This is a genomic window from Marinobacter sp. KM021 (assembly GCF_050707965.1).
GTDB lineage: Bacteria > Pseudomonadota > Gammaproteobacteria > Pseudomonadales > Oleiphilaceae > Marinobacter > Marinobacter shengliensis.
Window position 1 is genome coordinate 854,177 of the sequence record NZ_CP136129.1, and the last position, 112,514, is coordinate 966,690.

The 112,514-nt window shown below is 57.7% G+C and carries 113 protein-coding genes, 3 tRNA genes and 1 pseudogene (2 of these 117 running past the window's edge); 67 read left to right on the forward strand and 50 right to left on the reverse strand.

Annotated elements, in window-relative coordinates:
* From RVM24_RS03995 to ccoN, 6 genes are all read right to left on the reverse strand, one after another.
* Positions 1 to 281, reverse strand: the 5' portion of a protein-coding gene (locus RVM24_RS03995; protein WP_286921231.1) for a FixH family protein. It extends 235 nt beyond the left edge of the window; the window shows 281 of its 516 coding nt (coding positions 1-281); it begins with the start codon at positions 279 to 281; its stop codon lies beyond the left edge, outside the window.
* A gap of 47 nt (positions 282 to 328) precedes the next feature.
* Entirely contained in the window at positions 329 to 1,762 is a 1,434-nt protein-coding gene (ccoG, locus tag RVM24_RS04000; RefSeq protein ID WP_286921230.1) for a cytochrome c oxidase accessory protein CcoG, read from the reverse strand.
* Between the two features lie 128 nt (positions 1,763 to 1,890).
* Positions 1,891 to 2,781, reverse strand: a complete 891-nt coding sequence (ccoP, locus tag RVM24_RS04005; RefSeq protein WP_286255155.1) for a cytochrome-c oxidase, cbb3-type subunit III — start codon at positions 2,779 to 2,781, stop codon at positions 1,891 to 1,893.
* Positions 2,778 to 2,969 carry a CcoQ/FixQ family Cbb3-type cytochrome c oxidase assembly chaperone gene (locus RVM24_RS04010; RefSeq protein ID WP_058089528.1) on the reverse strand — a complete coding sequence of 64 codons (192 nt, stop codon included), beginning with the start codon at positions 2,967 to 2,969 and terminating at the stop codon, positions 2,778 to 2,780. The genes ccoP and RVM24_RS04010 overlap by 4 nt, the downstream gene beginning before the upstream one ends.
* Before the next feature lie 4 nt (positions 2,970 to 2,973).
* The gene (gene ccoO / locus RVM24_RS04015; protein WP_058089529.1) at positions 2,974 to 3,582 is read right to left on the reverse strand and encodes a cytochrome-c oxidase, cbb3-type subunit II; all 609 of its coding nucleotides are present in this window, start codon (positions 3,580 to 3,582) and stop codon (positions 2,974 to 2,976) included.
* A 13-nt stretch (positions 3,583 to 3,595) separates the two neighbouring features.
* Positions 3,596 to 5,026, reverse strand: a complete 1,431-nt coding sequence (gene ccoN, locus RVM24_RS04020) for a cytochrome-c oxidase, cbb3-type subunit I (protein WP_286255158.1) — start codon at positions 5,024 to 5,026, stop codon at positions 3,596 to 3,598.
* A 221-nt stretch (positions 5,027 to 5,247) separates the two neighbouring features.
* On the opposite strand from ccoN, the gene RVM24_RS04025 reads away from it, so the two are divergent.
* Complete coding sequence (locus tag RVM24_RS04025; protein ID WP_431474998.1) at positions 5,248 to 5,910, forward strand: alpha/beta family hydrolase; 663 nt, start codon at positions 5,248 to 5,250, stop codon at positions 5,908 to 5,910.
* Here RVM24_RS04025 and RVM24_RS04030 read toward each other — a convergent pair.
* Positions 5,877 to 7,754, reverse strand: coding sequence for a sensor domain-containing diguanylate cyclase (locus tag RVM24_RS04030; protein WP_431474999.1), 1,878 nt, complete (start codon positions 7,752 to 7,754; stop codon positions 5,877 to 5,879). The two genes, RVM24_RS04025 and RVM24_RS04030, sit on opposite strands and share 34 nt — an antisense overlap.
* A 129-nt stretch (positions 7,755 to 7,883) precedes the next feature.
* Here RVM24_RS04030 and rlmM point away from each other — a divergent pair, with 129 nt between their 5' ends.
* Entirely contained in the window at positions 7,884 to 8,960 is a 1,077-nt protein-coding gene (rlmM, locus tag RVM24_RS04035) for a 23S rRNA (cytidine(2498)-2'-O)-methyltransferase RlmM (protein WP_431475000.1), read from the forward strand.
* Between the two features lie 11 nt (positions 8,961 to 8,971).
* Here rlmM and RVM24_RS04040 read toward each other — a convergent pair whose 3' ends face one another.
* Positions 8,972 to 9,265: an antibiotic biosynthesis monooxygenase family protein gene (locus tag RVM24_RS04040; protein ID WP_058089532.1), complete on the reverse strand. Its 294-nt coding sequence runs from the start codon at positions 9,263 to 9,265 to the stop codon at positions 8,972 to 8,974.
* A gap of 82 nt (positions 9,266 to 9,347) precedes the next feature.
* On the opposite strand from RVM24_RS04040, the gene tusA reads away from it, so the two are divergent.
* Positions 9,348 to 9,590 (forward strand): sulfurtransferase TusA, encoded by a 243-nt coding sequence (gene tusA, locus RVM24_RS04045; protein WP_058089533.1) that lies wholly within the window; start codon positions 9,348 to 9,350, stop codon positions 9,588 to 9,590.
* A gap of 9 nt (positions 9,591 to 9,599) precedes the next feature.
* Here the strand turns inward: tusA and dsbD are convergent, their stop codons facing one another.
* Positions 9,600 to 11,495 carry a protein-disulfide reductase DsbD gene (gene dsbD / locus RVM24_RS04050; protein WP_058089534.1) on the reverse strand — a complete coding sequence of 632 codons (1,896 nt, stop codon included), beginning with the start codon at positions 11,493 to 11,495 and terminating at the stop codon, positions 9,600 to 9,602.
* On the opposite strand from dsbD, the gene RVM24_RS04055 reads away from it, so the two are divergent.
* Genes RVM24_RS04055 through pdxB form a run of 3 tightly spaced genes read left to right on the forward strand, consistent with a single transcriptional unit; the run spans position 11,494 to position 14,697 of the window.
* The gene (locus RVM24_RS04055; protein ID WP_374787047.1) at positions 11,494 to 12,219 is read left to right on the forward strand and encodes an elongation factor P hydroxylase; all 726 of its coding nucleotides are present in this window, start codon (positions 11,494 to 11,496) and stop codon (positions 12,217 to 12,219) included. The genes dsbD and RVM24_RS04055 overlap by 2 nt on opposite strands.
* A complete protein-coding gene (gene rhlB / locus RVM24_RS04060) occupies positions 12,216 to 13,499 on the forward strand; it encodes an ATP-dependent RNA helicase RhlB (RefSeq protein ID WP_061330980.1) in 1,284 nt (427 codons plus the stop codon). Before RVM24_RS04055 ends, rhlB begins: the two co-directional genes overlap by 4 nt.
* 43 nt (positions 13,500 to 13,542) lie before the next feature.
* On the forward strand, positions 13,543 to 14,697 hold the full coding sequence (gene pdxB, locus RVM24_RS04065; RefSeq protein WP_061330981.1) for a 4-phosphoerythronate dehydrogenase PdxB: 1,155 nt from the start codon (positions 13,543 to 13,545) through the stop codon (positions 14,695 to 14,697).
* Positions 14,698 to 14,760: 63 nt separating this feature from the next.
* On the opposite strand, the gene htpX is transcribed toward pdxB, so the two are convergent.
* The 3 genes from htpX to RVM24_RS04080 form a co-directional block, all read right to left on the reverse strand.
* Positions 14,761 to 15,642: a protease HtpX gene (htpX, locus tag RVM24_RS04070; protein WP_061330982.1), complete on the reverse strand. Its 882-nt coding sequence runs from the start codon at positions 15,640 to 15,642 to the stop codon at positions 14,761 to 14,763.
* Between the two features lie 93 nt (positions 15,643 to 15,735).
* Positions 15,736 to 16,209 carry a hypothetical protein gene (locus RVM24_RS04075; RefSeq protein ID WP_061330983.1) on the reverse strand — a complete coding sequence of 158 codons (474 nt, stop codon included), beginning with the start codon at positions 16,207 to 16,209 and terminating at the stop codon, positions 15,736 to 15,738.
* 11 nt (positions 16,210 to 16,220) lie between these two features.
* Positions 16,221 to 17,435 (reverse strand): pyridoxal phosphate-dependent aminotransferase, encoded by a 1,215-nt coding sequence (locus RVM24_RS04080; RefSeq protein ID WP_061330984.1) that lies wholly within the window; start codon positions 17,433 to 17,435, stop codon positions 16,221 to 16,223.
* Positions 17,436 to 17,685: 250 nt separating this feature from the next.
* Between RVM24_RS04080 and RVM24_RS04085 the strand changes: the two genes are divergently transcribed.
* Positions 17,686 to 18,171 carry a glutathione peroxidase gene (locus RVM24_RS04085; protein WP_061330985.1) on the forward strand — a complete coding sequence of 162 codons (486 nt, stop codon included), beginning with the start codon at positions 17,686 to 17,688 and terminating at the stop codon, positions 18,169 to 18,171.
* Position 18,172: 1 nt separating this feature from the next.
* Positions 18,173 to 18,637: a MarR family winged helix-turn-helix transcriptional regulator gene (locus RVM24_RS04090; RefSeq protein ID WP_061330986.1), complete on the forward strand. Its 465-nt coding sequence runs from the start codon at positions 18,173 to 18,175 to the stop codon at positions 18,635 to 18,637.
* Here the strand turns inward: RVM24_RS04090 and RVM24_RS04095 are convergent.
* Both RVM24_RS04095 and RVM24_RS04100 read right to left on the reverse strand, forming a co-directional pair.
* Positions 18,591 to 20,873 (reverse strand): hybrid sensor histidine kinase/response regulator, encoded by a 2,283-nt coding sequence (locus RVM24_RS04095; protein WP_082780501.1) that lies wholly within the window; start codon positions 20,871 to 20,873, stop codon positions 18,591 to 18,593. The two genes, RVM24_RS04090 and RVM24_RS04095, sit on opposite strands and share 47 nt — an antisense overlap.
* 110 nt (positions 20,874 to 20,983) lie before the next feature.
* Positions 20,984 to 21,754, reverse strand: coding sequence for a hypothetical protein (locus RVM24_RS04100; protein WP_061330988.1), 771 nt, complete (start codon positions 21,752 to 21,754; stop codon positions 20,984 to 20,986).
* A gap of 244 nt (positions 21,755 to 21,998) precedes the next feature.
* Here RVM24_RS04100 and RVM24_RS04105 point away from each other — a divergent pair, with 244 nt between their 5' ends.
* Positions 21,999 to 23,009 carry a LysR family transcriptional regulator gene (locus RVM24_RS04105; RefSeq protein WP_058089869.1) on the forward strand — a complete coding sequence of 337 codons (1,011 nt, stop codon included), beginning with the start codon at positions 21,999 to 22,001 and terminating at the stop codon, positions 23,007 to 23,009.
* Here RVM24_RS04105 and RVM24_RS04110 read toward each other — a convergent pair.
* The 8 genes from RVM24_RS04110 to RVM24_RS04145 all read right to left on the reverse strand — a co-directional run bounded on the left by RVM24_RS04110 (position 22,998) and on the right by RVM24_RS04145 (position 29,954).
* Positions 22,998 to 23,963: a GNAT family N-acetyltransferase gene (locus RVM24_RS04110; protein WP_061330989.1), complete on the reverse strand. Its 966-nt coding sequence runs from the start codon at positions 23,961 to 23,963 to the stop codon at positions 22,998 to 23,000. The genes RVM24_RS04105 and RVM24_RS04110 overlap by 12 nt on opposite strands.
* A gap of 3 nt (positions 23,964 to 23,966) precedes the next feature.
* Entirely contained in the window at positions 23,967 to 25,118 is a 1,152-nt protein-coding gene (locus tag RVM24_RS04115) for a cupin domain-containing protein (protein WP_058089545.1), read from the reverse strand.
* A 14-nt stretch (positions 25,119 to 25,132) separates the two neighbouring features.
* Complete coding sequence (gene purB, locus RVM24_RS04120; RefSeq protein ID WP_374787046.1) at positions 25,133 to 26,500, reverse strand: adenylosuccinate lyase; 1,368 nt, start codon at positions 26,498 to 26,500, stop codon at positions 25,133 to 25,135.
* Between the two features lie 82 nt (positions 26,501 to 26,582).
* The gene (hflD, locus tag RVM24_RS04125; protein ID WP_072677513.1) at positions 26,583 to 27,203 is read right to left on the reverse strand and encodes a high frequency lysogenization protein HflD; all 621 of its coding nucleotides are present in this window, start codon (positions 27,201 to 27,203) and stop codon (positions 26,583 to 26,585) included.
* Positions 27,200 to 28,378, reverse strand: coding sequence for a tRNA 2-thiouridine(34) synthase MnmA (gene mnmA, locus RVM24_RS04130; protein ID WP_431475001.1), 1,179 nt, complete (start codon positions 28,376 to 28,378; stop codon positions 27,200 to 27,202). Before mnmA ends, hflD begins: the two co-directional genes overlap by 4 nt.
* Positions 28,379 to 28,428: 50 nt before the next feature.
* A complete protein-coding gene (locus RVM24_RS04135; RefSeq protein WP_072677511.1) occupies positions 28,429 to 28,878 on the reverse strand; it encodes an NUDIX hydrolase in 450 nt (149 codons plus the stop codon).
* A gap of 2 nt (positions 28,879 to 28,880) precedes the next feature.
* Complete coding sequence (locus RVM24_RS04140; protein ID WP_230712468.1) at positions 28,881 to 29,510, reverse strand: pseudouridine synthase; 630 nt, start codon at positions 29,508 to 29,510, stop codon at positions 28,881 to 28,883.
* A gap of 132 nt (positions 29,511 to 29,642) precedes the next feature.
* Positions 29,643 to 29,954 (reverse strand): cold shock domain-containing protein, encoded by a 312-nt coding sequence (locus tag RVM24_RS04145; RefSeq protein WP_058089870.1) that lies wholly within the window; start codon positions 29,952 to 29,954, stop codon positions 29,643 to 29,645.
* Between the two features lie 344 nt (positions 29,955 to 30,298).
* Here RVM24_RS04145 and clpS point away from each other — a divergent pair, with 344 nt between their 5' ends.
* From clpS to RVM24_RS04160, 3 genes are all read left to right on the forward strand, one after another.
* The gene (clpS, locus tag RVM24_RS04150; RefSeq protein WP_061330994.1) at positions 30,299 to 30,658 is read left to right on the forward strand and encodes an ATP-dependent Clp protease adapter ClpS; all 360 of its coding nucleotides are present in this window, start codon (positions 30,299 to 30,301) and stop codon (positions 30,656 to 30,658) included.
* Between the two features lie 18 nt (positions 30,659 to 30,676).
* Positions 30,677 to 32,947, forward strand: coding sequence for an ATP-dependent Clp protease ATP-binding subunit ClpA (gene clpA, locus RVM24_RS04155; RefSeq protein ID WP_058089552.1), 2,271 nt, complete (start codon positions 30,677 to 30,679; stop codon positions 32,945 to 32,947).
* 241 nt (positions 32,948 to 33,188) lie between these two features.
* Complete coding sequence (locus tag RVM24_RS04160) at positions 33,189 to 34,238, forward strand: putative solute-binding protein (RefSeq protein ID WP_230712466.1); 1,050 nt, start codon at positions 33,189 to 33,191, stop codon at positions 34,236 to 34,238.
* A 78-nt stretch (positions 34,239 to 34,316) separates the two neighbouring features.
* Here the strand turns inward: RVM24_RS04160 and infA are convergent, their stop codons facing one another.
* The 9 genes from infA to RVM24_RS04205 form a co-directional block, all read right to left on the reverse strand.
* A complete protein-coding gene (gene infA / locus RVM24_RS04165; RefSeq protein ID WP_058089554.1) occupies positions 34,317 to 34,535 on the reverse strand; it encodes a translation initiation factor IF-1 in 219 nt (72 codons plus the stop codon).
* An 81-nt stretch (positions 34,536 to 34,616) separates the two neighbouring features.
* Positions 34,617 to 35,330: an arginyltransferase gene (locus RVM24_RS04170; RefSeq protein ID WP_230712464.1), complete on the reverse strand. Its 714-nt coding sequence runs from the start codon at positions 35,328 to 35,330 to the stop codon at positions 34,617 to 34,619.
* Complete coding sequence (gene aat, locus RVM24_RS04175; protein ID WP_230712462.1) at positions 35,331 to 36,044, reverse strand: leucyl/phenylalanyl-tRNA--protein transferase; 714 nt, start codon at positions 36,042 to 36,044, stop codon at positions 35,331 to 35,333. It lies immediately after the preceding gene.
* 16 nt (positions 36,045 to 36,060) lie between these two features.
* Complete coding sequence (gene trxB / locus RVM24_RS04180) at positions 36,061 to 37,014, reverse strand: thioredoxin-disulfide reductase (protein WP_230712460.1); 954 nt, start codon at positions 37,012 to 37,014, stop codon at positions 36,061 to 36,063.
* Between the two features lie 152 nt (positions 37,015 to 37,166).
* Positions 37,167 to 38,078 carry an AAA family ATPase gene (locus RVM24_RS04185; RefSeq protein WP_061330998.1) on the reverse strand — a complete coding sequence of 304 codons (912 nt, stop codon included), beginning with the start codon at positions 38,076 to 38,078 and terminating at the stop codon, positions 37,167 to 37,169.
* 7 nt (positions 38,079 to 38,085) lie between these two features.
* Positions 38,086 to 39,009, reverse strand: a complete 924-nt coding sequence (locus RVM24_RS04190) for a carbon-nitrogen hydrolase (protein ID WP_061330999.1) — start codon at positions 39,007 to 39,009, stop codon at positions 38,086 to 38,088.
* A complete protein-coding gene (locus RVM24_RS04195) occupies positions 39,006 to 40,058 on the reverse strand; it encodes an agmatine deiminase family protein (protein ID WP_082780493.1) in 1,053 nt (350 codons plus the stop codon). The genes RVM24_RS04190 and RVM24_RS04195 overlap by 4 nt, the downstream gene beginning before the upstream one ends.
* A 100-nt stretch (positions 40,059 to 40,158) precedes the next feature.
* The gene (locus RVM24_RS04200; protein WP_061331001.1) at positions 40,159 to 40,461 is read right to left on the reverse strand and encodes a hypothetical protein; all 303 of its coding nucleotides are present in this window, start codon (positions 40,459 to 40,461) and stop codon (positions 40,159 to 40,161) included.
* Between the two features lie 102 nt (positions 40,462 to 40,563).
* Positions 40,564 to 41,154, reverse strand: a complete 591-nt coding sequence (locus RVM24_RS04205) for a PilZ domain-containing protein (RefSeq protein ID WP_061331002.1) — start codon at positions 41,152 to 41,154, stop codon at positions 40,564 to 40,566.
* Between the two features lie 121 nt (positions 41,155 to 41,275).
* Between RVM24_RS04205 and RVM24_RS04210 the strand changes: the two genes are divergently transcribed.
* Both RVM24_RS04210 and RVM24_RS04215 read left to right on the forward strand, forming a co-directional pair.
* Positions 41,276 to 42,520, forward strand: a complete 1,245-nt coding sequence (locus RVM24_RS04210) for a lipoprotein-releasing ABC transporter permease subunit (protein ID WP_374786749.1) — start codon at positions 41,276 to 41,278, stop codon at positions 42,518 to 42,520.
* A complete protein-coding gene (locus RVM24_RS04215) occupies positions 42,513 to 43,220 on the forward strand; it encodes an ABC transporter ATP-binding protein (protein ID WP_061331004.1) in 708 nt (235 codons plus the stop codon). Before RVM24_RS04210 ends, RVM24_RS04215 begins: the two co-directional genes overlap by 8 nt.
* Here RVM24_RS04215 and RVM24_RS04220 read toward each other — a convergent pair.
* Positions 43,208 to 43,753, reverse strand: coding sequence for a DUF2062 domain-containing protein (locus RVM24_RS04220; RefSeq protein ID WP_061331005.1), 546 nt, complete (start codon positions 43,751 to 43,753; stop codon positions 43,208 to 43,210). The genes RVM24_RS04215 and RVM24_RS04220 overlap by 13 nt on opposite strands.
* 80 nt (positions 43,754 to 43,833) lie before the next feature.
* Between RVM24_RS04220 and RVM24_RS04225 the strand changes: the two genes are divergently transcribed.
* The 9 genes from RVM24_RS04225 (at position 43,834) to murB (ending at position 52,740) form a co-directional block, all read left to right on the forward strand.
* Positions 43,834 to 46,290, forward strand: coding sequence for a DNA internalization-related competence protein ComEC/Rec2 (locus RVM24_RS04225; RefSeq protein ID WP_431475002.1), 2,457 nt, complete (start codon positions 43,834 to 43,836; stop codon positions 46,288 to 46,290).
* A 72-nt stretch (positions 46,291 to 46,362) separates the two neighbouring features.
* Positions 46,363 to 46,989: a MotA/TolQ/ExbB proton channel family protein gene (locus RVM24_RS04230; protein ID WP_058089566.1), complete on the forward strand. Its 627-nt coding sequence runs from the start codon at positions 46,363 to 46,365 to the stop codon at positions 46,987 to 46,989.
* A gap of 5 nt (positions 46,990 to 46,994) precedes the next feature.
* Positions 46,995 to 47,420, forward strand: a complete 426-nt coding sequence (locus tag RVM24_RS04235; protein WP_058089567.1) for an ExbD/TolR family protein — start codon at positions 46,995 to 46,997, stop codon at positions 47,418 to 47,420.
* Positions 47,417 to 49,189 (forward strand): lipid A export permease/ATP-binding protein MsbA, encoded by a 1,773-nt coding sequence (msbA, locus tag RVM24_RS04240; protein WP_106695575.1) that lies wholly within the window; start codon positions 47,417 to 47,419, stop codon positions 49,187 to 49,189. Before RVM24_RS04235 ends, msbA begins: the two co-directional genes overlap by 4 nt.
* Entirely contained in the window at positions 49,186 to 50,247 is a 1,062-nt protein-coding gene (lpxK, locus tag RVM24_RS04245) for a tetraacyldisaccharide 4'-kinase (protein ID WP_230712456.1), read from the forward strand. Before msbA ends, lpxK begins: the two co-directional genes overlap by 4 nt.
* The gene (locus tag RVM24_RS04250) at positions 50,240 to 50,428 is read left to right on the forward strand and encodes a Trm112 family protein (RefSeq protein WP_011785222.1); all 189 of its coding nucleotides are present in this window, start codon (positions 50,240 to 50,242) and stop codon (positions 50,426 to 50,428) included. The genes lpxK and RVM24_RS04250 overlap by 8 nt, the downstream gene beginning before the upstream one ends.
* A 26-nt stretch (positions 50,429 to 50,454) precedes the next feature.
* Positions 50,455 to 51,240 (forward strand): 3-deoxy-manno-octulosonate cytidylyltransferase, encoded by a 786-nt coding sequence (gene kdsB / locus RVM24_RS04255; protein WP_106695577.1) that lies wholly within the window; start codon positions 50,455 to 50,457, stop codon positions 51,238 to 51,240.
* Positions 51,233 to 51,712 carry a low molecular weight protein-tyrosine-phosphatase gene (locus RVM24_RS04260; RefSeq protein WP_058089572.1) on the forward strand — a complete coding sequence of 160 codons (480 nt, stop codon included), beginning with the start codon at positions 51,233 to 51,235 and terminating at the stop codon, positions 51,710 to 51,712. The genes kdsB and RVM24_RS04260 overlap by 8 nt, the downstream gene beginning before the upstream one ends.
* Positions 51,709 to 52,740 carry a UDP-N-acetylmuramate dehydrogenase gene (murB, locus tag RVM24_RS04265; RefSeq protein ID WP_286921738.1) on the forward strand — a complete coding sequence of 344 codons (1,032 nt, stop codon included), beginning with the start codon at positions 51,709 to 51,711 and terminating at the stop codon, positions 52,738 to 52,740. The genes RVM24_RS04260 and murB overlap by 4 nt, the downstream gene beginning before the upstream one ends.
* A 63-nt stretch (positions 52,741 to 52,803) precedes the next feature.
* Here the strand turns inward: murB and RVM24_RS04270 are convergent, their stop codons facing one another.
* Entirely contained in the window at positions 52,804 to 54,537 is a 1,734-nt protein-coding gene (locus RVM24_RS04270; protein WP_431475003.1) for a proline--tRNA ligase, read from the reverse strand.
* A gap of 125 nt (positions 54,538 to 54,662) precedes the next feature.
* On the opposite strand from RVM24_RS04270, the gene RVM24_RS04275 reads away from it, so the two are divergent.
* Entirely contained in the window at positions 54,663 to 55,286 is a 624-nt protein-coding gene (locus RVM24_RS04275; protein WP_431475004.1) for a TetR/AcrR family transcriptional regulator, read from the forward strand.
* Here the strand turns inward: RVM24_RS04275 and RVM24_RS04280 are convergent.
* Positions 55,274 to 55,774 (reverse strand): Lrp/AsnC family transcriptional regulator, encoded by a 501-nt coding sequence (locus RVM24_RS04280; protein ID WP_431475005.1) that lies wholly within the window; start codon positions 55,772 to 55,774, stop codon positions 55,274 to 55,276. The two genes, RVM24_RS04275 and RVM24_RS04280, sit on opposite strands and share 13 nt — an antisense overlap.
* 133 nt (positions 55,775 to 55,907) lie before the next feature.
* Here RVM24_RS04280 and leuA point away from each other — a divergent pair, with 133 nt between their 5' ends.
* The gene (leuA, locus tag RVM24_RS04285; protein WP_431475006.1) at positions 55,908 to 57,602 is read left to right on the forward strand and encodes a 2-isopropylmalate synthase; all 1,695 of its coding nucleotides are present in this window, start codon (positions 55,908 to 55,910) and stop codon (positions 57,600 to 57,602) included.
* Positions 57,603 to 57,705: 103 nt separating this feature from the next.
* On the opposite strand, the gene RVM24_RS04290 is transcribed toward leuA, so the two are convergent.
* From RVM24_RS04290 to xseA, 3 genes and pseudogenes are all read right to left on the reverse strand, one after another.
* Complete coding sequence (locus tag RVM24_RS04290) at positions 57,706 to 57,915, reverse strand: cold-shock protein (RefSeq protein WP_058089577.1); 210 nt, start codon at positions 57,913 to 57,915, stop codon at positions 57,706 to 57,708.
* 367 nt (positions 57,916 to 58,282) lie between these two features.
* Positions 58,283 to 60,172, reverse strand: a pseudogene (locus RVM24_RS04295) (propionyl-CoA synthetase); the annotation flags it as partial.
* Positions 60,173 to 60,268: 96 nt separating this feature from the next.
* Entirely contained in the window at positions 60,269 to 61,648 is a 1,380-nt protein-coding gene (gene xseA, locus RVM24_RS04300; RefSeq protein ID WP_286921740.1) for an exodeoxyribonuclease VII large subunit, read from the reverse strand.
* A gap of 190 nt (positions 61,649 to 61,838) precedes the next feature.
* Here xseA and guaB point away from each other — a divergent pair, with 190 nt between their 5' ends.
* The 6 genes from guaB (at position 61,839) to RVM24_RS04330 (ending at position 68,273) form a co-directional block, all read left to right on the forward strand.
* The gene (guaB, locus tag RVM24_RS04305) at positions 61,839 to 63,302 is read left to right on the forward strand and encodes an IMP dehydrogenase (RefSeq protein ID WP_374786745.1); all 1,464 of its coding nucleotides are present in this window, start codon (positions 61,839 to 61,841) and stop codon (positions 63,300 to 63,302) included.
* A 65-nt stretch (positions 63,303 to 63,367) separates the two neighbouring features.
* The gene (gene guaA, locus RVM24_RS04310; RefSeq protein ID WP_106695586.1) at positions 63,368 to 64,945 is read left to right on the forward strand and encodes a glutamine-hydrolyzing GMP synthase; all 1,578 of its coding nucleotides are present in this window, start codon (positions 63,368 to 63,370) and stop codon (positions 64,943 to 64,945) included.
* Between the two features lie 23 nt (positions 64,946 to 64,968).
* Positions 64,969 to 65,481: a tRNA adenosine(34) deaminase TadA gene (gene tadA / locus RVM24_RS04315; RefSeq protein ID WP_374786744.1), complete on the forward strand. Its 513-nt coding sequence runs from the start codon at positions 64,969 to 64,971 to the stop codon at positions 65,479 to 65,481.
* Positions 65,478 to 66,467 carry a UDP-glucose 4-epimerase GalE gene (gene galE, locus RVM24_RS04320; protein WP_061331019.1) on the forward strand — a complete coding sequence of 330 codons (990 nt, stop codon included), beginning with the start codon at positions 65,478 to 65,480 and terminating at the stop codon, positions 66,465 to 66,467. Before tadA ends, galE begins: the two co-directional genes overlap by 4 nt.
* Before the next feature lie 33 nt (positions 66,468 to 66,500).
* Positions 66,501 to 67,847 carry a UDP-glucose dehydrogenase family protein gene (locus tag RVM24_RS04325; protein ID WP_061331020.1) on the forward strand — a complete coding sequence of 449 codons (1,347 nt, stop codon included), beginning with the start codon at positions 66,501 to 66,503 and terminating at the stop codon, positions 67,845 to 67,847.
* A gap of 15 nt (positions 67,848 to 67,862) precedes the next feature.
* Complete coding sequence (locus RVM24_RS04330; protein ID WP_061331021.1) at positions 67,863 to 68,273, forward strand: HIT domain-containing protein; 411 nt, start codon at positions 67,863 to 67,865, stop codon at positions 68,271 to 68,273.
* Between the two features lie 12 nt (positions 68,274 to 68,285).
* Here the strand turns inward: RVM24_RS04330 and fabR are convergent, their stop codons facing one another.
* Positions 68,286 to 68,912 (reverse strand): HTH-type transcriptional repressor FabR, encoded by a 627-nt coding sequence (gene fabR / locus RVM24_RS04335; protein ID WP_061331022.1) that lies wholly within the window; start codon positions 68,910 to 68,912, stop codon positions 68,286 to 68,288.
* Positions 68,913 to 69,245: 333 nt separating this feature from the next.
* Here fabR and aspS point away from each other — a divergent pair, with 333 nt between their 5' ends.
* From aspS to nadA, 14 genes are all read left to right on the forward strand, one after another.
* Positions 69,246 to 71,045 (forward strand): aspartate--tRNA ligase, encoded by a 1,800-nt coding sequence (gene aspS / locus RVM24_RS04340; protein ID WP_061331023.1) that lies wholly within the window; start codon positions 69,246 to 69,248, stop codon positions 71,043 to 71,045.
* Between the two features lie 75 nt (positions 71,046 to 71,120).
* Entirely contained in the window at positions 71,121 to 71,648 is a 528-nt protein-coding gene (gene ruvC, locus RVM24_RS04345; RefSeq protein ID WP_061331024.1) for a crossover junction endodeoxyribonuclease RuvC, read from the forward strand.
* A gap of 30 nt (positions 71,649 to 71,678) precedes the next feature.
* On the forward strand, positions 71,679 to 72,308 hold the full coding sequence (ruvA, locus tag RVM24_RS04350; RefSeq protein WP_061331025.1) for a Holliday junction branch migration protein RuvA: 630 nt from the start codon (positions 71,679 to 71,681) through the stop codon (positions 72,306 to 72,308).
* Positions 72,309 to 72,464: 156 nt separating this feature from the next.
* Positions 72,465 to 73,496: a Holliday junction branch migration DNA helicase RuvB gene (gene ruvB / locus RVM24_RS04355; RefSeq protein ID WP_061331026.1), complete on the forward strand. Its 1,032-nt coding sequence runs from the start codon at positions 72,465 to 72,467 to the stop codon at positions 73,494 to 73,496.
* On the forward strand, positions 73,489 to 73,914 hold the full coding sequence (gene ybgC / locus RVM24_RS04360; protein WP_061331027.1) for a tol-pal system-associated acyl-CoA thioesterase: 426 nt from the start codon (positions 73,489 to 73,491) through the stop codon (positions 73,912 to 73,914). Before ruvB ends, ybgC begins: the two co-directional genes overlap by 8 nt.
* Before the next feature lie 38 nt (positions 73,915 to 73,952).
* Positions 73,953 to 74,639, forward strand: a complete 687-nt coding sequence (gene tolQ, locus RVM24_RS04365) for a protein TolQ (protein WP_061331028.1) — start codon at positions 73,953 to 73,955, stop codon at positions 74,637 to 74,639.
* A gap of 40 nt (positions 74,640 to 74,679) precedes the next feature.
* On the forward strand, positions 74,680 to 75,126 hold the full coding sequence (gene tolR / locus RVM24_RS04370; protein ID WP_058089873.1) for a protein TolR: 447 nt from the start codon (positions 74,680 to 74,682) through the stop codon (positions 75,124 to 75,126).
* A 63-nt stretch (positions 75,127 to 75,189) separates the two neighbouring features.
* Positions 75,190 to 76,182, forward strand: coding sequence for a cell envelope integrity protein TolA (gene tolA / locus RVM24_RS04375; protein ID WP_269063655.1), 993 nt, complete (start codon positions 75,190 to 75,192; stop codon positions 76,180 to 76,182).
* 5 nt (positions 76,183 to 76,187) lie between these two features.
* Positions 76,188 to 77,516 (forward strand): Tol-Pal system beta propeller repeat protein TolB, encoded by a 1,329-nt coding sequence (gene tolB / locus RVM24_RS04380; RefSeq protein ID WP_058089594.1) that lies wholly within the window; start codon positions 76,188 to 76,190, stop codon positions 77,514 to 77,516.
* A 45-nt stretch (positions 77,517 to 77,561) separates the two neighbouring features.
* Complete coding sequence (gene pal / locus RVM24_RS04385) at positions 77,562 to 78,131, forward strand: peptidoglycan-associated lipoprotein Pal (protein WP_058089595.1); 570 nt, start codon at positions 77,562 to 77,564, stop codon at positions 78,129 to 78,131.
* Positions 78,132 to 78,156: 25 nt separating this feature from the next.
* Positions 78,157 to 78,927, forward strand: coding sequence for a tol-pal system protein YbgF (gene ybgF, locus RVM24_RS04390; protein WP_061331029.1), 771 nt, complete (start codon positions 78,157 to 78,159; stop codon positions 78,925 to 78,927).
* A gap of 118 nt (positions 78,928 to 79,045) precedes the next feature.
* Positions 79,046 to 79,121, forward strand: a tRNA-Lys gene (locus RVM24_RS04395).
* 61 nt (positions 79,122 to 79,182) lie between these two features.
* Positions 79,183 to 79,258, forward strand: a tRNA-Lys gene (locus tag RVM24_RS04400).
* Between the two features lie 193 nt (positions 79,259 to 79,451).
* Positions 79,452 to 80,513 carry a quinolinate synthase NadA gene (nadA, locus tag RVM24_RS04405; protein ID WP_061331170.1) on the forward strand — a complete coding sequence of 354 codons (1,062 nt, stop codon included), beginning with the start codon at positions 79,452 to 79,454 and terminating at the stop codon, positions 80,511 to 80,513.
* 9 nt (positions 80,514 to 80,522) lie between these two features.
* Here nadA and RVM24_RS04410 read toward each other — a convergent pair whose 3' ends face one another.
* Entirely contained in the window at positions 80,523 to 81,992 is a 1,470-nt protein-coding gene (locus RVM24_RS04410; protein WP_061331030.1) for a M48 family metalloprotease, read from the reverse strand.
* 156 nt (positions 81,993 to 82,148) lie between these two features.
* Here RVM24_RS04410 and RVM24_RS04415 point away from each other — a divergent pair, with 156 nt between their 5' ends.
* Both RVM24_RS04415 and RVM24_RS04420 read left to right on the forward strand, forming a co-directional pair.
* Positions 82,149 to 82,376, forward strand: a complete 228-nt coding sequence (locus RVM24_RS04415) for a sulfurtransferase TusA family protein (protein WP_058089598.1) — start codon at positions 82,149 to 82,151, stop codon at positions 82,374 to 82,376.
* A gap of 16 nt (positions 82,377 to 82,392) precedes the next feature.
* Positions 82,393 to 83,469, forward strand: coding sequence for an AI-2E family transporter (locus tag RVM24_RS04420; protein ID WP_061331031.1), 1,077 nt, complete (start codon positions 82,393 to 82,395; stop codon positions 83,467 to 83,469).
* Between the two features lies 1 nt (position 83,470).
* On the opposite strand, the gene RVM24_RS04425 is transcribed toward RVM24_RS04420, so the two are convergent.
* Complete coding sequence (locus RVM24_RS04425; protein WP_061331032.1) at positions 83,471 to 83,938, reverse strand: peroxiredoxin; 468 nt, start codon at positions 83,936 to 83,938, stop codon at positions 83,471 to 83,473.
* Positions 83,939 to 84,012: 74 nt separating this feature from the next.
* Between RVM24_RS04425 and dapA the strand changes: the two genes are divergently transcribed.
* The 6 genes from dapA (at position 84,013) to RVM24_RS04455 (ending at position 90,202) form a co-directional block, all read left to right on the forward strand.
* A complete protein-coding gene (gene dapA, locus RVM24_RS04430) occupies positions 84,013 to 84,891 on the forward strand; it encodes a 4-hydroxy-tetrahydrodipicolinate synthase (RefSeq protein ID WP_061331033.1) in 879 nt (292 codons plus the stop codon).
* Between the two features lie 34 nt (positions 84,892 to 84,925).
* Positions 84,926 to 86,020, forward strand: a complete 1,095-nt coding sequence (gene bamC / locus RVM24_RS04435; protein WP_061331034.1) for an outer membrane protein assembly factor BamC — start codon at positions 84,926 to 84,928, stop codon at positions 86,018 to 86,020.
* Between the two features lie 44 nt (positions 86,021 to 86,064).
* Complete coding sequence (gene purC / locus RVM24_RS04440; protein ID WP_061331035.1) at positions 86,065 to 86,778, forward strand: phosphoribosylaminoimidazolesuccinocarboxamide synthase; 714 nt, start codon at positions 86,065 to 86,067, stop codon at positions 86,776 to 86,778.
* A 29-nt stretch (positions 86,779 to 86,807) separates the two neighbouring features.
* Positions 86,808 to 87,536 (forward strand): TIGR04219 family outer membrane beta-barrel protein, encoded by a 729-nt coding sequence (locus RVM24_RS04445; protein ID WP_061331036.1) that lies wholly within the window; start codon positions 86,808 to 86,810, stop codon positions 87,534 to 87,536.
* 50 nt (positions 87,537 to 87,586) lie between these two features.
* Entirely contained in the window at positions 87,587 to 88,594 is a 1,008-nt protein-coding gene (locus RVM24_RS04450) for an NAD-dependent epimerase (RefSeq protein WP_061331037.1), read from the forward strand.
* A 123-nt stretch (positions 88,595 to 88,717) separates the two neighbouring features.
* Entirely contained in the window at positions 88,718 to 90,202 is a 1,485-nt protein-coding gene (locus tag RVM24_RS04455; protein WP_431475007.1) for an IS1182 family transposase, read from the forward strand.
* 103 nt (positions 90,203 to 90,305) lie between these two features.
* Here the strand turns inward: RVM24_RS04455 and RVM24_RS04460 are convergent, their stop codons facing one another.
* Positions 90,306 to 91,139, reverse strand: a complete 834-nt coding sequence (locus RVM24_RS04460) for a vWA domain-containing protein (RefSeq protein WP_286255268.1) — start codon at positions 91,137 to 91,139, stop codon at positions 90,306 to 90,308.
* A 252-nt stretch (positions 91,140 to 91,391) separates the two neighbouring features.
* A complete protein-coding gene (locus tag RVM24_RS04465; protein ID WP_230712449.1) occupies positions 91,392 to 92,198 on the reverse strand; it encodes an RluA family pseudouridine synthase in 807 nt (268 codons plus the stop codon).
* A 103-nt stretch (positions 92,199 to 92,301) separates the two neighbouring features.
* On the opposite strand from RVM24_RS04465, the gene RVM24_RS04470 reads away from it, so the two are divergent.
* Together RVM24_RS04470 and RVM24_RS04475 are read left to right on the forward strand one after the other, a co-directional pair.
* Positions 92,302 to 93,228, forward strand: a complete 927-nt coding sequence (locus RVM24_RS04470; RefSeq protein ID WP_431475008.1) for an ROK family protein — start codon at positions 92,302 to 92,304, stop codon at positions 93,226 to 93,228.
* A 10-nt stretch (positions 93,229 to 93,238) separates the two neighbouring features.
* Complete coding sequence (locus tag RVM24_RS04475) at positions 93,239 to 93,412, forward strand: DUF2897 family protein (protein WP_072677471.1); 174 nt, start codon at positions 93,239 to 93,241, stop codon at positions 93,410 to 93,412.
* 76 nt (positions 93,413 to 93,488) lie between these two features.
* Here RVM24_RS04475 and RVM24_RS04480 read toward each other — a convergent pair.
* The 6 genes from RVM24_RS04480 to RVM24_RS04505 form a co-directional block, all read right to left on the reverse strand.
* Positions 93,489 to 93,565, reverse strand: a tRNA-Val gene (locus tag RVM24_RS04480).
* A 55-nt stretch (positions 93,566 to 93,620) separates the two neighbouring features.
* Entirely contained in the window at positions 93,621 to 94,571 is a 951-nt protein-coding gene (locus RVM24_RS04485; RefSeq protein WP_061331043.1) for a DMT family transporter, read from the reverse strand.
* Between the two features lie 136 nt (positions 94,572 to 94,707).
* The gene (locus tag RVM24_RS04490; RefSeq protein WP_431475009.1) at positions 94,708 to 95,835 is read right to left on the reverse strand and encodes a hypothetical protein; all 1,128 of its coding nucleotides are present in this window, start codon (positions 95,833 to 95,835) and stop codon (positions 94,708 to 94,710) included.
* Positions 95,836 to 95,904: 69 nt separating this feature from the next.
* Positions 95,905 to 96,204: a hypothetical protein gene (locus tag RVM24_RS04495; RefSeq protein ID WP_431475010.1), complete on the reverse strand. Its 300-nt coding sequence runs from the start codon at positions 96,202 to 96,204 to the stop codon at positions 95,905 to 95,907.
* Between the two features lie 138 nt (positions 96,205 to 96,342).
* Complete coding sequence (locus RVM24_RS04500; protein WP_431475011.1) at positions 96,343 to 96,933, reverse strand: YceI family protein; 591 nt, start codon at positions 96,931 to 96,933, stop codon at positions 96,343 to 96,345.
* The gene (locus tag RVM24_RS04505) at positions 96,923 to 97,657 is read right to left on the reverse strand and encodes a CDP-alcohol phosphatidyltransferase family protein (RefSeq protein WP_431475012.1); all 735 of its coding nucleotides are present in this window, start codon (positions 97,655 to 97,657) and stop codon (positions 96,923 to 96,925) included. The genes RVM24_RS04500 and RVM24_RS04505 overlap by 11 nt, the downstream gene beginning before the upstream one ends.
* Before the next feature lie 111 nt (positions 97,658 to 97,768).
* On the opposite strand from RVM24_RS04505, the gene RVM24_RS04510 reads away from it, so the two are divergent.
* Genes RVM24_RS04510 through RVM24_RS04525 form a run of 4 tightly spaced genes read left to right on the forward strand, consistent with a single transcriptional unit; the run spans position 97,769 to position 102,037 of the window.
* Entirely contained in the window at positions 97,769 to 98,752 is a 984-nt protein-coding gene (locus RVM24_RS04510) for a zinc-dependent alcohol dehydrogenase (RefSeq protein ID WP_431475013.1), read from the forward strand.
* A gap of 9 nt (positions 98,753 to 98,761) precedes the next feature.
* Positions 98,762 to 99,160: a 6-pyruvoyl trahydropterin synthase family protein gene (locus RVM24_RS04515; protein ID WP_061331049.1), complete on the forward strand. Its 399-nt coding sequence runs from the start codon at positions 98,762 to 98,764 to the stop codon at positions 99,158 to 99,160.
* On the forward strand, positions 99,147 to 101,078 hold the full coding sequence (locus tag RVM24_RS04520; RefSeq protein ID WP_431475014.1) for a glycosyltransferase family 4 protein: 1,932 nt from the start codon (positions 99,147 to 99,149) through the stop codon (positions 101,076 to 101,078). Before RVM24_RS04515 ends, RVM24_RS04520 begins: the two co-directional genes overlap by 14 nt.
* Positions 101,075 to 102,037, forward strand: a complete 963-nt coding sequence (locus RVM24_RS04525) for a lysylphosphatidylglycerol synthase transmembrane domain-containing protein (protein ID WP_431475015.1) — start codon at positions 101,075 to 101,077, stop codon at positions 102,035 to 102,037. Before RVM24_RS04520 ends, RVM24_RS04525 begins: the two co-directional genes overlap by 4 nt.
* Here the strand turns inward: RVM24_RS04525 and RVM24_RS04530 are convergent, their stop codons facing one another.
* A complete protein-coding gene (locus tag RVM24_RS04530; RefSeq protein WP_431475016.1) occupies positions 102,038 to 102,904 on the reverse strand; it encodes a RibD family protein in 867 nt (288 codons plus the stop codon).
* Between the two features lie 119 nt (positions 102,905 to 103,023).
* On the opposite strand from RVM24_RS04530, the gene RVM24_RS04535 reads away from it, so the two are divergent.
* Positions 103,024 to 103,440, forward strand: a complete 417-nt coding sequence (locus tag RVM24_RS04535; RefSeq protein WP_058089618.1) for a helix-turn-helix domain-containing protein — start codon at positions 103,024 to 103,026, stop codon at positions 103,438 to 103,440.
* An 18-nt stretch (positions 103,441 to 103,458) separates the two neighbouring features.
* Here RVM24_RS04535 and galU read toward each other — a convergent pair whose 3' ends face one another.
* Positions 103,459 to 104,295 carry a UTP--glucose-1-phosphate uridylyltransferase GalU gene (gene galU, locus RVM24_RS04540; RefSeq protein ID WP_072677462.1) on the reverse strand — a complete coding sequence of 279 codons (837 nt, stop codon included), beginning with the start codon at positions 104,293 to 104,295 and terminating at the stop codon, positions 103,459 to 103,461.
* Positions 104,296 to 104,612: 317 nt separating this feature from the next.
* Between galU and RVM24_RS04545 the strand changes: the two genes are divergently transcribed.
* From RVM24_RS04545 to prpC, 7 genes are all read left to right on the forward strand, one after another.
* A complete protein-coding gene (locus RVM24_RS04545; RefSeq protein ID WP_374812780.1) occupies positions 104,613 to 105,821 on the forward strand; it encodes a ShlB/FhaC/HecB family hemolysin secretion/activation protein in 1,209 nt (402 codons plus the stop codon).
* 89 nt (positions 105,822 to 105,910) lie between these two features.
* Positions 105,911 to 107,449: a glucan biosynthesis protein G gene (locus RVM24_RS04550; RefSeq protein WP_374812782.1), complete on the forward strand. Its 1,539-nt coding sequence runs from the start codon at positions 105,911 to 105,913 to the stop codon at positions 107,447 to 107,449.
* A gap of 13 nt (positions 107,450 to 107,462) precedes the next feature.
* The gene (locus RVM24_RS04555; RefSeq protein WP_230715236.1) at positions 107,463 to 107,726 is read left to right on the forward strand and encodes a hypothetical protein; all 264 of its coding nucleotides are present in this window, start codon (positions 107,463 to 107,465) and stop codon (positions 107,724 to 107,726) included.
* Positions 107,713 to 109,827 carry a glucans biosynthesis glucosyltransferase MdoH gene (mdoH, locus tag RVM24_RS04560; protein ID WP_374812784.1) on the forward strand — a complete coding sequence of 705 codons (2,115 nt, stop codon included), beginning with the start codon at positions 107,713 to 107,715 and terminating at the stop codon, positions 109,825 to 109,827. Before RVM24_RS04555 ends, mdoH begins: the two co-directional genes overlap by 14 nt.
* Before the next feature lie 78 nt (positions 109,828 to 109,905).
* Positions 109,906 to 110,586 (forward strand): GntR family transcriptional regulator, encoded by a 681-nt coding sequence (locus RVM24_RS04565; protein WP_058089623.1) that lies wholly within the window; start codon positions 109,906 to 109,908, stop codon positions 110,584 to 110,586.
* Between the two features lie 18 nt (positions 110,587 to 110,604).
* A complete protein-coding gene (gene prpB / locus RVM24_RS04570) occupies positions 110,605 to 111,492 on the forward strand; it encodes a methylisocitrate lyase (protein ID WP_431475017.1) in 888 nt (295 codons plus the stop codon).
* Positions 111,493 to 111,785: 293 nt separating this feature from the next.
* Positions 111,786 to 112,514: the 5' portion of a bifunctional 2-methylcitrate synthase/citrate synthase gene (gene prpC, locus RVM24_RS04575; protein ID WP_431475018.1), read on the forward strand. The gene runs 405 nt beyond the window's last position; 729 of the gene's 1,134 nt are visible here — the first part of the coding sequence; it begins with the start codon at positions 111,786 to 111,788; the stop codon falls past the right edge of the window.

Below are 112,514 nucleotides of genomic sequence, written 5' to 3' on the forward strand. Positions count from 1 at the left end.
TCTGCTGCGCCTTCTTTGGTTTCCAGCGTCAGGCGGGCAGAGCGTTCGTCAACGGTCAGTCCGCCTTTAAGGCCAAGATCCAGGGCTTTCTGGTCCCGTGCGATGGCCATATTGATGCCGCGCCCTTCACGGGAGTAGTCATCCGTCACCATGGAAGGAGAAAGAATGCTGCCCACCGTCAGGATGGTGATACCGGAAATAATTGCAGCGATCGGAAATATCGTCAAAAACCAGAACCAGGGTTGGCGATACCAGGGTGCTACGGGGGTGTTGTCAGTCATTACGCTATCAACTCTTGTCAGTGTATCGGGTCTCGGCTCACGATATCCTATCGCGGCCTTGGACCAACAAAACGGCTTTCAGTTTCAAGAATAAGTGATGGATCTGTTTCGGACTCCGCATAGAAACGGATGGTGTTATTGGTATCCGGGATAGATTCGGGCGGAACATCCACGACGGTCGGCAGCGAGCGGATTTCAGAGCTGGCAACTGTGACGTTGGTTGTTGTCAGAATCCGGATGCCCTCAAGCCCCTCAACCGACAGGTTGAAGGTCTGGGGAACCTCCGACATGTTCTGGATTTTTATCGTGTACGAGTTCTCAACGTGGCCTTCGCCGTTGAAGCTGAAAAGCGCGCCACGGTCACGCAGTACGTCCATTTTGGCCGGTACCCGCGTGACCAGAGTGAAAATAATCGCTCCGATCATCAGGGTCAGAACGGCACCGTAGCCAAAGGTCCTTGGCCGCAGAAGCTTGGAGGTTTTGCCTTCCAGCTCGTTCTCGGTGGTGTATCGGATAAGCCCTTTGGGGTAATCCATTTTTTCCATGACTTCATCGCAGGCGTCGATACACAGCGCGCAGCCGATGCATTCGTACTGAAGGCCGTCCCGGATATCAATGCCGGTCGGGCACACCTGCACACACTGACCGCAGTCAATGCAGTCACCAAGCCCAACCTCGGCCGGGTTGACCGATTTCTTGCGGCCACCGCGGGGCTCGCCCCGGTTTGGGTCATAGGAGACAATCCGGGTGTTCGGGTCGAACATGACCGACTGGAAACGGGCGTAGGGGCACATGTACAGGCACACCTGCTCGCGCATCCAGCCTGCATTCAGGTAGGTTGCCACGGTGAAAAACGCTACCCAGAAATAGGCCCAGCCATTGGCCTGAAGGGTGAACAGATCAACGATCAGTTCCCGGATCGGGTAGAAATAACCTACAAAGGTAAGGCCCGTTGCCAGAGCGACAAACAGCCACAAGCTGTGCTTGATGGTTTTCTTGGTGACCTTTTCCGTTGAGTTGGGGGCTTTGTCGAGCTTCATGCGCTTGTTACGGCTGCCCTCAACTTTCTCCTCGATCCACATGAAGATGAAGGTCCAGACCGTCTGGGGGCAGGTATAACCGCACCAGACCCGGCCAAACAAAGTGGTAACGAAGAACAGGCCAAAGGCACAGATAATCAGCATGCCCGAGAGCAGAAAAAAGTCTTTGGGGAAGAAGGTCACGCCATACAGGTGAAATTCCCGTGCCGGCAGATCAAAGTGAATCAGCGGCTGGCCATCGAGTGTTAGCCACACAAATAGAAAGTACATACCCATGAGCAGTGTCAGGCTGACGTTGCGAATTTTCTGGAACGTGCCTTTGACTTCTTTGACGTAAATCTTCTTGCGGCTGGCGTAGAGATCGACGGTTTCCGGCTGGTTTTTTTTATTGGAGGGCTCGGAGGAAGGGTCTACCTGGGTGACCGGAATTTCATTGCTCATGGGTACCTCCCGAAAGATGTAGTGCTGGGAGCGGGCCTCGGAGGGTCAGCTGATCTTCTCAAGCCTGCACCCGCTGGGCAGGTGCAGGGTTGAGAAGACCGGGCCGGGATAGCCCCGGCCGGTCTGGCTCAGTTCGACAGGCTGTAAACGTAGGCTGCCAGGATCTGGATCTGATCGTCTGTCAGACGGCCTTCCTGAGCTGGCATCTCGTTCTGGCGACCGTGTTCGACGGTCTCCCGGATCCACTCGTAGGTAGAGCCGTACAGCCAGATGTTGTCGGTCAGGTTGGGCGCACCCATGGCAGTCATGCCGGTTCCATCGGCACCGTGACAAGCCGCGCAGGCCTGCTGGTAAACCGCTTCACCCGCTTTTGCAGCCTCGGCATCCCGCTCACGACCACTGTAGCTGAGTACAAAATTAACCACCTGATCAACCTGCTGGCTGGTCATGTTGGGCATGACACCCTTGGCCGGCATGTTGCCCTGACGACCTTTGGCGATGCTGTGCCAGATTTGCTCGGGTTCACCGCCCCACAGCCAGTCGTCGTCGGTCAGGTTGGGGAAGCCTACCTGGCCTCTAGCCGCTGTACCGTGGCACACCGAGCAGTTGTTGGCATACAAACGCTGGCCGATCTTCATGGCGTCTTCGTTCTGCGCCAGCTCCGGGATCGGGGTATCGCCAAACTGGGCATAGATTTCACCATACCTGGCATCGGCTTTTGCAACTTCCGCTTCCCACTGGTTAGTGGAAGTCCAGCCCAGCAGGCCTTTATAGTTACCCAGGCCCGGGTAGAGTGCCAGATAGCCCAATGCGAACACGCAAGTAGCAACGAACAGGTAGAACCACCACTTTGGCAGCGGGTTGTCATACTCTTCGATGCCATCGAAGGAATGGCCCATTGTGCGATCGGTTTCGGTATCGGTCGTCTGACTCTTGCGGGTGGCCCAGAGCAGCCACCAGCAGCCAAAGACGGTACCGAGCACGATCACGCTGATCCAGATGCTCCAGAAGGTACTCATTGTTTCTTCTCCGTTTTTTCCTGTTCGAGCGTACGCTTGGCTACTTCATCGTCGTCATCGGAGAAGGGCAGCTTTGAGGCTTCCTCATTCGCCTTCTTTCGGTGGGCGCTGAACGCCCACCAAATGATGCCGAGAAAAATCGCCATGATGACTAGCGAGTGTATGCCGCGTAACTCATTAATATCCATGGGATCACCGTTTGTCTGAAATCACAGTACCCAGCTGTTGCAGGTATGCGACCAGTGCTTCGATTTCAAACTTGCCTTCGATGTCTGAGGCAGCACTTGCTACCTGCTCGTCGGTATAAGGCACGCCGAGGGTCTGCAGTGTTCTCATTCGGGCTTCGATGGTGGTGTGCTTCACACGGTTATCAAACAGCCAGGGGAATGCCGGCATGTTGGACTCAGGCACCACGCTGCGCGGATCGTACAGGTGCTGGCGCTGCCAGGCATCGGAGTAACGACCACCCACGCGGGCCAGGTCAGGACCGGTGCGCTTGGATCCCCACAGGAACGGGCGGTCATAAACGAACTCGCCCGCCACGGAGTAGTGGCCATAACGCTCGGTTTCCGCCCGGAACGGGCGAATCTGCTGGGTATGGCACACGTGGCAGCCCTCGCGGATGTAGATGTCCCGGCCTTCCAGTTCCAGTGCGGACAGCGGTTCCAGGCCATCAACGGGCTGGTTCACGTCCTTCTGGAAGAACAGGGGCACTACTTCGGCCAGAAAGCCGCCGCTGATGACCACCACAATCAGGACGATCATCAGGCCAAGGTTCTTTTCTACTATTTCGTGTCTCATCTGGTCTCTCCCCTTACGCCGCTTGAACGGCAGCGTTGTCCTGTGCTGCGGCTTCTTTCTGGCGTACGGTCATGTACACGTTGTAAGCCATGATCAGCATGCCCGCCAGGAAGATGGCGCCACCAATAAACCGGACGAAATAGCCGGGGTAGGACGCTTCCAGAGATTCAACGAAGCTGTAGGTCAGAGTGCCGTCTTCGTTAACGGCGCGCCACATCAGGCCCTGCATGATGCCGTTAACCCACATGGCAACGATGTACAGGACGGTACCAACAGTAGCCAGCCAGAAGTGAACGTTGATCAGCGCACTGCTGTACATGGCTTGCAGGCCCCACAGTTTCGGGACCAGGTGATAGACGGCGCCGATACTGATCATGGCTACCCAGCCGAGGGCACCGGAGTGCACGTGGCCGATGGTCCAGTCAGTGTTGTGGGACAGTGCGTTAACGGTCTTGATGGACATCATCGGGCCTTCGAAGGTCGACATGCCGTAGAAGGACAGGGAGACCACCAGGAACCGCAGGATCGGATCGGTACGCAGTTTGTGCCAGGCGCCAGACAGGGTCATCATGCCGTTAATCATGCCGCCCCAGGACGGAGCCAGCAGGATAAGGGACATCACCATGCCCGCAGTCTGTGCCCAGTCAGGCAGGGCAGAGTAGTGCAGGTGGTGGCCGCCGGCCCACACATAGGTGGTGATCAGCGCCCAGAAGTGCACGATCGACAAGCGGTAGGAATAAACCGGACGGTTCGCCTGCTTGGGTACGAAATAGTACATCATGCCCAGGAAGCCGGCGGTCAGGAAGAAGCCAACGGCGTTGTGGCCGTACCACCATTGCATCATGGCGTCAGTGACACCCGCGTACGCCGAGTAGGATTTCCAGGCGGTAGCTGGCAGGGCCATGTTGTTACCGATGTGCAGCACTGCCACGGTAATGATGAATGCGCCGTAGAACCAGTTGGCCACATAGATGTGCGGTGTGCTGCGCTTCATCACGGTGCCGAAGAACACCAGAGCGTAGGTTACCCACACGATGGCAATGGCGATATCAATCGGCCATTCCAGCTCTGCGTATTCCTTGGAAGACGTGATGCCCAGTGGCAAGGTAATGGCGGCCGATACAATGATCGCCTGCCAGCCCCAGAATGTGAACGCTGCCATACCATCGGAGAACAGGCGGGCCTGACAGGTCCGCTGTACTACGTAGTAAGAGGTAGCAAACAGGGCACTTCCACCAAAGCCGAAGATGACGGCGTTGGTGTGCAGCGGCCGCAGGCGACCGAAGTGAGTCCAGGGCAGATCGAGGTTGAGGGATGGCCAAACCAGCTGTGCTGCAATCAGCACACCCAGAGCCATGCCTACAATACCCCATACCACTGTCATGATGGCGAATTGTCTCACCACCTTGTAGTTGTATGTCAGGTTTGCATTTACTGTGCTCATAGCCTTACCAATGGGTTTAGGATGGGGAAATATGCGGGCGCAAGTATGGAGAAACCATTAGGCCTTTGCAATGATTCAGGTCAACTCCTGACATTCGTCAAATCCGCTGGAATCAGCAGTTTGGCCAACAGTTTGCAAGGCTTGAACCGCGTTACAAAAGCACCTTGAAGGTTTCTGCTCGGTTGCTAATGATACCCCCTGACAGCGAGGAGTTGAATGTTGTGAACCGGATTAAGACCAAAGGCTACGGTAAAGGGGTCAAAAGTGTCATGTTGCTGGCCCATGGGGCCGGCGCGCCCATGGACTCTCCTTTCATGGAGCAACTGTCTGACGCTTTGGAGCGGCAGGGGATTGCAACGGTCAGGTTTGAGTTTCCGTATATGACTCGGCGGCGGGAGGACGGCCGCAAGCGGCCACCGGACCGAATGCCTGTGTTGCTGGATTCATTCCGGGCCGAAGTGGCACGGGTGCGAGATGAGGTGAGTGAGGATTGCCTGATGCTGGTTGGAGGTAAGTCGATGGGTGGTCGGGTGGCCTCAATGCTGGCCAGTGAACATGCTCCGGGTATTGCTGGGGTTATCTGCTATGGCTACCCTTTCCATCCCCCGGGCAAGCCAGATCGGTGGCGTATTGATCATTTTTCGACCGTTGGCTGCCCGATGATGATTATACAGGGAACCCGGGACCCTTTCGGCAAGCCGGAGGAGGTAGCGGCCCAGGGCGAGATGCCGGGGCTTTCCCGGCTGTGCTGGTTGGATGGCGGAAACCATGACTTTCAGACACCGGCAAGGCATCCGGACAGCCAGGCAACCCTTATCGAGCAGGCGGCTGGCGAAACCGGCCGATTTGTTCAGGAGTTGCTGGCGGGCTCGGAGCTGTGTTGAGCAAGGGTGATTGCGTCCCGGCCGGCGGCTTTGGAGGCATAGAGGGCTTCATCGGCGCGTCGGAACAGGCTGTCTGGCTGCTCTTCGACGCCCAGTTCCGCGATGCCGGCGCTAACGGTGAGGCTGATGGCTGTACCGTCGGGAGCGGTAATGCGAGAGTCCCGCACCGCTTCAAGAATATCCTGGCACAACTTGGAAGCGCCGGTGGCGTCTGTACCGGGTAGCAGCAGGGCAAATTCCTCACCACCAAAACGGACCGCGACATCCCGTGGTCGCTTGATCTGGTTCTTCAGGCAGGTCGCGATGTGCCTGAGGCATTGGTCACCGAAATCGTGGCCCCAGCTGTCGTTAATCCGCTTGAAGTGATCGGCATCCACCAGCGCCAGCGACAATGGCTGGCCGGTTCGACGGGCTTCACGGCAGAGTTCCGGTAACAGGTTATCCATATGCCGGCGGTTGTGTAGTCCGGTCAGGGCATCGTTCAGGCTGAGGGACGCCAGTTTCCGGTTCGCCTGCTCAAGTTCCCGCATGGTATTGCGCAGTTGTGCGGTGCGCTCGTGAACCTTGAACTCCAGCTCTGTGCGTGCCTGGTGCTCAATATCCAGCAACTTCTGATTCAGCAGGCGCCAGCGTTGCACCATGGCATAGTTCAGCAGGATAACCTGACCCCCGACAGCCGCTTGCATCATGACCTCGCGGGCCAGGTAGTCGCCCAGGTAGCCGAAGGCCGCCAGGGCATAGGCCAGGGCGCCGACCACCATGATCATCCAGGCAGCGATGTACCAGAAGGCGGGGAGATAGCCCTGGCGCCAGCGGATAGTCGCAATGACCGACAACGCGGCAATCACCACCAGCGCATGGGCTGTGTTGAGCAGGATGGCTTTGGAGTAGGGTAGCAGGAAGGTCAGGGCCAGGAAGCCCACAGCAGACCAGACCAACCCCCGGAGCACGGATTCTGAAATCGTCCCGGCACTGACATCAAGAAATGACCAGCCAAACAGTGCCATGGCGGCTGAGCAGATGACCAGGGTGAGTGGGATCGACAGGTTCGCCAGCTGTGCACTCTCGGGCCAGAAATACTGATTCGCGAAGCCGCCCATGGCAAACAGAAACATCGCCATGGAGCTGATATAGAAAGAGTTGTAGAAGTAGTACCGGGTGCCGGAGCTGAAGAACAACAGCAGGTTAAAGGCGGCCAGAATCAGCAGCGCCCCGTAAAACAGGCCGTGGATCAAAGTCAGGTGATTGCTTTCAGCAATGACCTCTTCCGGTGTCATCAGGGCCAGGGGCACATTCAGCGCCCCGCTGCTGTGAACCCGGATGGTAATGGTGCGCCGTTCGGACGGATCCAGCGTGACCGGTAACAGGTAATAACGGTAATCTATGCCCCGGGTGGCAAACGGCAGGGAATCACCTGTGGCCAGTGGTGGTGCGGCCTCGGTGACGACATCCGGGCTGCCCGGCTGATGGCGATGCTGCCAGAAGGTGATTTCGTCCAGCAGCGGGTAGTTAAGCTTCAGATACCAGAGCGTGCGGTTGGCGCCAGGGTTATGGACGGTCAGTTGAATCCAGTACACGGCATCAGTATGGCTGAACACCAGGTCATGGCCGTTGGCGGGTGTCCAGGGCATATCCGCCGGTAGTTCTGATGCGCTCTGAGCGGCGTGGGCTGGCTCGCCGGGGCGGGCGGAATGGAAGCACAAGTGATGATTAATTGCGCTCCGGGCTTCGGGGTTGGTCGCCTGAAGGATCGGGCAAGGTTCCGCCGCCATGCTGTAACCGGGCATAATGCCGGCAAAGGCCAGCAGGCCAAGCATCAGCAGGGCGCAGAATCGAGGCGTCATCAACGAAATCCCATGTCGAATGAAGGCGGAAGTGTAGCCAGCGTAAACAAATCCTGCTGTTAAACAGGTTCAAGTTTCTTGTTTGTCAGGGTGTCAGATTCCTGACAATTTTGAATGAAAAGGTGATAGATGCAACAGGTTATGCTGGTGTGCCGCCCGGGATTCGAAGCCGAGGCGGGCCAGGAAGTGACGGATCAGGCAGCCCTTAAAGGCGTGTTTGGTTACTTTCAGCCGGTCAGGAATAGCGGGCTGGTCCGGTTTACCATTGGCAGTGAGGAAAGCCCGGAGGAACTGATGGGCCGCCTGCCGTTGGACGAACTGGTATTTGTCCGGGATTGGTTCGTTATCCTGGGCGATTGCGCGTTGCCAGTACAGGATCGGGTTGGAGCCGTTGTCGGTTTTCTGCGAGATCAGGATTGGAATGGTAGTGGCTGTGCACGGGTAGAGGTGCGTTTGCCGGAGAACAACGAGGACCGGGACCTGGGCAACTTTTCCCGAAAATGGGTAGCGCCGTTATCCAAGGGCCTGCGGGGCGCGGGGTTGCTTCAGGAAACGGCGGATGCAAAAACCGGAAAACGGCTGGAAATACTGCTGGCAGACTTTGGCACGGCTGTGATTGGGTACAGCCTCGCTGGTAACCGGTCGCCGTTCCCGGGGGGCGTGCCGCGGCTCAGATTACCCGCCTCGGCCCCCAGCCGCTCTGCGCTCAAACTCGAGGAAGCCTGGAAGGTATTTCTGCCGGAGGATCGCTGGCTCGACTACCTGGGTGGTGGCAGGAAAGCCGTCGATCTGGGAGCCGCGCCAGGTGGCTGGACCTGGCAGCTGGTGAACCAGGGTATGATGGTGACGGCTGTTGATAATGGCCCGATGAATCCGGATTTGATGGCCAGTGGGCATGTTGAGCACATTGAGGCGGATGGTTATGCCTGGCGCCCGAAGCGGGCGGTCGACTGGATGGTTTGCGACATAGTCGATAAGCCGCGCCGCACCGCCCGGATGGCAGTGGACTGGCTGGCAGACAGGCTTTGCCGTTACACGGTATTCAACCTGAAGTTACCGATGAAGAAGCGCTACGACGAATGGCTGGTATGCCAGGACATCCTGGTGCGTGGTCTTGAGGAGGCGGGCCTGACTTGCCGTGTACGGGCCCGCCACCTTTATCATGATCGAGAGGAAATCACCTGTTTTATCGAGCGCCTGGACTAAGCCGGAGTGGCTCAGGGCATAGGGCTTTGCTCAAGAACTGTGATGATTTCATCGCGGTCCATCATGGGCACCAGTTCTGCCATCAGCTCGCGCCGCTCCCGGGAGTGGTACCAGCGATCCCAGTCAGCTTCAGAGCGCCAGTTGGCAAGGGTGATACGGTGGTTCGGGTCATGGCTGTCGACCAGCGTCTCACCTGAAATAAAACCGGGTGTACTAACGGCCTGCTGCAGTACCAAACGTGAACGCTCCTCGTAGGCGGTTTCCAGAGACTCTGCGATGTGTCGTTCAATCAAAACCCGAATCATGCAATTGGTCCTTTATTTTCGTTGCTGTAAACAATAATTTAGCACCGGATTCTGAAAATCACGAGAACTGGAGGTGGCTGTTGTGACAACCCTGGAGTTTCAAGCCGAGCTGGACGCTCGAGGGCTGTTGTGCCCGGAACCGGTAATGATGCTGCACACCCGGATCAACGATGTTGGCGTGGGGGAAGTGTTGCGCGTTGTAGCGACCGATCCTTCAACAACCCGGGATATACCCCGTTTTTGCCAGTTCCTGAGCCATGAGCTGCTGAGCCAACAGGAACTGGAAGGGGAATTCCATTTCCTGATTCGCCGTTGTGAGAGCTGAGCACACCGCTCAGCTCTCCCGGGCCACCTTGCCAAGATGGTCAAGGAACTGCCTACGGTTCATTTCCCCGAGCACCCGTGCTTCCTGTAGCTCTTCGCCGTTGGTTCGATAGAACAGAATGGCCGGCGGACCAAATAGCCCGAGTTCATTCAGCAGGGCCTGTTGGTCACGGGTGTTGTCGGTCATGTCGATTTGCAACAGGGTGTAGGGTGCTAACGCCTGGATCACGTCCTGGTCGCTGAACACGTTCCGCTCCATGATTTTGCACGACACGCACCAATCCGCGTAGAAGTCGAGCACAACAGGTTGCTGGTTGGCGCGGGCATCGGCCAGCATTGCGCGAATCTGTTGCGGATCTTCGACCCGCTGGAAGTCTGCATGGCTGGCGCCGCCGCCCTGAACCTGGCCGGCAGATGCGGTAAACGGTGCCAGCGGCCGCAGCGGATCATTGGCGCCGCTGAACGCCCCTGCCAGGAGCGCCAGGCCATAGGCGAACATTACCAGGCCCAGGCCCTTGCGTGTGCGTTCCCAGCCAGCCCTGGCCGCATCAAAAGCACCCAACTGAACGCCTGTGATGGCCACCAGTAGCCCCCACATGGTCAGGCCTGCCCAGGCTGGTACCATCCGCTCGATAAGCCAGATGGCAACGGCAAGCAGCATCACGCCGTAAAAATGTTTGACGGTCGTCATCCAGTGGCCTGAGGTAGGCAGCAGCTTGCGTCCGCCGACGGCCACAAGAATCAGTGGCACACCCATGCCAAGCCCAAGTGCAAGCAGGGCAACGCCGCCTATGACGGCGTCCTGTGTGGTTGAAATGTAAAGCAGGCTACCGGCCAGAGGCGCAGAGACACAGGGCGAGACAATCAGTGCCGACAATGAACCAATGCCGAAGATACTGATCACCCGGGTGCCGGTCAGCTTCTGGCTGGCATCGTTCAGCGGCTCGCGGATAAACCTGGGTAGCTGAATCTCAAACAGGTCAAACATCGCCAGGGCAAACACCACAAACAGTGCCGCAAAAACACCGAGTACGAGGGGCGACTGGAGCTGTGCCTGCAGGTTGAAACTGGCGCCCAGCAGGCCGGTAATCACCCCAGCGGCGGCGTAGGTAAGCGCCATGCCCAGCACGTAGCTGCCGGAAAGAAGGAGAGCATGGCCTGTCGTGCGGGTGTTGTGGCCTGAGACCATAGTGGAAATAATCGGCACCATGGGCAACACGCACGGGGTGAAGGTCAGCCCCAGCCCCAGCAGGAAGAATACCCCAGCGATCATCCAGATCGACTGGCTGGACAGGAATCCGGCCAGGCCGGTTGCCGAAGAAGTGTTATCTGTCGTGTTGAATGCTCCGCTGCTGGAGACGCTGCCTGAAGCGGGTGAGGAACGACTGCCCTGGCTATCACCTTTACCCGGATAGTACAGAACGTCCCGCGTCTGCGGCGGATAACACAGACCCGCCTTTGCGCAGCCCTGGTAGGTCACTTGCAGTTCCGCTTCCTGTATACCCTCGGGAAGGATGACCGGCACCCGGGCCTCGACCGGATCGAAGAACACCATCATCTCGCCGAAGTATTCGTCTTCGGTCAGGGTGCCGGGCAGGGAGAACTCGGGCTCGCCAATGCTGACGCCTTCAGTGACCGGAGTAATCTGTATACGGCTTTTGTAGAGATAGTGTTCCGGGGCAATATTCCAGGACAGGACAACGCTGTCGCCTTCCGTGCTGTGGTTGAAGGGCAGCGCCTCGTCTACGGGCAGGAAGCCGTTGTTGCCGCCACCAAACAGGGAGCTTCCTGAGTTGCCAAAGGCCAGGGCGGAGGCCGGAAGCAGGGTAAACAGCAGTGCCAGCAAGGCCCCGAGCTGGGAGACCGGGCGGCGCAATCGTTGATGGGAGTCTGGAATAGCTGTCATGAATTCTTCGTTATCCTGGGTGTTTCCAATGGGGGGCGGTATTGCGGCTCGTCGCCTTGCTGCCAGTGACATCATTGCCATGGCAAAGTTCCCTCTGGTATTGCTTGTATTAAAGTCGCACAATAGCCAACCGATGAATCACAATCCAGACGATCTTATCATGCTGTTCAACGACCTGTTCCGGGAATCCTTCCGGACCATTCTGGTCAGGGGCAGTGACGAACCGGAGTACCTGCCTGCCAGCGAGCCAGACGGACTTGCCCGGGTAGTGTTTGCCCACGGTTTTTTTGCCAGTGCCCTCCACGAGATTGCCCATTGGTGTATAGCCGGTGAGCATCGGCGCACATTGCACGATTACGGATATTGGTATTGTCCGGATGGTCGCAGCCTGGAACAACAGCAGGCGTTTGAGCAGGTGGAGGTCAAGCCTCAGGCCGTTGAATGGCTGTTTTCCCTGGCGGCCGGCTCTCGCTTTCATATCAGCGTTGATAACCTTGCCGGCAGCGGCGCGGCCAATGAGCAAGGCTTCCGCCAGAATGTGCGCCTGCAGGCCTCCCAATATCTGGCTCATGGCCTGCCATCAAGGGCTCAGCAATTTTTCGATACACTCAAGTCTTTCTACGGGACTGCCGACAGGGTCCAGCATCACTGGAACCAGGACAGGCGCCGTTTGGCGCCCATGGCAACCGAACACGACCAATCAAGGATAACAGAACCTCTATGACAGCTGACCTAAAACCTACCGGCGATTTACGCTTCAGCGATCTTAACCTGGACAAGCGTCTGCTGGATGCCATCAGTAAAATCGGATTTGAATACTGCACGCCCATTCAGGCCGAAACCCTGCCCTGGACCCTGGCTTGCGAAGACCTGATCGGCCAGGCCCAGACCGGTACCGGTAAAACGGCAGCCTTCCTGATTACGGCGATACAGACTCTGCTGGAAACACCGGTGGATGAAAAAGACCGGTTTGCCTCTGAGCCCAGAGTGCTTGCCCTGGCTCCAACCCGTGAATTGGCGATGCAGATTGCCAAGGACGCAGAGCAGCTGTGCCAGTACACCGGCCACAATGTGGTTACCGTGGTGGGCGGTATGAACTACGACAAGCAACGCGAGCAGTTGCAGAACGAGATTGTCGACATTCTGGTGGCAACCCCGGGCCGGTTGATCGACTTTTTGGGCTCCCAGGACGTGTTTCTGGACCAGATCGACATCCTGATCCTGGATGAAGCAGACCGCATGCTGGATATGGGCTTCATCCCTGACGTCAAACGAATTATCCGCAAGTGCACCAGCAAAGAAGATCGCCAAACCCTGCTGTTCAGCGCCACCTTCAACCAGGACGTTCTGAACCTGGCGTCCATGTGGACCCAAAACGCAGAGTTTGTTGAGATCGAGCCGGAGCAGAAAACCGCCGAACGGGTAGAGCAGACCGTGTATCTGGTGTCTGACGACGACAAACTGCCGGTGCTGGTGAACTACCTCAAACGTCCGGAAGTTGAGAAGGCCATTGTGTTTGCCAATCGTCGTGACCAGTGCCGGGATCTTGAGGAGGATCTGAAGAATCAGGGCGTGAAGGTGTCCCTGATGTCTGGTGAGATCGCCCAGAACAAACGGTTGAAAACCCTGGACCAGTTCAAAAAGGGGCAGATCCAGGTGCTGGTGGCTACCGATGTGGCAGGCCGGGGCATTCACGTGAATGGCGTTACCCACGTGTTCAACTACAACCTGCCTGAGAACGCCGAGGATTACGTACACCGGATTGGTCGTACCGGGCGCGCAGGCAAGACCGGTGTTTCCGTCAGCTTTGCCGGGGAAGACGACTCTTTTGCCTTACCGGAGATCGAGAAGTACATCAGCCAGAAGCTGAAAACCGCGGTGCCAGACGAAGACTTGATGGCCACCATGGATAACCCGCCGATCACGCGCAAGCGCGGTGGTCGCCGCCCCCAGAGCGGCCGCGGGCCGGCAGGGCGTGGCGGTTCGCGGCCCCGGCGCAACTGAGTCGCGTTGGTACAGGGCGATTTAGGGTGATGGAGACCAGGTTATGCTGATCGTTGCGGACGAGAACATTCCTTTACTGGACGCGTTCTTCGGTGATATTGGAGAAATACGCCGGGTTACAGGGCGAACACTGAGTCGTGAGCAGGTGCAGGATGCGGATATCCTGCTGGTTCGTTCGGTGACCCGTGTTAACCGGGAGTTGCTTGAAGGCAGCCGGGTTCGTTTTGTGGGTACTGCGACCATTGGCACAGACCATATTGACCTGGAGTGGTTGCAGGCGAGGGGTATCGGCTTTGCCGCCGCCCCCGGATGCAACGCCACCAGTGTGGCCGAATACGTGTTGTCGGTGGTATCGCTGTTTGCTGAGCGACGGGGGCTGGACGATTGGACATCCCTGACGGTTGGTATCGTTGGCGTTGGTAATGTCGGTGGTCAGCTGGCTCAATGCCTGGAGCGCCTTGGTTTTGAGGTGCGCCTGTGTGACCCGCCGAGGCAGGAACGGGAACCCGGTGCTGAGCTGCCCTTTGTCAGTCTGGCTGAGGCGCTGGAGTGTGACGTGGTTACCCTGCATACGCCATTAACCCGCCATCAGCCCCACGCCACCTGGCACATGGTGTCTGACCCGGAGCTGGCGTTGATCGGCGCCGATCAACTGCTGATCAACGGTGGTAGGGGAGAAGTTGTTGATTCCGAGGCCTTGATGCGCAGACTGGAACAGGCTGATGCACCGCTGGTGGCCCTGGATGTCTGGGAGCATGAGCCTGGGATACGTCCCGATCTTGTGGACAAGGTATGGCTCGCGACGCCCCATATTGCCGGGTACAGCCTGGAAGGCAAGATGCAGGGCACGGAAATGGTTTATCGGGCGCTGTGTCAGTTCCTGGGCCTGCCCATACGCAAGAAAGCAGGCCAGTTTTTACCTGAACCAGCGGTCAGCAAAGTCTCGTTTACCAGTTCCGCCGAGGAAGATGAGGCCATTCGTACGGCACTGCGGGTCTGTTATGACCCAAGGCGGGATGACGCCAGGCTGAGACTGGCCATGCGGGGAAATCCGGAGCAACGGGCTGTGGCGTTTGACCGCCTGCGCCGGGACTATCCGGTGCGCCGGGAGTGCTCCAGCCTGAAGATTCAGCTCAAAGGGACCAGTAAATCGCTCCAGGATGGTTTCCGTGCGCTGGGCTGCAAACTCAAGATCTGATCAACATTACCTGATTGCACAGGCAAAGGGGGGCGCCGATAGCGCCCCCCCTTTTGTTTTCTGTCAAACCCTGGCGTTCTGCAGAGCTGCGATGCGATCTTCCAGTGGTGGGTGGGTCATGAACAAGGCTGCGAGGCCGGCCCGGGCGCCGCGATTAATGCCGAAGGCCTGGAGGGTATCGGGCATTTGATCCGGCACTTCACTTTCCTGCTTCAGGCGAGCCAGAGCGCTGATCATCGCTCCGGTACCGGCAAGCTGAGCCCCTGCAATATCGGCCCGGAACTCCCGGCGGCGGGAGAACCAGAACACAATGGTGCTGGCCAGTATGCCAAGGACAATCTCGGCCGCGATGCTGACCACGAAAAAGCCAATGCCATGGCCATTCTCGTTCTTGAACACCACCCGGTCAACGAAGGAGCCGATGACCCGGGACGCGAAAATCACAAAGGTGTTCACCACACCCTGAATCAGCGCAAGCGTGACCATATCACCATTGGCCACATGACCAATTTCATGGCCCAGTACGGCCCGGATTTCATCCTTGTTGAAGCGGTGCAGCAGCCCTTCGCTGACGGCTACCAGCGAGTCATTCTTGTTCCAGCCGGTGGCAAAAGCATTGGACTGGGAGGCGGGGAAAACAGCCACCTCGGGCATGCCAATGCCCGCTTTCTTTGACAGCTCTGCCACGGTGTCCACCAGCCAGCGCTCGGCCGGGGTTCTGGGCGAGTCGATAACCCGGGCCTTGGTACTCCACTTGGCCATGGGTTTGGAGATCAGCAGTGAGACGATGGCACCCGCAAAGCCGAATACGGCAGCAAACGCCAGGAGCGAGCCGTAATTGATGCCCTGTTGGGCCAGGTAGCTGTCAACGCCCAGCAGGCGCAAGGTAAAACTTGCGACCAGGATGACCGCCAGGTTGGTGGCCAGAAACAACAAAATCCGCATAGTCTATTCCCGTGTTAACGATCCCTGAAACTGGTTGCCTGTCTGACCGATATATGTGGTCCGGGTTCACTCCTTCAAGAGCCTTACCTGGATTTAATGCACGCTCCCCGCGCCGGTATCAATGAAGAAGGACGACTGAACGGCCAGGCTGATTCGGCTGGAACTGCCACTCTTGAGGGCCGATCTCAGCAGGTGGATATAGGTTGATAGATCCTTTTGTACGGAGGGAGGCAGTTCCGCTTCAGTGCTGGAGGCATTAAGCTCCCGTATCAACGCCTGGGGCGCCGGGGCACTGAGGCGCACAAACGCCTCGCGGGTCAGAACGGCCTGGTCCAGGGCTTCCTGCCGAATGGTGTCGACGTAGCGCAACAGGCCTTCCTCTGAAAGCCACAGGAGCGCTCCAAAGCAGGCCATGTGCCGTTTACTGTGCAGCCCGAATTCATCCGGCTCGTCTGGCCCGGCGATGTCTTCCACGAACAGGTTGATCCTTCTCGGGAACGCAGCATAAAGCTGGATCAGCGCAATAGCGACGTCCTTGTAGAACTCCTCGACATGTATGTCGGCCATATCAGCTCCGGTTACTGGCGGTAATGCTCCAGGAAATTGCCCAGGCGGCCCATGGCGTCTGCCAGGGTATCTTCCCGGGGCAGGAAAACGACGCGCAGATGCTGTTTGTCATCAATGTTGAAGGCGGAGCCCTGAACCAGCAGGATTTTCTCCTGCAGCAGCAAGTCGAGCACCAGCTTTTCATCGTTGACCACCGGGAAGTGCTTCGGGTCCAGTCTCGGGAACAGGTACAGGGCACCCTGGGGTTTGACACAGCTGACGCCGGGAATGTCGTTGAGCATGCGCCAGGCGGTTTCCCTCTGTTCATAAAGCCGGCCGCCGGGTGCCACCAGGTCGTTGATGGACTGATAGCCACCCAGAGACGTCTGGATGGCCAGCTGTGCCGGAACGTTGGCACACAGGCGCATGTTGGAAAGCATCTCGATGCCTTCGATCAGGTCTCGGGCGCGATGTTTGGCACCACTGATAATCATCCAGCCAGAGCGGTAGCCGGCGGCCCGGTAGTTCTTCGACAGCCCGTTGTAGGTGAAGAACAGCACGTCGTCGGCCAGGGAGGCAACGGAGGTGTGCTGGGTGCCGTCATACAGGATCTTGTCGTAGATCTCGTCTGACAGGATGATCAGGTTGTGCTGCCTGGCCAGTTCGATGACCTGCTGCAACAACTCTTCCGAATACACCGCACCGGTGGGGTTGTTGGGGTTGATCAGCACAATGGCCCGGGTACGGCGGGTGATCTTTTTCTTGATGTCATCGATGTCCGGGAACCAGCCCTGTTGCTCATCGCACCGGTAGTGCACCGGCTTGCCGCTGGAGAGGGTCACGGCGGCGGTCCAGAGCGGGTAATCCGGCGCTGGAATCAGCACTTCATCGCCCGTATTCAGCAGTGCCTGCATGGACATGACGATCAGCTCACTGACGCCGTTGCCCAGGAAAATGTCGTCGATGTCGACCTTGGCGATACCCCGTTGCTGGCAGTAATGCATCACGGCTTTTCGGGCAGAGAACAGACCCTTGGACTCCACGTATCCCTGGGCCTGGTGCATGTTGTAGATAACGTCTTGCTGGATCTCTTCCGGTACATCCAGCTCGAACGCCGCCGGGTTGCCAATGTTCAGCTTGAGAACCCGATGGCCCTCTTCTTCAAGGCGACGCGCCTCACGCAGAACCACGCCACGAATTTCATAGCACACATTGTCGAGCTTGGCGGATTTGAAATAGTTCTGCATGGGTCGCTGGCGTCCTTAACAAACAGTCTGAAAGAGGTTCCGGTAAACGGAAGCATCCTATTCTAGCGGAGGGGAGCCCCGGGGCAACAGGGGCAAATGTGTTGAATTGTGGCCAAATACGGATAGTTTGCGGCGGTTTTTGAAAGTGAACTCTGGATCACTGGCCCGTTAAGCCTTTTCAGAGTGTGGCTTTGCCAAATTATATTGTGCACAATGTAATTTCACGAAAATCCTCGACAGGAGTAAACGTATGTCTGGCGTATCCATTTACGATTTCAGTGTTCGTGACATTAAGGGCAATGAAGCCTCCATGGCGGATTACAAGGGAAAGGTCTTGCTGATTGTAAACACCGCGTCAAAGTGTGGCTTCACACCTCAATTTGAGGGCTTGCAAGCGCTGCATGAGGAACTCGGTGACCGCGGATTCGAGGTATTGGGCTTTCCCTGTAACCAGTTCATGAATCAGGATCCGGCAAACGAGGATGCCATCAGTCAGTTCTGCTCCCTGAACTATGGTGTCAGCTTTCCGATGTTTGCCAAGGTTGACGTGAACGGGGATGGCGCACATCCGCTGTTCCAGTTTTTGAAGAGGGAAGCCAGGGGCCTGATGGGGTCGGAGAAGGTGAAGTGGAACTTTACCAAGTTTCTGGTCAACCGCGACGGACAGGTTATCCGCCGTTACGCACCCACAGCGAAACCCGCTGACATTCGTGCTGATATCGAGAAGCTGCTCTGACATGAACGGTGATGATCAGATGCTGGCGCTCGATAACCAGATCTGCTTTGCCCTCTATGCCCTCAATCGGGCCGTCACAGCGCGGTATCGTCCCGTGCTGGCGGAACTGGGACTGACCTATCCGCAGTATCTGGTGATGCTGGCTCTCTGGGAGCATGGCCCGGTTGGCGAGGCCGCCCGGGTATCGGATATAGGCGCCCGGTTGCGCCTGGACAGCGGCACTCTCACGCCGCTTTTGAAGCGGCTGGAGGAGCGCGGTCTGCTCATCCGGCGCCGGCAGGCAAGTGACGAGCGGGTTGTTCGCCTTAGCCTGACAGGCGACGGCTGGCGGTTACGGGAACAGGCTCGCGGGGTGCCAGGGCAATTGATGTGCGGCCTGGATGTGGCGCCGGAACGGTTGGTCGCCCTTCGGCAGGAGCTCAGAAGTCTGCTTGAGGTTCTGGAGCGTTCGGGGCCCAGCGATTGATAATGGCCCTGAGCTCCTCACGCTTGTAGGGTTTGGTGATGTAATCATTCATTCCGGCTTCCAGGCAATCCTCCCGATCACCCTGCATAACATTGGCGGTCACCGCAATAATCGGCAAGTTTTGCCATTCCGGGTTGCGCCTGATGGCCCGGGTTGCCTCGTAACCATCCATAACGGGCATCTGGCAATCCATAAGAACCAGGTCGTAACGGCGCTTTTGCAACGCCTCCAATGCCCTCTGGCCGTTCTCTGCATGGTCTACCCGATGGCCCAGCTTCTTCAGCAGGCTGCTGGCGACCAGCTGATTGACCTGGTTATCCTCGACCAGCAGCAGGGTGAGTTGGTTCTCGGTTCTCGCGGCCCTGGTTGATTGATCCAGCGGTTGTGAACTGCCGCTGTCCGGCAATCCTGCGGCGGCGCAGAGGCAGTGGTAGAGTTCGGTGCGTCTGAGCGGCAGCGGCAGGATAAACTGACCGGGACGGCCGGAACTGATTGAGCCAGTGCTGTCTGCCATGATAACGCCCATTCCCTGCCAGTCATCGGCAAAGGCCTTGCACTCTTCGTCGCCAGGCTCTGCGGCCACCAGCAAGATGCCCTTGGGATGACGGCTGGCGCTTCTGACCGGGATAGCCCAGGCCCGCAGTTGTGATTCAATTGCCAGCCGGTGCGGGTGATCCTGTGGTATGGCCATGGCGACACCTGTTTCGCACAGCCGGGTTGCAGCGGCTTCTGGCAGAGTCGGGTGTGCGGGTTCATGCACCGGCAGGGGCAGGGTGACGGTGAAATGAGTACCGGCGCCCTCGCTGGAATCCACCAGTATCTGCCCGTGCATACGTTCCACCAGTTGGCGGCACAGTGTCAGGCCAAGACCGGTGCCGCCATACAGCCGGGTGGTGTCGGTGTCGGCCTGCGAAAACGGTGAGAAGATCCGGTGCAAGCCTTCCTTGGACATGCCTATGCCGCTATCGATAACCTCCATGCGAAGGCTTCCACCGGAATAGGTGGTGCGCACCCTGACATGGCCATCGTCGGTAAACTTGACCGCGTTACTGAGAAGATTATTGAGGATCTGGCGAGTGCGCGTCGGGTCGCCCAGAAACTGCTCGGGTAGCATCGGGTCGGTTTCATTGACCAGGTTGATGTGTTTGCGTCGAGCTTGTTGGGCGTGAAGAGTTGAGCATTCCTCCACCAGGTCGCGAACGCTGAACGGAATGTTCTCGAGATTGAGTTTTCCGGCTTCGACCTTGGAGATGTCAAGAATGTCGTTGAGCAGGCCCAGCAGGCTCTCACCGGCGTTCAGGGCAATCTCCAGGCGGTTTCTCTGGCCAGCGTCCTGTTCACTTTCCAGCGCCAGCCCGAGCATTCCCAGCACCCCGTTCAGGGGGGTGCGGATCTCATGGCTCATGCTGGCCAGGAAGTTGGCTCGTGCCCGGGCCCGTCGCACCGCGTCTTCCTTGGCACGAACCAATGCCCGATTACCCCGTTGCAAGGCCTGATTCTTTTCCGAAATCTCCCGTGTTCGATCTTCAACTTCCTGCTCCAGCTGGCTGGAGTAATTTTTCATGGCGCTTTCGGCTGCCCTCAACTGGGCCACGCTGCCTTCCATGTGTTCAAGGTGCTGGTTGATGATGCCAACCATGGTGCCGATTTCGTCAAAACGATGGTTGGCAGGCACCGGCAGCCGGACCTTTTCCGGGGTGCTGGCCCTGACCCGGCTCAATGCTTCAATCACGTTGAGCATGGGGCGGGTCAGCACGAAATAGAAAATGCCAAGCAGCGCAACCGACAGCACCAGGCTCTTGAACAGTCCAATGACGAATGTGTTGACTGCCCGCTGGAGGAACTGCCAGCCGTAGTGCCAGGTATCGATGGTGACAACCAGATGGCCCAATGGCAGGTCCTGTAACTGGGGTACCTGGAGTTCTGTGCTGAAGACACTGCTGGAACCGAACAGCAGGTCGCTGATCCAGCGGTATCGGGAGATCGGGCTACTTTGGCTGGCGGCCGACATGGTCTGGCCATCACTGTCCACAATCCGCGCATCTATGGTCGCCGGGTGGCGTAACAGGCCATCCAGCAGTTCCTCGGCCAGCCTCACGTCGATATTGTAGGCAATCTGGGACGCCGGACTGTTACTGATCTCGATCAGTGCCCGTATGTCCTGTTCCATGGCGTCTTTCGCCGAGAAATAGTCGAGGGTGATCTGAATCAGGTTCAGAATCAGGCCAAGAGCCATGGCCACCAGTACGGTGTCGCGGGTAAGGCGGTAGGAAAGTCTGTGCCGGAAGCTCTTTAACACGGTGAATGGTCGTCCCTGTGGCTGGTCAATTGGGTAAAGCGTGTTCCTCAGTCGTCGTAGTCAGCCTTTTTCTTCCAGGTGCCATCGTCCTGCAAGAAGTTATCCCATTCCCGGTCTAGCTTTGAGTGGCTTTCGGTTTGTGTGGTGCCGTCGGCCATACTGGCTTCAAGCTCTTTGATGCGCGTTCTGAAGCTCTTGACGGCTTTCATGGCCAGCGGATTATCTTTGGATTTACCCATTTCCGTGCTGGCCAGGTGGTAGGCGTGTATGGCCTTGCGGATCTGGTTCTGCCGGATATGGTCCCGGGCCTGGAAAACGTGCAGGTCGGCGTGGGTCTTGTGCACCAGAAACAGCACATGCTTCAGGTGCTTTTTGGCGCTGGCGGTGTCGAGCCGGCCGGCTTTGTGCATGGCCTCAATCATTTTGAACAGGCTTTGAAGCAGTTCTTTGACGTAGGTTGCTTTCTCGGGGGAGTCGATTCTGACCGATGCCCGGTTATCATTGTTCTCCAGTACCTGTTTCCTGGTCTGTTTGATGGTGTCGAGCCATTCGCTGACCGGTTGCTCGGACTTAAGCGCGACCAGATCGTGACAGGATTCCTCCATGCGCTTGAGCAGCAGCAGCTTGAGGTCGGGAGACAGGTACTGGGCCGGAATCTCCGAGAACAGGCGGTAGGCGCGATTGTATTCGTCTTCCCGGGCGGTCATCTTGCGAACCCGCTCAATCCGCGCCTTTTCACGCATCTGACTGATAACGATAATGACCAGTGAGACGGTGACGATCGCCGCGAGCAGCAGCACAATGGTGGTGGTATCCATGGTGTCGGTAATGGCTCCGGATTACAGTGAACGGACCGCCTTTGCGGGCGCGCCTCTAATTGTCAGATATTATTGGGTAACGCCCTGAAAGCCTAGCAGAAATCTGGGCAATCGTCCGTTTCCGGTTGTAAGTACAGGAAATACTTCATTCATTTAATGAATTGTGGGTTTCCTGTATATTGGTCTGGTGAATGTGTGGGCGGGCCAGACCGGTGCCGCCACTCTGCTTTCCAGGATTTTTTGCATGGACATTTCCCGGGTAGATCTCAATCTGCTTGTATACCTTGACGTGCTGCTGCGTGAACGCAATGTCACCAAGGCCGCCAATCATCTGGGCATCACCCAGCCTGCTATGAGCAACGGTTTGCGCCGGTTACGGGATCTGTTTGGCGACCCGTTGCTGGTGCGTACCAGTGAAGGCATGACAGCCACGGAGCGGGCCCGGGAACTGCAGCCGTTGGTCCGTGGCATTCTGTCGGACATTGAACAGGCGGTGCAGGAGAAAACCCCCTTTGCTGCCCAGGAGAGCCAGCGGGTATTCCGTATCATGGCCAGTGACTACGCGGAATCCTGTCTGATGCCCAGGGTGTTGCGGCGGATTCGCCAGGAGGCGCCCCACGTTACCCTGGACGTGCTGACCCCCAGCGACGTGAGCTTTCTGGATGTGGAGCAGGGCCGGCTGGATATGGCCATCAACCGTTTCGACAAGATTCCTCAATCGTTCCACCAGAAAACCTTGTGGATCGAGTATTTTGCCTGCCTGATGAATGCCCGTAATCCCATTCTTAAAGAGCCGTTTACCCTGGATACCTACCTGGATGCCAGCCATATCTGGGTCAGTAAAACCGGTTTTGGTGTGGGCGTGGGGGTGAACCCCAAGGATGTCCAGCGGCTGGGGTGGGTAGACGAAGCCTTGGGGCGAATGGGCCGCAAGCGGCAGATCTCGGTTTTCACCCGGCATTATCAGGTGGCCATGTTGCTGGCGGAGCAGCATGACCTGATTGCCACTCTGCCATCTCGCGCGGCCTGGTTGCAGAAAGACAACCCGAACCTGGTGGTGAAGGTGCCACCGTTCGAGATTCCGCCGTTCGAGCTGAAAATGGCCTGGAGTCCATTACTGCAGCACAACAGCGATCATCAATGGTTGCGTAAGCTGATTGCCGAGGTGGCGGAAGAAGTGGACGAGGAGTTTGCACCCTTCGGTGCCAGATTTGAGTCGCCACAAGCTACCCCGGGGCTGCATTCAGAGCGGTAGTTCCCGAAGTTCCAGCGAGCCCCGGCCAGCATCCCACATGCGCTGGAAGGCTTCCTCCATGAGCTTGACCCGGCCCGGGTTGGCAAAATTGGCGAAGCCTTCCGGCTTATTGAAATCGTGGCGGTACAGTACACCCTCACGGTCTGCCAGCAGGAACGGCTGGTTTTCCATCGGATAATCGGTGTTGACCAACCGCAGCTCAATCCGGCTGGTGAGCCGGCGCATCAGCTCTACCAGTTGGTGCCGGCGTTTAACCAACGGCTTGTCATCGTGAATCAGGATGCGCACTTCGCTAAGCCGGTGCCGGCGAGCCACCGCAGAGATCAGTTCCCGTAACGGGTAGCGGTCGTAGAGGCCGTGATCAAGCACGTCGTCATACAGCCATATGCGTTGGCCGGCTTGGGCGACCAATGAGTCCATCAATTCCAGCATGGTGCTTTCATCGCCGAACAGCCAGCTTTCGGAATCCTCGCCAAGAATCAGTGGCTTCGCGCGTTGATCACCTGGATGACTGGCCAGTGTGGGAGCCAGGCAGCGCATATCCAGATGGGGAATGCCAGCGTCATCATAGATATCCGAGCAGATGTGAAAGCCGAAGCGTTGGTAGAACCCGGTGGCGTGCTGCTGGGCGGAGAGTTTCAGTTCCTGGAAGCGACCAGCGGATTCGGCCAGCAGGTGTCTGAGCAGGGCATCACCAGCCCCCAGGCCACGATACTCCGGTAACACCGCCATACGACCGATGTAACCGGTTTCCTCCATTGTGGAGAAAAGGCGAGCGGTAGCCACCGGTGTGTTGCTGTCATCCACCGCCAGGTAATGGTCAGCAATCTCGTCGGTGTCGTCCCACTCCAGCTCCGGTGGCACCTGCTGTTCCTCAACGAACACCCGTTGGCGGATGTCCCTGATGGATGATGGCGCCAGTTGCCAGCTGTATTTTCGGAATCTCAGGTTCATGGCTTACTCGAAATACACCGAGCCCTGGTTGTACAGATTGGTGAGCAGGCCAAGCAAGGCCTCGTCGCCGGCAAACTCTGCCAGCGCGGCCATATTCATCCTGGCGCTGGCGCAGAGTAGTGGCGCCAGTGGCCGGGCATCGCCTTTCAGAAGGTATTGTTCGCCATCCACAAACAGGGCAGTTTCACTGTCCAGTTCATGATAGGCGAAGCGGGAACCCTCGTTCCAGCGCAGTTGCTCGCCGGCGCGGATGGCTTCAGCCAGATCTTCTGCTTCTGCAGGTTCATCCGCCGGCACCACAATTTCCAGGCTCTTGGGAGCGGTGGCGAACTGGCCAAACCACAGGGCCAGGTTGCGGCGATCACCCAGTTGTTCACGGATGATGGTGTCCAGGCGGTTGATGACCTCCGGGCCGATGGTACCGGGGTTGTCCTGTACTCGAAGGTCCGGGTCATCCAGATGCTCGGCGGCTTTTTCTTTCTGACTGAGAAAATCGGTAAAACTGGTGAGCAAGTCATCGATGGTCGGGGCACGAAAACCCACGGAAAGAGTAATACAGTCGTCTTCAGCCACGCCGTGGTGGCCTATACCCGGGGGCAGGTACAGCATGTCGCCCGGGGCCAGGGTGACGGTTTCCTCGCCATCCCAGCTGCTCAGGATGCGCAGTGGGGTGCCTTCTACTCTCGGCGAGGTATGGTCACAGTGGCCGCCGAACGTCCAGCGCCGGTGGCCCTGGGCCTGCAGCAGGAAAACATCATACATGTCGTAGTGGGGGCCAACGCTGCCACCTTTCGGGGCGTAGCTGGCCATGATGTCATCCAGACGCCAGTTGGGAATGAAGCGGAAGTTGTCGAGCAGGTCGGCAATCTCCGGTACCCAGTGGTCCAGGCCCTGAACCAGTAAGGTCCAGTCCTGTTCCGGCAAGTCACTGAAGCGGTCCGGGTTGAAAGGACCGTTGTGCAGTTGCCAGGGTTTACCGGCATCGTTCTCGATCACGATGCGAGATTCTACTGCTTCCTCACAGGCTAGCCCGGCCAGTTCGTCCGGACTGACCGGACACCGGAAGCCGGGAAATGCCTGACGGATAACCAGCGGCTTCTTCTGCCAGTAGTCCCGCAGAAATTCAGAAGCTGTCAGTCCGCCAAGCATGTCCATGGTGTTGCTCCAGGTTAAATATTGCCGGCCTGTTCGACGGCATTACCAATGTAGGTGTCCGGCGTCAGGGCGCGCAGTTCGGCCTTGGCGTGCTCCGGAATATCCAGTGTTTCCACGAAATTCTTGATGACTTCCGGGCTCATGGCTTTGCCACGGGTCAAGTCTTTGAGCTTTTCGTAGGGTTTTTCGATGTTGTAACGGCGCATCACGGTCTGGATCGGCTCGGCCAGCACTTCCCAGGCGTTGTTCAGGTCTTCGTTGAGGCGGGCCGGGTTGATTTCCAGTTTGCCCAGGCCTTTCAGGGTAGCCTCATAGGCAATCAGGCTGTGAGCAAAGCCCACGCCCAGATTACGCAGCACGGTGGAGTCAGTCAGGTCACGCTGCCAGCGGGAAATTGGCAGCTTGGCAGACAGGTGGCTGAAGAGCGCGTTGGCGATGCCCAGGTTGCCCTCGGAGTTCTCGAAGTCGATGGGGTTTACCTTGTGGGGCATAGTGGAGGAGCCAATCTCGCCGGCCACTGTCTTCTGCTTGAAGTAGCCAAGGGAGATGTAACCCCAGATGTCCCGGTCCAGATCGATCAGGATGGTATTGAAGCGGGCAATGGCATCATACAGTTCGGCGATGTAGTCGTGGGGCTCAATCTGGGTGGTGTACGGGTTCCAGTCCAGGCCCAGGCTCTCAATGAACTCTTCGGCGTTGGCTGCCCAGTCCACATCCGGATAGGCAGACAGATGGGCGTTGTAGTTGCCGACCGCACCGTTGATCTTGCCCATGATTTCCACTTCGCGGATTTGCATCAACTGGCGGCGCAGGCGATACACCACGTTGGCCAGTTCCTTGCCGACGGTGGTGGGAGACGCGGTCTGTCCGTGGGTGCGGGACAGCATGGGCTGTTTGGAATGTTCCTTGGCCAGTTCGGCCAGTTTGTCGACGACTTTGTCCATGGCCGGTAACAGGCCGTGGTCCAGGCCTTCGCGCAGCATCAGCCCGTGAGACAGGTTATTGATGTCTTCGGAGGTGCAGGCAAAGTGAACGAACTCGGTCACCGCGTGCAGCTCGGGCACATCGGCGATCTTTTCTTTGATCAGGTACTCGACCGCTTTGACATCGTGGTTGGTGGTGCGTTCGATGTCTTTGATGCGCTCCGCATCGGCCAGGCTGAATTCGCTGACCATTTTGTCCAGGAAGGCGTTGGCTTCGTCGGAGAATGCTGGCACTTCGGTAATGGCCGGGTGAGCGGCCAGTTTCTGCAACCAGCGGATTTCGACGGTTACCCGGTTACGGATCAGGCCGTATTCACTGAAGATGCTGCGAAATACGCTGACTTTACTGCCGTAGCGGCCATCGACCGGGGAAATGGCGGTCAGGGCGGTGAGTTCCATCGAAAACCTCTCAGTTCATCAAAGAAAAATCGGATCGGGACTATTAAGAAGGCGCTAATGATACACCAGAGGGCGCTGCGAATCAGCGCAGCAACTCCCGGGCGTGCATGATGACCTTTTTGCGTTTGAAGATCAGCTGCCAGCGGTGGCCGCCGCTCTGACGCCAGAGCACTGCCGAGCGGATACCAGCCAGCAACAGGGCGCGGACCTTCGCTGCATTTTCTTCCCGCTGAAGCACCTGGGGGTTGCCGCTGACCTGAATGCGCAGGCGGAACGTGCTGATGGTGTCTGTGTAAATGGACGCCAGATTGCCGATCAGGTTGCTGTGGGTGTATCCGAAGTGGCTGGCGGTATGCCGTGCCTGTTCAATCCGGCTGCCAATCACGTCGAGCATGTCGCCGTCGCGTTTGAGCTTCGACTCGAGATGAACGAGGTTCAGCACGTAGCGCAGTATCTCGACATCCTGTGGGCGGCTCTGTTGCGCCAGCGAGGTGGACAGGGCCTCCAGGCCTTCACGGATGTCGGACAATTCGCCCCCGTAAACATCCAGGGTGGACGCTGGGTTGGTGGCGAACAGAGAGCGTATGCAGGTTTCCAGGGACTCGTCACTACAGCTGCCATTATGGGCAATCTGCCGCACCAGTGCTGCGGCCTGGAACAGGCCAGCCAATGCCAGGGTCTGGTCGTGCAGGGATTTGCTCATGCGCGGGCCCCTGCATCGACAGTTCGCTCCAGCCGTGATGGCAGTGCCTCGCCGTCCCGCCAGGTTTGTTCGATCACGCCGCCGCCCAGGCAGACAACGCCCTGATAGAACACCACTGACTGGCCGGGGGTGACGGCCCGCTGGGCATCGTCAAAGACCACTTTGACGCCGCCTTCGATAACGGTCACTTCGCAGTCCTGATCTGGCTGGCGATAGCGGGTTTTTGCTTTGCAGCGGAAACTCTGGGCGGGCGGCTCACCGGCCACCCAGTCAATGGCGCCAGACACAAGGCCGCGGGAAAACAACAGTGGGTGGTTCTTGCCCTGAACGGCAATCAGTACATTGCGGGACAGGTTTTTTTCAGCCACATACCAGGGCTCGTCACCAAATTCCGCGAGGCCGCCGATACCCAGCCCTTGGCGCTGGCCAATGGTGTGATACATCAGGCCCTGATGTTTGCCGATCACTTTGCCATCCGGTGTTTCGATGTCGCCGGGCTGGGCCGGCAGGTACTGTTTCAGGAAGTCGGTGAACTTGCGCTCGCCGATGAAGCAGATACCGGTAGAATCTTTTTTGTCGTGGGTAACAAAGCCTTGTTCCTCGGCAATACGGCGAACTTCCGGTTTTTCCAGCTCGCCAACCGGGAACAGTGTGCGGGCAATACGATCACCAGACACCGCGTGCAGGAAGTAGCTCTGGTCCTTGTTGTGGTCCAGACCCTTCAGCAGTTGTGCCTTGCCGCTGCCGTCGTTAAGGGGGCGCTGGCGGGTGTAGTGGCCGGTGGCAATGTAGTCGGCGCCCAGGGTGACGGCGTAATCCAGAAAGGCCCGGAATTTCACTTCCTTGTTGCACAGGATGTCCGGGTTGGGGGTGCGGCCAGCGCTGTATTCAGACAGAAAGTGTTCAAACACCCGATCCCAGTATTCCGCAGCAAAACTGGCGGTGTGCAGTTTGATGCCAATGGCGTCGGCCACTGCCTGGGCATCGGCGAGGTCGGTCATGGCGGTGCAGTACTCAGTACCGTCGTCTTCATCCCAGTTTTTCATGAACAGGCCTTCCACCTGGTAGCCCTGGTCTTTCAACATCCAGGCGGCAACAGAGGAGTCCACGCCGCCGGACATGCCGACAATCACGCGGGTGTTCTTGGGAGTACTGGAGTCAGGATTCTGGATCATGAGCCTTTCGGTAGCCGGTTGAAAACGGCGATTTTATCATCTTGTGGTGATTACGTCTGGTCATCCACCACTACATCAAGGGGGAATTGCCGGCCATTTCGGTAATCCTCGATACAGCGCAGCACCAAAGGGCTGCGGAGCTTGTCGCCGAGTCCCCGAATTTCTTCAATGCTGAGCCAGTGCGGCTGGATAATGCCGGTGTCCAGCTCCGTGGTGACCTGCTTTGTCGCGCGGGCGGCGTAGCAAAAGCGGTGATAGGTAACGCCGTTGGCCGGTGCTTTATAAGTGTATACGCCCAAAAAGAACTGAGGCTCCACTTCCCAGCCGGTCTCTTCCAGGGTTTCACGGCGCACCGCATCCAGCACGGCTTCGTTTTCTTCAATGTGGCCCGCTGGTTGATTGAACACCACTTTGCCGTTGCTGATTTCCTCAACCAGCAGGAACTGACCCTGTTCGTTTTCGACCACAACGGCGACGGTGGCATGGGGTTTCCAGGTCATGGTTAACGTGGGCTCCTGTGTCTGAACGGGCGCGATTTGTGGCGGCCGGGTTTCGGTTTGCTGGTTACCGGGCTGTCGGGCAGGTACACAGTCTCAAGCCGATACTGGCCAGGCGCAAGATTGTCGAGGGTCCAGTCCCCGATCCGGTACCGGATCAGTCTAAGGGTAGGGTAGCCGACGGCGGCTGTCATGCGTCTTACCTGGCGGTTGCGGCCTTCGGTAATGGTAAGTTCAAGCCAACTGGTCGGGATGGTTGCCCGATACCTGACCGGCGGCACCCTGGGCCAAACCGACGGTTCTTCTATGCGGCGGGCTGTTGCGGGCCTCGTTAACCCGTCTTTCAGCTTTACCCCCTGGCAAAGCTGTTCAACGGCCTGCTGGGAAATCTCGCCCTCCACCTGAACCCAGTAGGTTTTTGGCATCTTGTTGTCGGGAGCGGCAATTCGATGTTGTAGCAGGCCGTGGTTGGTCAGCAGGAGCAAGCCTTCAGAGTCGTAGTCCAACCGGCCGGCGGGGTAGAAGCCCGGTTTCCTGATCCAGTCGGCGAGTGTTGCGCGAGGATTGTTCTGGCGTTCATCGGTGAACTGGCTTAACACCTGAAATGGCTTGTTGAATAGAATCAGCTCCGCCATGCACGGGGTCCTGTCTCGCTAACGGGTGCTCGAAAGCGGCAAGCGTATAGGATTAACCCCTGTGAAAAAAGCATAAAAAAACGTACCTGCCAGCTGAACTGGCAGGTGAGAGTGATTGGCCAAGGCGCCTTCTCAGGCGTTAACGGCTCTGGGCGGATATCCGTCCCGGCCTGACGATTGGTCCCGGGAGGACGGCTCAGACTGCTTGCCCCCAATTTCAGAGGGCTGCTTCGCCTGAGTTTCGTCAGGAACGATATTGACGGCGTGCACCCCTTTGTCACTGGGCTTTTTCTCAAAGGTGACCGCCTGGCCAGCTTTCAGCGTTTTGTAGCCGTCCATTTGCACCGAAGAGAAGTGGGCGAACAGGTCATCGCTGCAGCCGTCTTCGATGATAAAGCCGTATCCCTTGGCGTTGTTGAACCATTTGACCTTGCCTCTAGGCATGATGAACTCCCCTGTTCCTTTGCTGTCACTCTTATTATTGGAATTGCTGCCTGAGACCCGGACGGGCCGGGTCATAAATGGTGCGATTCGGCATGGCAGGTGTCGCTTGCTGTTACATGCCGGTTGCACAGGTTTACATTATTTTACAATGCACCTTAACTGTCGGCCAAACCCGGGCTCGAGTCAAGGGGCAGTAGTCGCCGAATGAGTGGTTCAACAAGGTCCGGAAGCGGTATCATGTCCGTATTGATAAATAACTCACGCTTGAACCGGGCTTTCGCTTGAAAACCGGGTTGCGGGCAACCACATTTAGTCAGGAAACCGAATAACCGGTAAACAGAACCATGCGGACAATTGAGAATTCTCTACTAGTATTTAATCAGGGGGAGGACGAACAGCCCGGGCGTCATGAAGGTGTTAGTGTTGCGCCCGAGAAGCCAGCTCTGAAGCGCCCGGCCCGGTATCGGGTTGTGCTCCTGAACGATGACTACACACCCATGGATTTCGTGGTGGATGTACTGATGAAGTTCTTCGGAATGAACGAAGAAAAGGCGACGCAGGTGATGCTGCTCGTCCATACGCAGGGAAAAGCCGTATGTGGGGTATATACCCGTGACATCGCGGAAACAAAGGCGGCACAGGTGAACCAGTATTCTTCGGAATGCGAGCATCCGCTCCTTTGCGAGATTGAACGTGCGGACTGATAGACGGCGGGGTGGCCCATGCTGAGCAAAGATCTTGAAATTACGCTGAATACGGCCTTCAAAAATGCCCGTGATAAGCGCCATGAATTCATGACGGTCGAGCATTTGTTGCTGGCTCTCCTCGATAACGAATCGGCGGTGGGTGTCCTCAAAGCCTGCGGTGCAGATCTCAAGCGCCTTGAAGATGAACTGGTCGAATTTGTCGACTCCACTACACCATTAATTCCAAGCACAGACAGCGAGCGTGAAACCCAGCCAACGCTGGGATTCCAGCGCGTGCTGCAGCGAGCGGTATTCCACGTCCAGTCCTCTGGCAAAAAAGAGGTGACCGGTGCCAATGTACTGGTGGCTATCTTCAGCGAGCAGGAGAGCCAGGCGGTATATGTCCTGAAGAAGCAGAGCATCGCCCGGATTGATGTGGTCAATTTCGTTTCCCACGGTATCTCCCGGGTTCAGGGCGCGGAAGACCAGGAAGGCGCGGACCATGCTGCCCATGAAGAGGCCGGCGAGGAAGGCTCCCAGTCCAGGCCGCTGGAAAGCTATGCCACCAATCTGAACGAGCAGGCCCGTCAGGGCCGCATCGACCCGTTGATTGGTCGCGAGCACGAAGTAGAGCGTGTGGTCCAGATACTGGTGCGTCGTCGCAAGAACAATCCGTTGTTGGTGGGCGAGGCCGGTGTTGGCAAGACCGCTATTGCCGAAGGACTGGCCAAGCGAATTGTGGATGGCCAGGTACCGGAGATCATTTCCGATGCGGTGGTGTATTCCCTGGATATGGGCGCCCTGCTGGCGGGCACCAAGTACCGGGGCGATTTTGAGAAGCGCCTGAAGGGCTTGCTGAGTGATCTGAAGAAGCAGAATCACGCCATTCTGTTTATTGACGAGATCCACACCATCATTGGAGCAGGTTCGGCCTCGGGCGGGGTGATGGATGCGTCCAACCTGCTCAAGCCCATGCTGAGCTCCGGGGAGTTGCGTTGCATCGGCTCCACCACCTTCCAGGAGTTCCGCGGCATCTTTGAGAAAGACAGTGCTCTGGCACGTCGCTTCCAGAAGATCGATGTGAACGAGCCAAGTGTCGAGGATACCTACCAGATTCTCAAAGGGCTGAAGCCGAGCTTCGAGAAGCACCACGACCTGAAGTACACCGACAAGGCGCTTCGGGTGGCTGCTGAGCTGGCGGACCGCTACATCACCGACAGGCATCTGCCAGACAAGGCCATCGATGTGATCGACGAAGCCGGCGCAAGGCAGCGCCTGCAGCCGGAAGACAAGCGCAAGAAGACCATTGATGTTACCGACATCGAAGACGTGGTCGCGAACATCGCCCGGATTCCGCCGAAGAACGTGTCCACCAGCGACAAGGATCTGCTGCGTAACCTTGAGCGCGATCTGAAAATGGTGGTATTCGGACAAGACCCGGCCATCGAATCTCTGGCCACGGCGATCAAGCTGGCCCGTGCCGGCTTGAAAGCGCCGGAGAAACCGGAAGGCGCCTTCCTGTTTGCGGGCCCAACCGGGGTTGGTAAAACAGAAGTGACCAAACAGCTGGCGAAGGTGCTTGGCATAGAGCTGGTGCGGTTCGACATGTCTGAGTACATGGAGCGGCATACCGTGTCTCGGCTGATTGGTGCGCCTCCCGGTTATGTCGGCTATGACCAGGGTGGCCTGCTGACCGAGGCGGTTAACAAGCACCCGCACTGCGTGTTGTTACTGGATGAAATTGAAAAGGCGCACCCGGAAGTGTTCAACCTGCTGCTGCAGGTGATGGACCACGGTACCCTGACCGACAACAACGGTCGGAAGGCCGATTTCCGCCATGTGATTCTTGTGATGACCACCAACGCCGGTGCCGAGAGTATGGCTCGCCGTTCCATTGGCTTCAGCGAGCAGGACCACAGCACCGATGGCATGGAAGTGATCACCAAGACCTTCACGCCGGAGTTCCGTAACCGCCTGGACGGCATTATCCAGTTTGCCGACCTGCAGAAGGAAACCATCACCCACGTGGTCGACAAGTTCCTGACCGAACTTCAGGCCCAGTTGGATGAGAAGCACGTGGTGCTGCACGTGGACCATGCGGCTAAATCCTGGCTGGCAGAGAAGGGCTACGATGTCACCATGGGTGCCCGGCCGATGGCTCGCCTGATTCAGGACAAGATCAAGCGGCCGCTGGCTGAGCAGATCCTGTTTGGCCGGTTGTCGGAGAAGGGCGGGGACGTGTTCATTCAGTTGAAGGACGATGAACTGGTCTTTGACTATGAGGACGAGCCAGCCGAAGCGGTTTGACCGCAATCGTTGGTAATGGAAGCCGCTGCCGGGCTATGTCCGGCAGCGGTTTTTTTGTGGTGCGCCTTGACGGGCGCTGTCTTGGTGCAGGTGGCGCTGGCTGTTAACCGGTTGACCGAAGCAGGCCCCAGCGCCTGGCCGTGCTGTCAATCCATTTCAGGGCAACTTCTGTCAGTTTAAGGCAAAGAATGCGTGGCGATTTGCCACGGCTTGCCAATAACAACGATAAGGAAGCAGCCCAATGAGGACGTTCCGTCAATTTCCCCTTACCCTGGCAGTGATTTTTGGTCTGTTGGTGCTCCTGGTTCGCCCGGCACTGGCGGCTACCGAAAGAAAGCAGTTCTGCGTGTTTGATGTGGCCGGCGCTAACGGCTTTGTCTATCAGTTGCTTCGTGATTACCAGCGCGGCGCAGTCTCCGCAGGTACGTCTCTGGTGATGCAGCCCTACACAGATGAAGACCTGGCCATCAGGGACTTTCGCGAGGGCCAGTGTGACCTGGTGGCACTCACCGATATGGGGGTGCGGCATTTCAACGATTTTACCGGTTCGATCAGCGCCATCGGTGCTGTACCTTATTATGAAGACTTGCGGGTCTTGCTGCATGGTCTTGCCAGCCCGCGTATCGCGAGGCACCTGAGCCAGGATGGCTATGAGGTGCTTGGTGTCGCGCCCATGGGCGCGGCTTACCTGTTCGTCAATGACCGGGCCATTAACCACGTTGAAGCGCTCAAGGGTAAACGCATCACGGTTTTTGAAGGCCACCATGATGCCCGACATATGGTGGAGTTTGTGGGTGCCGAGCCGGTGCCGGCGAAGATCTCGAACTTTGCCCGGGTTTTCAACTCAGGTCAGGCTGACATGAGCTATGCGCCGGCAGCGGCCTGGGAAGTGCTTGAAATGTTCCGTGGGGCAGGCGATCGGGGTGGCATCATTCGCTACCCGGTCGGTCAGGTGACAATACAGCTGGTGGCGCGGGAAGGTGCATTCAGTCCCGAGTTTGTTCGGGAGTCCCGGAAACTGATGGCCCGGCTCTATCCGGATGCCATCAGGGTTATTCGGCAATTCGAGGACCGTATACCAAGTGATCGGTGGGTGGATATTGGTCCGGAGGACATGCGGGAGTATCAGGAAATGCTCAGGCAGGTACGCATAGATCTACTGTCGAATAAAGGGCAAGAGGCCCAGTTGGCCGCCGCTGTTTATCACGAAGATATGATGACGATTCTGCGCAAGATACGTTGTTATACAAACCCGGGTGCCATGGAATGCTCGGATCAGAACCGCGAATGATGGTCAGCGAACGCCCGACTTACCAGATCAAACAAAAAAGCCCCGCAGAAGCGGGGCTTTTCAGATGTCACTGGAGCATTAACGGGCGCGGTACACAATGCGGCCCTTGCTCAGGTCATAGGGAGTCAGCTCAACCTTGACCTTGTCGCCTGTCAGGATGCGGATGTAGTTCTTGCGCATTTTTCCTGAGATGTGAGCGGTTACAACGTGACCGTTGGCCAGCTCAACGCGGAACATGGTGTTGGGAAGGGTGTCGATAATAACCCCTTCCATTTCAATGACATCTGATTTCGCCATTCAGTAAAAACCTCGTTCGGGAATGCTTTCGGTGATTTTAAATTGCGCAATTCTGCCTGATTTCTTAACGTTTGGCAAAAATCAGTCCAATTGCATCTCTCGCCAGTGGCCGTCGCGCAGGGCTTCGATCGGGGTAAAGCGGGTTTTGTAGTTCATTTTCCGGCATTCTTTGATCCAGTACCCCAGATAAAGATGAGGCAATTCCCGCCGGCGGGCTTCTTCAATTTGCCAGAGCACGGCAAAGGTTCCCAGGCTCCGGTGTTCCAGTTCCGGGGCGAATATGGTGTAGATGGCCGACAGGCCATCATCCAGCAGATCCACGGCGGCCAGCCCCACCAGTTCACTGTCCAGGGAAATCTCCAGGAACCAGGAGTCTGTTGCCCCCTCTACCAGAAACGACATGAACTGCTCCCGGGAGGGTGGGTACATGTCTCCGTCCTCATGGCGTTCTTCTATATAGTGGGCATAGAGGCGATAGTAGTGCTCGCTGAAGGCGGCTGGCACCAGTCTGCAACTGAGGTCCTGGTTTTTGCGCAGCACCCGCCGTTGATTGCGATCAGGCTTGAACTCATCAACTTTCAGGCGAACAGGCACACAGGCATTGCAGTCTTCACAGTGGGGGCGGTAGTAATGTGAGCCGCTGCGACGAAAGCCAAGGGCCGTCAACTGGCTGTAGAGTTTCTTGTCGATGTGGGCCCGTGGGTCCACAAACATGGTGGTGGCTTCGCGGTCTGGCAGGTAGCTGCAATCATGGGCTGGTGTTGCAAAGAAAACCAGGGTTCTGAGGTTGCTCATTCATGCCTCCGGGCCGGGCCAGCGCCAGGTGAATGTCCAGTCTGGCTGATCCGCTTTCCGATCCACACATGCCCTGAGTATAGATAAAAATTCCGCCCGCGGGATAGCCCTGGCACCCATGCTCAGCAGGTGGCTGCTCTCAACCTGGCAGTCCATCATCTGGTAGCCCCAGACCGTCAGTTGGTTGGCAAGGTGTACCATGAGCACTTTGGAGGCATTGGTCTCCAGAGAAAACATCGACTCTCCGAAGAAGCATCGCCCCAGGGCCAGGCCGTACATGCCGCCAGCCAGCTCGCCCTGTTGATTCCAGATTTCAATGGAGTGGGCGATGCCTTGCCGGTGCAGCCTGGTGTACGCGGTGACCATGTCATCGGTGATCCAGGTGCCCTCGGCACGGGTATTGGCGCAAAGGCGGATGATCCGGCTGAAACACTGATCGGCGGTGACCTCGAAACGACGCTGGTTCAGGGTGCGCCGCAGGCTACGGGAGATATGAATCTCGTTGGGGAAGAGCACGCACCGTGGGTTGGGCGACCACCAGAGGATGGGCTGGTCGTCACTGAACCAGGGAAAGATGCCGTTGCGATAAGCCAGCAACAGTCGCTCTGATGACAGGTCGCCACCCAGGGCCAGCAGGCCGTCCGGGTCGTCCAGTGCTTCGTCTGCCGGGGGGAACCAGAGCTGATCCGGGTCCAGCCAGGGTAGCGACGTCATGTTGCGATTACCTGGATCAGTCCTGTTGATCCAGGAATTTTTCAGCATCCAGGGCGGCCATGCAGCCAAAACCGGCAGAAGTAACCGCCTGGCGGTATACATGATCAGCCACGTCGCCGGCGGCAAACACGCCGGGAATGCTGGTTTGGGTTGCCATGCCATTGAGCCCGGAATTGATGCGGATGTAACCGTTATCCATCTCGAGCTGGCTTTCAAACAGGCCGGTGTTGGGCTTGTGGCCAATGGCGATGAAGACACCGGCCAGTTCCATATCCTGAGTGCTGCCGTCTTCCATGCTCCGGATGCGCATGCCGGTAACGCCGGTGCCATCGCCCAGAACTTCGTCCAACGTATGGTTCCAGACAATCTTCACATTGCCGTTTTCTGCTTTCTCGAACAGTTTATCCTGCAGGATCTTCTCGGCTCGCAGTTTGTCCCTGCGATGAACCAGGGTCACCTCGTCAGCGATGTTGGAGAGATACAAAGCCTCTTCCACTGCCGTATTGCCGCCACCAATCACCGCGACTTTCTGTTTCCGGTAGAAAAAACCATCGCATGTGGCGCAAGCCGACACGCCCTGACCTTTAAACTTCTCCTCGGATTCCAGCCCGAGATACATGGCAGATGCGCCTGTGGCGATAATCAGGGCGTCACAGGTGTACTCTCCGCCATCACCTTTCAGGCGGAACGGGCGGTTGTTCAGGTCAGCTTCGTTGATGGTGTCGTAGATAATGTTGGTTTCGAAGCGTTCAGCATGCATCTGCATGCGCTGCATCAGTTCCGGGCCCTGAACGCCATCGTTATCACCCGGCCAGTTGTCCACATCGGTGGTGGTGGTGAGCTGACCGCCCACTTCAATACCGGTAATCAGTGTTGGGTTCAGGTTGGCGCGGGCAGCGTAGACGGCAGCGGTGTAACCGGCCGGGCCGGAACCAAGAATGATCAGTCGGGAGTGTCGGGTTTCGCTCATGGAATGCTCGCTGATATTTAGGATACAGGTTCAGCCCGGCCGTGCGGACTGTTGATTAATTAAGAAGCCGAAAGGCTACCATGAAATAACCAGGCTGCCATTCGTTTCCGATAATGCGGCCAATTAAGCTTTGCTATATGGGCATTGCGGAATTATTCAAGTACGGAGACGGTGGTCAGCAGCTGCCGGACCCTTTCTTTGCTTTTGCCGGACTCTCCCTGCTCAAGGCGATGCTCGGCAACAGATGGGAAAACCGCCTGGATATCGTCTGGCAACACATGGTTGCGGCCTGCCATCAGTGCCCAGGCTTTGGCGGCCCGGAGCAGACCGAGGCCAGCCCTCGGGGAAAGGCCGTACAGCAGGCCGGGCATGCGACGGCTTTGTTCGAGCAGACGCTGGAGGTAATCCAGCAGGGCCGGGCTGGCAGTGACCTCGTCCACGGCACCTTGTAGTGCCTGCAGTTGGTCGTGGGGGAGGATGGCCTGGAGCCTGTCTGTGAGGGTCTTGCGATCCTCGCCTTCCAGCAGTTCCCGCTCGGCCTTCGGATCCGGATACCCCAGGCGCAAGCGCATCAGGAAGCGGTCAAGCTGGGATTCGGGCAGCGGAAAGGTGCCGCCCTGTTCGATCGGGTTCTGGGTGGCAATCACGAAAAACGGCGAGGGCAGTGGCCGGGTTTCGCCCTCAATGGACACCTGTCGCTCTTCCATGGCTTCCAGCAACGCGCTCTGAGTACGGGGCGAGGCCCGGTTGATCTCGTCTGCCAGTACAACCTGGGCAAAAATCGGGCCCGGATGAAATACCAGGCTGCCGGCCTGCTTGTCATACATGGAATAGCCCAGAACATCGGCGGGTAGCAGATCGTTGGTGAACTGGATGCGCTGATAACTCAGGCCCATGATCTTGGCCAGGGCGTGGGACAGGGTGGTTTTGCCCATCCCGGGAATGTCCTCGATCAGCAGGTGGCCGCGGGCCAGTAATCCACACAGGGCCAGCCGAACCTGGGTGTCCTTGCCCAACAGTATTTTGTTGAGTTCGGTAACAACGCTGTCCATCTTTTGTTTCATGCAGGCCTCAGTCCAGTACCCGTTTCAGAATGTCTTCGTAGGCATCAATGCGACGATCACGGAGATACGGCCAGATGCGCCGAACGGATTCGGTGCGGCTGCGATCAAGTGTGGCGGTCAGGATGCACTCGCTCTGGTCATCCCCCCTGGCCAGGAACTCGCCCTGAGGGCCACAGATAAAGCTGTTACCCCAGAATCGAATGCCCTCGCCCTGGCCAGTGGGGTCAGGTTCGGTGCCAACCCGGTTGGGTGCAATAACGGGCAGGTTATTGGCGACGGCGTGGCCCCTTTGCACTGTGACCCAGGCCTCCAACTGCCGGGCCTGTTCGGCTGGGTCGTCGGTAATGTCCCAACCGATGGCGGTGGGGTAGATCAGGATATCAGCACCGGCCAGCGCCATCAGGCGGGCTGCCTCCGGGTACCACTGGTCCCAGCACACCAGAACGCCCAGTTTTCCGATTGAGGTGTTGATCGGGGTGAAGCCGCTGCGGCCATCATTGAACCTGGCATCACCGGGGGTGAAATAGAATTTCTCGTAGAAGCCCGGGTCATCGGGGATGTGCATCTTGCGGTAGATGCCAGCCAGGCTGCCGTCGGTATCAAACACCACCGAGGTATTGTGGTAGACGCCGTTCATGCGCCGTTCGAAGATGGAGCCGACCAGAACAATCTCCAGTTCGCCGGCGAGATCTGCCAGCCGGTTGCTGGTGGGGCCGGGAATGGGCTCCGCCAGTTCAAAAATGTCTGTGTCTTCTGTCTGGCAGAAATACAGCGTGGCATGCAACTCTTGCAGCACCACCAGTTGTGCGCCGCCCTTGGTGGCTTCACGGATCAGTTTCTCAGACGTGGCGAGGCTGGCGGCCTTGTCGTCGGTGCACTGTTGCTGGATGGCCGCAATCTTCAGCTGCGGGTTCTCGGGCCGGCTAGTCATAGAGTGACCACTCCTGCGGGAATCTGCATGGTGACACAGTGAAGGCTGCCGTGCTGCTGGATCAGCGGGCGGCAGTTGATCGCAACAATCTCCCGGTCAGGGAAAATGTCGGCCATGATTCGGATGGCTTCCTGATCCTGCGGTACATCGTACACAGGCAACAGAACCGCGCCATTGATGATCAGAAAGTTGGCGTAGGTGGCGGGCAGGCGCTCGCCGTCTTCATCATGGATGGCATCCGGCCAGGGCAGGGCAGTCAGTTGATAGGGGCTGCCATCCTTCTGCCGGAACTCCTGCAGTTCTTCTTCCATGGCTGCCAGTGCACTGTAGTGTTCATCGGCTACGTCCGGGCAGGTGACGTAGCAGATGTGGTCGGGGGCGCAGAATCGAGCCAGCGTGTCGATGTGGCTATCCGTATCGTCACCGGCCAGGTAGCCGTGGTTCAGCCAGAGAATCCGATCGGCCCCCAGAAGTTCCGACAGTAACTGTTCAATAGCCGAGCGGTCCATGGAGGGATTTCGGGACGGTGTCAGCATGCATTCGCTGGTGGTCAGGACCGTGCCCTGGCCGTCGGACTCGATGGAGCCGCCTTCCAGAACGAAGTCCACAGACTGCAAACGATGGCCGCCAAAGACGCCGGCATTCGCCAAGTGCTGGTTAAGCGCGTTGTCTTTTTCCCACGGAAACTTGCCACCCCAGGCGTTGAACCGGAAGTCCAGCAGGGTGAGGCCGTCGCCGGTGTCGACCGTTATCGGGCCATGATCCCGCGCCCAGGTGTCGTTAGCAGGTGCCGGGACGGTGATCACACGCCCCGGAAGGCCGTTCTCTTCTGCGAAATGGTTCAGTTCCTGGCCGAGTTTCTGCAGCCGTGCCACAAATTCACAACTGATCACCAGATGCTCAAATCGAAGCACCTGGTGAGCAATGTTCAGGAAGACAGGTTCAACCTCGTCCATTATCCGGGCCCAGTCAGTGCCCGGATGAGGCCAGGTCAACATGACTGCGCTCTGGGGCGCCCACTCCGCAGGCAACACTCGCTTGGATGTCACTGTATTTGTCACCTTGGTTCGCAAAAGCCGCCATTCTATCTGACCATTGCCACAACGTCAGGCCGTGGGCGGAAAAATGGGACCTTTGTCCGGAGGGGGATTAGCGGTTGCGCTTGACGACAGTGTGTAGCACCCGGTCGTGTTCGAAATAGACGATAAAATCGGAGTAGTGCCACTGGCTGATTGGAGGCTCACCTACTGGCCCCTGGATATCCTGAGGAGCGCCCCAGCGGTTGCGAACCGAGGCCTGGGTCATGCCGGTGGTCGGCAGGCTGACCTGGCTGCGATCGGCCTGGCTGCCAACGGGAATTTTCAGCTGTTCGGCCTGCAGGTTGGTTGCCAGGCCGGCAGACATAAGGGACGTCAGTGCCACGGCGGTAATCAGGTTTCGCTTGTTCTTCATTGGGTTCTCCATTAATGCCTGGTTCCCGCGAACGATACCGCAGGACATGGATAAAACGTAATATCCCGAAAAAACGGGCAAAAGTCAGTGTTTTTTCAAAGTTTACTCTTTTTGCCGCTGCCGGATTTGCCAACGCATCACATGGCGGGCAATTTGTTGGCGGCTACTGTCGTCAAGTTGAACGAACTCGGTGTGAACCCTTGCTCCGCCCCGATCATCTACCTCTGCGCTCAGAACTTCTGCAATGGCTTGAGGTTGATAGAGTTCCGGTGGCAGGGTCATACGTACCGCAATACGGTCGCCCTGGTTCCAGGCAGGGGTGCTGCTGAAAAACGACAGGCCACCCTCGCTGAGAGTCACATCCTGCCAGTCCTCCGGTTGCAACGGATTTTGCTCAAAGGCGATAATGCGCGCCAGCGTGTCGAGCTTGCTGTTCATGGATTTGATTAATCCGGTCAGTAGCCGGTCACGTTCCGCCAGGCTGGCGAGGTGTGCTTTTACGTCCTGGTCCAGCCGGCGGAATTCAGCTTTGAGGCTTTCCAGTGGCGATCCATTGAACGGATCATCCTGCTCGCTGTCAGCGTTCCCGGAGAGACGGCGGATTTCAAGGCCAATACGGTCCTCGATCCGGAAATACTCGCGTCGGTCGGCTTTGGCATCGGTGATCGGTGGCGTGATAGGCGAGCCTGGCATTCGGTCTCCGGCGGGCTGAAATTTTATTGGTAAAGAGTAGTTTAGCAGTTTCCCGGAGGCTCGCGAGTGATCCGGGGTACCAAACCACGACAGGCCAGAAGGTAGCGACAGGCACCTCCCCATGTTCAGACCCTTATCGTTCTATATCGGCTTGCGGTACACCGCAGCCAAGAGACGTAATCACTTTATATCCTTCATATCCCTGACTTCCATGCTCGGGCTGATGCTTGGCGTGGCGGTCCTGATCATCGTGTTGTCCGTTATGAATGGTTTTGACCGGGAATTGAAGCAGCGCATTCTGGGCATGGTGCCCCACGCCACGATTCAGGGGGCGTCGGGCCCGCTGGAAGACTGGGAAGAGATTGATCGCCGCGTACAGGAGCATCCACGGGTACTGGCGGCCGCGCCCTTTATCCAGGGCCAGGGCATGGTGACTGGCGGAGGTGATGTTCGGGGAGTGATGCTAAGCGGCATTGTGCCCGAGCAGGAAGCCACGGTATCGATCATTGAGAATCACTTCATTGAAGGCAACCTGGGTGAACTCAAGCCGGGAGAATTCGGCATTATCATCGGTCGGCTGATGGCCAACAGCCTCAGGCTCCAGGTCGGAGACAAACTGACGGTTGTCCTGCCCGAGGCTTCGGTAACCCCGGCCGGCGTACTGCCGAGACTCAAACGATTTACCGTCAAAGGCATATTCAGTGTCGGTGCCGAGCTGGATGGCAACTATGCGCTGATTCATATGGATGATGCGGCCCGCCTGATGCGAACCGGTGGCCGTGCTGAGGGCGTGCGCCTGCTCGTGGATGACCTGTTCGCGGCCCCGCGCGTGGTCAACCAGGTTGCGCAGGATCTGGGGGGGCGTTACTACGTGTCTGACTGGACCCGTACTCACGGCAACCTTTTCCAGGCTATCCGGATGGAAAAGACCATGATTGGCCTGTTGCTGATGTTCATTGTGGCCGTGGCCGCTTTCAATATTGTTTCCACCCTGGTCATGGTAGTCACCGACAAAACCGCAGACATCGCGATTCTGCGAACCATGGGGGCGACACCCGGGCGCATTATGCGAATTTTCATCATTCAGGGCGCTGTAATAGGTATCTTTGGAACCCTGATGGGAACCGCGCTCGGAATCTTCGGAGCCCTGAATATCAGTGGTTTCATTTCCTGGCTTGAGGGACTGATGGGGCATCAATTCCTGAGTGCCGACGTCTACTTCATCAGTTACCTGCCGTCCCAGTTGCAGTGGCAGGATGTGGCCATTATCAGCAGCGCCGGAATGGTGATGAGCCTGCTGGCAACCATCTACCCGGCATGGCGGGCATCCAGGGTCGAACCGGCAGAGGCGTTACGTTATGAGTGAAGTAGAAATGACCACCAGCAAGCCTTTGGTCATCGACTGCCGCCAGGTTACCCGAACCTACGACCAGGGCCCCGAGACATTGACGATTTTCTCCGACATTTCCCTGGAAGTGTCGGCAGGCGAAACCGTTGCCATCGTGGGCAGCAGTGGTGCTGGCAAAACCACGTTGCTGAATCTGCTTGGCGGCCTGGACCGGCCATCATCCGGCCAGATTCATATCTGTGGTGAGGATATTCACCGGTTGTCGGAGGCCGGCCGGGCACGTTTCCGCAATGGCCACCTCGGCTTTGTCTACCAGTTCCATCATCTGTTGCCGGAGTTCACCGCGTTGGAAAATGTGATGATGCCCTGCGCACTGGGCGGTCAGTCGCTGGCTGTGGCCAGGCAGAAAGCCGAAGCATTGCTGGACCGGGTTGGCCTGGGCAAGCGATTGAAGCATAAGCCTTCCGAGCTGTCTGGCGGTGAGCGCCAGCGGGTGGCCATTGCCCGGGCACTGGTCAACGAGCCCCAATGTGTGTTGATGGACGAGCCAACCGGTAATCTGGACGAGCATACCGGCGAGGGTATCAGGGCTCTGATTGAGGATTTGAGAGAGCAGTCTGGCATTGCCTTTGTGATGGTCACCCACGATATGCGAATGGCGCGGAGTCTCGGTCGGGTGTTGCGACTTGAGCAAGGGCGATTGGTTCAGGAGGCCTGATTGCGGGTCTTCTTGCAGGCTCTTCTCGAGAAGCGCCGAACCTGCCAGTCTGTGCGGATTTTACGCCGCCAAAGGTACTGGATGATCAAATAGGCGCTGCAACCCGCAGCGGTCGCCACCACAATTGACCCAACATAGAGCGGCACGCCAATCTCCATCAGGCGGCTGCTCAGCCAGGACCAGGAGAGCTGGAATTCGAAAGCCAGCACGGGGCGGTCCAGAATCCAGGCGCCTACTTTGTAGTTGAAGTAAAAGATGGGCGGCATGGTCAACGGATTGCTGATCCAGACCAGGGCGACGGACAACGGCAGGTTGGCATTGATCCAGATGGCCATGCCTGCTGCCGCCGCCATCTGGAATGGCATCGGGATAAAACTGAGAAATAGCCCGATCAGGAAGGCGCGAGACACACTGTGCCGGTTGATGTGCCACAGGTTGGGTTCATGAAGGATATCGCCCAGAAAGCGCAACGATTCGATGGATTGCACTTTTTCCGGGGAAGGCAGATACCGTTTCATGAACTTCTTGGGCATAGGAAGTTCGGCCTGTTGCTTCGGAATGGATAACTTCCGGCACCCTGAGCGCGCCGGGCTAATGCACTGGAGGACAAGGATTGTCCGGTCTGATTCATACTCACCAAACGCCTGAACACAGCGTAGTCGGCGCGCCCGGCATTGTCGCGTTCTCGTGCGGCGTTATCTTACTGTATCAACTAACGCTTTTACCACCGCCCGGGTGGCTGTTTCTGGCGGGATTATTGCTCGTGGGCATTTCCGTTCTGGCCAGGCAGAAAGTCCTGCAGCGTATTATCCTGCTATTGGTGCTGGTTTTACTGGGGCTGGCCTGGGCAAGCTGGCATTCAGAAGCCCGCTTAGCGGAACGCTTGCCGGGTGACATCGAAGGCAAGCGCGTGGAACTGTCCGGTTATGTCTGTGAGCTACCACAAGCCGGCAGTTTCGACAGCTTGCGCTTCAGTATTTGTGGTGTCAGCTGGGCAGAAGAAGTTCAGCAGAGTGCCGGCCAGCTGCTACCCGGCCGGATTCGCCTTTCCTGGTATGGCCGGAATGATCAGGCGCTGCCCGGCCATCGGCTGAGGCTTGAGGTGGTCCTTAAACGGCCGCACGGCAACCTGAATCACGAGGGGTTTCGCTATGAGGATTGGCTGTTCAGGAAAGGTTACCGGGCAACCGGAAGCGTTCGGGCGGTCGCCCTGGACCAAGATGTTCATTGTAGCTGGCATTGCCGGTACCACGCCTGGCATCAAACAGTCGCTGAGCAGGTTCATCGGCATTTTTCCGATGCCAGTGAATACCCATTGATTGCCTCGTTACTGATCGGCCACCGCGGTTATCTCACTGATCGGCATTGGCAAACGCTTCGGGCGACGGGCACGATTCACCTGGTGGCAATATCAGGATTGCATTTGGGACTGGTGGCGGTTGGTGCCGGCCTGGTTGCCCGCCGATTCACCATGTCAGTGCCGGCACACTGGCTGGATGAGCGGCGCAGGCGAATCGCAGGCTTTGCGTTGGTTATCCTGTGTTGCCTGTTCTATGCACTGGTTGCCGGGTTTACCGTGCCAACCCGCCGAGCCTTGATCATGGTTCTGGTTGGCGGCTGGTATCTGCTTCTGGCCCGCGAGGCCAGTGTCTGGCGGCCATTCTGCTCAGCCTTGCTTCTGGTGCTGTTGCTTGACCCGTTCGCGCCGCTGGATCAGGGGTTCTGGTTGTCCTTTGGTGCGGTGGCAGTTTTGCTGGCGATATTCAGCGGGCGCCTGGCAGGCCCCGGCTGGCTCAAGGGCCTGGTATTGGCACAGGTAGCGGTTTTTGCGGGCTTGTGGCCATTGTTGTCCGGGCTTGGGCAAAGCCAGCCGCTGGCCGGTTTGGTGGCAAACCTGGTGGCGATTCCCTGGGTATCGCTGGTTGTGATGCCGGTGCTGTTCGCAGGTGCTTTGTTGGTGCTGGTGTCTGGTGGCGCGGTGACGGGTTGGGTAAGTTCGCTGCTCGATGCAGTACTGGGCCCGTTGATGGCCTGGCTGCAGTGGGTGGAGCAACTGGCGGCTCCAGTGTCCGTATTAACGCCAGAGGCATCACCCTTTTTGCTGGCATTGTTGGCGGCTGTCGTCGTTCTGCTGCTGCGTTTCCCTGACAGGGTTTTTCGCCTGATGACCGTGGCGTTAGTCGGGGCCTGGGCGGTCACGGCGGTGCTGACAAGGCCTGCCGCCATTAACCCAGAGGTGGTGGAGCCGGAAATTCGTGTCTGGGATGTCGGCCAGGGTCTGTCTGTTCTGGTGCGTGTGGGGCGCAAGGCACTGGTTTACGACACAGGGCCGGAAGTACGGGGTGTGTTTTCGGCTGTTGACTCGACACTGCTTCCGAACCTCCGGGCCCTGGGGATTAACAAACTTGATCGTCTGATAATCAGCCACGGTGACAGTGACCACGCCGGTGGCCTGGTACAGTTGGTACAAGCCGTAGAGGTGGGGCAGATACAGAGCGGTGAGCCGGAAGTCGTGGCCGGGATTCTGGACGAAGTGCCGGGGAAATCGGTAGGACAGTGTCGGTCAGAGCCGTTCGAGTGGCATGGGGTGGTGTTCGAATTCTGGCAGTCCCAAGCCGACCACTCCGGAAATGATGCATCCTGTGTGGTCCGGGTTCACCATCCTGCAAGCGGTTCTGACGTGCTACTCACAGGGGATATCAGTAAGCGGGTAGAGGCAGAGATGCTTGCCCCCGGCGCGGTGCCGTGGTTGCGCAAGGCAGTGGATTTCCGCTTGGTTCTTGCGCCGCACCACGGCAGCAAAACATCGTCCTCTGCACCGTGGATCGATCGTGTCGCGCCCGACTGGGTAATCTACACAGCGGGCTATCGGCATAGATACGGGCACCCCCATCCTGATGTGGTGGCCCGGTACCAGCTGGCGAATGCTCGCCCACTCAATACCGCCTGCTCCGGAGAGATCGTCATTACCTTGAGTAAGCATGGCCCGAAAATCAGTGAGCTACGCCACACTGTTCCGTTTTGGATCCAGGGGCCGGGGCTGACCCGTGACCAATGTAAAATACCGTGACATTCCGGGTGTGGCCTGAACCGGCAGCTATGCTAAAGTAGCGCGGCTTGTAATTAATCAGGGAGATCAAGCGTGTTCGAGCTGTTGAAAGCCGGTGGCATCCTGATGGTGCCCATTGTTGCCTGTTCCATCCTGGCGCTTGCCATTGTTCTGGAGCGATTCTGGACTCTGCGAGCCTCCAGGGTAGCGCCCCCGCAATCGATTAACGAACTCTGGCGCTGGATCAAGAAAAAAGAACTGAACGGGCGCAAGCTCAAGGCGCTTCAGGGCTCATCACCCCTGGGCCGTATACTCGCTGGCGGGCTGATCAACGCCAAGCACGGCCGGGAGATCATGAAAGAGAGCATTGAGCACGAAGCCAGCCAGGTCATCCATGATCTGGAACGCTTCCTGAACCCCCTCGGTACCATTGCCACGATTACTCCGCTGCTGGGCTTGCTGGGCACGGTGATCGGTATGATCAAAGTATTTGCGGAGATTCAGCTGGCGGGCGTGGGTAACGCCGGTAATCTCGCTGGCGGTATTTCGGAAGCGCTGATCACCACGGCCGCGGGCCTGAGCGTGGCTATTCCCGCCCTGATTTGTCATCGCTACTTCATTCGTCGCGTTGATGAGCTGGTCGTTAACATGGAGCAGGAAGCCATCAAGCTGGTGGAAGTGGTTCATGGCGACCGTGAAATCGACGTGGAAGGAGCCTGAACACCGTGAAGTTCAAGCGCCAGAGAAGCCAGGAGGTCGGGGTTGACCTGACGCCACTGATCGATGTGGTGTTCCTGTTGCTGATTTTCTTTATGGTGTCTACCACCTTTACCCGGGAAAGCCACCTGCAGGTGGATTTACCCGAGGCGAGCGGCGAACCGGTTTCGCCCTCTGAGGTAAGACAGATCGATGTGGTGATCAATGCTGAGGGCCAGTACATCCTGAACGAGAGGACCCTGGTCAATAATCGGCGTGAAACCCTTGAGCGGGGTGTCAGGGAATTAGCTGAGGGAGACAACAGCTTGCCGTTTATCATTACGGCCGATGCCAGAACTCCCCATGAATACGTTGTGCGCGCCATGGATGTGGCCGGCCGCCTGGGGTTTGCGAAACTGAGCATAACCACAGAGCGGGAGGCTGAGAATCCGTGATCGATGCAAGGCCGGAACCTCTGAAGGTACCGCCAACCGGAAGCTGGGCAACCTACAAGCGATTGCTCGCCTACGTGAAACCCTTCTGGTTCGCGTTCTCCCTGGCGGTGCTGGGGAACATTATCTATGCTGCGGCCTCCACAGGCATGGCGGCTGCCATGGAGTATGTGATTACCGCCATTGAGAATCCGACGGATCAGAACCGGTTGTTCTTGACGGGCCTGATTGTCGGCATTTTCGCCTTGCGGGGGGTGGGCACCTTTTTCAGTCAATACTTCATCAGTTACGTCGGGCGGCAGGTCATCAATGCCCTCCGTAATGATGTGTTCGATCGCCTGATGACACTGCCGTCGCGGTATTATGATGACAATGCCTCGGGCAGGTTGGTGTCCAAGCTTACCTTCAATGTGGAGCAGGTGGCCGAGGCCTCAACCAACGCCATCACCATCACCCTCCGCGAAGGCCTGACCATCGTCGGCTTGCTTGGCTTTATGCTGTATACCAACTGGAAGCTGACCCTGGTGTTCCTGACCGTGGGGCCGGTGATCGGGTTGGTGGTGAATTACGCCAGCAAGCGCTTTCGCCGAATCAGTAAGCGTATTCAGGGGTCGATGGGTGATATCACCCATGTGGCTTCAGAATCCATCTCCGGTTACAGGGTGGTGCGAACCTTTGGGGGGGAAGACTACGAACGTGAACGCTTCCGGGAAGTCAGCGACCAGAACCTCAAACAAAGCCTGAAAATGGCCTCTACTCAGGCCATCAGCGTGCCGGTCATCCAGGTGTTGGTAGCTATCGCCATTGCCGCGCTGGTCTGGACCATGTTGTCTCCGGAAATCCGTGGTGAGATGAGTACCGGCCAGTTAATCGCCTTCATTACCGCGGCGACGACCATGGCCAAGCCCATTCGCCAGGTAACCTCGGTGCACGCCAAGATTCAGAAGGGCGTGGCTGCGGCCTATGACGTGTTTGAAACCATGGACGAGCAGCCAGAGGAAGATCGCGGCGAATACACCCCAGAGCGTGTGGAAGGCCATATTGAGTTCGATAAGGTGTGCTTCCGCTATCGTGATCAACTGGATAATGTCCTGGACGGCATTTCAGTGAGCGTGCCGGCCGGGCAGAGTGTGGCACTGGTCGGCCGTTCGGGCAGTGGTAAATCGTCTATGGTCAGCCTGCTACCCCGATTCTATGAGTACACCGAGGGTGACATCCGAATCGATGGCAGGTCTCTCAAGGAGTTCTCGCTCAAGGGTTTGCGTTCCCAGATTGCTCTGGTGAACCAGAACGTGGTGCTGTTCAACGACACCATTGCCGCCAACATCGCCTACGGTGCCTTGCGCAACTGCAGTCGTGAAGAAATCCGGGAAGCCGCCGCCAAGGCTCATGCCCTGGAGTTTATCGACCGGATGCCGGAAGGCCTGGATACCATGATCGGGGATAACGGTGTGATGTTGTCTGGCGGCCAGCGCCAGCGCCTGGCTATTGCCCGGGCACTGCTGAAGAACGCCCCGATCCTGATCCTTGATGAGGCCACCTCGGCACTGGATACAGAGTCGGAGCGGCATATTCAGGAAGCCCTTGAGACGGTGATGCAAGGCCGGACGACGCTGGTCATTGCCCACCGCCTGTCCACCATCGAAAAGGCGGACCGGATACTGGTGATGGACAAAGGCCATATTGTCGAATCCGGCACGCATGAGGAATTGCTGGCGGCAGATGGCGCCTATGCCCAGTTGCATCAGATCCAGTTCAGCGAGCATGCATGAGCAGCAGCCGCATTGACCGCTTATGGTATGGCCAGGGCAAGCCCCTGGCCATCCTCGGTCCATTGGCCTGGCTGTACCGTGTGGTGTCTGAATCGAAACGCCGGAAAGCCTGGCAGGCCCGCAATGAAAGCTTACCCGTGCCGGTCGTAGTGGTTGGCAATATCACCGCAGGTGGTACCGGCAAATCCCCCCTGACTGCCCGGCTGGTGCAACGCATGAAGCAGGACGGCTGGCATCCGGTTATCCTGAGCCGGGGCTACGGCGGCAAAAGCGATCATTATCCTCTGTTGGTAAAAGACACCACGCCGGCATCGGTCTGCGGTGATGAGCCGCTGATGCTGGCGCTGGCCACGGGGTGCCCGGTGGTGGTCGATCCCGACCGTTGTCGCGGTGGGCACTGGGCCCTGGAGCAGGCACTCGGCGACGTCCTGATCTGTGATGATGGCTTGCAGCATTACCGCTTGCCCAGGGATATTGAACTGGCGGTTTTCGATGCCGGCCGGGGCATTGGTAACGGTGCCCTGATTCCGGTGGGCCCCCTGCGCGAACCGGTAACACGGCTCTCGAGTGTGGATTTTGTGATTCTCAATGGTGAAGCGTTCCCGCCGTCGGGTCAGCAGATCGACGAGTTTGCCGGCGTTGCGCACCCCGAGATCCATGCCATGTCACTGCAGCCGGCGTCGTTGGTGAACCTGAACTCCGGGGAGACTTTGGCGCCCTCAGCACTCGGGGGCCGGTCAGTGCGTGCGGTTGCCGGAATAGGCAACCCGGGACGTTTCTTTGACACACTGAGGAACCTGGGCGCACAGGTCACCGAAGCGGCTTTTCCCGATCATCACCGCTTCCGCCCGGAAGACCTTGGTTCCAGCGCTGGCGAGTGGCTGGTCATGACCGCGAAAGATGCGGTCAAATGCCAGGGTTTTGCCCCCGACAACGCCTGGGTATTGACGGTGGATGCCTGTCTGTCGGAACCTTTTGAACATCGCTTTCTGGAACGGCTCAGGGCATGCTCTGGGCAGTTGCATCAACAAAATACTGAGAGAACCAACCATGGATAAGAAACTGTTGGCCATGCTTGCCTGCCCGGTGTGCAAGGGTGAACTCAAGCTCAACGATGCCCGTACCGAGCTGATCTGTTACCAGGACGCCATGGCGTTTCCGATTCGTGAGGGAATTCCTGTCATGCTGGCCGTAGAGGCCCGTACCCTGAGTACTGACGAACGGCTTGATAAGCACTGACACACCCGCCAGCAGGACGCATCAGCATGTCATTTACCGTTGTCATCCCCGCCCGCTACGCATCCAGCCGGTTACCCGGTAAACCTCTGGCCATGATTGCCGGCAAACCGATGATCCAGCACGTATGTGAACGCGCCCAGGAAAGTCGGGCGAGCAGGGTCGTGGTTGCCACCGACGATCAGCGCATTGAGGCAGCGTGCCAGGCATTCGGTGCCGAGGTAGTCATGACGTCACCACACCACGCCAGTGGAACGGACCGGCTTGAGGAGGTTGCCCGAAAACTGGGGCTGGACCCGGACCACCGGGTGGTTAACGTCCAGGGTGACGAGCCGCTGATACCGCCGGCGCTGATCAACCAGGTGGCCGATAATCTCGACTACTACCCTGAAGCCAGCATTGCCACCCTGTGCGAGCGTATCCACGACGCCCGGCAGGTATTCAACCCGAATGTGGTGAAGGTGGTGTTCGATAGCCGGGGCATGGCGCACTACTTCAGTCGAGCACCCATCCCCTGGGCGCGGGACTTCTGGCCCGCCAACGCGTCGGTGGCGGACGTAGACTTACCCGAAGGCATTGGTTACTTCCGGCACATTGGCATTTATGGCTACCGTGCCAGTGTGCTCAGCCAGTTTGTCAGCTGGCCGCCGGCACCGACAGAACAGGTGGAAGCGCTGGAACAGCTCCGGGCCTTGTATAACGGTGCTCACATCCACGTGGATATTGCTGATCGACCGCCCGCACCGGGCGTCGATACCGAAGAGGATCTGGCCCGGGTGCGGGCTTTGATAGAAGCAGGAGGAGGTTATGCCTGACCAGGTCAGTGTGTTGTTTGTTTGTCTGGGTAACATCTGTCGTTCGCCAACGGCGGAAGGGGTGTTCCGGCAACTGGTCACTGAGCAGGGAATGACAGAACACCTGCACATTGACTCCTGTGGCACCGGTAACTGGCATATTGGTAAATCACCGGATGCCCGGGCCATGGCGGCGGCAGACCGTCGCGGTGTTGATATCAGTGACCTTAGGGCCAGGCAGATCAAGGCTGAAGACCTGGACCGGTTTGATTACGTGTTGGTGATGGATAGGCAGAACCTGGCCGATGTCAGGGATATCTGGCACCAGAATGGCGGCACCGAACCTCGCCTTTTTCTTGAGTTTGGTGAGTCCGGCCAGGCCGAGGTGCCGGATCCATACTACGGCGGTGAGGACGGTTTTGAACGAGTGCTTGACCTGATTCACGAAGCCAGTCAAGGCTTACTGGAGGATATCCGGGGGCGATTGGCTTGAATGGCGCGCTGAGGGTCACCGAGCATGCTGATCTGCGTGAGCTGAACACACTCGCGATTGCGGCACGGGCTCGTTATTTGATCCGGATTGCCGGCGTGGATGACCTGACCGCGGCACTGGCCTGGGCTGAGGCCCGAGATCTGGACACCCTGATTCTCGGCGGTGGCAGTAACCTTGTGTTTGCCGGCGATTTTGACGGTGCCGTCCTGCACATACAGATTCGGGGCCGGCATTGGGAAAAAGTAAACGGTGACGACGCCGTACTGGTTCTGGGCGCTGGTGAGAACTGGCATGAGGCGGTTTTATACGCTGCCCGTTCGGGTTACCGGGGCATAGAAAACCTGGCGCTGATTCCCGGCACTGCCGGCGCTGCGCCGGTGCAGAACATTGGTGCCTACGGTGTTGAGCTTGGCGATACCCTGGTAAGTGTGACAGCTTTGGATCGTGTTACCCGGGGTGTGGTTACCCTGGCCGCCGGCGATTGCCAGTTTGGATACCGTGACAGCCTGTTCAAACGGCAGCCTGGCCGCTACATCATCCTTGAGCTTAGACTAAAGCTTTCCCGATCCTTGCCATTAAAGCTGGATTACCGGGATCTTCAGGATTATCTCGGGGATACCGATATCAACGCCCTTACGCCTCTGGAGGTTGCGGAAGCGGTGATGGCGGTGCGGCACCGCAAGCTGCCGGATCCCGCCGTCTTGCCTAACGCGGGCAGCTTCTTCAAGAATCCGGTGATCAATCAGGTGGCGTTTGAAAGGTTGCAGGAGCGCTTTCCCGACGTGGTGTTCTATCCGGTAGAGCAGGGTGTCAAACTGGCTGCGGCCTGGTTGATTGACCAGGCTGGCTGGAAAGGCTTTCGCAATACCCGGGTGGGTGTTCATAACCGCCAGGCCCTGGTCCTGATCAACCACTCGGGGGGCTCTGGTGCCGAGGTGCTGGCGCTGGCGGACGAGGTGCGCCGGTCTGTGCAGGAAACCTTCGGGGTTGAGCTTGAAATGGAACCGGGGGTCGTTGGCGCCCGTTAGAGTGGCTGGTCAGAAAACCGCCCGGCTGCCCTTGCAGGCAGCCCAAGCGATGATCGAGCGGCCTCAGAGGCCGCCCTTCGGGGAGGCTTTCACCAGGAACGCCAGCGCTTCTTCCACCGGGATGTCCTGTTTCTCTTCATCGCGGCGGCCCTTGTACTCCAGGGTGCCGGCGGTCAGCCCGCGCTCTGAAATCACGAACCGGTGAGGAATGCCCATCAATTCCATATCGGCGAACTTCACGCCCGGGCGTTCGTTACGGTCATCCAGCAGTACGTCGTAACCCGCCTGGCGCAACTGGCTGTATAGTTTCTCGCCAGCTTCGGCCACTACCGCATTCTTGTGGGCATTGAGAGTAACAATGGCCACCTGGAACGGAGCGATGGCGTCTGGCCAGATGATGCCCTTGTCGTCATGGTTCTGTTCGATAGACGCGGCCACAATGCGGGAAACGCCGATGCCGTAGCAGCCCATTTCCATGATCACCGTCTTGCCGTTTTCATCCAGAACGGTGGCGTTCATGGCGGAGCTGTACTTGTTACCCAGTTTGAAGATGTGGCCGACCTCGATACCACGGCGGATCTCCAGGGTACCCTTGCCATCCGGGCTGGGATCACCTTCCTCCACGTTGCGCAGGTCTTCTACCCGGCCCAGGGGTACGTCGCGCTCCCAGTTAACACCGGTCAGGTGGTAGTCGTCCTTGTTGGCACCACACACGAAGTCTGCAAGGTGGGCAGCGCTGCGGTCGACGATCACAGGCACAGCCAGGTTGACCGGGCCGATAGAGCCGGGTTTGCAGCCAATGGCCTTTTCGATTTCTTCTTCGGTGGCCATGGTCAGCGGCTCGGCAATGCCGTTCAGGTTTTCTGCCTTGATGTCATTCAGGGTGTGATCGCCCCGGAGAATCAGTGCAACCAGGCCGGACTCGCCGTTCTCGTCGGCTTCACCTTTGACCAGCAGGGTCTTCACGCTGCGCTCTGCCGGCAGGCCGAGGAACTGGGAAACGGCTTCGATGGTTTTCTGGCCTGGCGTGTGCACTTCGGTCATGGCCTCGCCGGGCGCCGGGCGCTCGCCCGCAGGGGCAATGGCTTCGGCTTTTTCGATGTTGGCGGCGTAATCGCTTTCAGTACTGAACACGATGGCGTCTTCGCCGGAGGATGCCAGCACATGGAACTCGTGGGAGGCACTGCCACCAATGGCACCGGAATCCGCCTGCACCGGCCGGTAATCCAGCCCGAGGCGATCAAAGATGTTGCAGTAGGTCTGGTGCATGACCTGGTAGGTGTCATCCAGCGAAGCTGCGTTCAGGTGGAAGGAGTAGGCGTCCTTCATAATGAACTCGCGGGCACGCATAACGCCGAAGCGGGGGCGGCGCTCATCACGGAACTTGGTCTGGATCTGATAAAAGTTAGCCGGCAGTTCCTTGTAGCTTTTCAGCTCGTTGCGGATCAGGTCGGTGATGACCTCTTCGTGGGTCGGGCCAAAGCAGAAGTCCCGGCCGTGGCGGTCATTCATGCGCAGCAGTTCTCCACCATACTGCTCCCAGCGACCGGATTCCTGCCAGAGTTCGGCAGGCTGTACCGCTGGCATCAGAACTTCCTGGGCGCCACTTTTGTCCATCTCTTCGCGAACAATTCGTTCCACCTTACGCAGGGTGCGCAGGCCCATGGGCAACCAGGTGTAGAGGCCGGCGGCCAGCTTCCGGATCATTCCGGCGCGCAGCATCAGCTGATGGCTGATAATCTCTGCATCTGAAGGTGTCTCTTTCTGGGTGGCAATCAGGTAACGGCTTGCTCGCATCGTGTCTTCCGCTTTATTGAAAAGTGGGGGTTAAGACTAATTGGCAGGGCATCTGGCCTGCTTCTGCCTTTCTTTGTCGTAAAGTGGACGTTATTGTACGGAGCCTGCTTCACAAGGTACAGATGATGACTAACGAATCTATCGACGTAACACCTCGCCGGCGACCGGTTCAGGCGCGCAGTCGGGAGCGGGTGAGCAATATCCTCAGCCATGCCGCGGCCATTTTTCATGAGAATGGTGTGGATGGCACCAGTATGTCTGCCATTGCCCGGCAGTCTGGCATGTCGTTAGCCTCCCTATACCGATATTTTCCGAACAAGGCGGCCATCGTTCATGCCATTGCTGAGGGGCATGTCGAGAAAATGGAAACCGCGATGCGGGAAAAGCTGCCAGAGCTGAGCCTGCATGACGCCGTGGACGTGCTGATTGATCAGTTCTACGACTTCTACCGCACCGAACCTGCCTATTCGGCAATCTGGAGCGGCGTCGAGTCCATGCCAGAACTTCGGGAGCTGGACCTGCGGGAACTCTACAGCAACGCTCGAGACCTGGATGCCAGGCTCCAGCAGGAGTACCCGGCACTGCCGAAAGAACGCAGCTGGACCGCCAGCCTGTTATTGCCACGATCTGCCGGAACCATCCTCAGGCTTGCGGCCACCCTGCCGGACGAACAGGGCCAGCAGTTGGTGGTGGAATTGAAATGTATGGCCAGGGCTTACCTGGCAGAGCTGGCCCGTCAGGAAAGATAACCCAGGGGCAGGGCGGTACTGTCGATCACTCTCCGCAGTACAAAGCTGGAGTGCACACCACTGACCCCCTGGATACGGGTAATGCGGTTCAGCAGGAACTGGTGGTAATGATCCATGTCTGGCACCACGACTTTCAGCATGTAATCGGCAGTCTGGCCGGTGATCAGATAACACTCCTGAACCTCTGGAAAGGCCGCCACCTGCTCCTCGAAAGCGGCAAACCGCTCTGGCGTATGGCGGTCCATGCCGATCAGGATGATGGCGGTCAGCGATAACCCCAGTTTCTTGTGGTCCAGAATGGTCACGGTGCGCACGATGATGCCCGCTTCTTCAAGCGCCCGTACCCGACGCAGGCAGGGGGAGGGTGAAAGCCCGACTTTCTCCGCCAGTTGCTGGTTGGTCAGTGATCCGTCTTTCTGCAATTGTTCCAGGATTTTCCGGTCAGTTTTGTCAATTCTGACCAGTGTCTTTTCATTGTCCGCAATCATATGTCGTTAATCCATTTAAGCTGGCAATAATTAGCTTATGGATAGTCGTTTTGAGCTAAAATAGCAACCAAATAGCGTCGTTTGGGCGTTACACTCTCTCCATTGATACGAACAGCGAAAGGAATGTTCCATTATGGCCTTTGATCATCGTAAATACGTCGCCTTCAAACCGGTTGCCAAGAAAGACCGCCGCTGGCCGGACCAGGTTATCGAGAAAGCACCCACCTGGTGCGCCGTTGACCTGCGCGATGGCAATCAGTCGCTGATCAAGCCCATGTCTGTCGCCCAAAAGCAGCGCCTGTTCGATTTGCTGGTCAAGCTGGGCTTCAAGGAAATCGAGATTGGTTTTCCAGCCGCCAGCCAGCCGGATTTTGATTTCTGTCGCAAGCTGATCGAAGAAAACCGGATTCCGGACGATGTGAAGATTCAGGTGCTGACCCAGGCCCGCCCGGAACTGATTGAACGCACTTACGAGGCTTTGCAGGGCGCAAAACAGGCTATCGTGCACGTGTACAACTCGACGTCTACCGTGCAGCGGGAGCAGGTATTTGGTCTCGATCGAGCCGGCATCCGAGAGATTGCTGTCAACGGCGCCACCCTGGTGAAAGAGATCGCAGCCCGTTACCCGGACACCGACTGGACTTTCCAGTATTCCCCGGAGAGCTTCACCGGCACCGAGCTGGACTTCGCTGCGGAAGTGATTGATGCGGTGACCGACGTGTGGCGTCCTGATCAGGGGCAGCCGGTGATTATAAATCTGCCGGCAACCGTAGAGATGTCTACCCCCAACGTGTTTGCTGACCAGGTGGAGTGGATTTGCGAAAACATCCGGTATCGCGAATACATCAGCATCAGCTTGCATACCCATAACGATCGGGGTTGTGCGGTGGCTGCGGCTGAGCTCGGCGTGATGGCCGGCGCTGATCGGATCGAAGGTACCCTGATGGGCAACGGGGAGCGCACTGGCAACATGGATCTGGTGACCATGGCCATGAACCTGTATTCGCAGGGCATTGATCCGACCCTGGACTTGTCCGGCATGGCGGAAATTACCGAGGTGGTGGAAGCCTGTACCGAGATTTCTACCCACCCGCGCCATCCGTATGCTGGCGAGCTGGTGTTTACCGCCTTCTCTGGAAGCCATCAGGATGCCATTCGCAAGTGCCTGGCCCGCCGCAACGAAGGCGACGCCTGGAACGTGGCCTACCTGCCCATCGATCCGTTCGATGTGGGGCGTCGCTATGAAGAGGTGGTTCGTATCAACAGCCAGTCTGGCAAGGGTGGCGTCGCTTATGTGCTGGAGCGGGACTATAACATTACCCTGCCGCGCTGGTTGCAGATCGAATTCAGTAAAGTGGTCCAGAAAGAAGCCGAGACAAACGGAGGGGAGATTGACTCCCACACCATCCACCGCCTGTTCGAAGATCGCTACCTGAAGGTTCATGAAGACTGGTCACTGCGTTCCTACGATCTGCATCGGGACGAAGAGGGTGTTCGTGCCGAAGTGGTGGTCGGTAGCGACACTTCTCCCGTGACCTTTGAAGGCCGCGGCCTGGGTGCGGTTGAAGCGGTGTCTGACGGCCTGACCAAGCGCTTTGGCGTCACGGTGGCGGTAGAGGCATACGATGAGTTTGCCCTGGGCGAGGGCACCAACGCCAATGCCTTGGCCTGTATTCGCCTGACCGCCAATGGTCAGCATTGCAGCGCAGCGGCCCTGGCGGAAGATACCACCTCGGCAACCCTGCAGGCGCTGTTTTCAGCAGTGGCTCAGGCGGTGGGTACGGATATGCCGGCAGCAAAGACGCCGGAAGCGGCGGAAGCGGTCTGATAGCCGGTTCTGTCTACGCCAGAACGCAGAACGGCCGGCAAAGTTGCCGGCCGTTCTGTTTTCCGTCTGCCCGTGAGGGGCATCCGGCGGTAAACCTTTGCCCTTACAGAGGGGTTACGTTTTCCGCCTGGGGGCCTTTGGGTCCCTGAGTAACGGTAAACTGCACCTGCTGACCTTCTGTCAGGGTACGGAAACCGTTGGAGTTGATTGCACTGTAGTGAACGAAAACGTCACTGCCGCCTTCCTGGGCAATAAAGCCAAAGCCCTTGGATTCGTTGAACCACTTCACGTGGCCAGTTTTGGTATCGGACATCGATCTTTCCTGTCTTTCTGAAAATTTGCCCTCACGGGACCTTCTTGTTTCGCACAGACTCTGGATCCATACAAACGCGGTTTCCGCCTGAGCGGAAGCCGTCGATGCTGAGTCGTCCGGAGCGTACTGAGGAAGGGGCAACGCGAAGCCTGGGCAGGACGTTGTAGCGCATTCGTCAAATACCGCTGCAGAAGAGCACAGCAATTTTCAGTATAGACCGACTTTGGGGGGCGTCAATTGTTTTTTTAGTGATCAGTGTCGGGATTTTAATTGATAAAAAACAATGGGTTGTCATAAGGATGAAACACAACTCTGCCGGTCTTTGAGGCAGAGTTGTGTTGTGGTCCGTGTACACGGGTGGGGTAGGTCAGCGCACGAATTTCTCGCTGATCTCTTCCAGAATGGCAGGATCATCAATGGTGCTGGGTACGCTGTACTCTTCGCCGTCCGCAATCTGGCGGATCACGCGGCGCAGAATCTTGCCAGACCGGGTCTTCGGTAAACGCTCTACCACCATGGCCCGACGGAAGCAGGCTATGGCGCCAATCTTGTCGCGGACCATTTCTACCAGTTCTTCTTCCAGTTCATCCTGGTCTATGGTTGCGCCGTCCTTGATCAGCACCAGGCCGACCGGGATCTGGCCCTTCATGTCGTCGTGGGCGCCTACAACACAGCATTCCGCGACTGCTGGGTGAGAAGCCACCACCTCTTCCATTTCGCCGGTGGACAGGCGATGTCCGGCGACATTGATCACGTCATCGGTCCTGCCCATGATGAACACGTAGCCGTCGTCATCAATAAAGCCGCCGTCGCCGGAGCTGTAAAAGCCGGGAATCGGATTCAGGTAGCTGCTCTGGAAGCGTTTGTCGTCGCCCCATACGGTCATCAGACACCCCGGTGGCAGGGGCAGTTTGACGGCTATCTGGCCTTGTTCGCCGGCCGGTACCTGGCTGCCTTCCATATCGACGACCTGCACATTGAAGCCGGGTGACGGTACCGTCGCCGAGCCCGGTTTGGTGGTCATCATTTCAATGCCTACCGGGTTGCAGCAGATGGCCCAGCCGGTTTCGGTCTGCCACCAGTGGTCGAGAATCGGCAGGCCCGTGTGTTCCTTCAGCCATTCGTAGGTGGGCGGGTCCAACCGCTCGCCGGCCAGGAAAATGCGTTTCAGCGACGAGACATCGTAGCGGCTTAGCTGGTCTGCCTCGGGGTCTTCCTTGCGTACCGCGCGGAAGGCGGTGGGCGCGGTGAACAGCATGTTCACCTTGTGATCCTGGACTACCCGCCAGAACGCACCGGCGTCCGGAGTTTTCACCGGTTTGCCTTCATACAGGATGGTGGTGCAGCCGGCGAACAGAGGCGCATAGACAATGTAGCTGTGGCCTACCACCCAGCCCACGTCTGACGCCGCCCAGAAGACATCGCCGGGTTTGGCGTCGTAGACCAGTTTCATGCTGTATTTGAGGGCCACGGCATGGCCGCCGTTATCCCGCACCACGCCTTTTGGTTTGCCGGTGGTGCCGGAGGTGTAAAGTACATAAAGCGGGTCGGTGGCTTTCACTGGCACCGGGTCTGCTGGCTCCGCATTGGCGGTCATGTCGTTCCAGTCGTAATCCCGTCCTTCCGACAGGTTGGCTGTGACTTGCGGCCGCTGGTACACCACACATAGCTCAGGCTTGTGGCTGGATTGCTCAATTGCCCTGTCCACCAACGGTTTGTATTCAATGACCTTGGTGACTTCAATGCCGCACGAGGCAGTGATCAGCGCCTTGGGCTTGGCATCCTCAATACGCACGGCAAGTTCGTGGGCAGCAAACCCACCGAACACTACTGAGTGGATGGCGCCCAGGCGGGCACAGGCCAGCATGGCAATGGCTGCCTGCGGAATCATTGGCATGTAGATAATGACCCGGTCACCCTTCTCGATCCCGCGAGCACGCAGGGCGCCGGCAAACAGGGCTACTTCATCCCGTAATTCGTCATAGGTGAAGTGTTGCTGGCTGTTGGTCACCGGCGAATCGTAAATCAGGGCTGTCTGTTGACCACGGCCCGCCCGGATGTTGGCGTCAAGGGCCACGTCGCTGGTATTCAGAAGGCCATCGGGGAACCACTGGCCGTGACCGTTATCGAGTGCCTGCCAGATGGTGTTCGGGGTGTCGATCCAGTCAATGTTCTGGGCCTGCTCGCGCCAGAAGTCATCCCGTTGGTCGATGGACCGGCGGAACTCGGAGTGGTATGTCATGCTTTCCACCTCAGTTGTGCTGTTATTGTTCTGTGGCTGTTATGCACAACTGTAGGAGCTTTAGAAACAGGGGCTACTAGACCATAGGCGTAGTTGGCCGTTTTTGTCCGTTTAATCCCCGTTGGAATTGATCTCCGTCACCTTCGCCGTAACGCTGCCGTGGCCCAGCCGGGCGGTGATGGCGGAGCCTTCGCCAAGCTGGCTGGCGTCACGAACAATCTGGTTCTGCTCATCCCTGACAATCGCGTAACCCCGCCCCAGGGTGGCGAGCGGGCTGACAACGTGGAGTGCCTGGGCGTTGTATTGGTAACGTTCCTGTTGCTGCTTCAGGTAGTGGCGGGTGGCCATCTCCAACCGCTCGTGGAGACGGGTCACCTGGTCCCGGGCGGTGATCAGTGTCCGGCGTGGGGATTGGGTGGCAAGGCGCTGGGTCAGGTGATCGGCTTTTACCCGGGTTTGGATGAGTCGCTGGGCGATCGCCTTGTTCAGCCGTACGTCCAGCTCATCCATGCGCTGCGCTTTTTCCTGCAACTCCCGGCGCGGGTCCCGCAGCCGCGCAGACAGGTGGCCAAGTTGGGTGTGCAGGCGCTGGGTTAACCGGCGCGCCGCCTGACTCAGCCTAAGTTCCTGCTCGTTCAGCCGGCGCAGCCAGTGGCTCTGGTCCGGGGAAACCTTCTCAGCGGCGGCCGAGGGTGTCGGGGCACGAAGGTCTGCCACGAAATCGGCAATGGTCACGTCAACCTCGTGGCCCACCGCGCTGACAGTTGGAATGCTGCAGCTGGCGATAGCCCGGGCTACTGCTTCTTCATTGAAACACCACAGGTCTTCCAGTGAGCCGCCGCCGCGCCCGATGATCAATACATCGGCCACGCCGTGTTGCTGGGCGCGCTGGATCGCGTTGACGATGTCGGCCGTGGCGGCCTGGCCCTGAACTGCTGTGGGGTAGAGGGTGACGGGGATGGCCGGGCAGCGGCGGGCCAGCACGGTCAATATGTCATGGATGGCGGCACCCGTGGGTGAGGTCACCACGCCAATGTGGCGCGGTGTGGCTGGAACCGGTTTTTTTCGGGCCGGGTCAAACAAGCCCTCCGATTGCAGTTTCATCTTCAGGGCCTCAAAGGCCTGTTGCAATTCGCCCAGCCCTGCCGGCTCCAGGTGTTCGACAATGATCTGGTAGTCGCCCCGGTTCTCGTAGAGTGTGACCTTGCCGCGGATGCGAATCTGGTCGCCTTCACGGGGCAGGGTGCGCAGGCGTTGATTGGCACCCCGGAACATGGCACAGCGTACCTGGCACTTCTGGTCCTTCAGGGAGAAATACCAGTGCCCGGAGGAAGGTCTTGAAAATCCGGACAATTCGCCCTCCACCCACACCTGCATAAAGCTGGTTTCCAGCAGATGGCGTGCCTGATGGTTGAGTTCACTGACCGACAGGGCCCGGGGCCGGGAATCCGGATAAGGGGGTATCAAAGGGCGCGCTCCGTGATTATTCATACGCAATAGCCGAAAGAGAGGGGTAAAAATAACGGAAATTCAAAAAGATGCAACCAAACGCCAAAAACCTCGCGGTTTACTGTCTGTTGGCACCACTTTATAATAGATCGATTAAGGATTTTGCTTTGCTGTGCCGCCGCGGGTACAGCATGGAATTTCCAAACTTAGCATGTTCAAAAGGCGGACCCAAATGCTGCGTATTGCCGAAGAAGCCCTCACGTTTGACGACGTTCTCCTCGTGCCCGGATATTCCGAAGTTCTGCCTCATCAGGTGGAGCTGAAGACTCAATTGACCAAAGGCATCACCCTGAATATTCCGCTGGTGTCATCGGCCATGGATACGGTCACTGAAGCCGAGCTGGCCATTGCCATGGCTCAGGAAGGCGGCATCGGCATCATGCACAAGAACATGTCAGTGGAGCAGCAGGCAGCTGCCGTACGCAAGGTCAAGAAATATGAAAGTGGTGTGGTGAAAGATCCGATCACCGTCACACCGGAGACAACGGTTCGGGAACTGGTGGATATCACCATGGCCAACAGCATTTCCGGCCTTCCGGTTGTCGACGGCACTGATCTGGTCGGCATCGTCACCGGGCGTGATATCCGCTTCGAAAGCCGGATGGATACCCTGGTGCGTGACATCATGACTCCGAAGGAAAAGCTGGTTACGGTCAAAGAGGGTGCCAGCCTGGAGGAAATCAAGGAACTGCTGCACCGTCACCGCATTGAAAAAGTTCTGGTAGTGAACGACGAATTCGAATTGCGGGGCCTGGTTACCGTCAAGGATATCCAGAAAGCCAAAGACTACCCGCTGGCCTGCAAAGACGAGCAGGGCCGTCTGCGAGTGGGTGCGGCGGTGAGCACCGGTGGCGATACCGATGCCCGGATTGCAGCGCTTGCCGAAGCGGGCGTGGATGTGATCGTAGTGGACACCGCTCATGGCCACTCCAAGGGTGTGATTGACCGGGTTCGCTGGGTAAAGCAGAACTACCCTGACGTTCAGGTGATTGGCGGAAACATAGCCACCTCGGATGCGGCGATTGCCCTGGCCGATGCCGGCGCGGATGCGGTCAAGGTGGGCATAGGCCCCGGCTCCATCTGTACTACCCGTATTGTCGCCGGTATTGGTGTTCCGCAGATTTCGGCGGTGTCCAATGTGGCGACCGCACTGAAAGAGCGCGGCGTACCGGTGATTGCGGATGGCGGTATACGGTTCTCCGGTGACATCGCAAAAGCCATCGCGGCAGGCGCCCACAGTGTCATGATTGGTAGCCTGCTGGCGGGTACTGATGAAGCCCCGGGTGAAGTGGAATTGTTCCAGGGCCGGAGTTACAAGGCCTATCGCGGCATGGGATCTATCGGTGCCATGGGGCAGGGCTCCAGCGACCGCTATTTTCAGGACGCCAGCAAGGGTATTGAAAAGCTGGTGCCGGAAGGCATTGAAGGCCGTGTGGCCTGCAAAGGCCCCATGCGCAACATCGTGCACCAGTTGGTGGGTGGCTTGCGTGCATCCATGGGTTACACAGGCAGTGCAACCATGGATGAGATGCGTACCAAGCCGGAATTTGTGCGCATTACCAACGCCGGGATGCGTGAGAGCCACGTGCACGACGTGACCATCACCAAAGAAGCTCCCAACTACCGAATCGGCTAAAAACTGCCTGATTTGACGCGGCCCGGTTTCCGGGCCGCGCTGTTTTTTTAAAGCCCGAGGACTCCATGGCTCAGAACATTCACGACCACCGTATCCTGATTCTTGATTTCGGTTCCCAGTACACCCAGCTGATCGCCCGCCGTGTGCGCGAAATCGGCGTGTACTGTGAAATCAAGGCCTTTGACGTAACAGACGAAGAACTCAACGAGTTCAATCCCAAAGGCATCATCCTGGCGGGTGGTCCGGAATCGGTAACCCAACTGGGTGGTCCCCGTGCACCGGAAGGGCTGTTCGACAAAGGCATTCCGATTCTGGGCATCTGCTACGGCATGCAGACCATGGCGGAGCAACTGGGCGGCCGTGTTGCCAGCTCTGAGAAGCGCGAATTCGGCTACGCTCAGGTGAAAGTCCGGGCCAAGGGCCCTCTGCTGCAGGACATTACCGACCACCTGACACCTGCGGGTGAATCCCTGCTCGATGTCTGGATGAGCCACGGTGACAAAGTAGTTGTCATGCCGGAAGGCTTTGAACTTTTAGCCTCTACCGAGAGCGCGCCGATTGCCGCCATGCAGGACCTCAGCCGTAACCTGTACGGTGTCCAGTTCCATCCGGAAGTGACCCACACCCTCCAGGGTAAGCGGATTCTCGAGCACTTTGTCCTGAATATCAGTGGCTGTGAGGCCCTGTGGACACCGGCCAAGATTGTTGATGACGCCGTTCGCCAGATTCGTGAGCAGGTAGGCTCCGAAAAGGTTCTGCTGGGGCTGTCTGGCGGTGTGGATTCCTCGGTAACCGCCGCCTTGCTGCACAAGGCCATCGGCGACCAGCTCACCTGTGTGTTTGTGGATAACGGCCTGCTGCGCCTGCACGAGGGCGATCAGGTGATGGACATGTTCGCCAGCAACATGGGCGTTAAAGTCATCCGTGCCGATTCCGAAGACCTGTTCCTGTCAAAGCTCAAGGGTGTTAACGACCCTGAGCAGAAGCGCAAAATCATCGGCAACACCTTTATTGATGTATTTGATGCCGAGGCCGCCAAGATCAAAGACGTGAACTGGCTGGCCCAGGGCACCATCTACCCGGATGTGATCGAATCTGCCGCCTCCAAAACCGGTAAAGCCCATGTCATCAAATCCCACCATAATGTGGGTGGCCTGCCGGAAACCATGAAGATGAAACTGGTTGAGCCGCTGCGGGAGCTGTTCAAAGACGAAGTTCGCAAGATTGGCCTTGAGCTCGGCCTGCCTTACGACATGGTTTACCGCCACCCGTTCCCGGGGCCGGGTCTGGGTGTCCGTATTCTTGGCGAAGTGAAAAAGGAATACGCAGAGATCCTGCGCCGCGCCGATGCCATCTTCCTGGAAGAGTTGCACCGTGCGGATCTGTACCACAAGACCAGTCAGGCGTTCGCGGTGTTCCTGCCGGTGAAATCCGTCGGTGTGGTAGGCGATGCCCGCCGTTACGAATACGTGATTGCCATCCGGGCTGTGGAGACCGTGGACTTCATGACCGCACGCTGGGCGCGCCTGCCGTATGATCTGCTGGAAACGGTTTCCAACCGGATCATTAACGAGATTTCTGGCGTTTCCCGTGTGACCTACGACATCTCTTCCAAGCCACCCGCGACGATTGAGTGGGAGTAAGTCGAGGCAGGGGATAAGGGATAGTGAACGACACTCCGGAAGATCGGCGCTGGATGGCCAGGGCACTGGAGCTTGCCGCCCAGGCCGGGGCAGCCGGTGAAGTGCCGGTTGGCGCCATTGTTGTTCTGGATGGCAGGGAGATTGGGGCGGGTTTCAATGCCCCGATTTCCCACTGCGACCCGACCGCCCATGCGGAAATCAGAGCCCTGCGGGATGCTGCGGCTCGGGTGGGGAACTACCGGTTGGCGGGTGCTACGCTGTATGTAACCCTGGAGCCCTGCACCATGTGTGTGGGAGCTATTGTCCACGGTCGTATCAGCCGGTTAGTGTATGGTGCCGCTGAGCCCAAAGCGGGTGCCGTCGAGTCGGCCAGAAGAACCCTTGAAGAGCCGCATCTGAACTGGCGGGTAGAGGTTTGCGGGGGCGTGATGGCCGAACCGTGCGGTCGGGTGATCTCCGAATTTTTCAGCCGGCGCCGTCGGGAAATCCGGCAGCGCCGCCAACAACACTCAGGGAAGGGAAGCACAGACTCATGAAAGTTCTTGTTACCGGCGGTGCCGGATATATCGGCAGCCACGTTGTGCGTCAGTTGGCAGCAGCGGGCCACGACATTATGGTGTTTGATAACCTCTCTACCGGCTATCGCTGGGCGGTAACCGCCGGGGAGCTGGTGGAAGCCGATCTGGCGGATGAAGACGCGATAGAAGCCGTATTTTCCGCCCACAAGTTTGAAGCGGTGCTGCACTTTGCAGCGAACATCGTGGTGCCGGAGTCTGTCGCCAATCCCCTCAAGTACTACAGTAATAACACCCGTAACACTCTGAATCTGCTGAAAGCGGTTGAGCGCCACCAGGTGCCGTATATGGTGTTTTCTTCCACCGCGGCGGTCTACGGCATGCCAGAGGAAACGGTGCTGACAGAAGACCTGCCGCTGGCACCCATCAATCCCTATGGCGCCTCCAAGATGATGAGCGAGCGGATGATGATGGACCTGGCTGCGGCCAGTAACCTTAACTACGTTATCCTGCGCTACTTCAATGTGGCCGGCGCTAATCCGGAGGGACTGCTGGGGCAGGCAACGCCGGAGGCGACGCACCTGATCAAAGTGGCCTGCGAATGTGTGACCGGTCAGCGCGATGGTATGAGTGTATTCGGCACTGACTACGAAACCCGCGATGGCACCTGTATCCGCGACTATATCCATGTTGAAGACCTGGCAAAGGCCCACGTGATGGCGCTGGATTACATGGTCCGGGGTGGCGAGTCTCAGGTGCTCAACTGTGGTTACGGCCGCGGCTTTACCGTGCGAGAAGTCATTGATGTGGTCAAGGCGGAATCCGGTGTCGATTTTCCGGTAACTGAAACCGGCCGCCGCGCCGGCGACCCGGCAGCACTGATGGCCGACAACACGCGAATCAAGAATGTTCTGGGCTGGCAGCCGGATTACGATGATCTCAATACCATCGTGCGTACCGCTCTGGCCTGGGAATCGGTCTGGCAGAAGAAAAAAGCTTCCCGATAACCTCTTCAAGCAACTAATTTCAGGAACAACTGGATGAAAATTACGATTTTTGGAACCGGATACGTGGGCCTGGTAACAGGTGCCTGTCTTGCGGATGTTGGTCACGATGTGCTTTGTATGGATGTGGATCAGGGCAAGATCGAGAAACTGAAGAACGGCAAGATTCCGATTTACGAGCCAGGCCTCGATAGCATCGTTAAACACACCGTGGAAGCCGGTCGTCTGTCGTTCACCACCGACACCGAACAGGCTGTCAAACATGGCACCCTTCAATTTATTGCCGTGGGCACGCCGCCGGACGAAGACGGCTCTGCCGATCTGCAATACGTGCTCGCGGTGGCGAAATCCATCGGTCAGTACATGGATGACTACAAGGTGGTTGTCGACAAGTCCACCGTACCCGTGGGCACCGGTGACAAGGTAAAGGCAGCGGTACGCGCGCAGCTCGACAAGCGCGGCCTGGAGCTGGATTTCGACGTGGTGTCCAACCCGGAATTCCTGAAAGAAGGCGCCGCCATCAACGATTTCATGAAGCCGGACCGCATTGTGGTGGGTACCGACAGCGAACAGGCGGCGGAGCTGTTGCGGGAGGTTTACTACCCGTTCAACCGCAACCACGACCGGATGATCTTTATGGATATCCGTTCGGCGGAACTCACCAAATACGCTGCCAACTCCATGCTGGCCACCAAGATCAGCTTCATGAACGAAATGTCCAACCTGGCCGAACGCCTGGGTGCCGACATCGAAGCGGTGCGCCGGGGCATTGGTTCTGACCCCCGTATCGGCTACCACTTCATCTACCCTGGCTGCGGCTATGGTGGCTCCTGCTTCCCGAAAGACGTACAGGCCCTGGCCCGGACGGCCGGTGATTGCGATTACGAGGCCAAGTTGCTGAATGCGGTAGAAGCCGTTAACTACGCTCAGAAACACGTGCTGTTCGACAAGATCAGCCACTTCTTCCAGGGTGATCTGAAAGGCAAGGTGGTTGCGGTCTGGGGCCTGGCCTTCAAACCGAACACTGACGACATGCGTGAAGCCTCCTCGCGGACGCTGATGGAAAATCTCTGGAAGGCCGGCGCTACGGTGCAGGCGTTTGATCCGGAAGCCATGGAAGAAACCCAGCGCATCTACGGTGACCACGAAGGCCTGACCCTGTGTGGCACCAAAGAACAGGCCTTGAAAGGTGCCGATGTGCTGGCCATCTGTACCGAGTGGAAAGAATTCCGTTCGCCGGACTTCGACCTGATTGCCGGCGCCCTGAAACAGCCGGCGGTGTTTGACGGTCGTAACCTGTACGAGCCGGAAATGCTCGAGCGCCATGGTCTGGTTTACTACGCCATTGGCCGCGGCCGTAACCAGTTTCATTCCGCGGGCTGATCGAGAGGGCCGGTGATGTTTCAGCTACACGAAAGGCTAGCGGCAGATACCCACTACCTGGGTTGCAGCCGCCTGTGCGAAATCCTGTTGATGAACGACAGCACCTGGCCCTGGATAATTCTGGTGCCGGCGGTGCCGGACATCCGGGAAATCTACCAGCTGGACCATAAGCAACAGGTGCGGTTGCTGGAAGAGTCCTCCACGCTTAGCCGGGGCATGATGGAGCTTTTCAGTGGCGACAAGATGAATGTGGCGGCGCTGGGTAACATGGTGCCGCAGCTTCATTTGCACCACATCGTGCGCTTTGAAGGTGACCCGGCCTGGCCAGGCCCTGTGTGGGGCAAGCAGCCACCGGTGCCCTATGAAGGGGCTGCACTGGCGCAGGTCAAAGAGAAGCTGAAACCGCTGCTCCATCACCTCGCTTGAACTTCAATGGTTTTATTCCCGGCCCTGCTGCCACTGCGCCAGGGTCTGGGAGCCCACCAGAATCATCCGCAGCTCGGTTTTGAGCTTGTGCTTTAGTTCCTCCCGCTCCTTGGGCGTCGCATCCAGCGCCTCCGCGCCTTGATTGAAAACCAGTGTCACCATGGCTTCGGCCACAACCCGGGCATCGGCCAGAGGCTTGTTCTGTTCATCCGCAAACCGTCCAAGGTCATCTGCCAGTTCCGTAACGAAATGATCGATCTCGGCCTTGACGGCGGTTCTGAACGGTTTCGATACCCCAGTGCGCTCGCGCAGCATCAGGCGGAACAGGTTGGAGTTGTTGCCCAGATACTCCATGAACGTATCGACTGACGTGGAAATGGCGCTGCCATTTCGGGCTATTCGCTTGCGGGCCTGGCGCATTAACTGTCGCAGCGCAACACCACCTTCATCGACCAGTGCCAGACCCAGTTCATCCAGCTCGGAAAAATGCCGGTAGAAGGAGGTAGGGGCAATGCCGGCTTCCCGGGCCACCTCCCGCAAACTCAGGCTGCCAAAGCCCCGATCCGCACTCAACTGTGCCAGGGCGGCATCCATCAAAGCCCGTCGGGTTTTCAGTTTTTGTTCCGCTCTGGTGGCCAACGTCTTACTCCATGGTCCGCTCAAACCATGCATTCTAGCCCCCGGTTTTTTGATAGTCATCCCGGTGTTCAATATCTGGCTTCAATTCTGCTTGGGGACGCCTGATTTTCACAGTCATTGTGTTTATAATGGGCGGCTTTTACCGGCGGCGCCTCAACACCGTGCGGCCAAGAACGACGTAGCGTCGGGCGGGGGGTGTGCTTTCCGAAACCTTGCGGAGCCATGGATGGCGGAGCAGAGCGTACAGGGACGTATCCACAGCGTGTTTCGGAAAGCACACCCCCCGCCCGATGCGGCAAACCAAGAACACATTCAGATACAACGGGAACCGATATGCGCAGTCACTATTGCGGTGGGATCAACGAATCCCACATCGATCAGGAAGTCACTCTCTGTGGATGGGTACACCGCCGCCGGGACCACGGTGGGGTTATCTTCCTGGATCTGCGAGATCGGGATGGCATGTCCCAGGTGGTTGTCGATCCTGACACCCCTGAGAGCTTTGCTCTGGCGGAGAAGGTTCGCAGCGAGTTTGTTGTTAAAGTCACCGGCCGCGTGCGTCGCCGTCCGGCGGGCACCGAGAACAGCAACATGCCGACCGGCCAGGTGGAGCTGCTGGGTAAGGAAGTCGTGATCCTGAACGCCGCTGCCACGCCGCCGTTCCCGCTGGACGAGCACGTAGATGTGGGTGAAGACGTTCGTCTGCGCTATCGCTTCATCGATTTGCGCCGCCCGGAAATGATCAACCGTCTGCGTTTCCGTTCCCGGGTAACCAGTTACATCCGCAACTTCCTGGATAGCCGCGGTTTCATGGATGTGGAAACACCGATCCTGACCCGTGCCACCCCGGAAGGCGCCCGTGATTATCTGGTGCCCAGCCGTACCCACGAAGGTTCCTTCTTCGCGCTGCCCCAGTCGCCGCAGCTGTTCAAGCAGATGCTGATGGTATCGGGCGTTGACCGCTACTACCAGATCGCCAAGTGCTTCCGAGACGAAGATCTGCGGGCAGACCGTCAGCCGGAGTTTACCCAGGTCGACATCGAGGCCTCTTTCATTGATGAAGAGACCCTGATGAAGCTCAACGAAGACATGATCCGTGCGCTGTTCAAAGACGCGCTGGATGTGGAGCTGCCGGAATTCCCGCGCATGCCGTATTCCGAGGCCATGCAGCGTTACGGCAGCGACAAGCCGGACCTGCGTATTCCGCTGGAACTGCAAGACGTGAACGACCTGGTGGAAGGCGTGGACTTCAAGGTCTTTGCCGGACCCGCGAAAGATCCGAAAGGCCGTGTTGCAGCCTTGCGTGTGCCGAAGGGTGGTGCGCTGACCCGTAAGCAGATTGACGATTACACCAAGTTTGTCGGCATATACGGGGCCAAGGGCCTGGCCTACATCAAGGTCAATGAGTTGGCCAAGGGCGTCGAAGGCCTGCAGTCGCCGATCATTAAGTTCCTGGGCGACGACGTGGCCATGGCGATCATGGAGCGCGTTGCGGCGGAAGATGGCGACATCGTGTTTTTCGGTGCTGACAAGACCACCGTGGTCAACGAAGCCCTGGGCGCACTGCGCATCAAAGTCGGTCATGACCTCGACATGCTTACCTGCGAGTGGGCGCCGATGTGGGTGGTGGACTTCCCGATGTTTGAGGAACTGCCAGACGGCAGCCTCACCGCTATTCACCATCCGTTCACTGCGCCGTCCTGCAGCCCGGACGAGCTTGCGGCCGATCCGGCCAATGCGTTGTCCCGCGCTTACGACATGGTGCTGAACGGCACCGAACTGGGCGGTGGTTCTATCCGTATCCACGACGGCAAGATGCAGGAAACGGTGTTCCGCATCCTCGGTATCGAAGAAGAGGAAGCTCGCGCCAAGTTTGGCTTCCTGCTGGACGCTTTGAAGTTCGGTTGCCCGCCACACGGCGGCCTGGCTTTCGGCCTGGATCGCCTGGTGATGCTGATGACCGGTTCGTCGTCCATCCGGGACGTCATCGCCTTCCCGAAAACCCAGAGCGCCACCTGTCTGATGACCCAGGCGCCGGGTGCGGTAGACGAAAAGCAGCTGAAAGAACTGCACATTCGCCTGCGTCGCTCAGCCAAAGCGGTTGAAGGCAACAAAGCCGAAGACAACGAGTGATACACAAGCCCGGAGGTTGCCCCTGGGGCCTCCGGGCTGAGTGCTTTTGCTCAAGCTATCTCTGAGGGCGCGCGGATGGCCATCATCCTGGGTGTAGACCCTGGCTCACGAATCACCGGCTACGGCATCATTCGTGCGGAAGGCCGCCAGATTGAGTATATCGACAGCGGCTGTATCCGGGTGGGTGAAAAGCCCATGGCGGAACGCCTGCAAACCATTTTCCATAGCCTTGCTGTGTTGATTGGTGAGTACCGCCCGGAAGAGTTCGCCATTGAACAGGTGTTCATGGCCCGGAACCCGGATTCAGCCCTTAAGCTGGGGCAGGCCAGGGGCGCGGCGATTGTCAGTGCCGCCAACAGCGGCCTGGCTGTCCATGAATATTCCGCTCGCCAGGTCAAACAGGCGGTGGTTGGTAGCGGTGGCGCTGACAAATCCCAGGTTCAGCATATGGTCCAGGCACTGCTGGGTTTGTCCCGCAAGCCCCAGGCAGATGCGGCGGATGCCCTGGCGATCGCACTGTGTCATGCCCACATGAACCAGAGCATACTAAAGCTCGCCGGCACCGGTGGCAAAGCGCGAAGCGGGCGGGTTCGGCAACAATAACAGGCTCAGACAAGCCCCAGGAGGCCTGCATTGATCGGTAGAATCCGAGGCATATTGATAGAGAAGGCCCCCGGCCACGCACTGGTGGAGTGCTCCGGTTTGGGTTATGAAGTCGACATTCCCTACACCACCTTCTTTCACCTGCCGGAAACCGGGCAGGAAGTTACCTTACACACGCATTTTGCGGTCAGAGAAGACGCCCAGAGCCTGTATGGCTTTGCCTCCCGGCTGGATCGCAATCTTTTCCGGCTGCTGATCAAGGTCAATGGCGTTGGCCCTAAACTGGCTGTTGGCATACTGTCCGGCCTGGATGCCCAACAGTTTATACGCTGTGTTGAGGCCCGCGATGTCAGCGCCCTGGTGAAGCTGCCGGGGGTCGGCAAGAAAACTGCCGAGCGACTCCTGATTGATATGACTGACCGCATTGGCCAACTGGAAGGGCAGTTCACCCCGACGGTACCGGGTTCAGCAACTCCGGGCGGCTCCACAACAGCGCCGGCGGCAAGCCACGACGCGAGAGACGAGGCCGAGGCCGCGCTGATTGCCCTGGGCTACAAGCCCCAGGAAGCCGCCAAGGCCATTAGTAAGGTGGCTGAGCCCGACATGACCAGCGAAGCGCTGATTCGTCTGGCCTTGCGAAATATGATCCCGGCCGGGTAGTGGATTCACTGCCTGGCCTTTTTTGTGTCGCCCCATGACACCAATGTGTATAGAGCGTAACGTGACTCCAACAATGCCCTTTGTACAATTGGGGCAACTTGAACGTCAGGCCAAAGCTTTGGGCACGTTGTTTATTCCCAGCAAGCGGATAATGCCATGATTGAATCTGACCGACTGATCTCGGCAAAGGCCGGTGAATACGAGGAAGTGCATGATCGGGCCATTCGCCCGACATTGCTGTCTGAGTATGTGGGCCAGCCGACGGTTCGCGAGCAGATGGAAATCTTTATCTCCGCTGCCCGGGGCCGCCAGGAAGCGTTGGACCATGTGCTGATCTTCGGCCCCCCAGGCCTTGGTAAGACTACGTTGGCAAACATTATTGCCAACGAGATGGGGGTGTCGATCAAGACCACCTCTGGCCCGGTACTGGAGAAAGCCGGCGACCTGGCCGCCATGCTGACCAATCTCGAAGAAGGCGATGTACTGTTTATCGACGAGATTCATCGCCTGAGCGCGGCGGTTGAAGAAGTACTGTATCCGGCGATGGAAGATTATCAGCTGGACATCATGATCGGCGAAGGTCCGGCGGCCCGATCCATCAAACTGGATTTGCCCCCGTTCACCCTGGTGGGCGCTACAACCAGGGCGGGTTTGCTGACATCGCCACTGCGAGACCGCTTTGGCATTGTTCAGCGTCTGGAGTTCTACAACACCCAGGACCTCACGCACATCATTCTCCGGTCGGCACGGCTGTCTTCGGTGACCATCGATGAACAGGGGGCATTCGAGATAGCCCGCCGTTCCCGGGGTACACCACGAATTGCCAACCGCCTGCTGCGGCGGGTGAGGGATTTTGCCGAGGTTCGCTCAGACGGCCACATCACTGCCGACATTGCCGACCAGGCTCTGAACATGCTGAAAGTGGACGACCAGGGCTTTGACCACATGGACCGCCGCCTGTTGCTGGCCATGATCGAAAAGTTTGATGGCGGCCCGGTGGGTGTGGAAAGCCTGGCTGCGGCCATCAGTGAAGAGCGGGGGACCATCGAGGACGTGCTGGAGCCGTTCCTGATTCAGCAGGGTTTTATGGTGCGAACGCCCCGGGGGCGAATGGTGACTTCCAGTGCCTACCGCCATTTTGGCGTGGTGGCCCCGAAATCCGGTGCTGAGGACGACCTCTTTGAATGAAAACGCTACGAAAGAACGCTTTGAACTGCCCATCCGGGTGTATATAGAAGATACAGACGCGGGTGGTATCGTCTTTCATGCCAAGTATCTTCACTACATGGAGCGGGCCAGAACCGAGTGGGTACGCAGCCACGGTGTTGGTTTGAGGGCCGGCCTGGAAGACAACACAAGTTACGTGGTTCAGCGCATGAGCCTGCACTATAAGGTGCCGGCCAAACTGGACGACCAGCTACTGGTTACTGCGGAGCCCACAGCGTCGTCCCGGGTGTGGATGAACTTCAGGCAGCGGGTGTTCAGAGCGGCAGACCTGCAGTTATTGTGCGAAGCCGATGTGCGGGTTGCCTGCATCGCACTGGATACCGGCAAGCCCAAGAGGTTGCCCGAGAACATGCAAGAGATTCTAAAGAATTCAATTTAATTTATTGAAAAGCATACAAACTTAGTTGGGAGTGCACAGTGGAAGCGGAACTTTCAGTCTGGTATCTGATTGCCAATGCCGGGGTTTTGGTGCAGTTGGTCATGCTGTTGCTGGTGTTGGCATCGGTGGTGTCCTGGGCTTTGATTTTTCAACGCATTCAGGTGTTCCGGAAGGCCAAGCAGGCGCAGTTGGCGTTTGAGGAGCGTTTCTGGTCCGGTATGGACCTCGGGCAGCTTTACAAAGAGGTGAATGCAGACCCGACGCCGTTTTCCGGCATGGAATCCGTATTCCGGGCTGGTTTCAAGGAGTTTTCCCGTCTGCGCCAGCAAAGTCGCGATGCCGACGCCGTCATGGAAGGCACCCAGCGGGCCATGCGGGTTGCCTTTTCCCGGGAGCAGGAGCGTCTGGAGACCCATCTTCCGTTCCTGGCAACCGTGGGTTCAACCAGTCCGTATGTGGGTTTGTTCGGTACCGTGTGGGGCATCATGAACTCCTTCCGGGGTCTGGCTCAGGTGCAGCAGGCAACGCTTGCCACGGTGGCCCCGGGTATATCGGAGGCGCTGATTGCAACGGCCATGGGTCTGTTTGCAGCGATTCCGGCCGTTATTGCTTATAACCGGTTCTCTGCCATGTCGGATGCGTTGCTGAAGAACTATGAAACCTTTGCCGAGGAGTTTTCCAGCATTCTGCATCGCCGAGTCCATAATAATGACCAGGCGGCCTGATGGCACTCGTCGATAACGGGAGGAAAACGGCATGAGCGGCATGAAAGGTATGGGCTTGATGCCCCAGCAAAAGCGCAAGCCGATGTCTGAGATAAATGTGGTGCCCTACATCGACGTGATGCTGGTACTGCTCATTATTTTCATGGTGACAGCTCCAATGTTGACTCAGGGCGTAAAGGTGGATTTGCCCCAAACGACATCAGACCCGATTCAGCAAGACAAAGATGTTGAATCCATTACCGTCTCGGTAGACGCCAACGGCGCCTATTACATGGATATCGGCGACCGAAGCAGCGACCCGATGACGCTGGCCGAGGTGCGTGAACAGGTGGCCAATATTCTGTCACAGCGCACCAATGGCGAAGTGCTGGTGCGTGGTGACGAGTTCGTGGAGTACGGCGTAGTGGTTCGGCTAATGGCTGAGCTTCAGGCTGCAGGCGCAACCGGGGTTGGCTTGATAACCGACGCACCTCAGGAAAGGCCGTAACAGGGTGGCATTATTGTTGTGAAGGGTCACGAACGGGAAACCATCAGTACCGATACGGCTCCGATGAAATCGCCGGTGCTTATGTCTGTGGCATTGCACCTGTTAATTGTCGGGATTGCGCTGGCTGGCTGGTCCTGGACATCGCCGATATCTGAGCCTGAGCCCAGAACCATTTCTGCGCGGCTGGTCAGCCCGGAACCCCGGCCGAGCCCGGTGGTGGATGAGCAGGATCAGCGGGATCGCGAGCAGGAGCGTCGCCAGCAACAGGAGCGTGAGCGCCAGCAGCAGGAAGCAGAGCGCCGTCGACAGCAGGAAGAGCAGGCCCGGCGGGAAGCCGAACGGCAGGCTCAGGAACAGGCGCGGCAGCGGGAAGAAGAGCGCAAGCGCCAGGAAGCTCAGGCTCGTGAACGGGCCGAGCAGCAGGCACGGGAACAGGAGGCTGCGCGCCAGAAAGCGGAGGCAGAGGCCAAAGAGCGCGAGCGCCAGCGCGCTGAAGAAGAGCGCAAACGGCAGGAAGAGGCAAAGCGCAAAGCCGAGGAAGAGAAACGTCGCCAGGAAGAGCGTCGCCGGCAGGAAGAAGCTGAACGTAAACGGCAAGAAGAGGCTGCGCGCCAGGAAGCGGAACGCAAACGCCAGGAAGCCGAGCGTAGATTGAGAGAGCAGCAACTCGAAGCCCTGGCCGAAGAATCCCGCCGAGAGCGGGAGGCGGAAGCCCGGCGCCAGCAGGAGGCCGCTGCGGCCCGTGCCCGTGAAGCGCAGATGCTGTCAGAAAGCGAAAAGTACCAGGCACTTATACGTGAGCGTTTGAGCCAGGCTTGGTACCCGCCGTCGTCGGCGACGGAAGATATGACGGCCAGAGTTCAGATAACGCTGCTGCCGACCGGGGAACTGGTTAACGCCCGTCTGGTCAGCAGTAGCGGGAACACGGCATTTGATAACTCGGCGTTGGGTGCAGTCCGGTCGTTGAACCGGTATCCGATTCCTTCAGATCGGGATACGTTTGAGCGTTATTTCCGACAGTTTACTATTGAATTCAATCCGCAACGGTTGCGGTGAGGCCTATGACATTGAACGCACATGACTCATATCGTCAGGGATTTCCCTTTACCACGGCGCTGGCAGCACTGGTTGTTCTAATGCTGCTGGCCGGTCAGGCGAGGGCAGAGCTGCTGATTCGCATCACCGAAGGTGCCGACGCCGCGATACCGATTGCGGTGGTGCCGTTTGCCGAAAGCGGTTCCATGCCGGCGGGCGACAAAGTCAGCACCATCGTGCAGGCAGACCTGACCATGAGCGGTGAGTTTCGCCCGCTTGAGCCGTCCCGGATGCTGAGTCTGCCTTCACAGCGCTCGGAAGTATATTTCCGGGACTGGCGTCTGCTGGGGCAGCGCTATGTTTTGGTGGGGCAGTTGACCCGTTCAGGCGACCGTATCGAAGCAAGGTACGAGCTGTTTGATGTTAACCGGGAGGAACGTATTCTCGGCGAAACCGCAGGCGCACCGGCCAGTAACATTCGGACCCTCGGTCACCACATCAGTGATCGGGTGTACGAGGCTATTACCGGGGATCCGGGGGTGTTCTCGACCAAGCTTGCCTATGTCACGGTGACCGGAGACGGCGATAACGCCCGCTATCGTTTGCACGTCAGCGATGTAGACGGAAAGCGCTCAAGAATCCGCCTTGAAAGCCGCGAGCCCATTTTGTCTCCCGCCTGGTCTCCGGACGGCAAGCAGCTAGCCTATGTGTCTTTTGAAACCGGCAAGCCTGTGGTGTTTGTTCATGAACTGGCCAGTGGAAACCGCAAGAAGGTGGCGGATTTTCCTGGTCTGAACTCGGCACCCGCTTGGTCACCGGATGGCAAGTCCATGCTGCTGACTCTGTCCAAAGACGGTAACGCAGAGATCTACCGGCTTGATATTGCCTCAGGCAACCTGACCCGGATGACCAACCATTGGGCCATCGACACTGAGGGTGCCTGGGATCACACCGGCCGGGGAATCTATTTCACGTCAGACCGTTCAGGCGGCCCCCAGATCTACCATATGGAAAGAGCGGGTGCCGAACCAAGGCGCATTACCTTTGGCAGCCGATACAACGCCCGCCCAAGACCGGATGCCAAAGGCGAGTACGTGTATTACGTGCATCAAAGGGAGAGGGCGTTCCATATCGCCCGCACGAACCTGAAAAACGGGGAAGAATCTGTCATTACCCGAACCGAATCGGATGAATCACCGAGCGTTTCACCAAATGGACGCTTGTTGATTTATGCCACACAGCAAAACGGTACCAGCGTGCTCACGGTTGTCTCGGCAAATGGCGGGGCGGCGTACAGCCTGCCGGCATCAGACGGTGATGTCCGTGAGCCCGCCTGGGGCCCTATCGTTCGCTGAACACGTTGTTGTCCAATAAACCAATCACGATAAGGAAGTGCACACATGAAACTGTCAGTACAGACTAAAGCGTTTGCGATGTTGTTGTCCGTGGGCCTGGTAGCCGGTTGTAGCTCCACCGGCGATACCATGGAAGACGGTGCTTATGGCTCCGATGTGGCCGCTATTGATCAGGACGGTGGTTCCACCGTTTATGGCGGCGCCGATGGTGATGGCGTTTCTTCCTCTCGTCTGAGCGAAGAAGAGCGTCAGGCCGCGCGCCAGCAGGCTGAGCAGGAAGCACTGCGCAACATCACTACGTTCTACTTTGATTTCGATACCTCCGAGATCAAGCAGGAAGCTCGCGATGTTCTGGTTGCCCACGCCCAGTTCCTGGCCAACAATCCACGCCAGAATGTTCGTCTTGAAGGTCATGCCGATGAGCGTGGTACCAAGGAATACAACCTTGCCCTGGGTGAGCGTCGTGCCAATGCGGTTCAGCGCTTCCTGATCGTTAATGGTGCTTCCCGTGGCCAGATCGAAACCGTAAGCTATGGTGAAGAGAAGCCGGCTGTTCGTGGTTCGTCCGAAAGTGCCTGGGCACAGAACCGTCGCGTTGAGCTGGTGTTCAAGTAATCGAAATCAATGATCGGAAGGTCCCATGAGAAAATTGCTCATGGCGACAGTGCTGCTCCCGCTGGGCCTCGGCCTGGCGGGAGTCAGTCTGGCACAGTCGTCTGCACCCGCGTTTCAGAACAATGCCTCTGAGGCCCAGCGTAAGTCGGGTAATAACCAGGCTACGGCGGAACTGTTCTACATGATCCAGCAGCTCCAGAGCGATGTGCGCAGGCTGCAAGGGCAGGTGGAAGAACAGAAGCATCAGATCAGCCGCTTGCAGCAGCAAAGTCGGGATCGCTACGTGGATCTGGACCAGCGGATACTGGACCTGTCCAAGGCTGTTGAGCGCAAGGCCGAAAACACCCGGGAATCAAGCCGTGCAGCCGAATCTGGTCAGGGTGGCCAGCTAACGCCGGCCAGGGTTTACCGATCCCCCGGTGCGGATGAGCAGAAAACCTATAACGAAATCATTGATCTGATCCGGAACAAGAAAGACTTTGATACCGCCATCAGTAGGCTGTATGAGTTTATCGATGAATATCCGGAAGGGGACCTTACCGTCAATGCCTACTATTGGCTGGGTGAGGTGTACCTGGCGGAACCCCGCCTCGAGCAGGCCAAGCAGGCATTCACTATTGTTTCTACCCGTTTCAGTGATCACCGAAAAGCGCCAGATGCGGTCTACAAGCTCGGGGTGACACTCGATCGAATGGGCGAAAAAGACGAAGCGAAACGCCGCATGCAGAGTGTTGTGGATAATTATCCGAATACGGGTGCTGCGGATCTGGCTCGGAAGTACCTCGAGAAGGCGTGACTCTGATCACAGATTGAGCCGCTTGTCTGCTTGTTGATCGGTCCCGGAAAAAAGTTGGTAAATCCCGCAAAAAGGGGTTGATCAGCAAAAAAAATTCAGTAATATGTGCGCCTCGTTTGGGTCGTTAGCTCAGTTGGTAGAGCAGTTGGCTTTTAACCAATTGGTCGAAGGTTCGAATCCTTCACGACCCACCAAATTGCGGAATGGTGGTCTTGAGTGCCTTCATTCGCCGGGCAAACGCCGGCAACCTGTTATGGGTCGTTAGCTCAGTTGGTAGAGCAGTTGGCTTTTAACCAATTGGTCGAAGGTTCGAATCCTTCACGACCCACCAAATAGCAAGGCCCGACGCCGGGTTTTGTGGAAAAAAGAGCCCCCAGGGCTCTTTTTTTTTGGCTTAACGAACCCATCTAGTCAGCATGGGCGTACTCATTTTCCGGGTGCCCGGGAGGCTATGTTACAGCCCCATGAAAACACGCCCGGAAGTGATATACTCTCGCGGTAACAGTAACTTCAGAGATCCAGAAATGACACGAGCGCAAGACCGTATCCTTGTTCAGGAACATCTGGCACACGAAGCGGAGCCAAAGGCCCTGAGTGCCAGCGAGAAAGCTGAGCTTGAGGCACGCATCAAGGCAGCCCTCAAAGAGAAGGATGCTGTGCTCGTGGCCCATTACTACACAGATCCGGATATCCAGCGTCTTGCCGAGGAAACCGGCGGCTGTGTTGCCGATTCCCTGGAAATGGCACGGTTTGGTAACCAGCATCCTGCGTCTACGGTGGTGGTGGCTGGTGTCCGTTTCATGGGTGAAACCGCCAAGATTCTCAATCCCGAGAAGCGGGTGCTGATGCCCACGCTGGAGGCTACCTGCTCCCTCGATATTGGCTGCCCCGCGGATGAGTTTTCCGCTTTCTGCGATCAACATTCGGACCGGACGGTGGTGGTGTACGCGAACACTTCTGCGGCCGTAAAGGCGAGGGCGGACTGGGTGGTGACCTCCAGCTGCGCTCAGGCCATTGTTGAGCATCTGGATGCCAGAGGGGAGAAGATCCTGTGGGCGCCGGACAAACACCTGGGCCACTACGTGCAGAAGACAACGGGCGCTGATGTGTTGTTGTGGGATGGCTCCTGTATCGTGCATGAAGAGTTTAAGCATCGGGGCCTGGAAGATCTCAAGGCGCTCTATCCCGAGGCAGCTGTACTGGTGCATCCGGAATCTCCCGACGCGGTGGTGGAGATGGCTGATGTGGTCGGTTCAACCTCTCAGTTGATTCACGCGGTCCAGACGCTGCCCAATGAAGAATTCATCGTGGCCACGGATAACGGTATTTTCTACAAGATGCAGCAACTGGCGCCCAACAAGACGCTGATTGAAGCGCCAACGGCGGGTAATGGCGCCACCTGTCGCAGTTGTGCCCACTGCCCCTGGATGGCTATGAACGGCTTTGAGAACCTGCTTGCGGTGTTGGAGCGGGGCGATCAGGAAGTGCTGGTTGACCCGACCCTGCGTGAAGACGCATTGCGCCCGCTGCGCCGGATGCTGGATTTCACCGCCAACATGAACCTGAAAGCTGCCGGAAACGCCTGACCATCCCCGTCAGCCTCTCCGGGCTTGCAGCCTGTCAGTAATGTCGTTCAGGCGTTCGTTGACCACCTGCCGCTCGGCAGACCCGGCGGGTAGCTTTTCCTGGGCCTGGCGCAGCTGACGTTGGGCGGATTGCAAGTCCCCCATCAAGGCATAGTATTCTGCCCGTGCGCGGTGCACACCCACGATATTCCTGGCCATTCCCTCGGCTTCGGCCAGTCGTAACCAGATCTGCTCCCGTTCCGGCAGGCGCCGGGCCAGGTCCCGCAGCAAGCCGGCGGCGGTATCCCCATTGCCGTCGGCAATCTCGATTTCGGCGAGTGTCCAGGTGATGGGGTAGTTGCGTGGGTTTCTGGCCAATGCCTGCCGCAGCAATGTCCGTGCGTCTTCATAACGTTTCTGGTCCAGCATCACGTCGGCCAGGGTCACCTGAAAGGTAATTCTGCCCGGGCTGCCGTCCAGAAGTTCCCGCAGTATGCGCTCGGCCTTGTCGTATTGCTGGTTGCGCTGATAGGCCACAGCCAGCCCGTAGCGAATGGCGTCGTTGCGTTTGGCGTCATCCCTTGCCAGGTAATCCTCGAACGTCTCGACTGCCAGTTGCGCTGACGAGGCGTAACGCACCTGCAGGCGGCTACGAACCAGGTGATATTCCTGGCCATCCCGGATGCGTTCGTCGGGATACTGTTCCGCCCGGTTGCGGCTGTCGGCGACCCGGTTCTGGGTTAATGGGTGGGTCGACAGGTACTCGGGCATCTGATTTCCCTGTAACCGGTTCTGTCTCATCATGATTTCGAACATTTCCGGCATGCCGCGCGGGTCGAGGCCGGCGTTGGCCAGAATCTCCATGCCCACCCGGTCGGCCTCCTGTTCATGGGCCCGGCTGTAGGCCAGCATGTTCTGGATTGACAGGGCCTGGGTGCCGGCGATGGCGGCAATGCCAATATCGGATTGGGTAACCGCGGACAGCACGATACCGGCGATCATCCCGGCCAGTGTCAGCGGTGCGCTGGTTTCCTGTTGCTCCATGCGGCGGGCAAAGTGACGTTGGCTCAAATGCGCCAGTTCGTGGGCCATGACCGAGGCAAACTGCTGTTCCGTTGCGGCATTGAGGAACAGTCCACCATTAACGCCCACGATACCGCCCGGGACGGCGAAGGCGTTAAGGGCAGGGCTGTCGATCAGAACCAGCTTCAGTTCCCGGTTATCAAGCGGGGCAGAGGGCACCAGTTTGTAGGTAATGGCGTGCAGGTAGTCGTATACCAGCGGGTCTTGTATCTGGGGTGCGGAACGCCGGATGGACGCCATCACCTGCTGGCCGATTTCCGCTTCCTGCTGGCCGGAAATGAGGCCCGCGCTGCCGCCTATGCTGGGCAGGCTGGATTCCTGGGCATGGCTGAACCCGCCGGAGAGCAGCAGGGGGAGTGCCAGAGCAAACGTGGTCAGTAAACGGCAGACAGGATTCTGGCGATCAGTTCGATTCATGGATTTCAGTCACACCCGTGGGGATTTGCCACTTTGATATCAGCATAGCCCGGAAAGTTCTTATCTGTATTACGAAGACTTGAGATGCAATAGGGTAACACCCCCGGCATAATGCCTGCTCGATTATTGGATAAATGGTAATGGTGTTCGTTTAACATGGCTGATCGAATTCTGGATGCCTCCGGGCTGCGTTGCCCGATGCCACTTCTCAAAACCAAGCTGGAACTCAACGCCATGAATGCCGGGCAAGAGCTTGAAGTGATTGCAACGGATTCGGGTTCTGCCCGGGATATCCCGGCCTGGCTTGGAATGTCTTCTCATACTTTGGTCAGCCAGTCAGAGCATCACGGCGAATTCCGTTTCGTGATAAAGTGCGGCGGTTAATCTTCCGGAGTTGTTCATGGTCAGAATTCTGCGCGGTCTAGCCCACAAGTATTTTTCTGATGAAGAAGCAGTGATTCTGTTTCTGCTTCTGGTTACCGGTACGGTTTTTGTCATTCTGTTCGGCGCCATGCTGGCACCGGCGATCGCGTCATTGATTATCGCGTTTATCCTTCAGGGCCTGGTTGCCAAGCTGCACAAGATGGGTGTACCCGAACTGGTGGCGATCATCAGCGTGTTTGTGGTGTTCCTCGGTGTTCTGGTCGGGTTTATTTTCGGGCTGTTGCCACTGATCTGGACGCAGGTCAGTAACCTTGCCGGTGAAGCACCTCGAATCATTCGCGAGCTTCAGTCTTACCTTGAGCTCCTGCCGGAGGAATATCCTCATCTGATTTCCATGGAGGCAGTAGACACCATATACCGCCAGGTATCGGCAGAAGTCGCTCATATGACCCAGGTACTGGTCTCGTTCTCTCTATCAAGCATTCCAGACCTGGTAGCACTGCTGATCTACATGGTCCTGGTGCCAATTCTGGTGTTCTTTTTCATGAAAGATCGACGTGTGCTGGTCGCTTCCATTGGCCGGATGCTGCCTCCCCAACGACCAATGATGGTTCGCATCTGGCATGAGGTGAATCTCCAGTGCGCCAATTACGTGCGGGGCAAGGCGGTTGAGATACTGATTGTTGGCGTCGTCACTTACGCCGCTTTCAAACTGCTGGGTATGCCCTATGCGGCGCTGCTGTCGTTGCTGGTGGGGTTAAGTGTGGTCATTCCCTACATCGGCGCTGCCGTGGTCACCATTCCAGTCGCAGTGATCGCCCTGTTTGCGTTCGGTTGGAGTTCTCACTTCATCTGGGTAATGGTGGCGTACGGCATCATTCAGGCGCTGGATGGTAACGTGCTGGTGCCTATCCTGTTCTCGGAGGTGAACAACCTGCACCCGGTCGCCATTATCGTGGCGGTTCTGTTCTTCGGCGGTATCTGGGGCCTGTGGGGTGTATTTTTTGCCATTCCGCTGGCCACCATGCTCAAGGCGGTGTTTGCCGCATGGCCGGTGAAGGAATCCGAGCCCTCACCGGCGTTATCAGAGTAGTTTAGAGTGCCTTGACGGCTTCCAGGACCTCGTCGGTGTGGCCGTTTACTTTAACGCCACGCCACTCCCGTCTCAGGATGCCTTCTTTGTCGATCAGAAAGGTACTACGCTCGATACCCAGGTGCTCCTTGCCGTACAGTTTTTTCAGTTTGATCACATCAAACAGCTTGCACAGGGCCTCGTCTTTGTCCGAGATCAGGTGGAACGGAAACTGATGCTTGCTCCGGAAATTGGCGTGAGCCTTGAGCCCGTCTCTGGATACACCAAAGATTTCGGTATCAAGCTCGCTGAACTGAGGCATCCTGTCCCGGAAATCCTGGCCTTCGGTGGTACATCCGGGTGTGTTGTCCTTCGGGTAGAAGTAGATGACGACGTTTTTACCCCGGAGGTCGGCCAGTCTGATAATCTGATCGTCGGTCGCCTCGGCTTCAAAATCGGGCACGGGTTGGTTCAATGCTACGGATGACATGACATCTCCTTTAATTCCCTTGTGTCAGTTCGAGCCCAACATTACCATATCGCTTTTATTCGGACGGAGTTTTTATGATTACGGGTAGCCTTGTCGCGCTGGTCACGCCCATGCATCCAAACGGTGACATTCACTGGGAGGATCTGGACAAGCTGGTGGACTTTCATATTGAAAACGGCACGCACGGCATCGTTGCTGTGGGTACCACCGGCGAATCCGCAACGCTGGACCCCGAGGAGCATTGTCGGGTTATCGGCCACATCATAAAACGGGTCGATGGCCGGATTCCTGTTATCGCCGGCACCGGTGGTAACAGCACTCGGGAAGCCATTGAACTGACGTCTGAAGCCCACAAACTGGGGGCGGACGCCTGCCTGTTGGTAGTGCCTTACTACAACAAGCCAACCCAGGAAGGTCTCTATCAGCACTTCAAAGCCATTGCCGAGGCCGTGCCGGGCATGAGTCAGATGCTTTACAACGTGCCTGGCCGCACTGCTTGCGACATGCTGAATGAAACCGTGCTTCGCCTGGCGGATATTCCCAATATCGTGGCGATCAAAGACGCTACCGGGAACATTCCCCGCGGTGCCGAGCTGATCGAAGCCCTGGACGGCCGCCTGGCGGTCTACTCCGGTGATGATGCGACCGCAGCAGACCTGATGCTGGCCGGCGCCAAAGGCAACGTGTCTGTCACCGCTAACGTGGCACCCAAAGCCATGTCACAGTTGTGTGAGGCGGCGATCAAAGGTGACGAAGCCGAGACTCGTCGTTTGAATGACCTGCTCATGCCGCTGAACCGCAAGCTGTTCCTGGAAGCCAACCCGATTCCGGTTAAATGGGCACTGCATCGCATGGGGATGATCGGTGAGGGCATTCGCCTGCCGCTGACGCCGCTGAGCGAGAAGTTCCACGCCGAGGTGGAAGACGCACTTACGGCCTCAGGTGTTCTCTGAGGCCAACCGATTCCCGTTTTACCGGAGTAACTCGATGCAGGTTCCTGGAAGAGCCCGTAACACCAAGACATTCCTGTTCCGGCCGTTAGCCGGGCTCCTGTTGGCCAGCACCCTGGTTGGGTGTGGCATCCTGGAAGACCGCTCCCAGCGATACGTTCACGCGCCGGAGGGCGAGCCAATCAACGTGCCTGAGGGGGCTGACGATTCCAGGTTGAGCCAGATCATGCCGGTTCGGAGCATCAATACGGACGATTCACGCCGGTTGTTTCCATCTTCCATCCCGCGCCCACCGGACATGACCTCGGAAATTCTGGATCAGAACTACGTGATCGAGGAACTGGATGGTCGTGTCTGGCTTCTGGTCAACGAAGTGCCCGGCCGCTTGTGGCCGGTTGCCAGTGCCTGGATGAACGATGCCGGCCTTGGCGTGGCTTACGATAACCCCCAGTTGGGTATCCTCCAGAGTGAACTGGCCAACTTCAGCAAGCGCAGCCGTGACATGCTGGGGCTGGCTGATGACCCGGTCGCTAAGGAGCCCCGGGTGCTTTTGCAGATGCGATTGGCTCCGGGCATTCGACGCAAGACCACCGAAATCCGGCTACGGATTCTGGAGCTTGAAGATGCGCCTGACGGGCTCGTTGCCTGGCAGTCGGATCAGGAATCCGACACCCGCGCCCAGGGTAGGAAAGAAGCGCTGTTGGCCGAGCTTGGTGAATTCATGAAGCAGCGTGAAGACAGCAAGTCGTTCTCACGGGCGGCATCGGGCATGATTGCCCAGCCATTGGTGAGGCTGCTGTCTGAAGATGACCAGGCGGTCGCTGTGCGCGTTGAGCTTGATTTCGGCCGCACCTGGGCGGAAGTGAACCGTTCCCTTGAGGAGATTGGCGCAGACATCCAGGACCTTAACCGGAGTGAGCGTTGGTTCCACGTGGACTTCCGTACCGAAGACGAACGCACCCCGGGCTGGTTCTCCTGGTTCAGTAATAAGGCTGAACCCCGCCATACCCATACCGTGAACGTTGAACAGCGTGAAGACGCCCTGTTTGTCACAGCTGAGAGGCTGGATAGCTATACTGGTGAGTACAGCGCGTCAGACCTGCTCACACAACTATTTGAACACCTGTATTGATTCGGGGCGGCCGGCAAGGCCGCTGTCCGATTTTGGAGATCTAAATGGAAAAGCGCGAAGAGCTATACGCGGGCAAAGCCAAATCGGTATTCCGCACTGACGACCCGAACCGTTTTGTACTGGTGTTCCGGGATGACACCTCAGCCTTTGATGGCGAGAAGAAAGAACAGCTGAACCGAAAGGGCATGGTGAACAACAAGTTCAATGCCTTCATCATGGACAAGCTCGAAGCAGCAGGCATACCGACCCACTTCGAGGGGCTGTTGTCTGACACTGAATCCCTGGTGAAAAAGCTCGACATGATTCCGGTGGAATGCGTGGTGCGAAATATCTCGGCCGGCAGCCTGTGCCGTCGACTGGGCGTGGAAGAGGGCCAGGAGCTGAACCCACCCACCTTCGAGCTGTTCCTGAAGAACGACGCCCTGCACGACCCCATGGTGAACGAGTCACTGGCGGTCAGCTTTGGTTGGGCCAGCGCTGAGGAACTGGCGCGCATGAAAGAACTCACCTACAAGGTGAATGACGTACTCAAAGCCCTGTTTGATGACGCCGGCATGTTGCTGGTGGACTACAAGCTGGAGTTTGGTCGCAGCGAAGGCCAGATTGTCCTGGGTGATGAATTCAGCCCGGATGGCTGTCGTATCTGGGATAAGGAAACCCGTAAAAAGATGGATAAAGACCGCTTCCGCCAGGGCCTGGGTGAAGTGATTGAAACCTACGAAGAAGTAGGGCGTCGTCTGGGTATCCAGTTCGACTGAATATAAAAACCGACAACAACGGGTGTGATATGCGTAAATTGATGATGGTAATGGGCGCGAGCATGCTGGCTGCCGCTCCAGTGGTTTCCGCGGATATTCTGGGCGTAGGCGCCACGGTTGGCTACTGGGACGCTGACTATTCCGGTGAAGCTTCCAAAGGCAACGATCGGGTCGATCTGGAGCGGGATCTGAACCTCAGCAACGATTCCAACGCCAATCTCACCGCGTATTTCGAACATCCGGTTCCGGTGCTGCCAAATGTACGGCTGGCTTATACCCGTACGAAGCAGAGTGGTAATGGGCAGCTGAACACAGGTTATGATGGTGTCTCTGGTGCAGTTCGTTCCGAACTGGAGCTGGAACAGCTGGACGTGACCCTGTACTACGAAATCCTGGATAACTGGGTGAATCTGGATCTTGGCCTGACCGTTCGGGATTTCTCTGGCGAGTTACTTGTTCAGAACAGGAACGACACCAGCCAGTTCTCTGAAACCAAGGCCGACGCCGTGTTACCCCTGGTATACGTAGCCGCCCGTTTTGACCTGCCTTTCACCGGCGTGTCTGTGGGTGGCGACGCCAACGCCATTTCCTACGATGGCGACTCGGTCTATGACTTCAACGTGTATGGCCAGTATGAAATGTCGCTGCTGCAGTTGCGGGCAGGCTATCGCCAGATATCTCTCGATTATGAGGACGGCGACGACAACCTGGATATCGAACTCAGCGGCCCGTTTGTCAGCGCTGGCCTCCGATTCTGAGTTAGCATTAAAAGGCGCCCCCGGGCGCCATTTTTCATGGAGAACAGATCTTGAAAATCCTCGTTACCGGAACCGCCGGCTTTATTGGTTCACACCTGGCCCATCGACTGCTGGATCGCGGCGATGAAGTGATCGGCGTGGATAACGTGAACGATTATTACGACGTAAACCTAAAAGAAGCCCGGCTTGCCCGATTAACCGGGAAGGCAGGATTCACCGAAGTGCGCCAGGACGTGGCGGACAGACAAGCAATGGAAGCCTTGTTCCGAGAGCACAAACCCGAGAGGGTAGTGCACCTGGCGGCCCAGGCCGGCGTCCGTTACTCCCTTGAAAATCCCCACGCTTACGTGGACGCCAACCTGGTTGGCTTCATGAACATCCTCGAAGGCTGCCGCCATAACGATGTAAAGCACCTGGTGTACGCGTCCAGCAGCTCGGTATACGGTGCCAACGAAACCATGCCGTTCTCGGTGCATGACAACGTGGACCACCCCCTGAGCCTGTACGCGGCCTCCAAGAAGGCCAACGAGCTGATGGCCCACACCTACAGCCACCTGTACAACCTGCCCACCACTGGCCTGCGGTTCTTCACCGTTTACGGCCCATGGGGCCGGCCAGACATGGCGCTGTTTATCTTCACCAAAAAGATCCTGGCCGGTGAGCCCATTGACGTGTTCAACCATGGCCATCACCGCCGGGATTTCACCTACATTGACGACATCGTTGAAGGTGTTATCCGCACCCTGGACCATGTGGCAGAACCCAATCCGGACTGGTCTGGCGAGAAGCCGGACCCTGGCACCGGCAAAGGCCCGTACCGGATCTATAATATCGGTAGTAACAACCCGGTAGAGCTGTCCCGCTTTATTGAAATCATTGAAGAGCGTGTGGGCAAGAAAGCGGAAAAGAACCTGCTGCCACTGCAACCGGGAGATGTGCCGGCCACCTACGCCAATGTGGATGACCTGATCACAGACGTAGGCTACAAACCCGACACCACGGTGGAAGAGGGTATCGCCAACTTCGTGGACTGGTATCGGGATTTCTACAAAGTGTAGAAGCCGGGTTAGCATCAGAACAAAAAAGCCAGCGCAAAACGCTGGCTCAGACTGCTGACAAACCCTCGCCATTTCGGCGGGGGTTTGTTGTAATTGGGGTATCGACTTTTCAGAGGCTGCCCCATGCTCAAAGAGCCGTCCCCGCAACAACACGAACTCGAGATGGTCAGTCTCGAATCGCTGGTCCCCGACAACCACCTTCTCCGCAACATTGATCAGTACATCGATTTCGAATTTATTCGTGACCGGGTTCGGCATTTGTACTGCTCGAACAATGGTCGGCCGGCACTCGATCCGGTGGTGCTGTTCAAGATGCTGTTTCTGGGCTATCTGTTCGGCATTCGCAGTGAGCGTCAGCTGGTGCGGGAGATACAGGTTAACGTGGCCTATCGTTGGTTCTTGCGCTTCAACCTGACCGACAAGATTCCGGACGCCTCTACTCTGAGCCAGAACCGCCGGCGGCGGTTCCAGGACAGTACCATCTATCAGGACATCTTTGATGAGATCGTGCTCCAAGCCATGGGCTATGGCCTCGTGGGCGGCGAAGTGTTGTACACCGACAGCACGCACCTCAAGGCCAACGCCAACAAGAACAAATACGATCTGAAACAGGCGGAGGAGAAGGTGGCGGCCTACCTGAACAGCCTGGAAGATGCCATCGAAGGCGATCGCAAAGCCCAGGGCAAAAAGCCCTTGAAAACGAAGCTGTCCGAGCAGCCAGCCAAGACCAAAAACACCAAGATCAGCCGTACCGATCCGGACAGTGGCTATATGGTTCGGGAAGGCAAGCCCAAGGGCTTCTTCTACCTTGATCACCGCACCGTCGATGGCCGCAACGCCATCATCACCGACAGCTACGCCACGCCGGCCAACCTGCACGACAGCCGCCCCTACCTCGACCGGCTCGATCGACAATGTGAGCGATTTGGCTTCGATGTCTGGGGTGTGGGCCTGGATGCGGGTTACTACACGGCAGGTATCTGCAAGGGCCTGGAAGACCGGGGCATCTATGGGGTCATGGGTTACCGGCGACCAAACAAGCCCAAGGGCTATCTCCCAAAGCGGGCCTTCACCTATGACGCTGAAGCGAATACGTATCGCTGCCCGCAAGGTCAGCAACTGATCTACGCCACGACCAATCGGCTGGGCTACCGTGAGTACAAGTCCAATCCGGCTCACTGCAAAGACTGCCCACTATTAAGCCAATGCACGCGCAGCGCCAACCACGTCAAAGTGCTTACCCGGCATGTCTGGCAGGACAGCAAAGACCGAACAGATAGTTACCGGTTAACCCCGTGGGGCAAGGCGCTCTACAAACGACGACAGGAAACCGTGGAGCGGTCGTTCGCCGATGCCAAACAGTTGCATGGTCATCGTTACGCTCGATTGCGAGGGCTCTCGAAAGTGCGTGAACAGTGCCTGTTGGCCGCCGCTGCCCAGAATATGAAGAAGATCGCGCAGATCCTGGCGCGTCTTTTATGGCTCAAATCCCTTGGTATACCTGGGTTACAGAGGCCCATCCGGAAATGGGCCCAAAAACTGGTCGATCTGGAGTGTTGGGAATCCGGTCGGGATTATTGGACTCAATCCACCGCCAACGGAATTTAACAGCATCCAAACGCAACGAACCCCGGAAAAACCGGGGTTCGTCAGCAATCTGAGCCAGCGCAAAACGCTGGCTTTTTTCATTGGTGCACGGCTATTCAGGCACTCACACCGCCACTTGCGCCACTGGGCGCCTGCGATAACGTGTAAAGATTCCCAACAGTCCCAGGCCAATCAGCGCCAGGGAAGATGGCTCCGGTACTGATGCGGACGGCTGACAGGCCGGGTTAGTGGGGTTCAGTTGGCAGAAATCCAGGGTTTCCTGGAGCTTTGCGTTGGCAAAATCAGTCACGAACTGCTGAACAATCGTCTGATCGGAAGTGTTGAACAGGTTCAGGTTGAACACGGTTCCGCCATGATCTTCGATCAAGGTCCTGTACGAATTCTCAGTGGACGTGCCTCTGAGAACACCGTTATAGAGCGCGTTATTGGAGGTCAGCAGGCCATCCAGCACCGAACTATTGACCGCAGACCCTCCAACCGTGCCCCTGAAGGCGAAGTCGCCATTGGATGGTTCATCCGTCAGAATGATGATGTTCTTGACGGCATTACTCCGGAATGAAAACAGATCACTCTGCCCATCCAGGGCATTCAGGGCAAAGGCGGTGGCGGTGTAACCCGGCTCTGTGCCACCATTAATTTTTAGACCCTGCGCTGCTGTTGCAAAGCTGGCTGGATCGGTGAGATCGGTAACCATGCGTGGTACTACTGCGTTGTCGCCATAGCCAACCAGCCCGTACTGGGCGTCAACCTGGCCTGTACCGGTAAGAATGCTGGCAAATAGGCCGATATTGGCCCGCAGGTTGGCTTGGACAGTTCCCATAGAACCAGATTCGTCAACGACAAAGACAATATCGCTGAGGATTGGAGCGGCATGCACCGGAGCGATAGCGGCCGCCGTCGAAAGTATCAAACCTGAAAGAAATCGCTTGAGTTTCATTATCGTTACCTCATCCAGACTGAGTGTTGTAGGCGGGCATCCGTACCGTACTGCTATATCGGCTGACTCCCGAAAGGTACACCTATGCAGGCATCAGTTAACCCTGCATAGCATGTGCCACAAGGCTCCAAGCAAGCCTAACGCACTGTGATGGCGAGGTATTCTTCAGGTCCCGGGTGAAAAACCCAGATATGACGCATCTGATATGTATAGAAAGCTGACATTGTTTTGCGGGGGCTGTAACCAACAGCGTTAGTTAAAATCCTGCGAAGGGGTGCTGAAGTTTCTTGCTTTCCCGGTCAGTGGGCAAACAAACTGAAGCTGAACGGCCTTCAGGCAAAGCCCGGAGGGGTGGGGGCTGCCGTAAAGCTTGTCACCGACGATGGCGTGGCCAATACCTGCAAGATGCCGGCGAATCTGATGTTTGCGCCCGGTTTTGATAAGCACCTGTACGTCGGAGGTGTTTTCCTCGGGATCTATCGCCAGGGTGGTGACGCGGCTCAGGGATTCCTTGCCGTCGAGTGGCGCGTCGATGACAAGGTCATCCGCATTCAGTTGGCCGGTCACTGTCGCTCGGTAGGTTTTGGTGACGGTGCGGCCGGAGAACAGTTGAGACAGGGCTCCGGCTGCTTTACTGTCGTGGGCTACCAGCATCAGCCCGGCGGCATCGGCGTCCAGGCGGTGCACGAGAAAACAGGGCCTGCTCAGGGCAACCTCTGCCAGGCGCAGCAGGCTGCAGTGATCTCCCCATTGTGAGCCCTGGGCTAACAGGCCGTGGGGTTTGTACCAGAGGCTGTAGCGCCCCAGGTCTTCTAGCAGATCAGGTTGGTCCGGCTTGAGGCCCAGCACTTGGTCATCGTAGAACAGTTGAATCCGGGTGCCTGGCTTTAACTCCCGCTTCGCTTTCCGCAACCGAACCTGCTTGCCCTTCTGGGTCCACCAGCAGGCACCCTTGGCCATGGCATCCTTGATCCGCTGTTTGGGGAGCCCCGACGCCTCTGCGAGTGCATCGACGGCAAGTTGGGATTCCGAAACGTTCAGGTCCAGGGTACGTCTCATGGTCGGGGATGGTCGCTCTGGTTAGGATGGGTAAAGTCTGGGATTATAGCCAAAAGCGCAGTCAGTTTATGCAGCAAACCGATACCAAAGGCGATCTTTACGAATGTCCAAACGCTGGTTGACCGGTATTGATCTGGGAGGCACCAAAACGGAAGTGATCCTGCTGGATGAGAACCACCAGGAGCACTTTCGGCATCGGGTGCCAACGCCTGCCGGCGACTACCAGGCCACCCTGGCTACCATCAAATCACTGATCGAACGAGCTGAACAACATGCCAGCCAACGCGGCTTACCGGTAGGCATTGGTATTCCAGGAACGGTATCTGGTGTTACCGGGCGTATCAAGAACGCCAATTCCACCTGGCTCAATGGCAAGCCCATGGCAGATGACCTTCGCCAGCTACTCGGCCGACCGGTTGCCCTGACCAACGATGCCAACTGCCTGGCATTATCGGAAGCCACAGATGGTGCAGGTCAGAATGTGGAGGTGGTTTTTGCGGCTATCCTGGGAACCGGTTGTGGTGCTGGTATCAGTATTGATCGACGGCTGTTGACGGGCCCCAATGGTGTGGCCGGTGAGTGGGGGCATAACCCGTTGCCCTGGACACCACAGCGAGAGCTGGATGATCGCCCTTGCTTTTGTGGCCGACGTGGCTGCAACGAAACCTTTCTGTCTGGTACCGGCTTCAGCTTGACCCATCGGCTATCCTGGGGCGACAAAGCCTCGGCACAGGAGATTGTTGCTGGCGCTCGGCAGGGAGACCGCGACTGCCGTTTTACGTTGGACCTCTATATTGAGCATCTGGCCAAAGGCCTGGCCTCGGTTATCAATCTTCTGGACCCAGATATAATTGTGTTGGGCGGAGGCATGAGCAATGTGCCGGAACTCTACCAATCCCTGCCGGGGCGGCTGCCGCAGTATGTTTTTGGTGGCGAATGCTCAACCCCGATCCGGCCAGCGATACACGGCGATTCCAGTGGCGTGCGCGGGGCAGCGTGGTTGGCTGCCCAGGAAAAAAATCCAGCATAAGGAGAACACGATGCCCGCAATAGGATGGTTATTTATCCTGCTCGCCTTCGGCATGGTTATCGGCAGTCTTCTGCTACTCAGAGACAGCAGCAACATGAAAATTCCCGAACACAAGCTGGAAAAGATCCGTAAACGGAAAGCGGAGCTGGAAGAGAAGGAAAAACAGGAAAAGGATGACTGGTAAGTAGCGATGGTTCGCGCAGGCATAAAAAAAGCCAGTTCTCACGTTGCGCGTAAGTAACTGACTTTCTTTGCAGAATTGGTAGGACCACCCAGATTCGAACTGGGGACCTCTACCATGTCAAGGTAGCGCTCTAACCAACTGAGCTATGGTCCTGTGTCCTGCAACGGGGTGGAAATATACGGATTTCGTTCCCCGTGGTCAACCACTTTCAGGCAGTTTTTGCCGGTTTCAGAAAGCCTTTAATCGCGCGGCTCAGAGCGCTCCAGCGGTTCACCAGCAGCGCCATGAAAATCAGCCCACAGCCTGCCAGCTGTAGCAATGACATGGTCTCACCAAACCAGGCTGCGGCGAACAGGGCCACCCACACTGGTTCCAGGACCAGAATCACCACGCCGTGACTGTGTACCGAAAGGCTCTGTGCATAGGTCTGCAACAGAAAGCGCCCGGCGGTGCCAACGATGGCACTGGCCAGAACCCAAACCATCAGAATCGGCGGCGGGTTGTTGAGGGTTGGTGCCCAGGGCTCGCTGATAGCAGACTCCACCAGGGTTACCAGGCCCACTGTCAGCAGAGCCAGGGCGGTCAGGGGCAGCGCCGGCACCTTTCGCTTCTCGATTGTTTCGCCCTGTTTATTGGTGACCGTTCGCTGATTGGCGGCCCGGGTGTTGAGCGTGAAGTAAAGCGCAAAGATAAACGCGGCCACAACGAAGTACAGCTGCCCCGGATCTGGCCTGAAGCCGTTTTCAAGGGACAGCAGGGCCAGGCCCGCTACCGCAATCGGTATGGCAAGCCAGGTACTCAGTGGCTGGGATTCACCGAATACCACGCGGGCAATGATTGGCACAATCACAACCCCAAGACTGGTGAGAAACGCCCCTTCACCCATGCTGTCGCCGTGGAACAGGCCCAGTATCCAGCAGCTCATGGCAATGCCGAATACCAGGCCTACGCCCATGCTCCGTTTTACCTGGTCGGCATCCAACCGGCGCAGGGCCGGCAGCGCAATCAGTGCCAATACCCCACCTGCAATCAGAAACCGGGCCGCCATGAACATCAACGGTGGCATCATCAGAACGGCTTCTTTAGAAAACATCCAGCTGATCGCAGCCAGAAGGGTAACGACGACCAGCAACAGATCGGATTTGTGAGCGTCAGACATCAAGTAACTGGCTCCGGTCAGGCAGAGTGAGGTGCAAGGAGGGATAAATCTATAGTTTGCGAATTAAAAAAGAAAGCAGCGAAAACCGAGAGGGAGGGAGATGGCTCATCCCTGAGCCCGGCCAACAACCGTAGTGTCAGTTGTTGAGCGTGGTATACAGCAGGTTGGACATGCTGGTCTGGTTGGAGTTGGGGACCTCGACATACTGGTCACCGGAGCCCCAAAGCTGCCACCAGGCCCGCTGGTTGTAGGTGCGGCTGGCAAAGTCGATCTGCAGGCCATTGAGCACAGTGTTGTTCACCACCGGCACGGAGATGTTGCCGGTCTGGGTGTCCTTCACGGCACTGTGGTTGGCGCCTTCGCTCATCAGAATCGGGTAGTGATTGTAATAAAGGCCAGAAGGACCATTCTGCCCGCTTACCTTGCCCGCCAGACTGATGCTGTTGGAGCACGAGTCTATGCCGCTGGCGGTGGTGGCGCCGCAGGCGGAGTGGGTGGGTACCACGCCGTCATCTGTGCCGGCAATGAAGGGTTTGGTAATGCCTCCGTAGGACGAGCCGCCGCCTACGAAGCGCAGCCGGGGAATAGCCGTGGGGCCTACCGATAGGTTGCGGGCGGTGTTGGTTTGCAGGTCATTGACCACGCCCAGGTTGTCGGGCTGGGGATCAATCCCGGTGAACGCACGCACCGCTTGTTTTACCGGCCAGTTATACCAGCTGTCGTTATAGGCGATGCTGACCGCCAGGTCGGCCAGTTCAGTACCGCCGCCAGCCCCCGCAAGATCCATGACCGCGAGGATTTTCAGCGGTTGCAGACCCTCGGATTGAAGCCAGCGAGCCTGGTTTTCCAGAAGGTGACGGGTAACCAGGTCACCGGTGGAATGGAGCGCATAGTAGCCGGCATGGTCCGGATCGAAACGGACCGGGATTACCAGGTCATTGCCGGACACATAGGGTGAGTCGATACCACCGAAGTCGCCGAGATCAGGTTCAATGGAGAGAGACGACACATGCCGGACTGGCCTTCCATCAACCCTGGCCTCCACAATCAGCCGGTATTCGCCTGGCTCATGATCGGAACTGATGGTTCCCTGGTAGTAGCCGCTGTCTTCCGTGGCAGGCAGGTCTGCTGAATCGACCTTGTCCCTCTTGGTGGCCGACTCAAGAGTTGCCGAGAGGGTATCCCCAAACACCTGTCGGCCACTCAGGGACGCCACCACAAGAATGGGCTCGCCCTGGGTAAAGCGGAATTTGTCGAGTGTCACGACGAAGCGGCCGTCGTCTTCCAGTGGCAATTCAACCGGGTGGTACCGGTTACCCTGGTAAGCTTCAGCCTAGGCGGTGGTCAATGGTACCGAGTAGTCGGGGTAGCGGGCGCTTCGCTGGTAGTCGTCTGCAACGCTGGCGAGCATGAACCCCAGGGCGTTGTCAGAGGGCGCAGGCGCGACCGGACCGTTGACCTCACTCGTTGCTGGCGTGGGGCCTCCCGCCATGGCGCTTGCTTCCTGATGATCAGACTGGCTGCCGAAAGGCAGCCAACGGAACTTGCCGTCGTTATCTGCGGACAACAGCCACGCAGTACCTGAAATACTGGCCACCGCTACGGCGGTGGCCATCAGTGTCTTGTAAGGCATGTAGAATCACCTTCTTATTGTTATTTCACTGCTTTTGGTTAAAGAGTAACCATAGCCAGTTTTGTCGTAACCGGCATGAAAGTTGTCCGACAATGCGCCACTTTCACTCTAAAGTGTGATCGCTATCACGTGTTGGGGTTAGTCTTTGATCGCCTCAAACGCGAAACGCAGTACTACCTCATCGCCGACCATGCCTTCGTCAATTCCGTAGGTCATGCCCCAATCGCTTCGCTTGATCACGGTCGATGCACTGAGGCCGAGTGTGTACTCTTCGTGCCCGAAGGGATATACGTCAGCCTTGTTGAGGGTGACATCCACATCCACCGGGTTGGTCTTGCCCAGAAGCGTGAGATCGCCGGTGACGACGCCTGTGTTATCTCCCGTGCGTTCAAAGCCGGTCACAGTAAAGGTGATGTCCTTGTGCCTTCTGGTGTCCAGGAAATCCTTGTTTCGCAGGTGATCATCCCGTTTATCGTGATTGCTGAATACGCTGTTCGCCTTAAAGGCCAGTTCACCGGATGACAGCTCCCCGGTCTGTTCGTCATAGACGAATTCGCCTTTTACCTCGCGAAACATACCCATGACCGGGGCGTAGCCGATGTGCATCACCTCAAAGACCATGGAGAAGTGCTCATCGTCCACCTGGAACCTGGTTGGTTCTGCCTGCAGCAATGGAGCGGTGGAGAGCAGGCTGGCTGTCAGGGTTGCGGTGGCAAGTTTAGTTTTCATAGTGTTGTCTCCTTTGGTAGAGCCAGCGGATATCCAGCGCGAACGACCAGGCCAGTAGGCCCAGTGCCATGGCCAGTGTGGTGCTGGCAAACCCGGTGGGGGTAATCGGAAGTATGGCGATCATCAACGTAACAACCTGCCATACGCATACGGTTTTGCGCCGAAAACTGTCCGGCAGCGGTTGGTTGAGCCACGTCAGGAAATGGCTCGCGGCCAAGAACGCGTAACGCATCAGGGCAAGCATTAATACCCACGGCCCGGCCTTTCCGATAGCCATCGTGGCAACGCATAAGCCGAAGATAAACAAAGCATCCAGTTCCATGTCGAACCGGGCGCCGAACTCACTGTTGCTGTTGGTGGCCCGGGCCACCTTACCATCCACGCCATCAAGGATCAGCGCAATGAGGCAGGCCACGCCGTATATCCACAACGCGGAAGAATCGGCAGCTGGCAGAAACGGTGCCCAGGCCACCAGGGAAACGACGAGGATGGATCGAAGCAGGGTAGTGCGGTTTGCCCAGCCGAAGTTTTGTCTGGCTGGCCATCGAGTCAGTATCAAGGCGCCTTGGGTAGCAAAAATCAAAATCGCCAGCAGACCGAACCAGCCGGGAGGGCTGAACCATTCGTGCACGGACAGCAACACGAAAAACAGCAGTAGGGCAGCCCAACCAAGCTCCCTCACAGCGGCAGGAATCTGAAATGTTGCCGGGCGAATCGAATCCATATCCGAGCGTTTCCGTATAGCCTGACTGGTACGTGTGTTAGGCCCCGTTCTATGACTATAGTTTGGGGTAGATGCTTTTGCTTACGGAGATAACAAGAGAATGGACTGTTTATGACGTCATCAGGGAATCAGGCGTTTTGGGTGACTGCCCGGGGCCAGGGGGAGCTTCGGCCGGCGACTCTGGGATGGCCTGACGGTGCCGGGGCAGAGATTGTCACCGTGCGCACGCTGTATTCCGGGATCAGCCGGGGCACGGAATCACTGGTATTCAATAATCGGGTTCCACAGGGCGAATACCATCGAATGCGCGCACCCTTTCAGGAGGGCCAGTTTCCGTTTCCGGTCAAGTATGGCTATGCCAATGTTGGCGAAGTGCAGGACGGGCCAGAGCACCTTATGGGTAAGCGGGTATTTTGCCTCTATCCCCACCAGAGGCACTACCGCGTGCCGGCCAGTGCCGTCACCGTACTGCCAGACGATCTGCCGCCGGGGCGCGCCATTCTTGCTGCCAATATGGAGACCGCCATTAACGGTCTCTGGGATGCCGAGCCCGCTGTAGGCGACCGGGTTGCCGTGGTTGGCCTGGGGGTAGTCGGGCTTTTGGTGGCCTGGCTGGTCAAACAGATTCCCGGCACCCAGCTGCTGGCTGTCGATACCAATGAGTCCAGGGCTGACATTGCCAAGGCTTTGGGGATTCCGTTCACAACCGAGGCCTCGGCCCGTGATTGCGATCTGGTGATTCATTCATCCGGCCGGAGCGAGGGGTTATCATCAGCCCTGTCCATGGCCGGGCCGGAAGCTCGCATTGTGGAGCTTAGCTGGTATGGCAACGAACCGGTCACGGTTCCCCTTGGCCATGCCTTTCATCCTAACCGCCTTGAACTTAAATCCAGCCAGGTAGGGCAGATTCCGCCACGCAGACAGCCCCGGTGGAACTATGCACGGCGGCTTGAGCTTGCCCTTCAGTTGCTCAGAGCGCCTGAGCTGGACAACCTGATCAGCGGCGAATCCCGGTTTGACGAACTTCCTGCGGTTGCCAGCACTTTATTATCACCAGCAGGGGATGCGCTCTGCCATCGAATTACCTATTCCTGAGGAAACACTATGTTCAGTTTGACCGTTCGCGATCACATGATGATTGCTCACAGTTTTAAAGGGGAAATCTTTGGACCGGCCCAAGGGCTCCATGGCGCCACCTACGTGGTAGACGTTACGTTCGAGCGACACGTGCTGGACGATAACGATTTGATTGTGGATATTGGCCAGGCGTCTGACCTGCTGAAAGAGGTGCTTTCGGAATTCAACATGAAGAATCTGGACGACTTGCCCGAATTCGAAGGCCGGAACACCACCACGGAATTCATGGCGCAAGTCGTGTTCAATCGCATGGCTGCTGCCATCCATGCTGGCCGCCTTGGTGAAGAGGGCCGGCAGGTTGCCGGCCTTAAAGTGACTTTGGGCGAGTCGCACCTGGCCTGGGCCAGTTACCATGCCGGCATCTGACCTATGGTTTGTGGTTCCCGGTGATCCTGACCAGAACACCGGTGGGTACCGATATGTGCAGCGCCTGGTGGCGGCATCGCGCCAGGCCGGGGTGAACGCGCGGGTTCAGGGGCTCGCTGGGTGCTTTCCGAGACCGGATCAAACAGCTACCGATGCCATGCAAGAGTTCCTGACGTCTTTACCGGACAACACGTTGGTGGTGCTTGACGGGCTAGCCATGGGGGCCATGCCAGACGTGCTGGAGCGCCACCGCACACGCTTGCAGCTTGTGGCGCTGGTACACCACCCGCTGGCGGATGAGACCGGGCTATCCCAGGAGCAACAGGCCTGGTTTCGGGAAACTGAAAGGCAGTCCCTGGCCCAGGTCAGCAGGGTGGTCACGACCAGTGAGTACACTGCCCGCCGTGTGCAGCAGGATTATGGTGTGCCGTCCTGGAAGATTACGACGGCGCAGCCGGCCGTGGACGCCCTGTTCTTCCAGATGGAGCGCGACCACTTGGACAAGCCCATGAGGCTCTTGTGCGTGGGGCATCTATCCCCCCGTAAGGCGCAGCACCAACTGGTCGATGCCCTCGCCACTTTGCAGGAACTGCCGTGGCAATGCACCCTGGTGGGGGCGGAGGATCGTGATCCGGACTATGCGCTGGCCGTTCGCAGTGCCATCGCCCGGCACGGACTGGCTGATCGTATTCAGCTTCTGGGAGAGCTATCGGAACCCGCGCTGGAGGAGGCCTACCGCCGGGCGGATCTGTTCGTGTTTCCGTCGCTCTACGAAGGCTATGGCATGGTCATCGATGAAGCCCTGGCCGCGGGTTTGCCGGTGTTGTCTTCCGATGGCGGCGCGCTGGCGTTGACTACCAGCAAACCCGGAGCCCGGAAGTTTCCGGCTGGCAATGCGAAGGTCCTGGCGTCAGAACTTCGCAATCTCCTGACGAATACCGCAGATTTTTCGGATCTGGCGCGACGTGCGCGGGCCCATCGGTCAGATATTCGCCAGTGGTCAGATACCACAAGGGAATTCCTCGGCAGTCTGGGCATCAGCGACGAGGGTGATCCTGCAAGATTCTCTGGCCAGTGGCTGGAAGCCCGGGAGCCCGCGGATCATGCCGCCAGAAGCCGGGCCTTGACGGATGCGCTGGCAAACTGGCTAACTGTGGAATACAACACGAAAGCCGCTGGAAAACCGGCCGGTGATCCGTTGCATCTGGTGGATATAGGCAGTGGGCGGGGCTCTAACCCTGGTTATCTGATTCCCCGTTTGCCGGTGCCCCAGCGGTGGACATTGATTGAACCGGATCAGCATCTGCTGGGGCTGGCCTGCCATCGGGTTGGGGCACTGGACGCCCCAGCGGCTCCCATGATGCGGGAGCTAACCCCGCACAACCTGGATGAGCTATTGCCAGAGGATGCCACCCTGATCACGGCATCGGCCCTGATAGACCTGGTCTCAGAACACTGGCTTCGTGCCTTTTCCAGTGCCGTGGTGCGAAGGCGGGCGGGTGTTCTGGTAGTGATTAGCTACAGCGGGCACTTTGACCTGGCGCCTTCCCATGCCTCCGACGCCCTGGTACAGGAGCTGGTGAATCAGCACCAGCATGGCGATAAAGGCAGCGGAGCGGCATTGGGTCCCGAAGCAACCGGGGTTTTGGAGAAACGGCTGCGTGAGGCAGGTTATACCGTCACGGTAGAGCAGAGCCAATGGCATCTCAGCCCGGGCCAGGGCGGCGCGAGTACTGAGTTGATCACCATGCTAATGACTGGTTGGGCGGATGCCGCCTGCCAGCAGAACCCGGCTGCGGAGGCTGAGATCAGAACCTGGCTGGCAGACCGGCAGGATCAGTTGGCCCGTCACGAACTGCGGGTGGTGGTTGATCACCTGGACCTACTCGGGTTACCCGACTCAGGTTTACCGGCATGATGCGCCAGCGGCCATGGCCAAAGCTGCTGCTTCGGTGGGCTGCGACCCTTATTATCCTGGTGCTGGTGTTACGGTTTGTGGACCTGTCCGGTTTGATAGCCAGGCTCCGATCCATTCCGCCCTCACTGATCGCCCTGGCCCTGGCGGTTTCTGTCCTGCAGGTGGTGTTGTCCGCCTGGCGTTGGCGTTACACCGCCGGCAGGCTAGGTGTTTCTGTGCCGATGACCTTTGCCGTTCGGGAATATTACCTGGCCACCTTTCTGAATCAGGTGCTGCCGGGTGGCGTTATGGGCGATGTGAACCGGGCCTGGAGACACAGCCGGGCCCACGGGCAGGGCGCCGTTGAGCGTTCGGGGCAGCTTTCGGCGGTTCATGCGGTTGTCCTTGAACGGCTGTCCGGGCAGTTGGTGTTGTTTCCGGTGGTCTTGCTCGCTGTGGTTGTGCTTTGGCGTGTGGACGCTTTTAGCAGTCAACCGCTGCCCATCAGGATATCCCTGAACCCGGCATACTGGCTGTTTCCTCCTCTGCTGGTGGGCATTGGAACCTGGCTGCTGTGGGTCAGTGGTCGGCTTGCCTCACTGCGGCGGTACCTTGGGCGCCTGGGTGCCGATCTCAAGCGGGCATTTGCAGGTTGGCGCAATGGTTCGGTGCAGTTGTTTACTTCCCTTGCCGTACTGGGCACCTATTTAACGGTGTTTGTCTTGTTGGCGTTTGGAATGGGATTAGCGGCCGATGCCAGCAGCCTTTTTCTGACCGCAGCCCTGTGTCTGCTATTGCTTCTGGCGATGGTGGTCCCAATAACGGTGTCTGGCTGGGGTGTCCGTGAAGGCGCAGCCGCCCTGCTTTGGCCCGCGGTTGGGTTACCGGCAGAGCAGGGGGTGGCGATCAGTATTGGCTACGGTGCGTTGATCTTCCTGGCCAGCTGGCCGGGGGCGCTGGTGCTTCTCAAACGCGCCTGATCAATTCCAGCGCCTCTCGAAGGCCAGGTCGAACAGCATGTCACTGCCCAGATTAACCAGCTGGGCCCGCGGGCGCAGGGCATCATCCAGTTGGTCGATTTCCGGCAGCGAGAATGCCGGCCGGCCACTGCCGATGATCATCGGAGCCACCATGACATGAAGTCTGTCTAACAGCCCTGCTTTGAGGAAGGATGAAACGGTTACACCGCCCCCCTCAATAAAGATTTTGCGAAGTCCGTAGTCCTGTAATACTTGAAGAATATGCTCCGGTGGCACCGGTGAAGGGTCGTCGGCAGCCCCGAGACAGGGAACAGTGGTTACCTGGCCGATGCGGGCGGGCTTTTGGGCCGGGTCGTATTCACCGGCAACCAGATGCAGTGTGGGTGCTGCGTTGTCGGTAAACAGGTGGTGGCTGGTAGGAACCCGGCCATGGCGATCGATCACCACCCTTGTCGGGTTGGGCCCATTCGCGCGGCGTACGGTCAGGCGTGGATTGTCTGTGGCGGCGGTGCCGGCGCCAACCACGACCGCATCGCACAGGGCACGAATACGATGGAGATGGGTGATTCCGTCGTCACCATTAATGAAACGGGAGCAACCGGTTACGGTGGCTATGCGGCCGTCCAGGCTCTGACCAAGCTGACCAATCACATGGTTACCCGCCGGGCGCTTGATGGGCTGGCACAGGGGCAGGAACAGCGATATCAGATTCCTGGCATCTTCGGTTGCCTGATGCACCAACTCCCAGCTCTTGCCGTTAATCCGCAGCGCGGGTTGGCTGGTTCCCGGCAGGGGAAGGGTGACATTGCTGCGGTTGCTGGCATTCAGTATGAGCTTCCAGGCAGTGTCTGTATCCAGGGTGGCCATGGCGTTCCCGTTTGTTGGTTTTGTGGTTTCAGTATAGGCAGATTGTGTGCAAAGCTATATGTACGATACATTTCCGGATTGATTCACTTTTCCAGCCAATTTTTCAGGGACACTGAGCTATGCGGTACCTGCAGTCCTTTCATCGCCGCTTGCGGCAACTCCGGCAGACCGGGCAGCTGTCTTTGGCGGATGTGGCCAATATGTGCGGAGTGGACGAAGCCCGGGTAGGCAGCTGGGAGGCCACAGATCCCAAGCAACGGAGCTATCCGGGCGTCAGTGAACTGCTGGATGTGTGTCTGAAAACCGAAACGCCGTTGGATCAACTGCTGGATATGGATGATGGCGGTGACAGCGGTCAGCTGGAGTTGCCGGGGCTGGCGTTCAGTAACAGCGATGATTTGTCTGTCGCGTTGAAAGAGCTGGAGCGGGAGCTGAACCGATTGCAGCTATCAGAGGAAGAGTTGGAACTGCTGCGCCGGTTCCGCAAGGCAACCGCGGAAAACCGGCGCATGGTCCTTCAGCTGCTGGGGCGTTAACCGCCCCGGTAAGCCAGGTTACTTGCCTTTTTTGTAGATATTCTCGTAAACGTAGTTGGTGGCTTCCACAAAGCCGTCAATGCTGCCGCAGTCAAAACGCTGGCCCTTGAACTGGTACGCCAGTACGCAACCGTTCTTCGCTTGCTCCAGCAGTGCATCGGTAATCTGGACCTCGCCGTTCTTGCCCGGAGGGGTGCGTTCGATAATATCGAAGATATCCGGTGTCAGAATGTACCGGCCAATGATGGCGAGGTTGCTGGGTGCGTCCTCCGGAGCCGGCTTTTCAACCATATCGGTAATGCGGTAGAGGCCATCTTTCATGGATTCGCCGGCAATAACGCCATACTTGTGGGTTTCATCCTGCGGCACTTCTTCGATGGCCACAATGGAGCAGCGGAACTGGTTGTACAGTTTCACCATCTGCGCCAGAACGCCGTCTTCTCCCTCTGGCCCCACACAAAAGTCATCTGCCAGCACCACTGCAAACGGATTGTCACCCACCAGGTTACGGCCAGTCAGAATGGCATGCCCCAGGCCTTTCATCTCGTTCTGACGGGTGAAGGCAAAGGTGTTGTTGATGATCAGATCGCGTATCGACGTCAGCAGGCCTTCTTTCCCCGTGCCAGCAATCTGATGCTCAAGCTCGTAGCTGATGTCGAAATGGTCTTCGATAGCACGCTTGCCGCGGCCCGTTACAAAGCCGAATTCGTGGATTCCGGCTTCGGCAGCTTCCTCTACGCCGTACTGAACCAGCGGCTTGTTAACGATTGGCAGGATCTCTTTCGGCATGGCCTTGGTGGCCGGGAGAAAGCGGGTGCCGTAGCCGGCTACCGGGAAAAGGCACTTTTTGATCATGGTGTTCATCCTTAGTTTGAATCTTGCATGCTGGGAGCCGTCCCACAAAGTGTGCCAAGTGTAACCAAGTTGTTTCGCGAGTTGGAGGGTTTCATTTCTGAATGTTGATTGTTGGTAATTCTGTGACCGGTTTCCTACTTCCGCTGAGCGATTGAAATATCTCGAAAATAGTTTCAGTTGGCGCACTAAGACACTGATTTAAGTAAACATTAAAATTGTAAAATTATGATGACAAGGGTGGTTGCCCGGCTCTCCATAATTTAAAGTGGCAAAGCTTCAGCACATTTACACGATCTTGACACTTCTACGGGTACTGAATGGCACATCCGCTGGTCGCAAAACGGCACGGCCCTCAACTGAGCTCCATTGCACTGTTTTCGTGCGCACTGGCTGTATTTTCGGTGCAGGGGGGTGCCAGCGAGCTTTCACTCTCCGAGCAGAATGCTCTCAGCACCCAGGAAGCCCTGTTTGCTCAGGACCGTTTGAAAGCCACCCGCGAGCATTGGCTACGGTCGAAATTCGAGTTTTCAGGACGTACCAACGACGATTCAGATCGCCTTGACGGCACGCTGAACCTTGGGTTGAAGAATATGTTCGGTGAAAGTCATCGGGCTGATCTTCGATACGCGGACTCCAAGACTTATCGAGTCAGTAACGAGCGCAAGGTCCTTGGGTTTGGCTATGGCTTGCCGGTGGGGCGCAACCAGCTGAGAATGGAGCTGACCAACACCGCCTATGATGAAGTGTCGAGGGTTGAGGGGGCCCGCTATCAGAAGGCCGGCCGAATTCGCGACGTGGCCGTAACCGGAAGCCGGCCGCTGTTCTCCGTCAGCGGTTACAGTATCCGGGGGCGGGCAGGGTATAACTCTGTAACCCGTTCGTGGACCCGGCAGAGCGATGAAAACCACAGAAATCACTACGAGGTATCCACCCTGGGCTTTGAAGCCCTGGGGCGCCATGACCTGGTGGGCGGCTTCAGTCTCTCCAGTGGATTCAGGGCTGTCACTGGCATTGAGACAGAGGCGGAACGCACGGCGGTTGGTTATCAGGATTCCCAGGACGATCAGTTCGGGCGAATGTTGTTTACGGCGTCCCTGGACCGGGAAATGCTGGACTGGCAATGGGATCTTGAAGGGCAATATCAAATTGCTTCTGCGGACATTCCCGGATCTCACCGTCTGCAGGTTGCTGGCTCAGCGCTTTCGACGGGTTTTAGCGGCCAATCCCTGAGTGTGGCGGAGGGTGGCTGGCTGCGGCTCGGTAGCCGCAGCCCCACCTTTAACGTGCCGTTTTTCCCCCAAATGCTGTCCAGTGTCAGGCTGTCGGTGCTGCGGGGCTGGGTTCCCGACGTATCGTTCCAGCAGGACCAGTCGGGCCACGTCACGTCCGGGGAATTGTCCCTCGGCCTTACTGCTCGCAAGTTCAGTGCTGATGTCAGCGTTGGCCGGGTACTTGGAACAACCACCGAAGCCATTGTCGTTCCAGACCACCCGGATGTGCGACTTTCCATGAGCTTAAAAATATAGTGTCTGATCGCTTACGAAGTTGTCACTTGTAGATTCCCTCCGCCCTGATGCTAGATTGAAGTAATCACCCGTGGACTGAGGAAGGATCTATGCGCTCAGGGACAGTATGGCTTGTGGTTCTGGGTTTGATGTCATTCACCACAGTGACGGCAGCCGAGTTCCGGTTTGAGGACGTGGTGGAGCAGGCTCGTGAACGGGCTGGTTCAGCTTACCAGGCTCCCGACACCATCCCGGATTTTATGCGGAATCTCAGCTATCAGGACTATCAGTCGATCCGGTTTGATCCCGAGAAAAACCTGTGGAAAGAGGCGTCATCGAAGTTTCAGGTAATGCTTGTTCCGGCCGGGAAGTTCTACACGCGCCCGGTCAATATATACGTTGTGGATGCCGAAGGTGTCAGCAAGCTGGAATTCGATAAAAGCCTGTTCAACATGCCCGATAGTGAGTTGAGCAAGCGGGTACCCGCAGATCTCGGTTACGCCGGCTTCAAACTAACCTTTCCTTTCGATGGCCCGGACATCGCCAACCAGTTTCTGGTTTTTGCCGGGGCCAGCTACTTCCGGGGTGTCAGCAAGGACACCGCCTTTGGTTTGTCGGCCCGAGGTGTGGCGGTTGACACCGGATTGCCTTCTGGTGAGCAGTTTCCTGACTTCACAGACTTCTGGCTGGTGCGCCCTGCACGTAACAGCGAAGAGATGCGGGTTTACGCCCTGCTTGATGGTCCGTCACTGACCGGGGCCTACCAGTTTACGGTCTATCCAGGAGAAGAGACCCGACTTGATGTGAAAGCCAGGCTGTTTATCCGTGACGACATTGAATTGCTCGGACTGGCCCCGCTTACCTCCATGTTCTTTTATGGTGAAAATACTCCGCGACCTGACGGCGAGTGGCGACCGCAAGTACACGACTCCGATGGCCTGCTCATTCACGACGGCGAATCCGGAGAGTGGCTATGGCGCCCACTTATCAATCCCAAAAGACTTGCCACGAGTTTCCATCAGACCAGTCGCATTGCCGGATTCGGGCTGATACAGCGAGATACGGAATTCCGCCATTTTGAAGATCTGGAAGCCCGTTACGAGCGCCGTCCCAGTGCCTGGGTTTCGATGGACGATGACTGGGGAGCGGGTGACGTTGTCTTGGTGGAAATCCCGACCGACGATGAAACCAACGACAATATAGTGGCGTTCTGGAGTCCCGACGATAAGGTTACCGGTGGGGCAGAGCGGTCGCTTGAGTATTCCATGACATTCGGTGGGCCAGATGTTGCCCGCCATCCGGGCGGGAAGGCTGTCAATACGTTCATCGGCGCCGGTGATCGCATTGGCGGTGGTGATCAGTCCGGTGCTTACCGTGTTCTGGTGGACTTTGCAGGCGGCCAGCTTGCGGACATCGAGCCCGATGCACCGGTGGTCAGCAAGGTCTCAGGTGGCGATGGTGTCGAGGTTCTCGAGCATTTTGTTGAATGGGTGCAGCCCGAGAATAAGTGGCGCCTGTCGATATTAGCGAGGCCTGCGAAAGACAGTATTCTGCAGTTGCGCGGTTATCTGGAGTTAGATGACCAGGTGGTCACCGAAACCTGGACTTACTCATTACCGCCAGGTGCCGGGCCGGGAAGTCAGCGATAACAGGGGGAACGGTATGGATGCCATGAACCAGTATCAGTTACTCGGGCGCCTGCTTGTGTACCTTGAAGCCTGTGGGTTGGAATTGAATACCGCCACGTTCGACATTGCCCTTAAGATGCTCTCGGATTTACAGCAGTCGGCCGCACAGCCTGAGGATTTTGATTGGCTCCTTGAACGCATTCCTCATTACTTCCGGATTGCGGAGGACGCACTGCCCAAGGTTGCCCCACCATTCCAGCGTGGCAGTATCGGGTACTACGCTCATGGCTCATCCTGAGCAAAAGTGCAGAACGTGGCGTCTGCGGGCAGCGGTCAGGCGGTGTGTGCTGATCTTGCTGGTTGGCGGCCAGACCCTGATTGCCGGCAATTTGCTTCTGCAGGTGCTGCCTTACCATGGGGGCACGCCCGTGGAAGTCGGTATCGTCCTTCTTTTCGCCCTGTTGTACGTCTGGATTTCGTTTGGTTTCTGGATGGCGGTATACGGCTTTGTTCTCCGGTTGTTGGGTGGTGACCGACACTCCCTGATTAACCGCCATTCCTCCCCTGAAATTGACGCAGCGCCGCTTTCCCGGACGGCTGTGGTAATGCCGATCTATCACGAGCCGGTGAGGTGGACTCTGGAAGGCCTCAAGGCCGTGTACCGGGATCTTGAACGCAGCGGAGAGCTCGACCAGTTTGATTTCTTTATCCTGTCGGACAGCCAGGACCCTGAGGTCTGGCTGGAGGAGCAGGCCGCCTGGTACCGGTTGGTAACAGAGCTGGGGGCAGAGGGGAGGATTTTTTACCGTAGACGTCGGGTTAACCTGAACTTCAAAAGCGGTAATGTCGCAGATTTCCTGCGTCGCTGGGGTCGAGGGTATGAATATATGGTTGTTCTGGATGCAGACAGCCTGTTAGCCGGCGACACCATCAGGAAAATGGTTCGTTTGATGAACCTTGAGCCAAGGGTTGGCATCCTGCAAAGCGCACCGACAGTGATTAACGGCCAGTCGGCTTTCGCCAGAATTCAACAGTTCGCCAGCAGGCTCTACTCGCCGTTGTTTGCCACCGGGCTGGCGGCCATACAGATGGGCGATGCGGTCTTCTGGGGCCACAACGCGATCATTCGCGTGGCGCCATTCATGTCTCACTGTGGGTTGCGTAAGTTGTCAGGGTTTGGCATCTGGCGCGGGCCGATCATGAGCCACGATTTCGTGGAAGCGGCGTTTCTGGGGCGGGCCGGATACGAAGTGTGGCTGGAACCGACGTTGGCCCATAGCTATGAAGAATCCCCTCCAACACTGGATGATGAGCTTGCCCGGGATCAGCGTTGGTCGAAGGGAAATCTGCAGCATGCCTTCCTTATGCTGCTGGCCCCGAAGCTCCGAATGGCTCACCGTCTGGCGTTCCTGAACGGCATCATGGCTTACGCGGCCTCGCCGTTGTGGCTGGCCTTTCTGGTGTTGACCACGATTGCCGCCGTACAGCTTACCCTGGCTCCGATAGATTACTTCCCGGACGGTCATGAAAGTCTTTTCCCTCTATGGCCCGAGTGGCGGCCCGAGTGGGCGATTCTCCTTGTGACCAGTACGCTGGCCCTTCTTTTTATACCAAAGTTTCTGGCCGTTGCGGATGTCGTCCTGAAAGGCGAATTGAGAAGGTATGGAGGGGGGGCGCGCCTTTTGATCAGTGTTTTTCTGGAGATCATGGTTTCCGTGCTCCTGGCGCCCATCCGGATGTTGGCCCATAGCCGATTCGTTGTCTCGGCACTGTTAAACCTCCGACTGGGCTGGGCGGCCCAGAACCGAACAGAAGAGATTCGCTGGCGGGATGCGCTGGTACAGCATCTGCCAGGTTTTCTGGTTGGTGGTGGTTGGTCATTGTTCGCGATGGCACTCGACCCTATGTTTTTCTATTGGTCCTTGCCTGTTTCGGTACCGCTGATACTGGCGGCACCAACGACGGTCTGGCTGAGTCGGATCAGCAAAGGAGAAGCTCTGGGGCGATATCACCTGTTACAGATACCAGACACCCTGACCCCGATCCCGTTACTGGAAGACGCACGGAAGTTGCGAGAACGGCTGTCCGTGGATCAGGAACTGACACCGTTGGAGCGGGCGATCATTGTGCCGCCGGCGAACCGCCTTCATCGGCACCTTGCCCGGCCCAAGGCCCGGGGGGCGAAACGGGCATCGATAGATGCAGCCGTCGAACAATGCGTGAAATCCGGCTACCCGACGATGGATAAGAAGGCGCTTTCTCTTGCCCTGGAGGATGCCCAGGCTCTTGCTGACTTGCATAAATGTGCTTGGAATGCTCCGGTTTCGTCGTTCTGGGGCGCACGCGTACAGGCGTTTGTAGAAAGGCGACTCAACCAGACTGTAGACAATACGACTTAAGATAGAGGTTCTATTGTTGACAATCCGGGTTGTTGGGCGTAATTTCACCAGCATCACTCATTGGATTGTTAACAAAACATGGTTCAAGCTCCGGCTCAAGTACATACTCGTGCAGATGAAGCCTTTGATTGTCTGCAAACCGCCATCGTGATGGGTGACCTTGCGCCCGGTGAAAAGATCGGCGAAGTCGAACTCTGCTCCCGCTTTAATCTCACCCGTGGTCCCCTGAGAGAGGCGCTTGGCCGCCTTGAGTCCCGTGGTTTGCTGGTGCGCCGGCCCCATGCTGGTGTGAAAGTGGTATCTGTCAGTGCTGAAGAGCTGCTGGAGCTGTACCGAATTCGTGAAGTTATGGAAGGGTTGGCTGCCCGCCAGGCCGCCGAACGGATGACCGATGAGGAAATCCGCGACCTGAAAGCTACACTGGATAGTCACGAGAAAATGATTGAAGAAGCCCAGGGCCAGGCCTATTACCAGGCCGAGGGTGACTACGATTTCCACCACCGGATTGCCACCGGCAGCCGCAACACCAAGCTGGCCCAGATGCTGCTGGGTGATCTGTATTACATGGTGCGCATGTACCGTTACCGGTTAAGCACCTCCGCCGGGCGCCCACACATGGCGCTGGGTGAACACCGCCGTATCGTCGAAGCCATTGCCCAGCGCGATGGCGAACTCGCCGAATTCCTTATGAAAAGACACATCAATGCCGCACGCCAGAATATCGAACAAAAGATTCAGCAAGGCGTGTTAACAATCTGATCCAAGAGGTAATGTCCCATGGCTAACCAACTCTCCCCGGGCGCTCGTTTCCGCAAGGCCCTGAAAGAAAACCAACCACTGCAGATCGTTGGTACCATCAACGCATACACCGCCATGATGGCGGAGCGGGTAGGGCACCAGGCCATCTATTTGTCGGGTGGTGGCGTCGCCAACGCCTCCTATGGCCTGCCGGATCTGGGCATGACCACTATGAACGACGTTGTTGAAGACGTGCGCCGCATCACTGCCGCCACAGAAGTGCCGCTGCTGGTTGATATCGACACCGGCTGGGGTGGCGCGTTCAACATCGGCCGCACCATTCGTGAAATGGAACGCGCCGGCGCTGCGGCTGTGCATATTGAAGACCAGGTTGCCCAGAAGCGCTGTGGCCACCGTCCGAACAAAGAGATTGTGTCCAAAGAAGAGATGGTCGACCGCATCAAGGCTGCTGCCGATGCCCGCCAGGACAAAGACTTCTTCATCATGGCCCGCACCGACGCCTTCCAGAAAGAAGGCCTGGAAGCCGCCATCGACCGCGCCAAAGCCTGCATCGAAGCTGGTGCCGACGGCATCTTCGCCGAAGCCGTTCACGAACTGAGCGACTACAAAGCCTTCGCCGAAGCCATCGACGCCCCGATCCTGGCCAACATCACCGAATTCGGCGCCACCCCGCTGTACAACCGCTCCGAACTGGCCGAAGCCGGCGCCGCCATGGTTCTGTACCCCCTGAGCGCCTTCCGCGCCATGAACAAAGCCGCCCTGGCCGTGTACCAGAACATCCTGGAAAAAGGCGACCAGAAAGACGTGGTAGACCTGATGCAAACCCGAATGGAACTGTACGATTTCCTCAACTACCACGACTTCGAACAAAAGCTGGACCAGCTGTTTGCTCAGAAAAAGGACTAATAAGGGGGCTGTCCCAAGGGGTCTGTCCCCGAACGGGGACCGACCCCACTTTGGAACAGCTGACTCCGGAGTAAGGGGTCTGTCCCCGAATGGGGACTGACCCCATTTTGGAACAGCTGACTCCGGAGAATGACCGAGGTAAAAGTGGGTCAGACCCCATTCGGGGTCAGACCCGATAGACGCAATGGGTTCTAGTCCCTGCATCAACGGGCAAAAGTGGGTCAGACCCCATTCGGGGTCAGACCCTGGGGACAGAACCCCAACAGAAAAATCAGAAACAACGGGAGACCAACATGGCTGAAGCAAAGAAACTTAGTGGCGCAGGCCTGCGAGGCCAGGTAGCTGGCGAAACCGCGCTGTGTACCGTCGGCAAAACCGGCACCGGCTTGACATACCGCGGCTACGACGTGACCGATCTCGCCGCCAACGCCCAGTTCGAAGAAGTAGCCTACCTGCTACTACGCGGCAAACTGCCGAACCAGTCCGAGCTGGACGCCTACAAAGCCAAGCTCAAAAGCCTGCGCAACCTGCCAGACGCCCTGAAACTGGTGCTCGAGCAAATCCCCAAAGACGCTCACCCCATGGACGTAATGCGTACCGGCTGCTCCATGCTGGGTAACCTGGAAACCGAAAAAGACTTCAGCGAGCAGGACGACAAAATTGACCGCATGCTGGCCACCTTCCCGGCGATTATCACGTACTGGTACCGCTTCGCCCACGAAGGCGTGCGCATCGACACCGCCAACAGCGAATGCGACTCCATCGGCGGCCTGTTCCTGGAACTGCTGCACGGCAAGAAGCCCAGCGAGTTGCACGAGCGGGTAATGAACGTTTCCCTGATTCTGTATGCGGAGCATGAGTTCAACGCCTCCACCTTTACCGCCCGCGTCTGTGCCTCCACGCTCTCTGACATCCACAGCTGCGTAACCGGCGCCATCGGCTCCCTGCGTGGCCCGCTGCACGGCGGTGCCAACGAAGCGGCCATGGAACTGATCCAGCGTTTCCAGACGCCGGAAGAGGCC

Bases quoted from the DNA above. Each gene is read 5' to 3' on its own strand.
- RVM24_RS04250 (WP_011785222.1), top strand. From the start codon at position 50,240: ATGGATAAGAAACTGTTGGCCATGCTTGCCTGCCCGGTGTGCAAGGGT.
- RVM24_RS04330 (WP_061331021.1), top strand. From the start codon at position 67,863: ATGTTTCAGCTACACGAAAGGCTAGCGGCAGATACCCACTACCTGGGT.
- RVM24_RS04185 (WP_061330998.1), bottom strand. From the start codon at position 38,078: ATGAAACAAAAGATGGACAGCGTTGTTACCGAACTCAACAAAATACTG.
- RVM24_RS04520 (WP_431475014.1), top strand. From the start codon at position 99,147: ATGCCGGCATCTGACCTATGGTTTGTGGTTCCCGGTGATCCTGACCAG.
- RVM24_RS04170 (WP_230712464.1), bottom strand. From the start codon at position 35,330: ATGAGCAACCTCAGAACCCTGGTTTTCTTTGCAACACCAGCCCATGAT.
- RVM24_RS04085 (WP_061330985.1), top strand. From the start codon at position 17,686: ATGTCTGGCGTATCCATTTACGATTTCAGTGTTCGTGACATTAAGGGC.
- RVM24_RS04210 (WP_374786749.1), top strand. From the start codon at position 41,276: ATGTTCAGACCCTTATCGTTCTATATCGGCTTGCGGTACACCGCAGCC.
- RVM24_RS04095 (WP_082780501.1), bottom strand. From the start codon at position 20,873: ATGGCTCTTGGCCTGATTCTGAACCTGATTCAGATCACCCTCGACTAT.
- RVM24_RS04110 (WP_061330989.1), bottom strand. From the start codon at position 23,963: ATGAACCTGAGATTCCGAAAATACAGCTGGCAACTGGCGCCATCATCC.
- RVM24_RS04525 (WP_431475015.1), top strand. From the start codon at position 101,075: ATGATGCGCCAGCGGCCATGGCCAAAGCTGCTGCTTCGGTGGGCTGCG.
- RVM24_RS04530 (WP_431475016.1), bottom strand. From the start codon at position 102,904: ATGGCCACCCTGGATACAGACACTGCCTGGAAGCTCATACTGAATGCC.
- guaB (WP_374786745.1), top strand. From the start codon at position 61,839: ATGCTGCGTATTGCCGAAGAAGCCCTCACGTTTGACGACGTTCTCCTC.
- purC (WP_061331035.1), top strand. From the start codon at position 86,065: ATGGAAAAGCGCGAAGAGCTATACGCGGGCAAAGCCAAATCGGTATTC.
- ccoG (WP_286921230.1), bottom strand. From the start codon at position 1,762: ATGAGCAATGAAATTCCGGTCACCCAGGTAGACCCTTCCTCCGAGCCC.
- RVM24_RS04270 (WP_431475003.1), bottom strand. From the start codon at position 54,537: ATGCGAGCAAGCCGTTACCTGATTGCCACCCAGAAAGAGACACCTTCA.
- ccoO (WP_058089529.1), bottom strand. From the start codon at position 3,582: ATGAGACACGAAATAGTAGAAAAGAACCTTGGCCTGATGATCGTCCTG.
- clpS (WP_061330994.1), top strand. From the start codon at position 30,299: ATGCGGACAATTGAGAATTCTCTACTAGTATTTAATCAGGGGGAGGAC.
- tolR (WP_058089873.1), top strand. From the start codon at position 74,680: ATGAAAGGTATGGGCTTGATGCCCCAGCAAAAGCGCAAGCCGATGTCT.
- RVM24_RS04510 (WP_431475013.1), top strand. From the start codon at position 97,769: ATGACGTCATCAGGGAATCAGGCGTTTTGGGTGACTGCCCGGGGCCAG.
- purB (WP_374787046.1), bottom strand. From the start codon at position 26,500: ATGGAACTCACCGCCCTGACCGCCATTTCCCCGGTCGATGGCCGCTAC.
- rhlB (WP_061330980.1), top strand. From the start codon at position 12,216: ATGACAGCTGACCTAAAACCTACCGGCGATTTACGCTTCAGCGATCTT.
- RVM24_RS04475 (WP_072677471.1), top strand. From the start codon at position 93,239: ATGCCCGCAATAGGATGGTTATTTATCCTGCTCGCCTTCGGCATGGTT.
- ybgF (WP_061331029.1), top strand. From the start codon at position 78,157: ATGAGAAAATTGCTCATGGCGACAGTGCTGCTCCCGCTGGGCCTCGGC.
- pdxB (WP_061330981.1), top strand. From the start codon at position 13,543: ATGCTGATCGTTGCGGACGAGAACATTCCTTTACTGGACGCGTTCTTC.
- RVM24_RS04455 (WP_431475007.1), top strand. From the start codon at position 88,718: ATGCTCAAAGAGCCGTCCCCGCAACAACACGAACTCGAGATGGTCAGT.
- infA (WP_058089554.1), bottom strand. From the start codon at position 34,535: ATGGCGAAATCAGATGTCATTGAAATGGAAGGGGTTATTATCGACACC.
- RVM24_RS04280 (WP_431475005.1), bottom strand. From the start codon at position 55,774: ATGATTGCGGACAATGAAAAGACACTGGTCAGAATTGACAAAACTGAC.
- RVM24_RS04080 (WP_061330984.1), bottom strand. From the start codon at position 17,435: ATGCAGAACTATTTCAAATCCGCCAAGCTCGACAATGTGTGCTATGAA.
- RVM24_RS04055 (WP_374787047.1), top strand. From the start codon at position 11,494: ATGAATTCTTCGTTATCCTGGGTGTTTCCAATGGGGGGCGGTATTGCG.
- RVM24_RS04010 (WP_058089528.1), bottom strand. From the start codon at position 2,969: ATGGATATTAATGAGTTACGCGGCATACACTCGCTAGTCATCATGGCG.
- RVM24_RS04205 (WP_061331002.1), bottom strand. From the start codon at position 41,154: ATGCCAGGCTCGCCTATCACGCCACCGATCACCGATGCCAAAGCCGAC.
- aat (WP_230712462.1), bottom strand. From the start codon at position 36,044: ATGACGTCGCTACCCTGGCTGGACCCGGATCAGCTCTGGTTCCCCCCG.
- bamC (WP_061331034.1), top strand. From the start codon at position 84,926: ATGCAGGTTCCTGGAAGAGCCCGTAACACCAAGACATTCCTGTTCCGG.
- dapA (WP_061331033.1), top strand. From the start codon at position 84,013: ATGATTACGGGTAGCCTTGTCGCGCTGGTCACGCCCATGCATCCAAAC.
- RVM24_RS04260 (WP_058089572.1), top strand. From the start codon at position 51,233: ATGCCTGACCAGGTCAGTGTGTTGTTTGTTTGTCTGGGTAACATCTGT.
- rlmM (WP_431475000.1), top strand. From the start codon at position 7,884: ATGCAACAGGTTATGCTGGTGTGCCGCCCGGGATTCGAAGCCGAGGCG.
- RVM24_RS04040 (WP_058089532.1), bottom strand. From the start codon at position 9,265: ATGATTCGGGTTTTGATTGAACGACACATCGCAGAGTCTCTGGAAACC.
- guaA (WP_106695586.1), top strand. From the start codon at position 63,368: ATGGCTCAGAACATTCACGACCACCGTATCCTGATTCTTGATTTCGGT.
- RVM24_RS04325 (WP_061331020.1), top strand. From the start codon at position 66,501: ATGAAAATTACGATTTTTGGAACCGGATACGTGGGCCTGGTAACAGGT.
- hflD (WP_072677513.1), bottom strand. From the start codon at position 27,203: ATGAGCAAATCCCTGCACGACCAGACCCTGGCATTGGCTGGCCTGTTC.
- RVM24_RS04415 (WP_058089598.1), top strand. From the start codon at position 82,149: ATGGCTGATCGAATTCTGGATGCCTCCGGGCTGCGTTGCCCGATGCCA.
- RVM24_RS04460 (WP_286255268.1), bottom strand. From the start codon at position 91,139: ATGAAACTCAAGCGATTTCTTTCAGGTTTGATACTTTCGACGGCGGCC.
- RVM24_RS04145 (WP_058089870.1), bottom strand. From the start codon at position 29,954: ATGCCTAGAGGCAAGGTCAAATGGTTCAACAACGCCAAGGGATACGGC.
- trxB (WP_230712460.1), bottom strand. From the start codon at position 37,014: ATGAGCGAAACCCGACACTCCCGACTGATCATTCTTGGTTCCGGCCCG.
- RVM24_RS04465 (WP_230712449.1), bottom strand. From the start codon at position 92,198: ATGAGACGTACCCTGGACCTGAACGTTTCGGAATCCCAACTTGCCGTC.
- RVM24_RS04420 (WP_061331031.1), top strand. From the start codon at position 82,393: ATGGTCAGAATTCTGCGCGGTCTAGCCCACAAGTATTTTTCTGATGAA.
- RVM24_RS04500 (WP_431475011.1), bottom strand. From the start codon at position 96,933: ATGAAAACTAAACTTGCCACCGCAACCCTGACAGCCAGCCTGCTCTCC.
- RVM24_RS04275 (WP_431475004.1), top strand. From the start codon at position 54,663: ATGACTAACGAATCTATCGACGTAACACCTCGCCGGCGACCGGTTCAG.
- RVM24_RS04215 (WP_061331004.1), top strand. From the start codon at position 42,513: ATGAGTGAAGTAGAAATGACCACCAGCAAGCCTTTGGTCATCGACTGC.
- RVM24_RS04190 (WP_061330999.1), bottom strand. From the start codon at position 39,009: ATGACTAGCCGGCCCGAGAACCCGCAGCTGAAGATTGCGGCCATCCAG.
- RVM24_RS04565 (WP_058089623.1), top strand. From the start codon at position 109,906: ATGGTTCAAGCTCCGGCTCAAGTACATACTCGTGCAGATGAAGCCTTT.
- RVM24_RS04105 (WP_058089869.1), top strand. From the start codon at position 21,999: ATGGACATTTCCCGGGTAGATCTCAATCTGCTTGTATACCTTGACGTG.
- RVM24_RS04425 (WP_061331032.1), bottom strand. From the start codon at position 83,938: ATGTCATCCGTAGCATTGAACCAACCCGTGCCCGATTTTGAAGCCGAG.
- galE (WP_061331019.1), top strand. From the start codon at position 65,478: ATGAAAGTTCTTGTTACCGGCGGTGCCGGATATATCGGCAGCCACGTT.
- leuA (WP_431475006.1), top strand. From the start codon at position 55,908: ATGGCCTTTGATCATCGTAAATACGTCGCCTTCAAACCGGTTGCCAAG.
- dsbD (WP_058089534.1), bottom strand. From the start codon at position 11,495: ATGACAGCTATTCCAGACTCCCATCAACGATTGCGCCGCCCGGTCTCC.
- RVM24_RS04555 (WP_230715236.1), top strand. From the start codon at position 107,463: ATGGATGCCATGAACCAGTATCAGTTACTCGGGCGCCTGCTTGTGTAC.
- ruvB (WP_061331026.1), top strand. From the start codon at position 72,465: ATGATTGAATCTGACCGACTGATCTCGGCAAAGGCCGGTGAATACGAG.
- RVM24_RS04075 (WP_061330983.1), bottom strand. From the start codon at position 16,209: ATGGCCGACATACATGTCGAGGAGTTCTACAAGGACGTCGCTATTGCG.
- RVM24_RS04550 (WP_374812782.1), top strand. From the start codon at position 105,911: ATGCGCTCAGGGACAGTATGGCTTGTGGTTCTGGGTTTGATGTCATTC.
- RVM24_RS04445 (WP_061331036.1), top strand. From the start codon at position 86,808: ATGCGTAAATTGATGATGGTAATGGGCGCGAGCATGCTGGCTGCCGCT.
- RVM24_RS04290 (WP_058089577.1), bottom strand. From the start codon at position 57,915: ATGTCCGATACCAAAACTGGCCACGTGAAGTGGTTCAACGAATCCAAG.
- htpX (WP_061330982.1), bottom strand. From the start codon at position 15,642: ATGCGGATTTTGTTGTTTCTGGCCACCAACCTGGCGGTCATCCTGGTC.
- RVM24_RS04220 (WP_061331005.1), bottom strand. From the start codon at position 43,753: ATGCCCAAGAAGTTCATGAAACGGTATCTGCCTTCCCCGGAAAAAGTG.
- lpxK (WP_230712456.1), top strand. From the start codon at position 49,186: ATGAGCAGCAGCCGCATTGACCGCTTATGGTATGGCCAGGGCAAGCCC.
- RVM24_RS04090 (WP_061330986.1), top strand. From the start codon at position 18,173: ATGAACGGTGATGATCAGATGCTGGCGCTCGATAACCAGATCTGCTTT.
- ccoP (WP_286255155.1), bottom strand. From the start codon at position 2,781: ATGAGTACCTTCTGGAGCATCTGGATCAGCGTGATCGTGCTCGGTACC.
- prpB (WP_431475017.1), top strand. From the start codon at position 110,605: ATGGCTAACCAACTCTCCCCGGGCGCTCGTTTCCGCAAGGCCCTGAAA.
- tolA (WP_269063655.1), top strand. From the start codon at position 75,190: ATGAAATCGCCGGTGCTTATGTCTGTGGCATTGCACCTGTTAATTGTC.
- RVM24_RS04030 (WP_431474999.1), bottom strand. From the start codon at position 7,754: ATGACGCCTCGATTCTGCGCCCTGCTGATGCTTGGCCTGCTGGCCTTT.
- RVM24_RS04160 (WP_230712466.1), top strand. From the start codon at position 33,189: ATGAGGACGTTCCGTCAATTTCCCCTTACCCTGGCAGTGATTTTTGGT.
- galU (WP_072677462.1), bottom strand. From the start codon at position 104,295: ATGATCAAAAAGTGCCTTTTCCCGGTAGCCGGCTACGGCACCCGCTTT.
- RVM24_RS04115 (WP_058089545.1), bottom strand. From the start codon at position 25,118: ATGGACATGCTTGGCGGACTGACAGCTTCTGAATTTCTGCGGGACTAC.
- xseA (WP_286921740.1), bottom strand. From the start codon at position 61,648: ATGAATAATCACGGAGCGCGCCCTTTGATACCCCCTTATCCGGATTCC.
- RVM24_RS04495 (WP_431475010.1), bottom strand. From the start codon at position 96,204: ATGCCTTACAAGACACTGATGGCCACCGCCGTAGCGGTGGCCAGTATT.
- mnmA (WP_431475001.1), bottom strand. From the start codon at position 28,378: ATGATCCAGAATCCTGACTCCAGTACTCCCAAGAACACCCGCGTGATT.
- RVM24_RS04485 (WP_061331043.1), bottom strand. From the start codon at position 94,571: ATGTCTGACGCTCACAAATCCGATCTGTTGCTGGTCGTCGTTACCCTT.
- mdoH (WP_374812784.1), top strand. From the start codon at position 107,713: ATGGCTCATCCTGAGCAAAAGTGCAGAACGTGGCGTCTGCGGGCAGCG.
- tolB (WP_058089594.1), top strand. From the start codon at position 76,188: ATGACATTGAACGCACATGACTCATATCGTCAGGGATTTCCCTTTACC.
- RVM24_RS04100 (WP_061330988.1), bottom strand. From the start codon at position 21,754: ATGGATACCACCACCATTGTGCTGCTGCTCGCGGCGATCGTCACCGTC.
- RVM24_RS04545 (WP_374812780.1), top strand. From the start codon at position 104,613: ATGGCACATCCGCTGGTCGCAAAACGGCACGGCCCTCAACTGAGCTCC.
- ruvC (WP_061331024.1), top strand. From the start codon at position 71,121: ATGGCCATCATCCTGGGTGTAGACCCTGGCTCACGAATCACCGGCTAC.
- kdsB (WP_106695577.1), top strand. From the start codon at position 50,455: ATGTCATTTACCGTTGTCATCCCCGCCCGCTACGCATCCAGCCGGTTA.
- RVM24_RS04200 (WP_061331001.1), bottom strand. From the start codon at position 40,461: ATGAAGAACAAGCGAAACCTGATTACCGCCGTGGCACTGACGTCCCTT.
- clpA (WP_058089552.1), top strand. From the start codon at position 30,677: ATGCTGAGCAAAGATCTTGAAATTACGCTGAATACGGCCTTCAAAAAT.
- RVM24_RS04505 (WP_431475012.1), bottom strand. From the start codon at position 97,657: ATGGATTCGATTCGCCCGGCAACATTTCAGATTCCTGCCGCTGTGAGG.
- ccoN (WP_286255158.1), bottom strand. From the start codon at position 5,026: ATGAGCACAGTAAATGCAAACCTGACATACAACTACAAGGTGGTGAGA.
- pal (WP_058089595.1), top strand. From the start codon at position 77,562: ATGAAACTGTCAGTACAGACTAAAGCGTTTGCGATGTTGTTGTCCGTG.
- RVM24_RS04410 (WP_061331030.1), bottom strand. From the start codon at position 81,992: ATGAATCGAACTGATCGCCAGAATCCTGTCTGCCGTTTACTGACCACG.
- RVM24_RS04135 (WP_072677511.1), bottom strand. From the start codon at position 28,878: ATGACCTGGAAACCCCATGCCACCGTCGCCGTTGTGGTCGAAAACGAA.
- RVM24_RS04140 (WP_230712468.1), bottom strand. From the start codon at position 29,510: ATGGCGGAGCTGATTCTATTCAACAAGCCATTTCAGGTGTTAAGCCAG.
- nadA (WP_061331170.1), top strand. From the start codon at position 79,452: ATGACACGAGCGCAAGACCGTATCCTTGTTCAGGAACATCTGGCACAC.
- RVM24_RS04515 (WP_061331049.1), top strand. From the start codon at position 98,762: ATGTTCAGTTTGACCGTTCGCGATCACATGATGATTGCTCACAGTTTT.
- RVM24_RS04535 (WP_058089618.1), top strand. From the start codon at position 103,024: ATGCGGTACCTGCAGTCCTTTCATCGCCGCTTGCGGCAACTCCGGCAG.
- RVM24_RS04470 (WP_431475008.1), top strand. From the start codon at position 92,302: ATGTCCAAACGCTGGTTGACCGGTATTGATCTGGGAGGCACCAAAACG.
- aspS (WP_061331023.1), top strand. From the start codon at position 69,246: ATGCGCAGTCACTATTGCGGTGGGATCAACGAATCCCACATCGATCAG.